This window comes from Streptomyces cyaneochromogenes, from assembly GCF_003963535.1.
Lineage (GTDB): Bacteria > Actinomycetota > Actinomycetes > Streptomycetales > Streptomycetaceae > Streptomyces > Streptomyces shaanxiensis.
Window position 1 is genome coordinate 10,273,826 of the sequence record NZ_CP034539.1, and the last position, 112,231, is coordinate 10,386,056.

The 112,231-nt window shown below is 68.7% G+C and carries 100 protein-coding genes, 1 tRNA gene and 12 pseudogenes (2 of these 113 cut by a window edge); 56 read left to right on the forward strand and 57 right to left on the reverse strand.

What is annotated here, in order from left to right; translation table 11 throughout:
- On the forward strand, positions 1–46 hold the final stretch of the coding sequence (locus tag EJ357_RS50905; protein ID WP_126398613.1) for a transposase. Its footprint begins 83 nt before the window's first position; the window shows 46 of its 129 coding nt (coding positions 84–129); its start codon lies off the left edge, out of view; the stop codon is at positions 44–46.
- Positions 47–168: 122 nt separating this feature from the next.
- On the opposite strand, the gene EJ357_RS46045 is transcribed toward EJ357_RS50905, so the two are convergent.
- Positions 169–1,149: an ArsR/SmtB family transcription factor gene (locus tag EJ357_RS46045; RefSeq protein WP_126398615.1), complete on the reverse strand. Its 981-nt coding sequence runs from the start codon at positions 1,147–1,149 to the stop codon at positions 169–171.
- Positions 1,150–1,238: 89 nt separating this feature from the next.
- Here EJ357_RS46045 and EJ357_RS46050 point away from each other — a divergent pair, with 89 nt between their 5' ends.
- Entirely contained in the window at positions 1,239–2,531 is a 1,293-nt protein-coding gene (locus tag EJ357_RS46050; RefSeq protein WP_126398617.1) for an MFS transporter, read from the forward strand.
- A gap of 33 nt (positions 2,532–2,564) precedes the next feature.
- Positions 2,565–3,149, forward strand: coding sequence for a DinB family protein (locus EJ357_RS46055; RefSeq protein ID WP_126398619.1), 585 nt, complete (start codon positions 2,565–2,567; stop codon positions 3,147–3,149).
- Between the two features lie 98 nt (positions 3,150–3,247).
- Here EJ357_RS46055 and EJ357_RS50910 read toward each other — a convergent pair.
- Together EJ357_RS50910 and EJ357_RS48760 are read right to left on the reverse strand one after the other, a co-directional pair.
- Positions 3,248–3,456, reverse strand: a pseudogene (locus tag EJ357_RS50910) (hypothetical protein); the annotation flags it as partial.
- A gap of 714 nt (positions 3,457–4,170) precedes the next feature.
- Positions 4,171–4,332: a hypothetical protein gene (locus EJ357_RS48760; protein ID WP_175647773.1), complete on the reverse strand. Its 162-nt coding sequence runs from the start codon at positions 4,330–4,332 to the stop codon at positions 4,171–4,173.
- Positions 4,333–4,511: 179 nt separating this feature from the next.
- Here EJ357_RS48760 and EJ357_RS46070 point away from each other — a divergent pair, with 179 nt between their 5' ends.
- Genes EJ357_RS46070 through EJ357_RS46080 form a run of 3 tightly spaced genes read left to right on the forward strand, consistent with a single transcriptional unit; the run spans position 4,512 to position 8,160 of the window.
- Positions 4,512–5,858, forward strand: coding sequence for a flavin-containing monooxygenase (locus EJ357_RS46070; RefSeq protein WP_175647774.1), 1,347 nt, complete (start codon positions 4,512–4,514; stop codon positions 5,856–5,858).
- Positions 5,855–6,733: an SDR family NAD(P)-dependent oxidoreductase gene (locus tag EJ357_RS46075; RefSeq protein WP_126398626.1), complete on the forward strand. Its 879-nt coding sequence runs from the start codon at positions 5,855–5,857 to the stop codon at positions 6,731–6,733. The genes EJ357_RS46070 and EJ357_RS46075 overlap by 4 nt, the downstream gene beginning before the upstream one ends.
- Positions 6,730–8,160 (forward strand): aldehyde dehydrogenase family protein, encoded by a 1,431-nt coding sequence (locus EJ357_RS46080; protein ID WP_126398628.1) that lies wholly within the window; start codon positions 6,730–6,732, stop codon positions 8,158–8,160. Before EJ357_RS46075 ends, EJ357_RS46080 begins: the two co-directional genes overlap by 4 nt.
- A 57-nt stretch (positions 8,161–8,217) precedes the next feature.
- Here EJ357_RS46080 and EJ357_RS46085 read toward each other — a convergent pair whose 3' ends face one another.
- From EJ357_RS46085 to EJ357_RS46095, 3 genes are all read right to left on the reverse strand, one after another.
- Entirely contained in the window at positions 8,218–9,279 is a 1,062-nt protein-coding gene (locus EJ357_RS46085) for an AraC family transcriptional regulator (protein WP_126398630.1), read from the reverse strand.
- A gap of 92 nt (positions 9,280–9,371) precedes the next feature.
- Positions 9,372–10,490, reverse strand: a complete 1,119-nt coding sequence (locus EJ357_RS46090) for a sensor histidine kinase (RefSeq protein WP_126398632.1) — start codon at positions 10,488–10,490, stop codon at positions 9,372–9,374.
- Positions 10,487–11,158 (reverse strand): response regulator, encoded by a 672-nt coding sequence (locus tag EJ357_RS46095; RefSeq protein ID WP_175647893.1) that lies wholly within the window; start codon positions 11,156–11,158, stop codon positions 10,487–10,489. Before EJ357_RS46095 ends, EJ357_RS46090 begins: the two co-directional genes overlap by 4 nt.
- Before the next feature lie 198 nt (positions 11,159–11,356).
- Between EJ357_RS46095 and EJ357_RS46100 the strand changes: the two genes are divergently transcribed.
- A complete protein-coding gene (locus EJ357_RS46100) occupies positions 11,357–12,565 on the forward strand; it encodes a DUF418 domain-containing protein (RefSeq protein WP_126398636.1) in 1,209 nt (402 codons plus the stop codon).
- A gap of 95 nt (positions 12,566–12,660) precedes the next feature.
- Here the strand turns inward: EJ357_RS46100 and EJ357_RS46105 are convergent.
- Both EJ357_RS46105 and EJ357_RS46110 read right to left on the reverse strand, forming a co-directional pair.
- A pseudogene (locus EJ357_RS46105) lies at positions 12,661–12,903 on the reverse strand (cellulase family glycosylhydrolase); the annotation flags it as partial.
- A gap of 132 nt (positions 12,904–13,035) precedes the next feature.
- On the reverse strand, positions 13,036–13,473 hold the full coding sequence (locus tag EJ357_RS46110) for a winged helix-turn-helix transcriptional regulator (RefSeq protein WP_407698539.1): 438 nt from the start codon (positions 13,471–13,473) through the stop codon (positions 13,036–13,038).
- Between the two features lie 140 nt (positions 13,474–13,613).
- On the opposite strand from EJ357_RS46110, the gene EJ357_RS46115 reads away from it, so the two are divergent.
- Both EJ357_RS46115 and EJ357_RS46120 read left to right on the forward strand, forming a co-directional pair.
- Positions 13,614–14,486 carry an aldo/keto reductase family oxidoreductase gene (locus tag EJ357_RS46115; protein ID WP_126398640.1) on the forward strand — a complete coding sequence of 291 codons (873 nt, stop codon included), beginning with the start codon at positions 13,614–13,616 and terminating at the stop codon, positions 14,484–14,486.
- A 108-nt stretch (positions 14,487–14,594) separates the two neighbouring features.
- Positions 14,595–14,756, forward strand: a pseudogene (locus EJ357_RS46120) (ISL3 family transposase); the annotation flags it as partial.
- Between the two features lie 119 nt (positions 14,757–14,875).
- Here the strand turns inward: EJ357_RS46120 and EJ357_RS46125 are convergent.
- A complete protein-coding gene (locus tag EJ357_RS46125; RefSeq protein WP_126398642.1) occupies positions 14,876–15,265 on the reverse strand; it encodes a hypothetical protein in 390 nt (129 codons plus the stop codon).
- A 70-nt stretch (positions 15,266–15,335) separates the two neighbouring features.
- Here EJ357_RS46125 and EJ357_RS51025 point away from each other — a divergent pair.
- Positions 15,336–15,671, forward strand: a pseudogene (locus tag EJ357_RS51025) (IS982 family transposase); the annotation flags it as partial.
- Between the two features lie 312 nt (positions 15,672–15,983).
- Here the strand turns inward: EJ357_RS51025 and EJ357_RS46135 are convergent.
- The 4 genes from EJ357_RS46135 to EJ357_RS46150 all read right to left on the reverse strand — a co-directional run bounded on the left by EJ357_RS46135 (position 15,984) and on the right by EJ357_RS46150 (position 20,120).
- Complete coding sequence (locus tag EJ357_RS46135) at positions 15,984–16,508, reverse strand: hypothetical protein (protein WP_126398644.1); 525 nt, start codon at positions 16,506–16,508, stop codon at positions 15,984–15,986.
- 108 nt (positions 16,509–16,616) lie between these two features.
- A complete protein-coding gene (locus EJ357_RS46140; protein ID WP_126400929.1) occupies positions 16,617–17,015 on the reverse strand; it encodes a PPOX class F420-dependent oxidoreductase in 399 nt (132 codons plus the stop codon).
- 87 nt (positions 17,016–17,102) lie between these two features.
- Positions 17,103–18,461, reverse strand: coding sequence for an aldehyde dehydrogenase family protein (locus tag EJ357_RS46145; protein WP_126398646.1), 1,359 nt, complete (start codon positions 18,459–18,461; stop codon positions 17,103–17,105).
- Between the two features lie 90 nt (positions 18,462–18,551).
- Positions 18,552–20,120 carry an MFS transporter gene (locus EJ357_RS46150; protein WP_228473245.1) on the reverse strand — a complete coding sequence of 523 codons (1,569 nt, stop codon included), beginning with the start codon at positions 20,118–20,120 and terminating at the stop codon, positions 18,552–18,554.
- 155 nt (positions 20,121–20,275) lie between these two features.
- Between EJ357_RS46150 and EJ357_RS46155 the strand changes: the two genes are divergently transcribed.
- The 4 genes and pseudogenes from EJ357_RS46155 to EJ357_RS46170 all read left to right on the forward strand — a co-directional run bounded on the left by EJ357_RS46155 (position 20,276) and on the right by EJ357_RS46170 (position 24,537).
- Positions 20,276–20,692, forward strand: a complete 417-nt coding sequence (locus EJ357_RS46155; protein WP_228472821.1) for a MarR family winged helix-turn-helix transcriptional regulator — start codon at positions 20,276–20,278, stop codon at positions 20,690–20,692.
- Between the two features lie 936 nt (positions 20,693–21,628).
- A pseudogene (locus EJ357_RS46160) lies at positions 21,629–21,817 on the forward strand (IS5/IS1182 family transposase); the annotation flags it as partial.
- A 62-nt stretch (positions 21,818–21,879) separates the two neighbouring features.
- Positions 21,880–22,731 (forward strand): RCC1 domain-containing protein, encoded by an 852-nt coding sequence (locus EJ357_RS46165; protein WP_126398648.1) that lies wholly within the window; start codon positions 21,880–21,882, stop codon positions 22,729–22,731.
- 555 nt (positions 22,732–23,286) lie between these two features.
- On the forward strand, positions 23,287–24,537 hold the full coding sequence (locus EJ357_RS46170; RefSeq protein WP_126398650.1) for a vanadium-dependent haloperoxidase: 1,251 nt from the start codon (positions 23,287–23,289) through the stop codon (positions 24,535–24,537).
- Between the two features lie 123 nt (positions 24,538–24,660).
- On the opposite strand, the gene EJ357_RS46175 is transcribed toward EJ357_RS46170, so the two are convergent.
- Entirely contained in the window at positions 24,661–25,737 is a 1,077-nt protein-coding gene (locus EJ357_RS46175; RefSeq protein WP_126398652.1) for an LLM class flavin-dependent oxidoreductase, read from the reverse strand.
- An 850-nt stretch (positions 25,738–26,587) separates the two neighbouring features.
- Here EJ357_RS46175 and EJ357_RS46180 point away from each other — a divergent pair.
- From EJ357_RS46180 to EJ357_RS46205, 7 genes are all read left to right on the forward strand, one after another.
- Complete coding sequence (locus tag EJ357_RS46180) at positions 26,588–27,406, forward strand: SDR family oxidoreductase (protein ID WP_126398654.1); 819 nt, start codon at positions 26,588–26,590, stop codon at positions 27,404–27,406.
- Positions 27,403–28,215, forward strand: a complete 813-nt coding sequence (locus EJ357_RS46185; protein ID WP_126398656.1) for an enoyl-CoA hydratase-related protein — start codon at positions 27,403–27,405, stop codon at positions 28,213–28,215. The genes EJ357_RS46180 and EJ357_RS46185 overlap by 4 nt, the downstream gene beginning before the upstream one ends.
- Positions 28,202–29,431, forward strand: coding sequence for an acyl-CoA dehydrogenase family protein (locus tag EJ357_RS46190; protein WP_126398658.1), 1,230 nt, complete (start codon positions 28,202–28,204; stop codon positions 29,429–29,431). The genes EJ357_RS46185 and EJ357_RS46190 overlap by 14 nt, the downstream gene beginning before the upstream one ends.
- A gap of 1 nt (position 29,432) precedes the next feature.
- Entirely contained in the window at positions 29,433–30,215 is a 783-nt protein-coding gene (locus EJ357_RS46195; RefSeq protein WP_126398660.1) for an SDR family oxidoreductase, read from the forward strand.
- Positions 30,208–30,960 carry a phosphotransferase family protein gene (locus tag EJ357_RS46200; protein ID WP_228472822.1) on the forward strand — a complete coding sequence of 251 codons (753 nt, stop codon included), beginning with the start codon at positions 30,208–30,210 and terminating at the stop codon, positions 30,958–30,960. The genes EJ357_RS46195 and EJ357_RS46200 overlap by 8 nt, the downstream gene beginning before the upstream one ends.
- 23 nt (positions 30,961–30,983) lie before the next feature.
- A complete protein-coding gene (locus tag EJ357_RS49960; protein WP_228472823.1) occupies positions 30,984–31,139 on the forward strand; it encodes a hypothetical protein in 156 nt (51 codons plus the stop codon).
- A gap of 588 nt (positions 31,140–31,727) precedes the next feature.
- Positions 31,728–34,148 (forward strand): SpoIIE family protein phosphatase, encoded by a 2,421-nt coding sequence (locus EJ357_RS46205; protein ID WP_175647775.1) that lies wholly within the window; start codon positions 31,728–31,730, stop codon positions 34,146–34,148.
- A gap of 64 nt (positions 34,149–34,212) precedes the next feature.
- On the opposite strand, the gene EJ357_RS46210 is transcribed toward EJ357_RS46205, so the two are convergent.
- Positions 34,213–35,829 (reverse strand): sodium/solute symporter, encoded by a 1,617-nt coding sequence (locus EJ357_RS46210; RefSeq protein ID WP_126398664.1) that lies wholly within the window; start codon positions 35,827–35,829, stop codon positions 34,213–34,215.
- The gene (locus EJ357_RS46215; protein ID WP_126398666.1) at positions 35,826–36,335 is read right to left on the reverse strand and encodes a DUF485 domain-containing protein; all 510 of its coding nucleotides are present in this window, start codon (positions 36,333–36,335) and stop codon (positions 35,826–35,828) included. Before EJ357_RS46215 ends, EJ357_RS46210 begins: the two co-directional genes overlap by 4 nt.
- 208 nt (positions 36,336–36,543) lie before the next feature.
- Between EJ357_RS46215 and EJ357_RS46220 the strand changes: the two genes are divergently transcribed.
- The 3 genes from EJ357_RS46220 to EJ357_RS46230 all read left to right on the forward strand — a co-directional run bounded on the left by EJ357_RS46220 (position 36,544) and on the right by EJ357_RS46230 (position 38,819).
- The gene (locus tag EJ357_RS46220) at positions 36,544–37,683 is read left to right on the forward strand and encodes a catalase family protein (protein ID WP_228472824.1); all 1,140 of its coding nucleotides are present in this window, start codon (positions 36,544–36,546) and stop codon (positions 37,681–37,683) included.
- A 23-nt stretch (positions 37,684–37,706) separates the two neighbouring features.
- Entirely contained in the window at positions 37,707–38,252 is a 546-nt protein-coding gene (locus tag EJ357_RS46225; RefSeq protein ID WP_228472825.1) for a hypothetical protein, read from the forward strand.
- 171 nt (positions 38,253–38,423) lie between these two features.
- Positions 38,424–38,819, forward strand: a complete 396-nt coding sequence (locus EJ357_RS46230) for a GNAT family N-acetyltransferase (RefSeq protein WP_126398668.1) — start codon at positions 38,424–38,426, stop codon at positions 38,817–38,819.
- 90 nt (positions 38,820–38,909) lie between these two features.
- Here EJ357_RS46230 and EJ357_RS46235 read toward each other — a convergent pair whose 3' ends face one another.
- The 5 genes and pseudogenes from EJ357_RS46235 to EJ357_RS50925 form a co-directional block, all read right to left on the reverse strand.
- Positions 38,910–39,926, reverse strand: a complete 1,017-nt coding sequence (locus EJ357_RS46235; RefSeq protein ID WP_407698455.1) for a threonine ammonia-lyase — start codon at positions 39,924–39,926, stop codon at positions 38,910–38,912.
- 106 nt (positions 39,927–40,032) lie between these two features.
- Positions 40,033–40,650: an ATP-dependent endonuclease gene (locus tag EJ357_RS46240; protein ID WP_126398672.1), complete on the reverse strand. Its 618-nt coding sequence runs from the start codon at positions 40,648–40,650 to the stop codon at positions 40,033–40,035.
- Between the two features lie 75 nt (positions 40,651–40,725).
- Positions 40,726–41,451 (reverse strand): DinB family protein, encoded by a 726-nt coding sequence (locus tag EJ357_RS46245; RefSeq protein ID WP_126398674.1) that lies wholly within the window; start codon positions 41,449–41,451, stop codon positions 40,726–40,728.
- Positions 41,452–41,835: 384 nt separating this feature from the next.
- Positions 41,836–42,429, reverse strand: a complete 594-nt coding sequence (locus tag EJ357_RS50920; protein ID WP_407698548.1) for a hypothetical protein — start codon at positions 42,427–42,429, stop codon at positions 41,836–41,838.
- A 37-nt stretch (positions 42,430–42,466) separates the two neighbouring features.
- Positions 42,467–42,916: pseudogene (locus EJ357_RS50925) on the reverse strand (FAD-dependent monooxygenase); the annotation flags it as partial.
- Here EJ357_RS50925 and EJ357_RS49965 point away from each other — a divergent pair.
- Positions 42,832–43,041 carry a zinc ribbon domain-containing protein gene (locus EJ357_RS49965; RefSeq protein WP_407698456.1) on the forward strand — a complete coding sequence of 70 codons (210 nt, stop codon included), beginning with the start codon at positions 42,832–42,834 and terminating at the stop codon, positions 43,039–43,041. The pseudogene EJ357_RS50925 and the gene EJ357_RS49965 sit on opposite strands and share 85 nt — an antisense overlap.
- 146 nt (positions 43,042–43,187) lie before the next feature.
- On the opposite strand, the gene EJ357_RS46260 is transcribed toward EJ357_RS49965, so the two are convergent.
- Entirely contained in the window at positions 43,188–44,078 is an 891-nt protein-coding gene (locus EJ357_RS46260) for a PfkB family carbohydrate kinase (RefSeq protein ID WP_126398676.1), read from the reverse strand.
- Positions 44,079–44,327: 249 nt separating this feature from the next.
- Between EJ357_RS46260 and EJ357_RS46265 the strand changes: the two genes are divergently transcribed.
- Together EJ357_RS46265 and EJ357_RS46275 are read left to right on the forward strand one after the other, a co-directional pair.
- On the forward strand, positions 44,328–44,924 hold the full coding sequence (locus EJ357_RS46265; protein WP_126398678.1) for a DinB family protein: 597 nt from the start codon (positions 44,328–44,330) through the stop codon (positions 44,922–44,924).
- A gap of 431 nt (positions 44,925–45,355) precedes the next feature.
- Entirely contained in the window at positions 45,356–46,078 is a 723-nt protein-coding gene (locus tag EJ357_RS46275; RefSeq protein ID WP_126398682.1) for a dienelactone hydrolase family protein, read from the forward strand.
- A 304-nt stretch (positions 46,079–46,382) separates the two neighbouring features.
- On the opposite strand, the gene EJ357_RS46280 is transcribed toward EJ357_RS46275, so the two are convergent.
- From EJ357_RS46280 to EJ357_RS46290, 3 genes are all read right to left on the reverse strand, one after another.
- Positions 46,383–49,079: a hypothetical protein gene (locus tag EJ357_RS46280; RefSeq protein ID WP_126398684.1), complete on the reverse strand. Its 2,697-nt coding sequence runs from the start codon at positions 49,077–49,079 to the stop codon at positions 46,383–46,385.
- 114 nt (positions 49,080–49,193) lie between these two features.
- Positions 49,194–49,862, reverse strand: coding sequence for a hypothetical protein (locus EJ357_RS46285; protein ID WP_126398686.1), 669 nt, complete (start codon positions 49,860–49,862; stop codon positions 49,194–49,196).
- Positions 49,863–49,949: 87 nt separating this feature from the next.
- On the reverse strand, positions 49,950–50,801 hold the full coding sequence (locus tag EJ357_RS46290; protein WP_126398688.1) for a helix-turn-helix transcriptional regulator: 852 nt from the start codon (positions 50,799–50,801) through the stop codon (positions 49,950–49,952).
- 86 nt (positions 50,802–50,887) lie between these two features.
- Here EJ357_RS46290 and EJ357_RS46295 point away from each other — a divergent pair, with 86 nt between their 5' ends.
- Positions 50,888–51,670 carry an SDR family NAD(P)-dependent oxidoreductase gene (locus tag EJ357_RS46295; protein ID WP_126398690.1) on the forward strand — a complete coding sequence of 261 codons (783 nt, stop codon included), beginning with the start codon at positions 50,888–50,890 and terminating at the stop codon, positions 51,668–51,670.
- 148 nt (positions 51,671–51,818) lie between these two features.
- Positions 51,819–52,627 (forward strand): IS5 family transposase gene (locus EJ357_RS46300; RefSeq protein ID WP_126398692.1). Its coding sequence is split into 2 segments (ribosomal slippage): positions 51,819–52,166 and positions 52,169–52,627, totalling 807 coding nucleotides; the frame shifts between segments, so codons are not numbered across the junction.
- A 62-nt stretch (positions 52,628–52,689) separates the two neighbouring features.
- Here EJ357_RS46300 and EJ357_RS46305 read toward each other — a convergent pair.
- On the reverse strand, positions 52,690–53,508 hold the full coding sequence (locus EJ357_RS46305) for a DUF2785 domain-containing protein (RefSeq protein WP_126398694.1): 819 nt from the start codon (positions 53,506–53,508) through the stop codon (positions 52,690–52,692).
- Positions 53,509–53,819: 311 nt separating this feature from the next.
- On the opposite strand from EJ357_RS46305, the gene EJ357_RS46310 reads away from it, so the two are divergent.
- A complete protein-coding gene (locus EJ357_RS46310) occupies positions 53,820–54,662 on the forward strand; it encodes an IS5 family transposase (protein ID WP_126387580.1) in 843 nt (280 codons plus the stop codon).
- Positions 54,663–54,730: 68 nt separating this feature from the next.
- Here EJ357_RS46310 and EJ357_RS46315 read toward each other — a convergent pair whose 3' ends face one another.
- Complete coding sequence (locus tag EJ357_RS46315) at positions 54,731–54,916, reverse strand: hypothetical protein (RefSeq protein ID WP_126398696.1); 186 nt, start codon at positions 54,914–54,916, stop codon at positions 54,731–54,733.
- A 22-nt stretch (positions 54,917–54,938) separates the two neighbouring features.
- Positions 54,939–56,081: an IS4 family transposase gene (locus tag EJ357_RS46320; RefSeq protein ID WP_228472826.1), complete on the reverse strand. Its 1,143-nt coding sequence runs from the start codon at positions 56,079–56,081 to the stop codon at positions 54,939–54,941.
- Between the two features lie 184 nt (positions 56,082–56,265).
- Between EJ357_RS46320 and EJ357_RS46325 the strand changes: the two genes are divergently transcribed.
- Both EJ357_RS46325 and EJ357_RS46330 read left to right on the forward strand, forming a co-directional pair.
- Positions 56,266–56,339 (forward strand) — tRNA-Ala (locus EJ357_RS46325).
- A 235-nt stretch (positions 56,340–56,574) separates the two neighbouring features.
- Positions 56,575–57,639 (forward strand): LLM class flavin-dependent oxidoreductase, encoded by a 1,065-nt coding sequence (locus tag EJ357_RS46330; RefSeq protein WP_126398699.1) that lies wholly within the window; start codon positions 56,575–56,577, stop codon positions 57,637–57,639.
- A 314-nt stretch (positions 57,640–57,953) separates the two neighbouring features.
- On the opposite strand, the gene EJ357_RS46335 is transcribed toward EJ357_RS46330, so the two are convergent.
- From EJ357_RS46335 to EJ357_RS46350, 4 genes and pseudogenes are all read right to left on the reverse strand, one after another.
- Entirely contained in the window at positions 57,954–59,060 is a 1,107-nt protein-coding gene (locus EJ357_RS46335) for a sensor histidine kinase (protein ID WP_126400939.1), read from the reverse strand.
- Positions 59,053–59,748 (reverse strand): response regulator transcription factor, encoded by a 696-nt coding sequence (locus tag EJ357_RS46340; RefSeq protein WP_126398701.1) that lies wholly within the window; start codon positions 59,746–59,748, stop codon positions 59,053–59,055. The genes EJ357_RS46335 and EJ357_RS46340 overlap by 8 nt, the downstream gene beginning before the upstream one ends.
- 116 nt (positions 59,749–59,864) lie before the next feature.
- Positions 59,865–60,885 (reverse strand): annotated as a pseudogene (locus EJ357_RS46345) (IS481 family transposase); the annotation flags it as partial.
- A 49-nt stretch (positions 60,886–60,934) separates the two neighbouring features.
- The gene (locus tag EJ357_RS46350; protein WP_126398703.1) at positions 60,935–61,333 is read right to left on the reverse strand and encodes a VOC family protein; all 399 of its coding nucleotides are present in this window, start codon (positions 61,331–61,333) and stop codon (positions 60,935–60,937) included.
- Between the two features lie 93 nt (positions 61,334–61,426).
- On the opposite strand from EJ357_RS46350, the gene EJ357_RS46355 reads away from it, so the two are divergent.
- A complete protein-coding gene (locus tag EJ357_RS46355) occupies positions 61,427–62,437 on the forward strand; it encodes a helix-turn-helix transcriptional regulator (RefSeq protein WP_126398705.1) in 1,011 nt (336 codons plus the stop codon).
- Here the strand turns inward: EJ357_RS46355 and EJ357_RS48765 are convergent.
- A complete protein-coding gene (locus tag EJ357_RS48765; protein WP_175647776.1) occupies positions 62,432–62,995 on the reverse strand; it encodes a hypothetical protein in 564 nt (187 codons plus the stop codon). The genes EJ357_RS46355 and EJ357_RS48765 overlap by 6 nt on opposite strands.
- 492 nt (positions 62,996–63,487) lie before the next feature.
- Positions 63,488–65,158, reverse strand: coding sequence for a tetratricopeptide repeat protein (locus tag EJ357_RS46370; protein ID WP_175647777.1), 1,671 nt, complete (start codon positions 65,156–65,158; stop codon positions 63,488–63,490).
- Positions 65,159–66,049: 891 nt separating this feature from the next.
- On the opposite strand from EJ357_RS46370, the gene EJ357_RS46375 reads away from it, so the two are divergent.
- Positions 66,050–67,756 (forward strand): serine/threonine-protein kinase, encoded by a 1,707-nt coding sequence (locus EJ357_RS46375; protein ID WP_175647778.1) that lies wholly within the window; start codon positions 66,050–66,052, stop codon positions 67,754–67,756.
- 380 nt (positions 67,757–68,136) lie between these two features.
- Positions 68,137–68,769, forward strand: coding sequence for an SMI1/KNR4 family protein (locus EJ357_RS46380; RefSeq protein ID WP_126398716.1), 633 nt, complete (start codon positions 68,137–68,139; stop codon positions 68,767–68,769).
- Positions 68,770–68,958: 189 nt separating this feature from the next.
- Here the strand turns inward: EJ357_RS46380 and EJ357_RS46385 are convergent, their stop codons facing one another.
- Positions 68,959–69,273 (reverse strand): DUF6980 family protein, encoded by a 315-nt coding sequence (locus EJ357_RS46385; RefSeq protein ID WP_126398718.1) that lies wholly within the window; start codon positions 69,271–69,273, stop codon positions 68,959–68,961.
- 453 nt (positions 69,274–69,726) lie between these two features.
- On the opposite strand from EJ357_RS46385, the gene EJ357_RS46395 reads away from it, so the two are divergent.
- Together EJ357_RS46395 and EJ357_RS46400 are read left to right on the forward strand one after the other, a co-directional pair.
- The gene (locus tag EJ357_RS46395) at positions 69,727–70,227 is read left to right on the forward strand and encodes a GNAT family N-acetyltransferase (protein ID WP_126398722.1); all 501 of its coding nucleotides are present in this window, start codon (positions 69,727–69,729) and stop codon (positions 70,225–70,227) included.
- Between the two features lie 134 nt (positions 70,228–70,361).
- On the forward strand, positions 70,362–71,111 hold the full coding sequence (locus EJ357_RS46400) for a transposase family protein (protein WP_126387557.1): 750 nt from the start codon (positions 70,362–70,364) through the stop codon (positions 71,109–71,111).
- A gap of 104 nt (positions 71,112–71,215) precedes the next feature.
- On the opposite strand, the pseudogene EJ357_RS50395 reads toward EJ357_RS46400, so the two are convergent.
- Together EJ357_RS50395 and EJ357_RS46410 are read right to left on the reverse strand one after the other, a co-directional pair.
- A pseudogene (locus tag EJ357_RS50395) lies at positions 71,216–71,527 on the reverse strand (transposase); the annotation flags it as partial.
- Positions 71,528–71,827: 300 nt separating this feature from the next.
- The gene (locus EJ357_RS46410; RefSeq protein WP_126398724.1) at positions 71,828–72,718 is read right to left on the reverse strand and encodes an NAD(P)-dependent oxidoreductase; all 891 of its coding nucleotides are present in this window, start codon (positions 72,716–72,718) and stop codon (positions 71,828–71,830) included.
- 227 nt (positions 72,719–72,945) lie between these two features.
- Here EJ357_RS46410 and EJ357_RS46415 point away from each other — a divergent pair, with 227 nt between their 5' ends.
- A complete protein-coding gene (locus EJ357_RS46415; RefSeq protein ID WP_228472827.1) occupies positions 72,946–73,227 on the forward strand; it encodes a winged helix-turn-helix transcriptional regulator in 282 nt (93 codons plus the stop codon).
- A gap of 293 nt (positions 73,228–73,520) precedes the next feature.
- Positions 73,521–73,866 (forward strand): annotated as a pseudogene (locus tag EJ357_RS49970) (IS5/IS1182 family transposase); the annotation flags it as partial.
- Positions 73,867–73,943: 77 nt separating this feature from the next.
- On the opposite strand, the gene EJ357_RS46420 reads toward EJ357_RS49970, so the two are convergent.
- The gene (locus EJ357_RS46420; RefSeq protein ID WP_126398728.1) at positions 73,944–74,378 is read right to left on the reverse strand and encodes a VOC family protein; all 435 of its coding nucleotides are present in this window, start codon (positions 74,376–74,378) and stop codon (positions 73,944–73,946) included.
- Positions 74,379–74,783: 405 nt separating this feature from the next.
- Here EJ357_RS46420 and EJ357_RS46425 point away from each other — a divergent pair, with 405 nt between their 5' ends.
- The 3 genes and pseudogenes from EJ357_RS46425 (at position 74,784) to EJ357_RS46435 (ending at position 78,524) form a co-directional block, all read left to right on the forward strand.
- The gene (locus tag EJ357_RS46425) at positions 74,784–76,004 is read left to right on the forward strand and encodes an alpha/beta hydrolase family protein (protein ID WP_228472828.1); all 1,221 of its coding nucleotides are present in this window, start codon (positions 74,784–74,786) and stop codon (positions 76,002–76,004) included.
- A gap of 276 nt (positions 76,005–76,280) precedes the next feature.
- Positions 76,281–77,561: pseudogene (locus tag EJ357_RS46430) on the forward strand (IS701 family transposase).
- A 231-nt stretch (positions 77,562–77,792) separates the two neighbouring features.
- Entirely contained in the window at positions 77,793–78,524 is a 732-nt protein-coding gene (locus EJ357_RS46435; RefSeq protein WP_126398730.1) for a DsbA family protein, read from the forward strand.
- A 182-nt stretch (positions 78,525–78,706) separates the two neighbouring features.
- Here the strand turns inward: EJ357_RS46435 and EJ357_RS46440 are convergent, their stop codons facing one another.
- Positions 78,707–79,936: an IS701 family transposase gene (locus tag EJ357_RS46440; RefSeq protein ID WP_126395305.1), complete on the reverse strand. Its 1,230-nt coding sequence runs from the start codon at positions 79,934–79,936 to the stop codon at positions 78,707–78,709.
- 88 nt (positions 79,937–80,024) lie between these two features.
- Positions 80,025–80,690 carry a nitroreductase gene (locus EJ357_RS46445; protein WP_126398733.1) on the reverse strand — a complete coding sequence of 222 codons (666 nt, stop codon included), beginning with the start codon at positions 80,688–80,690 and terminating at the stop codon, positions 80,025–80,027.
- A 111-nt stretch (positions 80,691–80,801) separates the two neighbouring features.
- Here EJ357_RS46445 and EJ357_RS46450 point away from each other — a divergent pair.
- From EJ357_RS46450 to EJ357_RS46460, 3 genes are all read left to right on the forward strand, one after another.
- Positions 80,802–81,730, forward strand: a protein-coding gene (locus EJ357_RS46450) for an IS5 family transposase (RefSeq protein ID WP_407698457.1) whose coding sequence is annotated in 2 segments (ribosomal slippage) — positions 80,802–81,242 and positions 81,245–81,730 — 927 coding nt in all. Because the reading frame shifts where the segments join, the coding sequence is not laid out codon by codon here.
- 71 nt (positions 81,731–81,801) lie between these two features.
- Positions 81,802–83,031 carry an IS701 family transposase gene (locus EJ357_RS46455; RefSeq protein ID WP_126395305.1) on the forward strand — a complete coding sequence of 410 codons (1,230 nt, stop codon included), beginning with the start codon at positions 81,802–81,804 and terminating at the stop codon, positions 83,029–83,031.
- A 171-nt stretch (positions 83,032–83,202) separates the two neighbouring features.
- Positions 83,203–83,487: a DUF3027 domain-containing protein gene (locus tag EJ357_RS46460; RefSeq protein ID WP_126398737.1), complete on the forward strand. Its 285-nt coding sequence runs from the start codon at positions 83,203–83,205 to the stop codon at positions 83,485–83,487.
- 7 nt (positions 83,488–83,494) lie between these two features.
- On the opposite strand, the pseudogene EJ357_RS46465 reads toward EJ357_RS46460, so the two are convergent.
- Positions 83,495–83,756 (reverse strand): annotated as a pseudogene (locus EJ357_RS46465) (hypothetical protein); the annotation flags it as partial.
- A gap of 450 nt (positions 83,757–84,206) precedes the next feature.
- Between EJ357_RS46465 and EJ357_RS46470 the strand changes: the two are divergent.
- Positions 84,207–84,953, forward strand: a complete 747-nt coding sequence (locus EJ357_RS46470) for a phosphotransferase family protein (RefSeq protein WP_126398739.1) — start codon at positions 84,207–84,209, stop codon at positions 84,951–84,953.
- A gap of 613 nt (positions 84,954–85,566) precedes the next feature.
- Here EJ357_RS46470 and EJ357_RS46480 read toward each other — a convergent pair.
- A pseudogene (locus EJ357_RS46480) lies at positions 85,567–86,460 on the reverse strand (oxidoreductase).
- A 48-nt stretch (positions 86,461–86,508) separates the two neighbouring features.
- Here EJ357_RS46480 and EJ357_RS46485 point away from each other — a divergent pair.
- Positions 86,509–86,955, forward strand: a complete 447-nt coding sequence (locus EJ357_RS46485) for a hypothetical protein (protein WP_126398741.1) — start codon at positions 86,509–86,511, stop codon at positions 86,953–86,955.
- Here EJ357_RS46485 and infA read toward each other — a convergent pair.
- From infA to EJ357_RS46505, 4 genes are all read right to left on the reverse strand, one after another.
- On the reverse strand, positions 86,952–87,176 hold the full coding sequence (gene infA, locus EJ357_RS46490) for a translation initiation factor IF-1 (protein WP_093909198.1): 225 nt from the start codon (positions 87,174–87,176) through the stop codon (positions 86,952–86,954). The genes EJ357_RS46485 and infA overlap by 4 nt on opposite strands.
- A complete protein-coding gene (locus tag EJ357_RS46495; RefSeq protein WP_126398743.1) occupies positions 87,173–87,964 on the reverse strand; it encodes a GNAT family N-acetyltransferase in 792 nt (263 codons plus the stop codon). The genes infA and EJ357_RS46495 overlap by 4 nt, the downstream gene beginning before the upstream one ends.
- Before the next feature lie 384 nt (positions 87,965–88,348).
- On the reverse strand, positions 88,349–89,008 hold the full coding sequence (locus EJ357_RS46500) for a nucleoside/nucleotide kinase family protein (protein WP_126398745.1): 660 nt from the start codon (positions 89,006–89,008) through the stop codon (positions 88,349–88,351).
- Between the two features lie 569 nt (positions 89,009–89,577).
- Positions 89,578–90,156: a TetR/AcrR family transcriptional regulator gene (locus tag EJ357_RS46505; protein WP_126398747.1), complete on the reverse strand. Its 579-nt coding sequence runs from the start codon at positions 90,154–90,156 to the stop codon at positions 89,578–89,580.
- 90 nt (positions 90,157–90,246) lie between these two features.
- Between EJ357_RS46505 and EJ357_RS46510 the strand changes: the two genes are divergently transcribed.
- Positions 90,247–90,693 carry a DUF1772 domain-containing protein gene (locus tag EJ357_RS46510; RefSeq protein WP_126398749.1) on the forward strand — a complete coding sequence of 149 codons (447 nt, stop codon included), beginning with the start codon at positions 90,247–90,249 and terminating at the stop codon, positions 90,691–90,693.
- Between the two features lie 459 nt (positions 90,694–91,152).
- Complete coding sequence (locus tag EJ357_RS46515; protein WP_126398751.1) at positions 91,153–91,728, forward strand: transcriptional regulator; 576 nt, start codon at positions 91,153–91,155, stop codon at positions 91,726–91,728.
- 193 nt (positions 91,729–91,921) lie between these two features.
- Here EJ357_RS46515 and EJ357_RS46520 read toward each other — a convergent pair whose 3' ends face one another.
- Together EJ357_RS46520 and EJ357_RS46525 are read right to left on the reverse strand one after the other, a co-directional pair.
- Positions 91,922–92,782 (reverse strand): RNA-binding protein, encoded by an 861-nt coding sequence (locus EJ357_RS46520; protein WP_228472830.1) that lies wholly within the window; start codon positions 92,780–92,782, stop codon positions 91,922–91,924.
- 210 nt (positions 92,783–92,992) lie between these two features.
- Positions 92,993–94,399 carry a M1 family metallopeptidase gene (locus EJ357_RS46525; protein ID WP_126398753.1) on the reverse strand — a complete coding sequence of 469 codons (1,407 nt, stop codon included), beginning with the start codon at positions 94,397–94,399 and terminating at the stop codon, positions 92,993–92,995.
- A 238-nt stretch (positions 94,400–94,637) separates the two neighbouring features.
- Here EJ357_RS46525 and EJ357_RS46530 point away from each other — a divergent pair, with 238 nt between their 5' ends.
- Complete coding sequence (locus EJ357_RS46530) at positions 94,638–95,285, forward strand: GNAT family N-acetyltransferase (protein ID WP_126398755.1); 648 nt, start codon at positions 94,638–94,640, stop codon at positions 95,283–95,285.
- Between the two features lie 503 nt (positions 95,286–95,788).
- Here the strand turns inward: EJ357_RS46530 and EJ357_RS46535 are convergent.
- Positions 95,789–96,805 carry a DNA-directed RNA polymerase subunit alpha gene (locus EJ357_RS46535; protein WP_126398757.1) on the reverse strand — a complete coding sequence of 339 codons (1,017 nt, stop codon included), beginning with the start codon at positions 96,803–96,805 and terminating at the stop codon, positions 95,789–95,791.
- A gap of 621 nt (positions 96,806–97,426) precedes the next feature.
- Between EJ357_RS46535 and EJ357_RS46540 the strand changes: the two genes are divergently transcribed.
- Positions 97,427–97,729 (forward strand): hypothetical protein, encoded by a 303-nt coding sequence (locus tag EJ357_RS46540; protein WP_126398759.1) that lies wholly within the window; start codon positions 97,427–97,429, stop codon positions 97,727–97,729.
- A gap of 361 nt (positions 97,730–98,090) precedes the next feature.
- On the opposite strand, the gene EJ357_RS46545 is transcribed toward EJ357_RS46540, so the two are convergent.
- The 3 genes from EJ357_RS46545 to EJ357_RS48770 all read right to left on the reverse strand — a co-directional run bounded on the left by EJ357_RS46545 (position 98,091) and on the right by EJ357_RS48770 (position 100,863).
- Positions 98,091–98,795 carry a hypothetical protein gene (locus EJ357_RS46545; RefSeq protein ID WP_228472831.1) on the reverse strand — a complete coding sequence of 235 codons (705 nt, stop codon included), beginning with the start codon at positions 98,793–98,795 and terminating at the stop codon, positions 98,091–98,093.
- Positions 98,796–99,202: 407 nt separating this feature from the next.
- Entirely contained in the window at positions 99,203–99,691 is a 489-nt protein-coding gene (locus EJ357_RS46550; protein ID WP_126398761.1) for a hypothetical protein, read from the reverse strand.
- 824 nt (positions 99,692–100,515) lie between these two features.
- Positions 100,516–100,863 carry a hypothetical protein gene (locus tag EJ357_RS48770; protein ID WP_175647779.1) on the reverse strand — a complete coding sequence of 116 codons (348 nt, stop codon included), beginning with the start codon at positions 100,861–100,863 and terminating at the stop codon, positions 100,516–100,518.
- A 191-nt stretch (positions 100,864–101,054) separates the two neighbouring features.
- On the opposite strand from EJ357_RS48770, the gene EJ357_RS46560 reads away from it, so the two are divergent.
- The 4 genes from EJ357_RS46560 to EJ357_RS46575 are packed head-to-tail and all read left to right on the forward strand — an operon-like array spanning position 101,055 to position 104,673.
- A complete protein-coding gene (locus EJ357_RS46560) occupies positions 101,055–102,050 on the forward strand; it encodes a branched-chain amino acid ABC transporter permease (protein ID WP_126398763.1) in 996 nt (331 codons plus the stop codon).
- Positions 102,051–102,060: 10 nt separating this feature from the next.
- Positions 102,061–103,053 (forward strand): branched-chain amino acid ABC transporter permease, encoded by a 993-nt coding sequence (locus tag EJ357_RS46565; protein ID WP_126398765.1) that lies wholly within the window; start codon positions 102,061–102,063, stop codon positions 103,051–103,053.
- A complete protein-coding gene (locus EJ357_RS46570; RefSeq protein WP_228472832.1) occupies positions 103,043–103,930 on the forward strand; it encodes an ABC transporter ATP-binding protein in 888 nt (295 codons plus the stop codon). The genes EJ357_RS46565 and EJ357_RS46570 overlap by 11 nt, the downstream gene beginning before the upstream one ends.
- A gap of 2 nt (positions 103,931–103,932) precedes the next feature.
- Positions 103,933–104,673 (forward strand): ABC transporter ATP-binding protein, encoded by a 741-nt coding sequence (locus EJ357_RS46575; RefSeq protein ID WP_126398767.1) that lies wholly within the window; start codon positions 103,933–103,935, stop codon positions 104,671–104,673.
- 25 nt (positions 104,674–104,698) lie between these two features.
- Here the strand turns inward: EJ357_RS46575 and EJ357_RS46580 are convergent, their stop codons facing one another.
- The 3 genes from EJ357_RS46580 to EJ357_RS46590 all read right to left on the reverse strand — a co-directional run bounded on the left by EJ357_RS46580 (position 104,699) and on the right by EJ357_RS46590 (position 109,190).
- A complete protein-coding gene (locus tag EJ357_RS46580; RefSeq protein WP_126398769.1) occupies positions 104,699–105,946 on the reverse strand; it encodes an ABC transporter substrate-binding protein in 1,248 nt (415 codons plus the stop codon).
- Between the two features lie 336 nt (positions 105,947–106,282).
- A complete protein-coding gene (locus tag EJ357_RS46585) occupies positions 106,283–108,364 on the reverse strand; it encodes a SpoIIE family protein phosphatase (protein WP_228472833.1) in 2,082 nt (693 codons plus the stop codon).
- 394 nt (positions 108,365–108,758) lie between these two features.
- A complete protein-coding gene (locus EJ357_RS46590; RefSeq protein WP_126398773.1) occupies positions 108,759–109,190 on the reverse strand; it encodes a hypothetical protein in 432 nt (143 codons plus the stop codon).
- Positions 109,191–109,272: 82 nt separating this feature from the next.
- On the opposite strand from EJ357_RS46590, the gene EJ357_RS46595 reads away from it, so the two are divergent.
- Entirely contained in the window at positions 109,273–109,950 is a 678-nt protein-coding gene (locus EJ357_RS46595) for a helix-turn-helix transcriptional regulator (protein ID WP_407698458.1), read from the forward strand.
- A gap of 555 nt (positions 109,951–110,505) precedes the next feature.
- Here EJ357_RS46595 and EJ357_RS46600 read toward each other — a convergent pair.
- The gene (locus tag EJ357_RS46600) at positions 110,506–111,492 is read right to left on the reverse strand and encodes an IS481 family transposase (RefSeq protein ID WP_126398777.1); all 987 of its coding nucleotides are present in this window, start codon (positions 111,490–111,492) and stop codon (positions 110,506–110,508) included.
- A 95-nt stretch (positions 111,493–111,587) separates the two neighbouring features.
- On the reverse strand, positions 111,588–112,231 hold the 3' portion of the coding sequence (locus EJ357_RS46605; RefSeq protein ID WP_126398779.1) for a nitroreductase. The gene runs 22 nt beyond the window's last position; the window shows 644 of its 666 coding nt (coding positions 23–666); its start codon lies off the right edge, out of view; it ends in the stop codon at positions 111,588–111,590.

Below are 112,231 nucleotides of genomic sequence, written 5' to 3' on the forward strand. Positions count from 1 at the left end.
GTGGGAGCGTCTGCTGATGTGCGGCTGGCTCGAAACCAAGTCGTGAGCGGCCGCCCTCTGCTCTGCGCCGAGAAGCAGCTCCAGCACGGCGTCACCGGCTGACGAGGTGAGCCAAGGTTCCTGATCCACGCCGTACCGCCCATCAAAAAACAGTGCTGGTCAGAGCCCTCAGCCCGAACCGGCGACCAGCGCCTCGCCGAGCGGGGTGCGCCGGTAGAGCACCGACCGTCCGGACCGGGCACGGACGAGCAGCCCCGCACCTCGCAGGATGGCGAGGTGGTCTCCGACCGCGCCGGGTGCCATGGCGAGGGTTCGGGCGAGGTGGCTGGTACTGGCCGGGGCGTCCAGCGCCAACAGCAGCCGGGCTCGGGCCCGGCCGACCAGAGCGGTCAGTGCGTCCGGTTGGGGGACGGTCGCCTGTTCGTCCCACAGGGCGGCGGTGCCGCGGGCACGATAGACCAAGGTCCTGGGCCAGGGTTCTTCCAGGTGGGCGGCGATATTCGCGACGAAGACCGAAGGGATCAGCAGGAGCCCGTCGCCGGCGAGGCGGACGTTTCCGACTTGGGGGAAGTGGCCGATCTCGATACCGCCGGCGCGCCAGGCGATGCTCGGGTGCAGGCTCTCGATGGTCGTGGCCCATCCGTGTTCGCCGATCACACCCACCCGGTGCACGACATCGCGCTCACAGATCGCGCGCAGTTGCGGCCAGTCAGTGGCGAGCAGCTCGTGCCACGCCTGGTCCATCGCCTCGGCGATCCTGGAGACGGCGTCCGTGGAGTCCAGCACTGCGCGTACGCGGGGATCACGGGCGGACGGGCTGGTCGCGGTGGTGGCGAATTCGTGGCGGGCCGCTTCCAGCGGTGTGGCCCGGATCATGGCCAGGTCGTCTGCCCAGGTCTGGTTGAGGCCGCGCGGGGGCGGGGCGACGAAGTTCGGTCCGCCTTGCGGGGTTTGCAGGGCGAGGGCTGCGTCCAGTTCGGTCTCGCGGCGAAGCCGTTCAAAGGCTGGCCGGAGCCGGGTGGCCCAGGCTCGCGGCAGCGGCCGGTCGTGGCCGGCGAGCGAGCGCAGCAGCAAGCAGAGGTCCAACGCGGGCGACAGTGCGAAGCGGCTGCGCAGCAGGTCCTCGACGGAGACTTCGAAGCGGAGCACCCTGCGATGCTAGCGCCGGACGTCTGTTCCGATTCGTCCAGCGACGAATCATTGGTGGGTGGCGTGGGCGCACGGCGAGGCTCGGCGTCATGACCCCAACCGCCGGGCCCGCGCAGGGCAACCACCGTGCCACCTACCGGGAGGTGCTGGCCGAGCCGCGATTCCGGCTGCTCTTCTCGACGCGCGCCGTCGCGATCACTGCGGGCTCGCTGCGGATCACCACGTTCTCGGTGCTGGTCTTCGCGACCACCGGCTCCGCGCTGTTGAGCGCACTGGCCTTCGGCATCGGCTTTCTCCCGCAGTTGTTCGGCTCGCTGCTGCTGGGCTCACTGGCCGACCAACTGCCGCCCCGCGCGCTCATCGCCGGCGGCTACGCCTTGGAAAGCGCCGCCGCGCTGCTGCTCGCCCTGGTGCGGATGCCGATCGCGGCAAGCCTCGGTGTCGTGGCGCTGGTCGCTCTCGCCGCACCGGTGTTCGGCGGCGCGTCGAGTCGGCTGGTCGCGCAGTGGCTGGAAGGCGACGCCTATGTACTGGGCCGTTCACTGAACAACATCGCCTCCTCTGGCGCGCAATTGTTCGGTCTGGCGCTGGGAGGCGCGGTCGTCGCGGTACTCGGCCCGCACCGGGCCCTCGCGGTGAGCGCCGCCCTCTACCTCGGCTGCGCGTTCGCCATCCGCATCCGGCTACCCCGGCTGCAGCCGGGAGAGTTCGGCGGCACACCCGGCAGCGCTCGGGGCGATGGCGGGGCCGTCCGTGCAAGCCTGCACGGTGCCGTCCTGCTGCTGCGCGGACACACGGTACGACGACTGATGCTGGCCCAGTGGCTACCGCCCGCGTTCGTAGCGGGCGCGGAAGGCCTGATCGTCGCCTACGCGGGAGGACGCCGCTTCGCGCCCGGCTGGTACGCGGTGCTGATGGGCTGTCTGCCGGTCGGCATGCTCGTCGGTGACCTGCTGGTGGGTCGACTGCTACGGCCACCCATCCGGGAGCGACTGGTAGTCCCTTTGATTGCGCTGACGGGGCTGCCGCTGGTCGGCTTCGCCACCGAGCCCGGAGTGGGGGTCTCGTCCTGTCTGCTGCTGCTCTGCGGCTTCGGATTGGCCTACGGCCTCGGCCTGCAACGGCCGTTCCTGGACGCCCTGCCGCAGGATGGCCAAGGCCAGGCCTTCGGTCTGCTCGGCTCCGGCAGCATGACGCTGCAGGGCGTCGGGCCGGCCTGCTTCGGCTCGGTGGCCGCAGGCATCGGAACAGGCGGCGCAATCGCCCTGGCAGGTGGCGCGGCGGTGCTTACCGCTGGCTGGATACTCACCTGGCACCCGCCCATGTTAGGACTCCTAAGCCTCGGCTCTGCCGGCCATTGCGGACCACGTACGGGATCTTGAGACCACGAACAGCCCATGGAAGGTTCACGCCACATGATCGATGAATTCGCGAAGGACAACCTGCACGGGAGACTGCGGCGGGACCGCGAGGCGCTGCTCTGGAAACTCGACGGCTTGTCCGAATACGACGCCCGCCGACCTTTGACAGCGACCGGAACCAACCTCCTCGGCCTGGTCAAACACGTGGCCACCGTCGAGGCCAGGTACTTCGGCGAGGTCTTCGACCGCCCTTCCCCGGAACCGCTGTGCCGGTGGCAGGACTCCGACGGCAGCGATCAGTGGGCGACCGAGGACGAGACCCGCGATCAGATCATCGGGTTCTACCGGCGCACGTGGGAACACTCGGACGCGACGATCAACGAGCTTCCCCTCGACGCCCCCGGCCACGTGCCATGGTGGGCGGAGCCTTCTCCCAACACGAACCTGTTCGCCGTCATGCTCCATGTCCTCAGCGAGACCGTTCGGCATGCCGGGCACGCCGATATCCTGCGCGAGGGCCTCGACGGCCGGACCGGGGTGCGCGCCGAACACGAGCAGCCGATCGACGAGGAAGCCCGTGCAGCCTACTGCGCGAAGATCGAGCAGGCCGCCAGGTCGGCCGCATCAATCAAGGCTTAGTCGGGCATATCGGGCAGCCTGGCATCAGCTCCCTACCGGCGCTTACGATTCCCGAGCACCCGGCCACCTGATGTGCCCGCGTCACCCGATGTGGGTGTTCAGTCCGCGCCGTCGTCGTCCTCGTCCAGCTCGAGCGCGTCCGCGTCGCTCAGCGGGCGCAGGGCGCCGGCGGCCGGGGTCGATGCGGTGAAGCTGTAGCGGCCGAGCAGGTTCAGGTTGCGGTGCTTGAGAGGGGAGCCGGGTGATGCCCTCCTCGCGGATCGCGTGGCCCTCGGCCTGGTAGCTGGGCGACGGCGGCGTCGACGTAGCCTTTGCGCAGGCGGACCGCCTGACTGTCGCTCTGCTCCGGAATCGTGTGCCCGATGCCACGGCGCCGCAGGTACTCGCGGCACGGGTTGTTGCTGTACCCCTTGTCGGCCGCGATGCTGTCGGGCTTCGTGCGCGGCCGACCCAGACCGACCCAGACCGACCCGCGGAAACGCGGTCCGGGCACCGGCCGCGTGCTGATGAGCCCGCACGATGGCGGAGTCGACCGGGAGGTCCCAGTCGATCTCGCCCGCGGCGTCGGCCGAGGCCTGGACCTGCTACAGCAGACACTCCCACGTGCAACCGTTCCCACTCGGCATCCGTCAGATCGCCCCGCCGCATGCCCAAGCGACTCGCGCCCATCTGGGCCAGATGGTGCGGATGTTGGGGTCGTCGGGGTCCTCTTCTGGTGCGGCAGGAGGATCCCGGCGATGAAGTTCTCGACGCGGTGGTGCGCCGTGTCGGAGAACGCCCGCTCGTAGCCCATCGTGGGGAGACCCGACCGCGGCGTCGGCGGCCCGGGGGCGCGGGGTGAATGGGACGGCCGCCTGGACGGCGCTGGACGGGTCGTCCACGCCCCCGTTCCCTTCCAACTCCGGGAGGTCGCTGGTACCGGGGTCCCGCTTGCAGAAGGCCGCGCCGAAGGAGCGTGGGATGCCCGGCCGGACCCGAGTGTCCCCACCCGTCAGGCTGTCGGTACGGCCACGAACTCCAGTCACCCGCGGGCCAGGGCCGCGATGGCGGAGAGCAGTGCCTGGAGCCGGGCGGGTTCGGTCGTCGCGTCCGGAAGCGCCAGGTGCTGCATCGTCAGTCCGTCCAAAGTGGCCAGGAAGAACCGGGCGCTCGCCTCCGGCGTGTGCCGGCGCGGCGCCGTCACAGCGACTCGGTCAAGTGAGCAAGCCATTCGATCAGGTCCCCGCCTTGGCGGCCCGGGCAACAGCGGCCTCGCTCTGGCCGCTGCGGTCCCCTCCATGGCCGCAGGGGTCAGTTCCCGCCGGCCGCCCGGTGCATAGGTTCCCCGCAACACCTGAGAAATCCGAGAAAGGAGGCGGACTGGTGAGTGCGAACCAGTACGACACCTGTGTGATCGGTGCCGGCCCCGCGGGACTGGCGGTCGCGAGGGCGTTGGCCGAGCGCGACCTGCCGTATACCCACATCGAGCGCCACACCGGGCCGGGCGGGCTGTGGGACATCGACAATCCGGGCAGTCCGATGTACGAGTCGGCCCACTTCATCTCCAGCAAGACCCTCTCCGGCTTCGGCGGCTATCCGATGCCGGACCACTTCGCCGACTACCCGCCGCACCGGCAGATCCTGTCCTACCTGACGTCGTTCGCCGAGGCGTACGGGCTGCGGGAGCGGATCGAGTTCGGCACCGAGGTCCGCGGCGTGGAGAAGAACCCGGACGGCACCTGGACGGTCACCCGGTCCGACGGCCGGGCGAGCATGCACAGGCACGTCGTCGTGTGCACGGGCGCGCAGTGGAACCCCAGCATCCCTGATCTGCCGGGCGACTTCACCGGCGAGATCCGCCACACCGTCACCTACCGCAGCAGCGCTGAACTGCGGGGCAAGCGGGTGCTGGTGGTGGGTGCGGGGAACTCCGGGCTGGACATCGCCTGCGACGCCGCGCGGTCCGCCGAACACGCGGCGATCAGCATGCGCCGTGGTTACTGGTTCATACCCAAGCACCTGTTCGGCCGCCCCGTGGACACCATCGCCGCGGGCGGACCCCACCTGCCGATGTGGCTGCAGCAGAAGCTGTTCGGCGGCCTGCTGCGGCTCATCAACGGCGACCCGCGCAGGCTCGGTCTGCAAAAGCCCGACCACAAGCTGTTCGAGACCCACCCGGCCATCAACTCGCTGCTGATCCACCACCTCCAGCACGGGGACATCACGGCCAGGCCCGGCATCGCGCACACCGAGGGCAGCACGGTGCACTTCACCGACGGCACCAGCGACGACTTCGACCTGATCCTGCTGGCCACGGGATACGTCCACAAAGTCCCCGTCGCGCAGAAGTACTTCGGCGACGAGCAGCACCCCGACCTCTACCTGTCCTCGTTCTCCCGCGAGCACGAGGGCCTGTTCGGTGTCGGTTTCGTGGAGACCAACTCCGGTGCCTACCAACTCTTCGACAGCCAGGCTCAGTTGATCGCCTCCTTCATCCGGGACGCGCGGGCCGGGCTGCTGACCGCTGAGCGGTTCGCCCGCCTGATCCGCGGCGACCGGCCGGACCTGTCCGGCGGACTGAAGTTCGTCGACTCGCCGCGCCACACCGGCTACGTCCACAGCGAAGCCTTCGTGAAGTACCTCGGCAAGGTCGCCGAAGGGATGGCCTGGCGTACCGCGGGACTGCCGCCTCGGGCAACGTCCGCGCGACAGGAGGCGGTGGCGTCATGACGTACGACTTCCGTGACAAGGTCATCCTGGTGACCGGCGGCGCCGGAGGCATCGGCAGCGCCCTGTGTCTCCGCTTCGCCGCGGGCGGTGCCCGTCTCGTCGTGGTCGACATCGACGAGGTGCGGGCCAAGCGGACCGCTGCCGAGCTGCCCGGGAGCGGGCATGCCGGGCTGGGCTGCGACCTGCTGGACCGCCTCGCGGTGGAGCAGATGCTCGATGGCGTCGCGGCCACCCACGGACGTATCGACGTCCTGGTGAACAACGTGGGCATGACCAGCTCCGAACGGTTCGACGTGCGCAGCGTCGAGAGCATCGAGCGGGAGATCGAGCTCAACCTGATCTCCCCGCTGGCCACCACCCGGATAGCCATCCCGCTGCTGCGAGCCTCCGGCGACCCCCGCGTGATCACGACCGTGTCCCTCGGCGGGATCTTCCCGCTGGGCGAGACCCCCATCTACACCGCCGCCAAGTTCGGGCTGCGGGGCGCGATGCTCGCCATCGGGCTGGACCTGGGGGACAAGGGCATCAAGGCGGGTTCGGTACTGCCGTCGGCGACCGACACGCGGATGCTCCGCCAAGAGGCCGTCGAGGGCGGGAACTCCATGCAGTTCCAGGACGCGCCGCAACAGCCGTCCGATGTCGTCAGGGCGGTCGTGAGCCTGCTGGACAAGCCTCGCCTGGAGGCATACGTCAGGCCCGGCGAGTCCCGGCTGGTGCGGTTCGCGATGCTCGCGCCGAATCTGCTGCCCAGGCTCTTTCCGCTGTTCCGCAAGCGGGGCGAGCGGGGGATGGCCCGCTATCTGGAGGACCTGCGCCGCAGAGGACTGGCCCGCCAGGCCGCCGGCGGCCGGTGGGAGCTGGTGGAGGAAGCATGAGGGGGACGCACATCACCGGTAACACGGAGACGCTCGACGTCGTCAATCCCGCGACGGGCGAGCTGATCACGACCGTAACCGCGGCGAGCGAGCAGGACGTCGCTTTCGCCGCCGAGCGGGCGCACAAGGTCTTCGAGAGCGGCGTCTGGGCCGGCCGCTCCCCGCGGGAGCGGGCCGCTGTCCTGCTGCGCCTGGCCGACCTCATGGAGCGCGACGCCGAGCTCCTGGCCCGGCTGGACTGCGAGGACGCCGGCAAACCGATCACGGAGTGCCGCACGGGCGACGTACCCGGGGCCATCGAGTCGATCCGCTGGTTCGCGGAGGCGGCCGACAAGGTCTTCGGCCGCGTCGCCCCCACCGGTCACGACAGCCTGGGCCTGGTGAGCCGGGAACCGGTCGGGGTGGCCGCCGCGATCCTGCCCTGGAACTACCCGCTGGCGATGGCCGCCTGGAAGGTCGGGCCCGCGCTCGCCGCGGGCAACTCCCTGCTGCTCAAGCCCGCCGAGGCCACTCCGCGTTCCACTTTGCACCTGGCCGCACTGGCCGCCGAGGCGGGCCTGCCGGACGGAGTGCTCACCGTGCTGCCCGGCCACGGCACCGTCACCGGTACGGCGCTCGCCCGCAACCCCCTCGTGCGCGCCCTGTCGTTCACCGGATCCACTGCCACCGGACGCCGCATCCTGGCCGGTGCGGCGGAGACCAACTTCAAACGGGTCTCCTTGGAGATGGGCGGCAAGAGCCCCCAGGTCCTGATGGCGGACGCGCTCGATTACGGCGACGAACTGATCGACAACATGATCGAGGCCGCGTTCCTGACCATGGGGCAGAACTGCACCGCCGGTTCCCGCGTCCTGGTCCACCACAGCATCGCCGAAGAGGTGCTGGACCGGTTCACCCGGGCCGCGAAGAGCCTCACCATCGGCGACCCCGCCGACCCACGCACCCAGGTGGGGCCGCTCATCAGCCGTGCCGCCTTCGACCGGGTCGCGGCGGCGGTGGACGGCGCCCGCTCCGCCGGAGCCCACATCCACACCGGCGGGCTGCCGCACGGGCTGCCGCCGCGCGGCGCCTACTACCCGCCCACCGTGATCAGCCGGGCCCCGGCGGGCAGCGACGTGCTCACCAAGGAACTGTTCGGCCCTGTCGTCACCGTCCAGACCTTCACCTCGGAGGACGAGGCGCTGAGGCTGGCGAACGCCACCGAATACGGGCTCGCCGCCTCGGTGTGGACCCGCGACCTCGACGCCGCGCTCCGGCTCGCGCAGGGCGTCGAAGCCGGGGTGGTCTCCGTCAACGCCTACAGCGAAGGCGACATCACCACACCCTTCGGCGGGTGGAAGCAGTCGGGGTTCGGCGGCGCGGAGAAGTCCACCGACGCCTTCGCGCAGTGGACCAGGGAGAAGACCATCTGGATCCGCACGCGGTGACTCGGTGACTCGGTGACCCGGTAACCCGGTTGGCCCGCCGATGCGCGGGCACTCCCGTCACGGTTCCGCGCCCTCCTCGCGCAGCCGCGCCGGGGGCACCCCGTGCCAGCGGTGCACCGCACGCCGCAGCGCTCGCACGTCGGAGAAACCCGCCTGCCGGGCGATGTCCCGCAGGGTCAGCTCGGGTCGGCGCAGCAACTGCTCGACCCGCTCGCGGCGCACTCCGTCGACGACCGCCTCGTACGTCGTGCCGCACTCGGCCAGCCGGCGACGAAGCGTGCGCTCACTGGAAGCGCGGCGTCGGGCCTGCTCGACGAAGGACGGCACGTCGGGCAGGCTCTGCGCGATCGAGATCTCCAGCACCTCCAGCAGGTCCTGCTGATCGCGCCTCGACGCCACCTGCTCCTCCAGGAGTTCCACGACGGCGGTGTAGGTGACCCGGTCGTGGCCCGGCATCGGCCGCCCGGCCCATGCCGTCGGGAACACCAGGCGGTTGTGCGCGGCGCCGAACCGCACGGGGCAGCGGAACAGGTCGGTGAACGGCCCGATGCGGCGTGGGGCGGGGAAGGCGAACTCGACGCTCTGCGGGGCGAACTCCTCCCCTGAACTCAACCGTGTGAGGGCGACGACACTGGCGAACGCCTCCTCCGCCAGGAAGACCGCGACCGCCGGATCGAGGGCGGGGTTGGGCAGCTCGGCCCGCAGCACGTAGCCCGCTTCCTCCTGCCCCGCCGACCAGACCACCATCGCCCCGGAAAGGTTCTGAAAGCGCACGCCCGTCTCGATGGCCTCCCGCAGCGTCCCCGCGGCCATCTGGGCGAACCCCAGCAGGCCCCAGGAGGTCAGGTGCTGCGCGGCACCCACCCGCAGGCCCAGATGGGGGTCACCGGTGAGCTCCAGCGCACGCCGGATGACGGCACTGCCCTGGCGGTAGGAGACCCGCAGCGCCGCCGAACGCATCATCGCCTCGTCCAGCCCGACCCGGCTCAGCTCGGGCCGCAGGTCGACTCCGTACCCGTCGGTGACCGGCGTGAGACAGCGCAGGATGTTCGGCGGGATGGTCGCCGAGGTGCTGCGGCTGGTTCCCGGCGACAGTGCCGGGGCGGGGCTTTCGGACATGGCGTTCCTCGTGACCGGGCTTTGCTCGCTGCCCACACACTAGAAGGGTTCTCGCCCGAGGCCGCCCAGGAGCATCCTGACTCTGATCGGCCTCAGTCCGTGCTGAGGGGAATCCGCAGCCGTACCTGGTAGCCGCCCTCCTCGGAAGGGCCCGACTCCAGGGTGCCGTGCAGGAGGTCGGCCCGTTCCCGCAGACCCACGAGGCCCTGCTGTGAACCGGGGAGGGAGAGGGAGGGGCGTGTGGGCGGTGTGTTGGTGACGGTCACTCCGACGGCGTCGCCGTCCTGCCACAGCTCGATGCAGGCCGTGGCGCCGGGGGCGTGCTTGCGGACGTTGGTCAGCGCCTCCTGGACCGTGCGGTAGATGGCCCGCTGGGCGGGTGTGCCCACGGCGGGCGCAAGCTCACCCTTCAGTGCCGCGTGAGTGCCGCTTGATTCCACCAGTTTGCGCAGGTCGGCCAGGGTGGGCTGGGGAGTCAGCTCCGTTGCTTGGCCGCCGGAGGCGCGCAGGAGCGTGACCATGGTGCGCAGTTCGTCGAGGGTGGTGACGCTCAGCGAACGGATGGTTCGGGCGGCCTCTTTGGCGTCCGTGTCGTTGGTGGCGACCTGCAGCGCTCCGGCCCGTACGGCGATCAGGCTGACCTGGTGGGAGACGACGTCGTGCATTTCGCGGGCCAGTTGGGCGCGTTCGCGTGCCAGCACGGCCTGCGCGTGCAGTGCTCGCTCGTGCTCCCTGACCTCCTCGATCTCGGCCAGCCGCCGCGCCAAGTCCCGTCGTGTCTGGACGAGTTGACCGAAGAGGACCGGGGCGGCGGCGGTCGCCAGGCTGTACACGAAGAGGATCAGCGTCATGGTCCGGCCGGCCTCGGTGAGGTTCTCCACCGGCCACGGAGTGCTGCTCGCGACGGCGGTCAGGGCGACGCCCACCGCCAGGAGACGACGGTTCCGGGAGCGCTCGGCCAGGGTGAACAGGGCCACCACCGGAGCGACCGCGACATCCTGCGTCAGCGCGACCGGCAGGGTGAGCAGGAAGACGCCCAGCGGAAAACGTCGCCGGAAAGCCAACGCGGCGCAGCCGATCGCGGCCAGCGAGACACCGAGGCGCGTGTCGTCCCACAGGTTCAGCCACACGTCCACGGCTGCCGCCGCCACCAAGGCGAGGTCGACCACAGGCGCGGGCACACGCTTCCACAGCTCGCGGGTGCGGCTCATCGCCCGGCCTCCGACCGCGGGCGCCCGTCGAGCAGCCCGGCCCGCTGCGCCAGCAGCGCGGCCTGCACCCGGCTGCTCACCCGAAGCTTCGTGAGGATCGCGCTGACGTGGTCCTTGACCGTGCCCGCGCCCAGGTGGATGCGCGCCGCGATCTCGGCGTTCGACAGCCCTTCCGCCACCAGGACGAGTACGTCGCGCTCGCGGGCGGTCAGCAGGCGCACGCGGGCAGCCTCCTCGTCGACGGCCGTGTCGGTGCCGGGGTGGCTGTGCAGCAGGGTCCGGGACGCCTTGGGGGAGAGCACCACGCCGCCGGCGGCCAGGGTGCGTACCAGGTGGGCGAGCTGGTCCGGTTCGGTGTCCTTGAGCAGGAAACCGGCCGCGCCACTGTGCAGCGCGGTCAGGATGTACTCGTCGGCGTCGAACGTCGTCAGCATCGCCACCACCGGCGGATCCGGCATGGTGCGCAGTTCGCGCAGGACGGTGAGCCCGTCGACGTCCGGCATGCGGATGTCCAGCAGCACCACGTCGGGCTGCTCCCGGCGGACGGTCTCGACGGCGTCGCCCCCGCTCGCGGTCGCGACGACCTCGATGTCGTCGGACGCGCCCAGGATGAGCCCGAAGCCCGAGCGGACCAACGCCTCGTCGTCCACCACCACAACCCGCACCACCCGGTCCACGCGCGCTCCGCCTCACCTTCGTCCCTGCCGTCCGGCCTTGCCGCCTCGACTCTAGAGCCCCGAAGAGCCCAGGTGGCCGGGCGAGCGGCGGCTCCAGCCACCCGGCGGGGTATCACCGTCCGGTCGGCAGGGGCAGCGCAGCCTTTCGCCGGATAACGCGTGGCCGGCCCGTCTTCCAGCCTCATAGGCATGACACAGCACTCGAACACCGTGATGCTCCCGGCCGGCGCGGAGTCGCCGACCCGCGACAGGGGTGTACCCGCCGACGGCACACCCGGCGTGGGTCGGCTGATCGGCGTGGACCTGGCCCGTGGCCTCGCTGTCTTCGGTATGTACGCGGCCCATGTCGGGCCCGACCCGAGCGAGGGCGGAGTGACCGGCTTTCTGATGGAGCTGTCCCACGGACGCTCCTCCGCCCTGTTCGCCTTCCTGGCGGGCTTCGCCGTCGTGCTCATCACCGGGCGGCGTACGCCGAAGACCGGCCGGGCCGGACGCCAGGCCGTCGCCAAGGTGATCATCCGGGCGGTGATCCTGCTCGCTCTGGGCACGGCGTTGACCATGACCGGCACCCCGGTCGAGGTGATCCTCGCCTTCTACGGCGTGTACTTCCTGATCGTCCTGCCGCTGTACCGGCTCAGTGCCGGCCCTCTGGCAGTGATAGCAGCGGGCACGGCTCTCGTCCTGCCCCAGGTGCTGTACGTGGTGAATCCGGCGCTCGGCGGCGACGGATTCCCCACGCCCGGTGAGCCCGACGGCCCGCTGTCCCTGCTCTTCACCGGAACCTATCCGGCCCTGACGTGGATTCCGTTCGTCCTCGCGGGCATGGCCGTCGCCCGTCTCGACCTGGCAGCCACCGCCGTACGCCTGCGCCTCGCGCTGACCGGCATCGTGCTCGCGGTCATCGGCTACGGAGGGTCCTGGCTGGCCCTCCACCTCGTGCCGGGTGCGCTTTCGGCGCTGAGCGCATCCGGGTGGGGCGGGGACCCGGCGAGCGCGTGGTGGAGCGACACGGCCGGTTACGACTTCGGTGACACTCCCTACTGGCTGCTGGCGGCCTCCCCGCACAGCGAGACGACCCTGTCGATCGTCGGCAGCACCGGCGTGGCGATCGCCGTCGTGGCGGCCTGCCTCGCCGCCATGGACGCCTTCCCCCGCCTGCGCCGCCTGGCCGGGCCGGTCATCGCGGTCGGCTCCATGTCGCTGACGGCCTACGTGCTCCACATCGTCGGCATCCAGCTCTTGGGCATCGAGGAACTGCCCGGCTCGCCCCTGCATGTGCTGGTCGGCTTCATCGTGGGTGTCATGGCGTTCGCGGTGCTCTGGGCGCGGTACTTCGAACGAGGCCCGCTGGAGTGGCTGATGGCGAAGGCGACCGGCATCGCACGCCACATCCGGTGAACGGGACACCGGCGAACTCGCCCGCGGCAGAGCGCGGTGCCCGCCCGGGAGCCTCCCCGGGCGGGCACTCGCCTCGACTCAGGACGTCGTGCGTTGAGGAAGGCGGGAGTGAGGCGGATCTCCTTCTTCGCGTAGTCCGGCGCGAAGGAGGTGTTGAACTGCTGGTACGGAGTCCAATCGGTCGGACCGGCGTTGCCGCCGTCGGCGCACTCGGCCTTCATCGTCGCCAGCACGTCACCCCGGAACTGCGTGGGGATGCGGAACGAACCGGCCGCTCCGGTCGTGCTCGACTGCGCCGGGGCGTCGGGGATGCCCTTGGCGACGAAGGTGTCGCGCAACTCTGTACCGGCCGGGCGGCTGATCTTCCGACGTGAGCCTCTATTCGGGCTTGGGGGAGACCATTATCGGCTCTTCGCAGTTGAGGGTGTAGCGCCGAGAATGTAGGGCTGTTGGACGGTTGGATGTGAGCGTCAGGAGGTGCGAGAGTTGTGGTTCTCGCGGTTGGCGAGGACCTCGGCCATATGCGTCTGCGCCCAGTTTCTTAGCCCGCGCGTCATGTCGTGGAGCGAGCGGCCGAGGTCGGTCAGCTCGTAGGAGACCGTGACAGGGACGGTTGGCGTCACGGTACGGGTGAGCAGACCATCGTGCTCCAGCGATCGTAGCGTTTGGGTCAGCATCTTCTGGCTGACGCCGGCCAGAAGACGAGCGATCTCGGAGTAACGCATCGCCTTCGGAGCGTCTGCGTGTGCTGCACCGGGCTGGCCAGGGCTGTTGTCGCCGCCCAGCGCACACAGGACCAGGACGACCCACTTGTCCGAGATTCGGTCGAGAAGCTGCCGACTGGGGCACCCTGCCAGGAACGCGTTGTACTCCACCTTGGCCTGAGCCCGCTTCTGGGCTGCCTTCATCGTCGTCACTGATCGCACCTCTCACCGATGGGTGGGTTACGCACTCCCAAGTGCCTACTTCCCGACCGGAAGTTTCTCTCCAATGCTGATGCAGGGAGGCAGCAGGCGCCACCCCCAAGTGCACGACGAGAGGCAACACGATGAGCAGAACGTCCCTCCCCCTTCCCGGCGGCATCTGGACTCTGGGTGACCTGACCGTCACCCGGTTCGGCTACGGCGCCATGCAACTGGCCGGCCCGTGGGTCATGGGGCCGCCCGCCGATCGCGATGGTGCCCTGGCCGTTCTGCGTGAAGCGGCCGACGTCGGTATCACCCACATCGACACCAGCGACGCCTACGGGCCGCGCGTCACCAACGAGTTGATCCGCGAGGCACTGCACCCCTATCCCGAGTCGCTGCACATCGTGACCAAGGTGGGCGCGACCCGCGACGAACAGGGTGGCTGGCCTACGGCCCGGCGACCCGAAGATCTGCGCCGCCAGGTCCACGACAACCTCACGTCCCTCCGGCTCGACGCACTCGACCTGGTCAACCTCCGACTCGGCAACGCCGAAGGTCCCCAGCCCGGCTCGCTGGCCGAGGCGTTCGAGACACTCGTCGAACTCCAGCAACAGGGCCTGATCCGCCACCTCGGGGTCAGCAACGCCACCGAGGAGCAGGTCACCGAGGCACAGAGCATCGCGCCGATCGTGTGCGTGCAGAACCTGTACAACCTCGCCCACCGCCGCGACGACAAGCTCATCGACCGGCTCGCCACCGACGGCGTCGCGTACGTGCCCTTCTTCCCTCTCGGGGGCTTTACCCCGCTGCAGTCCTCGGCGCTCTCGGCGGTCGCCGCTCGGCTGCAGGCGACACCGATGTCCGTCGCACTGGCCTGGCTGTTGCAGCGATCACCGAACATGCTGCTCATCCCCGGCACCTCATCGACGGCACACCTGCGCGAGAACATCGCCGGCGCGGGACTCTCCCTCTCACATGAGGACTTGACCGAGCTGGACGACATCGGCCGCTGAATGCCCCAGAGCTGAACGGCCCACAAGCCAGGACCGAAGCCACCGTTCAACTTCCGTCCCCGGTCACCTTCGTGCGACAGGTCCCCGAGGGGGGTCCTACATCAAGCCATCCGGCTTGACGAGCTCGGGCCCGACGTCACCCGTCAGCGACTCGCCCCGGATCGTGCGGTTCTCGCGTGCCGGGTCGTCGAGTCCGATCAGTGGTGCCGCCGCTGCGGTTGCGAAGGCACACCGCGTGACACCGTGACCCGGCGACTGGCGCACGAGCCCCTAGATGATCAATTCCAAGGGATGCCTGCGGAGGGTGTGGGGTGGGCGGCGGCCGAAGCCACCGCGAGACGGTCAGGCGGCGGGCTGCCGACCCTGGTTGTCGAGGTGGCAGCGGGCGGTCAGACGTCAGGGTCGACTTCGGGGTGCGTGAACCGCACGGGCTTGCCCAGCGACCGGGCGTAGGCGATCTCGGCTCGGGTGCTGTCTCCGATGTAGTCGCCGACTACGAGCACCTCATCAGCGAGCCGGATCTTCGCCCGGTGCAGATCGTCGAGTCGAACCTTCAGCGCCTCGGCCTCGACAGGATCGGACCAGAGTTCGTGCGGCGACTTCATGTCACAGCCCGGTTTGACGACAATCTTTCCGGCTTTGGTCTCCCGCAGATCGGCCTCGTTCATCTCGGTCATGAAGCGGGTGGAGCCGCAGATCACGACGATACGGGGGAGGCTCAACAGCTTCTTCGCGTCGGCGAGCTTCTCCTCGGGGGTGAGCAGTTGCGGGTATGACACTGGTTCCTCCTGGTGGTGTGGTCCAAGGGGTGCCTGCGAAGACGAGAACGAGGATGTCCAAGATCGTTTTGTGACGAACGACGCGGACACCCTCGCGACAGCACTCTATGCAACGACCGACGACATGCTGAAGGAGCATCCCGACCTGGCGCCGTGGCGCCCGCCGGTCGGCATTACGCCCCGCCTGAGCGATGCCGAATAGGTCACCCTCGCCACCTCTCCCCTACCTGCCCCAGCAGCCCGGCTACAACAAGCGGCTGTGCAAGGCCGCCGGTCTGATGTGAAGCATCAACCGGATCCTGGCTACGGCCACTCGGTGTGGAGCGACGACGTATGGGTCGTGGACTCCACCCCGGTGGAATGCGGCCGTTTCCGCGAGACGTGCCGGTTGAACGGGCTTGGGGGCCACCTGGGCCACGACGGCCGATCAAGCGGAGGCATCGGTATGCCGCGATCGACAACAGGCCGGTTCCACGAGGCGTCCCGGTGTCGTGATCGACTCACGGCTGCCCTCCCGGTGGACGGCGCCGCAGGGCGGGTGCAGGGGGTGGCTCGAAGCAAGGTGCTTGGGTCGTGGCGAGCCGTACTGGCGCGAGATCAGCACGAGCCTCGATCCCGGTACGGCACTTCGTCCTGCACGCCCCGCAATTGGGGCGTGATGTCGACGCCGGTCCACGACGAGGCCGCATGGCCCGCACAGCGGGCCACCCGGCGGAGGTCAGGCGGCATGGGACAGCACCACTGGGCCGGCGGGTACCACGGCGCGGGCCGTGGTCGCGTGCACGGGACGGACGGTGCGGACGGTGGCCGCGACCTGTGAGCGGCTCCGCGCGAAGACGACGAGGCGCAGCAGGGCGAACCGCGCGACACCGGCGAGTGCGGAGGCGGAGAGGTAGACGACCTGCTCGAGCATCACTCCAGGTGTCGCCACCAGCCGCTGCAGGACAAGCATCGCCGCGGAGGTCACCGCATACGCGGCCGCCGCGGAGCCGGCCGACTGCGCATGCTGGCGCCCGGTCGCGCGCCCGCCCGCGCCAAAGGTGAAGCGGGAATGCAGCTCGGTGGCGAGGAGCGTGGAAGCCGCGGTGATCAGAGCGTTGGCCAGGCCCCAGTAGATCCAGGATGCGAGGGCCGCCACCGCGAGGCTGGAGGCGATCCCCACTCCGCCGCCCAAGAGTGCGAAGCGGGCGAAGGCGGTGACGGTGCCGGGTGTCGCCCGCTGCTTACTCTGCTCTGTCTCCATAGACCGACGCCTTTGATCGCTCACTCTTGCGTGCCATGACCGTCTGATGGCCTTCATGGCCTTCACTAAAGCCATCCGGCAGGCGGTCCCTGATGCAGGAACTGACGGTTAGTCAGCCTGTTGCGGGGTGAGCCGCACGCGGATGCCCAGCGTCGCGTCCCCACCTCGGCGCAGTCGGCTGTTGAGGATCATGAGTCGGCCGATGATGCCGTACTTGCGGGCGATGAGTGAGCGGTAGCGGGCGCTGGTCGCCGCGTCGGTGATCTCGGCGGTGGCGGGGACAGGGTCGCCCGTGGGGTTGCCGCGCAGGTCGCAGGGGCCGACGAGGATGTCGCCACGGGCCCGGATCCGCTTGACCTTCCAGGAGTCGGCCTGGGTCTGCACACCGAGCGCGTCTCCGTCGCGTACCACCCACACCGGGGTGGCGACCGGGGTGCCGTTCTTGCGGTAGCTGGTGACCAGCATGTACTTACCGGCGCTGAGTTGCTCCAGCAGCGCGTCGTCCATGATGCGTTGGTGCTCCTTGCGATGGCGTTCGAGATCGGTGGTCTCCGGGGTGGCGTACCGCATGGGGGTGCCTTCCTCCGGGATGGTTCAGCTCAGCGGGACGTCGAGGATGGCCTTGCGGTGGCTGAAGGTCTCGATGGAGTAGCGGCCGTGGTAGTTGCCCATGCCGCTCTCGCCGACGCCGCCGAAGGGGAGCGTCTGCACGGCGAGGTGGCGCATCGGCAGGCCGAAGTTGAGGCCGCCCGAGGACGTCTCGGTGGCGAGGCGGCGCTTGGTGGTGTCGTTCTCGGTGAAGGCGTACAGCGCGAGGGGCTTGTCGCGGTCGTTGATGAAGGCGATGGCCTCGTCCAGGTCCGCGACGGGAAGGATCGGGAGGATGGGGCCGAAGATCTCCTCCTGCATCACGGGCTCGTCGGGGCGTACGTCGGCCAGCACGGTCGGCGCTATGTACCTGTCCGCGCGGTCGGTCTGCCCGCCGGTGACCGTGCGGCCGGAGCCCAGCAGCGCGGACAGCCGGTCGAAGTGCCGCTCGTTGATGATGCGTCCGTAGGCGTCGGAGGTCTGAGGGTTGTCGCCGAAGAGCGCCTTCGTCGCGACGACCAGGGCGGCCTGCAGTTCGGTCGCGGTGCCGGGGTCGGTCAGGACGTAGTCGGGGGCGACGCAGGTCTGTCCGGCGTTGGCGAACTTCGTCTGCGCCAGGCGCTGGGCGACCGTGGCGATGTCGGCGTCCCGGTCCACGAACACCGGTGACTTGCCGCCCAGTTCGAGGACGACGGGGGTGAGGTTCTTCGCGGCGGCGGTCATCACGATGCGGCCGACCGTGCCGTTGCCGGTGTAGAAGATGTGGTCGAAGCGCTGCTCCAGCAGCACGGTGGTCTCCGGCGCGCCGCCCTCGACGACCGCGATCGCATCGGTGTCGAGATACGCGGGCAGCAGCTGGGCCAGCAGCGCCGAGGTACGGGCGGCGTATTCGGCGGGCTTGATGACGACCGCGTTCCCGGCTGCGAGCGCGCCCGCGACGGGCACGAGCAGCAGGTTGACCGGGTAGTTCCAGGCCGAGATGACCAGGGCGACACCCAAGGGGTCGAGCTGGGTGCGGGCGGTGCTGCCGGGGAGTCCGGGCACCGTCACGGGGGCGGGCTGCGGGGCGGTCCACTCCTCCAGGTGCTCCAGGTAGTCGTCGATCTCGGCGATCGTGAGGCCGATCTCCATGGCGTCGGCCTCGGCGCGGTTCTTGCGCAGGTCGGCGTGGAGGGCGTCGGCTATCGCCGCGCGGTTGTCGGTGAGCAGGTCGCGCAGGCGGGTCAGCTGCTGCCGGCGCCAGGCCAGGGGCTTGGTGTGACCGGTACGGAAGGTGGCGCGCAGCCGGTTCACCAGCGCGGTGGCCTCGGTGGCGGTGAAGGCGTCGTCGTGGGTGAAGGCTGCCTTGGCGTCAGTCACAGTCATGTCCTCTTCGGATCGGAGGGATAGCCGGACGGGAGAGATAGCCGGTCGGCACCCGGGGGAGAGAGTCGCAGCCGTGGCGATGGTGCTCGGTCAGGCGGAGACGGCCGTGCGGGCGGGCGTGGTCTCGCCCTCGCCCGACGAAGCGGGCGTGGACTCGCCGTCGTCCGAGGAAGCGGGCGTGCTCTCGCCGTCGTCCGACGGGGCAGGCGTCGCGGTGGCGGGTGAGGAGGACCTGCGGCGCATCGCCAGGCCGACCATGGCCACGCCGATGACCAGCACGAATGCCATTCCGGCGAGGGCGAAGCTCAGGGTGTACTGGCTCTCGGCGGGCAGCGCGGGGACCCCGGTGGGGAGGTTGTCGAGCGTCTTGGAGGCGAGCAGCGAGGTGACGACCGCGCTGCCGATCGCGCTGCCGGTGGAGCGGGAGATGGAGTTGATGCCGTTGGCGATGCCGGTCTGGTGGTGGGGAACGCCGGCCACGATCAGGGCGGGCATCGCGGCGTAGCCGAAGCTGATGGCGACGCCGACGACCATGCCGGCCAGGATCACCGACGCCGTGGTGTCGTGGGCGAGGGTCAGCCAGGCGAACCCGATGACGCCGAAGACGGCACCGACCGCGAGGGTGAGACGCGCGCCGATGCGGCGCACCAGCACGCCTCCGAACTGGGCGGCCACCAGCGAGACGAGGGCGGAGGGCAGCAGGTAGACGACGGAGGCGCGCAGGACGGAGGCGCCGAAGCCGTAGCCGGCGATCTCGGAAGGCGTCTGGACGAGGTAGGAGACGCCGATGAACTGCGCGAACATGGCGAATCCGACGAGCAGTCCGGCGATGTTGGTGAACAGCACCGGCCGGTGGACGAACATCTTCATGTCGACCAGGGGGTCGCGGACCCTGCGCTCGACGAAGACCCACAGGACCGTCGTGACGGCGGCGGCCGCGAACAGGGCGAGCGTGCGGGCCGAGGTCCAGCCCCAGGTGTGACCCTGCGAGATGGGCAGCAGGATCAGGACGAGCAGCAGGGCGAGACCGGTGGCGCCGAGCCAGTCGGTGCGCCCGCCCGTGCGGGTGCGCGGCGCGGGGACGGCGACCGCGACCGCGATCAGGGCGGCGACGGCGAGCGCGGCGGCCAGCCAGAAGACCAGGTGGTAGTCGGGGTCGGCACCCGTGGTCAGCAGGCCGGCGCTCACCAGGGCGAGGCCGCTGCCGAACCCGAGCGTCCCGCTGACCAGGGCCATGGCACCGGGCAGCCGCGCGGGTGCGACCTCCTGGCGCAGCACGGACAGCGCGAGCGGGAAGATCGCGGTGGCGGCGCCCTGCATCACACGGGCCACGATGAGCCACAGCATCGAACTCGTGGTCGCGGCGAGCACGGATCCAGCGACCATCACCACCAGCACGCCGAGCAGGGTCGGCTTCGTGCCGCGCTGGTCGCCGAGGCGGCCCAGCAGCGGCGTGAAGACGGCGGCGGACAGCAGCGTGGCGGTGGTGACCCAGCTGACCTGGGCGGTGGTGGCGCCGAGGTCGTTCTGGATGATGCCGAGGATCGGGATGACCAGGGTCTGCATCATCGACACGACCATGGCGGCGAGGCCCAGCACCAGGACGAGGCTGAGGCTGCCGGTGCGGCGCTCCGGAGCGGCGGCAGGGGAGGACTTCACGGTCTTCTTTCCGGTGGAGGTGGCCCGAAGGTGGGACGCATCGATGGTCAAGGCGGGAAACCATTGAGGTACTCGATGCTTGAGGACATCAAACAATAGGAGATGGTGGATGTCAAAGTTTGAGATACTCAAGCTTTTCGCGGTACCCTCGACGCATGCCGTCCATCCCGTCCAAAGCGCAGCTCATGGAGCTGCTCGCCCATTCGGTCAGCACGCACTACGCCGACTTCACGAGCGCCGCCGCCGACATGGGCCTCACCTCCAGCCAGGCGAAGACCCTCACGGTGCTGCGCCGTGCGCCCGCCTCGATGCGCTCGCTCGCGATCACCCTCGCCTGCGACGCGTCGAACATGACCGGGATCATCGACCGGCTCGAAAAGCGCGACCTGGTCCACCGTGAGGTCAGCCCCACCGACCGTCGCGTGAAGAACGTCGCCCTCACCGAGACGGGCCAGAAGGCGATCGACACGATCCGCGAGCGGATGGAACAGACGCAGACCGGCCTGGACAACCTGTCCGACGAGGAGCGTGCCGAGCTCTTCCGCCTGCTGACGGTCGTCTTCCCGCGCTGATGCGCGCAAGGTGCTGTTCTGTCGAACAAGTGAGCGGCGACTGGGGCTTTCCTGAGCCGAGAGTCTCATCGCCGAGCGCCAGGGCCGGAGCCCGTATGTCCTGGCGGGCGCAGTCGTGCAGCAGCTCTACCCAAGGTTCGCCCGATTCGCGATAGCCGTCCCTGAGGGCGACCAGCTCCACTTCCCGCGGGAGGTTGAGGTGGATGTTGGCAGCCCAGCGCGCGGTCGACCTCCGCCGAACGCGGCGTGGCTGGCCTGCCGTTGTTGAATGTGAGCGGGGTGACCGTGTATGGCGGCAGTCCGGCCGAACTGCTTCATGTGGGAGCGATGGGGGTGTCGACTGGCTGGTGTCGGTCGACTTCACCATTATCGGCGCCCGCCAGTACGCCGCCGAGGCGCGAGTGGGGCCTGGCGGCCCAGCCCTCGGACGTTCCCGAAGCTGTCTGACCAGCAAGATTCATCCCGCCTGCGACGCCTTCGGTCGCGTCGCGAGGGCGCGGAAGGTGCTCCTGTGTCGGTAGGGGAGGGGTGAGGGGCCTGTAAATCGGGTTGACCGAGTGGCGCGAGCGCGCGGGGGGAGCTGTCGGGCGGTAGAACGACCGGTCTTTCTTTCGGATGGCAAGTGCGATAGCAATCAGCGGCCGACGTCGCCTTTCGAGTCCCCCGTCCTCAACAAGGCCGGTCAATGCACACGGGGCCTCAACTCACCTCGCCCGTTCACGAAGACACGATCGGCCCTCCGCACTTCCCGGCAAGGGCATCTACCTGACCACCAGCACCCCGCCCCGCACAGCCCGGCGCTGCCGTCTCCGTAAGCCCCCGCAGGAGCCGAACGACAACACCTTGTTCCTGCGGCAGTGGGTGCGCTCACCGGCCCGCATGGGGGGCCATCGCGCCCAGCTCGCGGCACCTGGCCGAGGCGGTCTGCGCCCCGGTGCCCGTCGCGGCACCGAACACGGCTCCGGACTCGGCGTCCACCGCTGGGTCGTGGAAGGTGCCATCGCACTACTGCACTGGTTCCGCCGCCTACGTATCCGCTGGGAGATCCGCGACGACATCCACCGCGCCTTCATCACACTCGGTTGTGCCGTCATCTGCTGGCGGCGGCTGAGGATCCCGCTCTGATTCCAGGCCAACGTAAGGTGGCATCCCGTGTCGCGAACTCGCCCCGAGCGCAAGGAGGCGGAATGCTCGCTAGCTCGTCGGTGCTGGCGGCCGGAAGACGTCATTCTGTCGGACGGCGCTGGGACGGAACCGTTCTCGCGGCAGGCAATACCGCAGCCGCAGAATGTCATGTCGAGCGATGGGAAGACGTCGTCGCGGTGGCAGTCGGCAACGTCCATACCGCGACGAACACAAGCAGGTCTCATACGGTGGGACTCCGGTCAGACGGCACGGTGCTGGCAACGGGGTGGAATTGCGATGGGCAATGTGATGTCACCGGATGGCGAGGCGTCACGGCCGTGGCCGCAGGCTGGCGCCACACGCTCGGGCTACTCGCCAGTGGCCGGGTGCTGGCAGCTGGCCGCAGTTCAGAAGGACAGTGCGACGTGCAGTCCTGGCGCGAGATGGTCGTCCTCTCGTGTGGTGACTGGCACTCGGTCGGCGTCCGGTCGGACGGTTCTGCACTGGCCGCGGGGAACAACCGACGACGGCAGTGCGCCGTTGAAGGGTGGCGTGACCTAGTTGCCATTTCGGCCGGTTATCTCCATACCGTCGGCCTCAGAGCCGACGGGCGTGCAGTAGCGACCGGAGACCGGGCAACCGGGGCGTGCGAGGTCGATGAGTGGGAAGACGTCGTGGCGCTCGGCGCGGGCAGCTACCACACCGTCGGGGTCACTGCGTCCGGACGGGTCCTCGCGGCGGGAGACAACAGCTTCGGGCAGTGCGAAGTCGGGGATTGGCACGACATTGTCGCTGTGGCGGCCGGTTCAACACACACCCTTGGCCTGCATGCCAACGGCACAGTCGTGACCGCAGGCAACAATGCCGACAGACAGTGCGAAGTCGATGACTGGTCCGGAGTCCAGCTTCCATAAGCCCCGGCGCCGCGCCAACGCGAACTGACACGCTGTCATTCTCTAACCCAGAGACCTCATTCTGATTCCAGTCCTTACCACGTCCACCGTGTGACCGGCCTTCACTGCCTTGTCGTAGAAATGGACGAGTTCACCCAGCTACAGGCCGGTCCGGTGCTCGCTCGCCCGGTAGGTGCCCTGATGGGTCACCACCGCCAGATTCTTCTTCCGTCTCACTTCTCCCACGCCTCCGTGCCGGTCAAATACAGCGCTCGTCCGGACCTGAGCGCAGTGGAACGTGGCGTTCGGCACTCCTGTCGCAGCGGCCAACACCATCGTCCGTGTCTGCCTGCTGCTGGCCACCGCCATCACGCTCGGGGACGGCCTGCAGCAATTGGCGCGGGGAGGCCCGGCGGAATCGGACGACCCGCACCGCTTCATGGCAGACGTCTACATCGGCTGGGCTCCCCTGTTCTTCTGGGCGGCGGTAACGACAACGACCAGGTGGTACCGCGCCCACGCCGGCAGACGTACCTCGCCGACCTCTTGCACCTCACCGAAACCGAAGGAGAGAACGTGAGTTCGACCAGAATCCGCCCCGCCCTCGTCGTCCTGGGCACGGCGGCGCTGCTGACCACGTCCGTCGCTGTGCCGCAGGCCTCAGGGGCCGGCCGTACCTCCACGGCGCCTACCGCGCTTACCTGGTACGACGCCACGGCCGAGACCATCGCGGCGGCCGGTGCGTCGGCTCAGGTCACCAACAGCCGAACTTGGGCCGTCAGTTGGCTCGCCGCCGCCCGCGCCACCCGGACCGTGCCTGCGGGCGTCCAGCGCGGCGCGTACCAGGACGCGGCGCTCGCCGCGGCTGTGCACCGCGCGCTGGTCAAGCTTGCCCCGAGCCGTACGGAGCAGCTCGACGCGAAGTTCAAGGAGACCCTCGACGCGATCCCCGACGGCGCGGCGGAGGATCGCGGCGTCGCAGCGGGGGAGCGGCAGGCGGACCTCGTCGTCGCGTCGCGGGAGGGTGACGGCCTCGACCCCGCCTCGGTCAACGCGCCGTATCCCGTGCCGCCCGCGGCCCCGGGTGTCTGGCAGCCGACACCCCCCGCCCACGCCCCGGCGACGCAGTACGGCAACCGGCTTGCCAAGCCCTTCCTGCTGAAGTCGCAGAGCCAGTTCCGGCTCGGCCCGCCGCCCGCCCTGGACTCCCGGCGCTATGCCGCCGACCTCGCGGAGGTACGGACGTACGGCGCCGCGGACAGCACCGCACGCACCGCGCACCAGACCGAGACAGCCACCTTCTGGCTGGGCTCCTCCCTCACTCTCTACACCGAGCCGCTGCGCGTGGCCCTCACCCGCACGAACCAGGGGATCGCCGGACAGGCACGGCTGGTCGCACTCTTTCACGTGGCCCTGGTGGACACGCAGATCGCCACCTCCGACAGCAAGTACGCCTACGAACGCTGGCGTCCCGTCACCGCGATCCGCACCGGAACGATCGACCCGGACCAGGACTGGACGCCGCTGCACACCACCCCCGCGCACCCGGACTACCCCAGCGGGCACAACACTTACTCGGGCGCCGCGGAGGCCGTTCTGTCGGCGCTCGTCGGGCCGCGCACCGCGCCCTTCGACCTGACCAGCCCCACCGCGCCCGGGGTGACCCGGACCTACACGACCTGGAAGCAGCTCTCGAACGAGAACGTCGACGCCCGGGTCTTCTCCGGCATCCACACGCGGTCGGCCGACAAGGCGGGGATCACGCTCGGCACGGACGTGGCACGGTACGTCCTGCGGAACGCAGGACCGCTGCTCGCCGCACGCTGACCCTCAGGGCCCTCACGGGCGTCGCGGCGCCTCTTCCGGTGCGTCGGCGCAACGTTGAACCGCGGCCGCGCCGAGGGTCCGCTGTCGTGCGGGGCCTCGGCGCGGCGGCCAGGCGATTGTTCGTCACTCGGGCGTTTCACGCAGCTTGGGAAGCAGCTGGTCGCCGATGCGAACGATCTCCCGCTTGTACGGGGTGTCGGACAGAACGAAGTGTGTGATGCCGAGCTTGCGGTACTTCGCCAGGGCGTCGGCCACGTCGTCGGCGGAACCGACCAGCCAGGTGGTCGCGGCTCCGCCGCCGCCGAACCTGCCCGGGGTGGTGTACAGGCAGGTGTCCAGCACCTCGCCCCGTTCGGCGAGTTCGAGGAGCCGCCGTTGTCCGACGGCCGTCCCACGGTTTCCCGTCCAGGTGGCGCCCTCGCCCGCGTCGGCCGCCATCTTCGCGACCCTCTGTTCGGCCGCGCGCCAGGCCTCCTCGGTGGTGTCGCGCACCACCGTCGTGATGCGCAGCCCGAACTGGAGGGGCTTGTGCCGCCGGTCCACCCGTCGGCTCAGCGTCTTGAGCCGGTCGATGCGTTCGGCGAGCCCGTCCAGCGGCTCGCCCCAGAAGAGCTGGACGTCGGCCTCGGCCGCCGACACCCGTTCGGCCGCCTCGGAGGCCCCGCCGAAGTAGAGCGTCGGATGCTCCCGCTCGCCGGTCGCGTACGGGCGGGGTGCGACCGTGGAGGCGGTCACCTGGAAGTGCTCGCCGCGGAAGGTGACGTCCTCCTCGGTCCACAGCCGCCGTACCAGATGCAGGAACTCCTGCGTGCGGGCGTAACGCCGCGCGGGATCGATGTTCGTGTCGCCATACGCGGCAGGGTTGTCCAGTCCGCTGACAATATTGACCAGGACGCGTCCACGGCTGAGTTGGTCGAGCGTCGCGGCCGCGCCTGCGAAGTTGGCCGGGTGCCAGTAGCCGGGGCGGACCGCGACCAACGGCTTGAAGGTCGTGGTCCGGGCCGCCAGCGCCGTGGCGACGGTGAAGGTGTCCGGGCGTCCCCAACCGGTGCCCAGCAGGGCGCCGCCCCAGCCGTGCTCCTCCGCGGCACGGGCGAGATCTGTCGAGTACTCGATCGATCCCCAGCCGGCGGTGGTGTCGTCGCCGCGATGGCCGGGCTCGACGGTGTTGGGGACGTACCAGAGAAATTCCGGGCTCATCGTGCTTTCCGATCGCTGCGTGGCCGCAACCGGCAACTCACCCAGCGAGGCCGGCCGGTTCAGGGGGAGTGATGCGTCAGAGGGCGGACGGGTCGGCCCGTGCCCGTCACCGCGGTCGCGGACATGGGCGAGTTGGGCCGACCGCACGTCAGGGCTCTGCCCTTGTACCGGACGAAGTCCTGGGGGGAGCGCTGGATCGTGGGAGTCCTTGCGTGGCGGTGCGAGGCGGACGGTCGAATCAACAGCGCGCGCTGGACACGCGCTTGAGGTCGACAAAGCGCTCACTGGTCACGAGCGGCACCTCATACATGTGATCGAGTCTCAGCGTGATCCATCCGAAAGTCAATGAACTCCCTGCCACGCCCACTTCGCGGCACAAGGTTGCAATGGGGCCGCAATACGACGCTGTTGACGAACGCTGTGAGCCGCGTTGGTGAAAGCCGCACGGAAGGTGTTCGATCGAGACGGCTACCTCGACACCCGTCTGTCCGACATCACCAAAGAAGCCCTATGCGGTACTCGAGGTGAGCAATCGCGCGTACCTCGAGGCATACAAGCGGAACGCGAAGCTGATGGGCCTGGAACTCATCTCCACGGTCACCCGGCCCTGGGGAACGCCCTCCGCTTCCCTGACGACCACTGATCCGGCGGCTGGACCGCCTCCCTCACAGCACCCGGCACCGCTCGACCCCTCGGCTGGGGCAGGTCCGGTAGTTCTTCTGCGCGCGGCGCCTCGCATCCCACTATTGAACCTGACGTCGGATTCAACTATACAGTTCGGCAGAGCACGGCCCCACGATCTCGGGGCCGTGCCCCGGCCTCGCACGCCCCGCCACCGAGAGGGTTCGCTGTGGACGTTGCACAAAGAGTCGCCGTCGTCACCGGTGGTGGCGCAGGCATCGGCAGCGCGCTGGTAGCACGGCTCGCTCGCGCGGGCGCCAGGGTCGTCGTCGCGGACCTCGATGCGGACGGTGCGCGTGCGGTGGCGGAGGCGGTCAACGCCGACCATCCGGGAAGCACCGTCAGCGTCGGCGCGGACGTGGCGGACACCGAGCAGATCCAGCAGGTGGTCGGCCTGGCGGAGAGCGCCTTCGGCCCGGTCGACCTCTACTTCGCGAACGCGGGCATCGCCGGGGCGCCCGGCCTCGACGCGAGCGAGCAGGACTGGGACCGCTCGATCGACGTCAACGTACGAGCCCACATCCGTGCGGCAAGGCTGCTGGTACCACGGTGGCTCGAGCGCGGTGAGGGCTACTTCGTCAGCACGGCCTCGGCGGCCGGACTGCTCACCCAGATCGGCTCCGCCACGTACGCCGTCACCAAGCACGCGGCCGTCGCCTTCGCCGAATGGCTCAGCGTCACCTACGGCGATCGCGGGATCCGTGTCAGCTGTCTGTGCCCGATGGGGGTGAACACCAAGCTGCTGCTCTCCGGGGAGGACTCCGGGGACGCGCTGGGACAAGCCGCGACGCGGGCCGTCACCTCCGCCGGTGACGTCCTGGAGCCGGCCGAAGTCGCCGACGCCGTCCTGGCCGCCCTCGAGGACGAACGCTTCCTCGTCCTGCCACACGAAGACGTACTGGAGACGTACCGGAACAAGGGCTCGGACTACGACCGGTGGCTGCGCGGAATGCGTCGGTACCAGAGCTCCCTGCTGGCGCAGGCATGACCGGCGCGCCGGGCGAGCTCGTCCTCGCCGACCACCGGGGGCCGGTGCTGGTGCTCACGTTCAACCGGCCCGCCAAGCCGAACGCCTGGACCGACGAACTCGAGGACCGCTATTTCGCGCTGCTCGACGCCGCCGAGGACGACCCGGACGTACGCGCCGTCGTGGTCACCGGCGCGGGACGCGGATTCTGCGCCGGAGCCGACCTGCAACTGCTGCAGGGGGCCGGCGAGGTCTCTGCGGCGGACCGGGCACGGCGCCGTCCGCGGGACGTTCCGCGGACCCTGCGCAAGCCACTGATCGCAGCGATCAACGGGGTGGCCACAGGCCTGGGCACGGTGGAGGCGCTCTACTGCGACATCCGCTTCGGCTCGCCCTCGGCCCGGTTCACCACGGCATTCGCGCAACGCGGGCTGATCGCCGAGTACGGGATCTCCTGGCTGTTGCCCCGGCTGGTGGGGCACAGCCGGGCGGCGGACCTGTTGCTGTCGAGTCGCATGGTGGATGCCCAGGAGGCCTTGCGCGTCGGACTCCTCGACCACCTGGTCCCCGCCGGCAGCGTCGTGGATGCCGCTGTCGCGTACGCCGCCGATCTGGCCGGGCGCTGCTCCCCGGCGTCCATGGCCACCATCAAGAGCCGACTGAGCAACGACGCGGACGGCACCTACGCCGATTCCGTGACCCTGGCGGAAGGCCTCATGCTCCAGGCCTTCCGCGGGTCCGACGTCGTCGAAGGCGTGGCCAGTCACCTGGACAAGCGCCCGCCCAACTTTCCCTCCCTACCCGTCAGGAGTTCGGATGTCCCTGTTTGAGATGTCGGATCGCGCCAAGAAGTACCGGGCGGATCTGCTCGAGTTCATGGATTCACGCATCTACCCCGCCGAGGCGGTGTACCACGAGCAGATGCACGCGTCGGGTGACCCGCACTTCCACCCGCCGATTCTCGAGGAGCTCAAGGCGGAGGCGCGCAGGCGTGGACTGTGGAACCTGTTCCACCCGCACCCGGACTGGGGCCCCGGTCTGACCAACCTGGAGTACGCGCCGCTGGCGGAGATCATGGGCCGCAGCCACATCGCCTCCGAGGCGTGCAACTGCAACGCGCCCGACACCGGCAACATGGAGGTGCTCACGCTGTTCGGCAGCGACGAGCACAAGGAGAAGTACCTCAAGCCCCTGCTCGACGGAACGATGGCCTCGGCCTTCGCGATGACCGAGCCGCGTGTCGCGAGCTCCGACGCCACCAACATCGAGTTGCGGATGGAGCGCGACGGCGACGAGTACGTGCTCAACGGCCGCAAGTGGTTCGCCTCGAACGCGATGCACAAGAACTGCAAGGTGCTCATCGTGATGGGCAAGACGGACCCCACGGCGGCCCCACATCGCCAGCAGTCGATGATGGTCGTCCCGATCGACGCCCCCGGGGTCACAGTGGTCCGGAACCTCCCGGTGTTCGGGTACGCGGATCGAGAGGGCCATGCGGAGATCATCTTCGAGAACGTCCGGGTGCCGGCCAAGGACGTGCTCAAGGGCGAGGGTGAGGGTTTCGCGATCAGCCAGGCCCGGCTCGGGCCCGGTCGTATCCACCACTGCATGCGTGCCATCGGCGCGGCCGAACGGGCGCTGGAACTGATGTGCCGGCGCGCACAGTCACGAGTGACCTTCGGCAGTCCGGTGGCCGAACGGTCCAACATCCAGGACTGGATCGCGGAAGCGCGTATCGACATCGAGATGATCCGCCTGCTCACGCTCAAGGCCGCGTATCTGATGGACACGGTCGGGAACAAGGAAGCGCGCACCGAGATCGCGGCCATCAAGGTGGCCGCCCCCAACATCGCGTTGAAGATCGTCGACCGCGCGATCCAGGTGCATGGGGGAGCGGGAGTGACCGACGACTTCCCCTTGGCGATGATGTACGCGGGTCTGCGGACGTTGCGGCTGGCGGACGGTCCCGACGAGGTTCACAAGCGGGCCATCGCCAAGCAGGAGCTGCGGCAGTACCGCGACGCGGCGACGGCGGCGGTGAGCTGAGATGACAGGACTCGACCTCACCGGTCGTACCGCCGTCGTGACCGGGGCTTCGCGCGGCATCGGGCTGGCGATCGCCCAGGCCGTCGCCGCGGCCGGCGCAAACGTCGTCCTCACCTCCCGGTCCCAGGAGGCGGCGGATGCCGCCGCTGCCCAGGTCAAGGGCACAGCGGTCGGCGTCGGCGCGCATGCGGTCGACGAGGAGGCCGCCCAGCGCTGTGTGGATCTGACGCTGGAGCGCTTCGGCAGCCTGGACATCCTCGTCAACAACGCGGGGACCAACCCTGCCTTCGGGCCGGTCATCGACCAGGATCACGGGCGGTTCGCGAAGACCTTCGACGTGAACCTGTGGGCGCCCGTCCTGTGGACGGGACTGGCCACGAGGGCCTGGTTGGGCGAGCACGGCGGGGCGGTCGTCAACACCGCGTCGGTGGGCGGCATGGCCTCCGAGGCGAACATCGGGTTGTACAACGCCTCGAAGGCCGCACTGATCCATCTCACCAGGCAACTGGCCCTGGAGCTCTCACCGAAGGTCCGCGTCAACGCGGTGGCACCGGGTGTGGTGCGCACCAAGCTGGCCGAGGCTCTGTGGAAGGAGCACGAGCAGGCGGTGTCCGCCTCGGTGGCGCTTGGCCGCATAGGGGAGCCTGCCGACATCGCCTCCGCGGTCGCTTTCCTCGTTTCGGACGCCGCGAGTTGGATCACCGGCGAGACCATGGTGATCGACGGGGGGCAACTGCTCGGCGACGCGCTTCCGTTCAGGCATGGAGCCGGCATCAGTGTCTAGCACGGACATCGTCGGAATCGACGCCGGGGCGGTGGGCCGCTGGTTCGCAACCCTCGGCGTCGACTTCGCCGGGCCCTTGGCCTTCGAGCGGATCGGGCTGGGCCAGTCGAATCTGACGTATCTCGTACAGGACCAGGACGGCCGCAGATGGGTGCTGCGCCGCCCACCTCTCGGTCGCCTGCTGGCGTCGGCGCACGACGTGGCCCGCGAGGCGCGGATTCTGGGGGCCCTGGAGAGCACCGCCGTCCCGACCCCGCGGGTGCTCGGGCTGACCGATGATCCGGTCGTGGCCGATGTCCCGCTGATGCTCATGGAGTTCGTGGCCGGCGAGGTCGTCGACAGCATGTCGATCGCGCGGTCGTTGACGCCCGAGCGTCGCCGGGCGATCGGGATGTCGTTGCCGCGGACGCTGGCGAAGATCCACGCGGTCGATCTCGAGGCGACCGGGCTGACCGGTCTGGCCGGCCACAAGCCGTATGCGCAGCGTCAGCTCAAGCGGTGGTCGGCCCAGTGGGAGAGGTCCAGGACGCGCGAGCTGCCCGCTCTGGAGGACCTCACCGGGCGCCTCGTCGCGGCCGTGCCCGAGCAGCGCGAACTGACGCTCGTGCACGGCGACTTCCATGTGCGCAACGTCATCACCTCCTACGACAGCGGGGAGGTGACCGCCGTGCTCGACTGGGAACTGTCGACACTGGGGGACCCGTTGGCGGACATGGGCACTCGGCAGAGTCGGGACGCGACCTGACGGCGCTGGGCTACTGGCACGCGATGGGATTGTGGAAGGTCGCGATCATCGCGGAGGGCGTCCTGCGCCGCGCGATGGACGAACCGCGGAACAAAGCCGCGTCCGGAACCCCGACCGCAGATCGGATCGACGCACTGGTGGCGAAGGCCCACGAAGTCGCGGACACGGCAGGTATGTGAACCGATCGCCTGCCCACAGGACTTCGGCACTCACGCACAGTGCAAAGAGAGCGGTGATGAGTCAAGCAGGCATCGGATCGACGGCGTGTACGCCGATCGGGAAGGCCTGCCGCGGGTGCGTTCGACCACACCCAGGCACAAGAGCCGACGGCGCGCCTGATCACGTGTGCCGCGCGGCGTGCGGGGCTCGACAGCGGCGAGGTCGCGAACGTGATGCTCGGGTGCGCCGCGCAACAGGCGCACGGGACACCTCGGGGGGAGCTCAGCTGGACCTGGGCGGCATGCGGGCCGGGGAATCCTCCATCGGGTCCGGCAGGGCTGCGCACGGCACATTCCCGTAGCGGCTCCTCCTCAGGGGCCACCGTGCCAGCCGTAATCCCTCATGTCCGCCACGCCGCGCCACGCGGCGGACAAGGCAGTGTCCTGCGCCGGGATTCAATAGGCTTGCATGGTCAGCAGGTCAACGTGCATTCGGGAGCGCCGAGCCACCGCCGCGGACGCCGTCATGCCGGTCACCGGCCGCGGTCAGGACCCGCGGTAGAGCATCGGTGACCGAGTACACGGTCATGTCCAGCGGTGGAGAAGCGGATGACGGAGCTCAGCGAAGGCCACGGTGATCCGTTCACGCTGCACCTCGCCGCCTTGGCGGTGCTCGACGACCGAGGAGTCGTCGTCGGATGGAACCGGCGGGCTCAGGAACTGCTCGGCCATCCGGACACAGCCGTGATCGGTCGTACGGCGTTCGAGGTCCTGGTCGATCCCCGTGATCTGCCGGCTGTCACCGAGGCCGCGGTGAACTGCAGGAGAACCGGCGGCTGGTTCGGCGTGCTCACCTTGCGGCACCGCGACGAGCGGCTTGTGGAGCTGGGGCTCAAGGCCCAGGAGGTCTCACGCGACGGCCGGGTTCGCGAGTGGGTCATTGCGGGGGCACCCGCCGTGGACGTCCTGGAATGGCAAAGAGACCGCGCTGTTCTCGACGGGCTGTACCGCCAGTGCCCGATCGGCTTGGTCGTCCACGGCCTCGACCTGAGGATTCTCCGGGTGAACCGGGCCATCGAACGGTTCAGCGGCGTCCCGGCAGCAGACTTTCAGGGGCTGCCCACCGGCCGGATGCTCCTCCCCGACGACGCGCGCAAGGCCGTGGACCGCGTACGCCAGGTGATGGAGACCGGAAGACCCCTGGTGTACTCCGAGCAGTACGCGCGCCTGGAGCGGGATCCGGCACGCGAGCGAGTCGTGTTGGTGTCCTCCTTCCGGATGGAGGACCCCTCCGGCCGCATCCTGGGCGTGGCCGAGATGATCGAGGACATCACTGAACGCCATCGGGCCCAGCATCGGCTTGCGCTCCTCGACCAGGTAGGCAGCCGCATCGGAACCACCCTCGACGTTGCCGAGACCGCCCGGGAACTCGCCGAGGTGATGGTGCCCCACCTCGCCGACCATGCGTCGGTGGACCTGCTTCAGCCGGTGACGCGCGGTGAGGAACCGACGCGCGCCCTGGCAGGGCCCGTGGTCCGACTGGGGACATGCAGCGTCGGTGCCCAGCAACCCGGCCCGCCCCACCCCCATGGCGAGCCCGTGGAGTTCGGGCCCGACACACCGCAGGCCGCATGCCTGGCCGAGGGACGACCCGTCCTGGAGCCGGTGCTCCCGCCCGACTGGTTCTCCACGGAAGGCCGTCAGGGTGCCCACCCTCCGGACATGGGCGCCCACTCAATGATCGTGGTGCCTCTTGCCGCGCGTGGCCTGGTGCTCGGCGTCATGACCTTGTGGCGTTCGCGCCGCCCCGATGCCTTCGAGGCGGACGATCTCACCCTCGCTCAGGAACTCGCCTCGCGCGCCGCCGTCGCCATCGACAACGCGCGGCGCTACACCCAGCAGCAGCAGACCGCGTTCACCTTGCAGAGCAGCCTTCTGCCCCGGGCGGTTCCGGACCAATCGGCTGTCGAGGTAGCCCTGCGGTACCTGCCGGCCAGCGCGGCCCCCGGCCTGGGCGGCGACTGGTTCGACGTCATTCCCCTGTCCGGCGCCCGGGTTGCCCTCGTCGTCGGCGACGTGGTGGGACGCGGCATCCACGCTGCCGCCACCATGGGCCGGATGCGCACCGCCGTCCATACGCTCGCCAGCCTCGACCTGGAACCGGACGAGGTCCATTCCCGTCTTGACGACCTGGTCAATCTGCTGGCGGCCGAACAGGAAGCAGTCGGCGAACGGCCGGTGGGAGAGCAGGTCGTCGGCGCCACATGCCTGTACGCCGTGTACGACCCGGTCTCCGGACGATGCTCCGTGGCCCGCGCCGGTCATCCGCCGCCGGCGGTGAGCGCTCAAGACGGACAGGTGGCTCTGCTTGACCTGCCCGCCGGCCCACCGCTCGGCCTGGGCGGCCTGCCCTTCGAGACCCAGGACGTCGAACTGGCCGAGGGAAGTCTGCTGTGCCTGTACACCAACGGAATCATCGGCGAACGCCACATCGATGTCGATGTCGGCCTGAAGAAGCTGTGCGCAGCGCTCACCCGCCCTGCGGGCACGCTGGAACGGACATGCCAGGCGGTGGTTGACGCGCTCGTGCCCTCACGCCCCAGCGACGACGTCGTATTGCTGATCGCCCGCACCCGCATGCTGCCACCGGACGATGTCGCCTCCTGGCGCCTGCCGCCAGAGCCTGCCAGCGCCGCCCGCGCCAGAGCATTGACCTCGGCCAAGCTGACCGAGTGGGGTCTGGAGCACTTGGCTTTCACCACCGAGTTGATCGCCAGTGAACTGGTCACGAATGTCTACCGCTACGCCGGCGGTCCTGCGACCCTACGGCTGATCCGTGAACGGTGTCTGGTGTGCGAGGTCAGCGACACCAGCCACACCTCACCACACCTGCGCCGCGCCCGTACGACCGACGAGGGCGGGCGCGGCCTGTTCCTGGTGGCCCAGATGGCCGAGCGCTGGGGTACCCGCTACACCCGTGAGGGCAAGACCGTGTGGACCGAACAACCGCTGACCGGCACACCCGTCTGACCGTCTCAGGGCGCGGCCGGCGCGGGAGGGGCCCCTTGGAGGCGGCCCGTCCACGCTGCCGTGGTCATTCGGCCGCGGCGAGCAGCCGTGCCTCGCTCTCCTCGTACAGGCGCCGGTGCTCGCGGCTGTCGGCGGCACGGCGCCGGTGGTCCAGCCGGCTGCCCAGCCAGCCCGCCAGGTAGCCGAACGGGATGGAGACCAGTCCGGTGGACTGCATGGGGAAGAGGTCGAAGTCGGCGTCCGGGAAGACGGCCGACGGCGTGCCCGAAACGGCCTTGGAGAAGATCATGAGCAGCAACGCGCAGGCCGCGCCGCCGTAGAGGGTGGCGAGCAGGCCGGTGCGCGTGAACCCTCGCCAGAACAGGGAGTAGGTGAGCGCGGGTGCCACCGCCGATGCTCCGATGCAGATGGCCAGCGTGGTCAACACGCCGACGTCCCAGTTCTGCACCATGGTGGCGAGCGCGATGGAAACGGTTCCCACGACCACGCTCGTCCACGCCGCCACAGTCATCTCGGTACGAGGCTCGGCCTGTCCTCGTCGCATCGCGTGGGCGAACAGGTCGTGGGCGAGTGACGAGGCCGCGGCCAGGGTCATCCCCGCGACCGACGACAGCAGGGTGATGAACACCATGCCCGCCACGGCCGAGTAGAGGATCGTCGCGCCCGCGGAGTCGGGGGTCCCGCCGAGCACCTGCGACAGCATGAGCACCGACGTTCTGCCGTGCGGGTCAGCCGCGGTGATGTTCCGCGATCCCACCAGGGCCGCCGCCCCCGTACCCATGATGATCACGAGCAGGCAGAACGTGGTGACCGTGCCGACCGCCCACGACATGGAGCGGCGCACAGCAGGGACGTCCTGCGCGGAGTACAGACGCATCGTGATGTGGGGCAGGCAGGCCACACCGAGGACCACGGTGATCTGGAGGCCGACGAAGTCCAGCAGGCCGACGGTCGAGGTGCCCAACTGAAGGCCCTGCTGGAGGAAGGCGGGGCCCGCGCCGCTGCCGTGCTGGGCGGCCTTGAGGATGTCGCCGGGGCTCCAGTCGAAGCGGTTGAGTACGAGAGCGGCGATGACGACGCTGGTGCCGAGCAGGATCACGATCTTGATCATCTGAATGAGCGCGGTGCCCCTCATACCGCCGATCGCCGCATAGATGATCATCAGAGTGCCGACGATGACGATGCACGCCGTCCTGGCGCCCGCCGCATGCGGGATGTCCAGGATGAACGTGAGCAGCGACCCGGCTCCGGAGAGCTGGACGACCAGGAAGGGCACGGTCGCCGAAAGCGTCACCACGCAGGCCGCGATCCGCACGGCCCGGCCGGGCATGTTGCGGGCCAGGACGTCGCCCATGGTGAACTTGCCGGCGTTGCGCAGGGGTTCGGCCAGCAGGAACATCAGCAGCACCAGGGACAGGGCGGTGCTGACCGCGAGGACATAGCCGTCGTACCCGGCGAGCGCGATGATGCCGGTGGTGCTCAGTACCGTGGCCGCTGAGATGTAGTCGCCCGCGATCGCCAGGCCGTTCTTGAGCGGGGTGAGCGACAGGTAGCCGGTGTAGAAGTTCGTCAGGTCGTCGCGGTCCGGTCCCGCCATGACGCACATCATCAGCGTGACGGTGACCAGTGTGGTGAACAGAACCAGGACGATGGCCTGCGTCCCGGAGCTGAAGTCGTTCATCTCGCCGCCCCCGCGTTCCGGCCGGTGGGGACCGACCGCTCCCTGACCGCGCGGGCCAGCGGATCCACCGAGCGTTGTGCGCTGCGTCCGTACCAGAAGACCGCCGCGAAAGTGACGACGAGTTGGAGGACGCCCAAGGCCATGCCCAGACTCAGCTCTCCGGTGATCCTGGATCCCATCAGGCCGGGTGCGTAGCAGGACAGCACGACATACACCACGAAAGAGCCGAGCGCGGTGAGCGTGGAGACCCGGCGGAGCAGGCGGTAGGCCGAGCGGAGGGCGGCGAGGCCGGTGTCGTGCCGATGAGTCTCCTGCGCGTCGGGCGCGTGCCAAGGGGCTTGCCGCCCGTACGACTCGTATCCCGGGGCGTCGTGCCCGTACGCCTCCGGCCACGGGCTCTGCCCGTACGTCTCGTGTCGAGAGGGGGTCCCATAGGGCTCGGGGTGCGGCAGCGGCCATCCCGTAGGGGCGGATGGTGGGTACCGGTTCTCGTCGGCGTATGTCATCGCCTGGCCTTCCACTACGGCTCGGATCCGCGGGGTGAACGAGGAAGAATGGTTCAGGCGGCGCACCATACCGACTGGTTGGGATGTCCGTAAGTCTGCCGTGGGTCACGTTTAGGGGTTGATGTGGTCGCGGGGTGGGCTGGCGTGTGATTCATCACAGCAGGTTATGTTGTGCGCAATTTAATTGCTGGCTAGGTTTTGGGTGGCAATGGCACTGTCACAGAGAGGCAGCACCATGGATCCCGTCCGCTATGAGGATTACCGCCCCGTCGAACGTCCCTCCTATCAAGCGGAGTTGGACGCGGTGGTCGCACAGGTGGCGCAGCGCACAGGCGCCTCGGTCGAGCGTGAGGCAGTCGGCCGCGCCGTCCGCACCGCCCACGGAAAGACGTACGGACTCCTCAAGGCAACCGTCACGGTCGGTGACAACAGGGGCTTCCACGGGCAGGGAATCTTCGCCCGGCCCACTGTGTACGACGCAGTCGTCCGCTACTCCAACGGTCTGGGCCACCAGCGTCCCGACCACCAGCTGGGCGCGGCGTGCGGGATGGGTATCAAGTTGTTCGGGGTCCCTGGCCGGTCACTGCTGGCCGATGAACCGGACACCGGTACCTTCGACCTCAACCTGATCAACAATGACGTCTTCTTCGCGAACACCGCCTACGACTACATGGTCGTCGAGGAGTTGTTCGCGGAGCTGCCCGAAGGCCTGGCGAACCCCGCCCGCCGCAAGACCTGGATGGCGGAGTTCCTGACCCGCCGGGGCACGCTCACCGATCCCGACGGCTGGCTGTGGGACGAACTGTTCGCCATGCTCTCGTTCACCACCGTCCCGCGCAGGAACCTGCTGTCGTACACGTACAACAGCATGGGTGCCTTCCGATACGGCGACCACATCGCCAAGATCCGCACCGTGCCGACGGCCGAGTCCCTGGCGGCCCTCACTCACCAGATCGTGGACGTGCGCGCGGACAACGAGGCGTTCCGCCGGACGCTGGTTGCCGAGGCCACGGAGCGCGACCATTCCTTCGAGCTCCAGGTGCAGCTCAACACCGATCTGGCGCGCATGCCGGTGGACAACACCTCCGTGAAGTGGCCCGAAGAGTTGTCCCCCTGGGTGACCGTCGCCCGTGTGGACCTCCCGCGTCAGGACATCGGCGGGGAGGACAACGTGGAGGCCGCCGACGCCACGTCGATCACACCGTGGCGCTCCCGAGAGGAGCACCGGCCGATCGGCGAGATCCAGCGGGTGCGGCAGGAGGTGTACCGGCGCTCGTCCATCGAGCGGCACCGCCTCAACGGACAACAGCGGCGCGAGCCGGTCAGCAGCGCGCAACTGCTCGGCTGAGCCGGCCAACGGGGGCTGCCCCTATGTCCCTGGTCAAGGGAAAGGGGAGTGCGTTGGGGAGGCGATCCGGGCAGCATGGCGGGGTGAGCGACCTTCTGTGGGATGACGTGAAGTGCTTCTTCGACCTGGACTTGATGGGGTCGCTGCCGGACGTGCGTGTCCCGAATGCCTCGGTGGAGGACTGGCAGGCGGTCCTCGACCTTGTCGCGGAGAAGGGCTGGAAGTGCCAGTACTCCGAGGGAGAGAGGGTGCTTCCGGTGCCCCGGGCGAAGGCCGTGCTGTCCCGTGCGGCCGATGCCGAGTGCCCGGACTTGCGGGTCTGGCCGACGGCTGATGTGTTGGCGATCTTCCGTTTCCAGGCAGAGGACGAAGTCGACTTCGACGTCGATCTGCGGGAGTTGCAGGGCCAGGACCGACTTGATGTGCTCTGCGGCTTCTTTCGGGAGATCGGGCGGCTGTTGGGCAAGCCGGTCCTCATGGACCCGGAAGGCGAGTACGGCCATCCGGTGCTCGGCTTCGACGTCGAGGCTGATCGAGTCGTCGTCCTTGCAGACCCGCAGGTCAGATGACTGGGGCTGACGGCCGCGGTTCGCAGAAGGTTCCGTCACGGAGCATCGCGAACAGGACGTCGGTAGCACTGCCTGGCGCTCCGGTGTGGTCGAAGGCCACGTCAGTCTCTTTGCTCCGCCTCCTTGCCCCGTAATCCGCACCGGAGTTGGCAGGGACACTACGATCGGGGAGTGACGATCAAGTACGAGTGGCGGGGCGACTTCGGCAACGCCGCCCTCAATGCGCTCCATGCTGACGGCTTTGGCCATCCGGTCGCTCGGACGGACTGGCGAGCACGACTCGAGCGCCACAGCCTCGGCTGGGTCTGCGCGTGGGAAGACGGCTCTCTGGTCGGCTTTGTCAACGTTGTCTGGGACGGAGGAGTTCATGCTTTCGTCCTGGACACGGTGGTTGCCCGGCGTTGCCAGGGAAGGGGAGTTGGTGCCGCGCTGGTCGCAACGGCAGCCGATGAAGCGCGTGCCGCGCAGTGCGAATGGCTTCACGTCGACTTCGAGGAGCACCTGCGCCCGTTCTATTTCGATGCCTGTGGCTTCAGCGAGACGACGGCCGGCCTGATTGCTCTGTAATGCCGTGGGTCGAGCCCTTGGGCGGGACGCTTCGGGCCAGAGGCGGTATCAGGACGCCCTGCCGTGGTCGCTTGCCCGGCCTCGTTCACGTCAGGGGCGAGTGAGGGGAGCCGCGCCGACCCAGCGGTGGTAGGCGTCCACGTCGACGTTGCTGCCGCACACGATCGTGACGACGTGTCGGCCGGCGAAGCGGTCACGGTCTTCGAGGATTGCGGCGATGCCGAGCGCGGCCGACGGTTCGACGACGAGGCCCGCGTGGTCGAGGAGCATCCGCATACCGGCGATGATCGACGCCTCCTGGACCAGGACGGCGTCGTCGGCGACCAGGAGCAGGTCGTCCAGGACGGCGGGGATGGGACGTCGGCCGGCGACGCCGTCGGCGATGGTGTTGGTCGAGTCGGTGGTGACGACACGTCGCCTGCGGAACGAGTGCGTCAGCGCCGGTGCGCCCAGTGGCTGGACGCAGATCACCTCGACTTCGGGTGCCAAGGCCTTCACGACATGACCCACGCCGGTGGCCAGCGCTCCGCCGCCGAGAGCAATCAGGACGGTGTCGAAGGACGGCGCGGTGTCCATCAGTTCCAGGCCGATGGTCGCCGCGCCCTCGCAGGTCTCGATGTCCAGGCTGTCCTCGACCAGCCGGATGCCGTCGTGCCGTGCGATGGCCGCCGCCCGCTCGCGCGCCATCTCGTGGTCGCCGTCCACCAGCTCCAACCCGGCGCCCAATGCACGGATGCGATCAAGCTTGGCCCGAGTCGCGAAGCGGGATGCCACGACGGTGACGTCGAGCTCCCGGCCCCGACCGGACCACGCGAGGGCTTGGCCAAGGTTGCCCGCGCTCGCGCACACCACGGCTCGCGAGGCATTGTCGGCCAGCAGGCTCGCGACTACCTCGGTGCCGCGGGCCTTGAAGCTGCGGACCGGGTTCGCTGTTTCGAGCTTGATGCTCACTGCGCACCCGAGGCCGGGTTCCAGCGCCTCGCAGCGGTACAGCGGAGTGTCGAGGAAGATCGGATCGATCACCCGGCGAGCCGCCCGGATGCGCGCAGTATCGAGACGTGTCCCCAGCACGACACAGCAGCGTAGCGCCACCGGCGCTGGCCGCATGAGCAACTGCCAGGAGTCGCAGGTCGGTTGAGGTGGATCACGCTGCTGCGGGTTCCACGGGATGTTGGACGAGGTGACCGTTCTCGAAGCGGGCGTCGGCCGGTTGTCAGAGGCCGGCGAGCAGGCTGCCGAGCGGGGTGGGCACGCGGTCGAGGTCGAGGGCCTCGACGAGGACGCGACCATAGTGGATCTTGCGCCCCTTCTTCGTGCCGAGGAAGCGCCGCAACTGCTGCTGTGCGGTGCGCCCTTGCTGTGCGGGCTGGGACTGGAAGGTCCGCAGGGCGCGCAGGTCGCCCTCCGCTCGCACGAGATCCTCCACCTGGCCCGTGCCCAGGGCGCGGATGAGCTCGTCCTCCAGGTCCGCCGCGCAGACGAAGAACGTCGGCTGGGTGGCACCGGCCTGCTCCAAGGCGCGGGTGTAGTAGGGCCGTTCTCTTTCGTCGCAGAGCCCCGTGAGGCGCAGGCCCAGGCCGGGTGGACCGAGGAGACGGGCGTAGCGCCCGACGTTCATGGCACCGCCCATGGTCAGGACGCAGATTCCCTCGGCCTCCAGATCCCGGCCGCGTCGCTCGGCCAGCGCGTTGACCGCCGCCACGTCGCTCGGCCCTTCGAGCAGGACGACCGCCCGCACGGGCAGCCGCGCGGCCAGTTCGCGTGCACGGTCGTCGGGGCCGCCGGCCGCCCACGCGGTGACCGCCTCCCGGAACGCCCCAATGTCAACCATGAGAGGAGTCTCCGCCAGCTCCCGATCCCCACGCCAGGGAATTTCCCCCGCGGTGCCTCTCATCCCGACCCGGCTCTACCCCTCTCCCCGCGCGCTGAAGCGGGCTTGCCACAGATCGCGCAGGAGGGCGATCTCCGCCATGTGGTGGATGAATTCGAGGTTGGCGCCCCACAGCACATCGATGTACGACTCGTCGGGGTTGGAGCCGTACGGGTACTGGGAGAAGCCGACGGTGTCGAGCTGCGCGTCGGTCACGGTGCCGACGCTGTCGCGCCAGCGGTCGATCAGCGCCCAGAAGCGCTCGAGTGCCAAGGTGGCGCTGGGGGTGAAGTCGACCAGCAGTTTCGGCTCGTGTCGCCGTTCGCCGAAGGTCCATTCCCATTCGCCCGCGAACCCGAAGTGCAGGTGTCCAAGCCGCCACGCGATCGTCGTCACCGGGGTCACCTCGGGCTCCGGTGGGCCGCTGTGGTTGAGGATTTCCTCGACCTTCTCGACGCTCACGCTCCAGTCGTCGGCGATCTTGGCAACCGACATGCCACCGGCTGCCTGCCGGGCGACCTCGGCGTACTCGCCCGCCGGGATGTAGGGGGCGCCCTGGTCGAGCACCCAGTCGCCCGGTCCGAACGCCCTGGGAGTCACCGCCTCGCCCCGGCGCCGGATCGACCAGCAATCGGGTACCGGCTCCCACAGATACTCCTCGTCGCTGAGCCCCGTCAGCCGTACCTGCGCTCTCTCCCTTGCGCAGTCGAACTGCTCGAGAAGCAAGCCCAAACGGTCGGCCCGCACCCGCTCAGTCTCCATGCCCGGCTCCCCCTCGCGGTCACCAACCTCGCTCTGCTCAGCCGGAGGCTAGTGGCCGACTCCCATCAGCACCACAGAATTTGGAGGGGGCGGTCCGCACCGGTCTGCATCGGTCCGCAGTGGTCCGCCCACGGCATCGCCCGCACCGGAGCCTGTCCGCTCGTTCCCGTCGGCCAGTAGCGGGCGTTGCGGCCGTTGGCGGATCAACGCCAGGTCGACGGGATCCAGTACCGGCTGCGGGCCGTCCGACCGGTGGGGCTGCTCCCGCACAGCGTTCAGCCTGGCACGCCGACGAAAGCGAGGTGGCCTCGCCGAGTTGCCCCGGCCCGGACCTACAGGCGGACGACGCGTCCGAGCACGTCGGACAGCGCGGACGCCGTCCCCTCAACGGTCAGCGGTGACAGCCGGGCGCTCAGGTAGCCGTCCGGGCGGATGAGAAGGGCGGTCGGCCCCTCGACGCCGTAGAGCCGCTCGAACTGCGCCGCACCATCTTGGAAGACGGGCAGGTGCCGGCCTTCGGTGTCGGTCTGTCCCCAGCCGGTGGGCCGTGCTCTGGGTCCGGGTGACGACGAACGCGGTCATGTTGTCGCCTGCCGGTCGGTGGACGGTGGCGGCGGATTCGCGGCACCCGGCCAGCGCCTCGGTCGAGTCGGCGTAGAGCACCAGGACGTGCCCGCGGTCGCGCAGCAGGTCGTACAGGCGCAGGGGCGTTGCGGCCACGGCGGCGGTGAGACCGTGGCAGTCGGGCGCGCGGTCACCGGGCCGCGGGCCGGATGATCCCGCGTCGCCGTTGCCCGGCACCGCACCGTCGGCCGCCACCAGGGCCACCAGGGGACTGCTCCGGTAGGCGACGAGCAACTGGGCCTCGCGCAGCATCACCGTCGTCATCTCGTCCGGATCGGCCGGGACGCCCTCGGTGGCATGCCTGACCGTGCGTCCCATCACCTCCTCGCCGACGGGGACGGCGTTCGGCGTCATAGCTGTCGAGCAGCCGCGGATGGGCACCGCTCTCCAGCGCGAGGGCCGGCTTCCAGGTGAGGTTGTAGGCGTCCTGAATGCCGGATTTCATGCCCTGGGTTCCGGTCGGCGGGTGGATGTGCGCGGCGGACCCGGCGACGAAGACCCGGCCGACGGAGTACCGGTCGACGAGGCGATGACTGATACGGAAGACCAACGTCCAGCGCTTGGCGGACACGGTGGTGGGCTGTGGGGAGAGCCGGTCGAGGACCGCCTGGATGTGCTCGACCCGGGGCGCGCGCCCACCCTCCAGCCCGTGGGCCACCGACGCGGAAGCCTCCTCGCCACTCGCCGACACTTCAGGGGGCACCAGCATCGACATGCGGTACCGGCGATCCCTGGGCAGCGGGACCGGTGGTCCATGTGGACCCCCGCAACACCTCGCGCCAGTGCTCGGAGTGCTGGCACACCCACCGCTCGAACAGAGTGGACCAGGCACGGTTCGCATGCCGCTCCTGCGGAGCAGTCCTGCACGCGGACCACAACGGCTCGCGCAACATCGCCCACCGCGGCGACGCTGCGTGGCAGCGGGGCGCAGTCAACCGCCCCAGTCACGTTAAGCACCACGCTTAGCCTCCAGGACGTAGGCGGACCGTCGAAGCCATCGGCGATCACGACTTACAAGCCTCGGGCTTCAGCCCGAGGTGGTTGACCCTCTGCGCCGACCAGCTCCTGGCTGTCTCGCAGTAACGGCGCGTCCAGCACAACGGAGTTGGTCGTCAGCGCATCCAGGCTCGGGTGCCGAAGGAGGCGCACGCCCGTGAGGCCACGAGGGAGGCGGCGTGCAGCGCTTGGACGAAGCCCTGTGCGGTCAGCTGCCGCTGGGCGGCGAGGTGATAGGTGAGGGCTCCATGCAGGATGTCCCCGGCGCCGAGTGTGTCCGCCACCGCCACGGTGGGCACCTCGACCGTCCCGCTGCCGCCGGGGCCTGCCCACACGATGGGCTGTCCTCCTCGGGTGATGGCGGTCCAGGTGACCCCTTGCTGTTGGAGAAAGCGCAGGGTGTCGGAGGGGGTGCGGGTGTCGGGCGGGTGGAAGTCGGCGGAGCAGACCGCTACGTCGATCGCCGGCAGCAGGTTCTGTGTGCCCGGCTTCCAGCTGCCGGCGTCGAGGACGGTGAGGCGGCCGGCGGCACGGGCGGTGAGGGCGGTAGCCGTGGCCAGGTCCATGTGGTGGCCGTCGAGCTGGACGATGTCACAGGCTGCCACCAGCGCGTCGAGATCGTCGGGCGGGGCGAGCCGGTGTCCGGCGGCGTTGGTCGAGGCGACGGCGCGTTGTCCGCTGGAGGCGGTGACCATGATGGAGGAGACAGCGGGCGGGTCGGCCGAGTGGGGCGCCAGGTCCGACACGCTCACACCCGCCCGGTCCAGGTCGGCCGTGACCGCGAGTGCGAGCGGGTGGGAGCCGATGGCGGTGAGCAGTCTGGCCGCGCCGCCCAGGTGGGCGAAGGTCACGGCCGCGTTCGCCGCCGGGCCTCCGGCGGCCACGGTCTGCTCGCGGGCTGTGAGTTTCTCGTCGGGAGCCGGGACGTGGTCGACGAGCTGGATGACATCCAGCGTGCACAGGCCGACGAACAGCCCTGCAGGTCGTCTGGTCGTTCGAGTCTCCATTCAGGTGCACCTCCCGTCAGCCCGGCGCCAGCATGCGGCCGACACCCTGGTCTCGCCCCACTCGACCCCCGCCCGGGGCGGCGGCGCGGACCCGCTGATCCGAGATCACCGCGGCCGGTTCCTGCAACTCTGCCCCGTGCCGCCGTGGGCCACCCCTTTTGCCGGCGCGTGGGTCCGTCGGCGGAGCAGGCTGTAGAGGGGCAGGGCCGTCGCTCCCGGTTGTCAGTGTCGGGTGGAAAACTGCCCGGCATGATCGAACCGAACCCGAAAGCGGACCTTCTCCGATACCTGCAAGAAGCGCGTGATGCCATGGTGTGGAAGCTCGATGGGCTCTCGGAGTACGACATCCGCCGTCCGCTGACCCCCACGGGCACGAACCTCCTGGGGCTGGTCAAGCATGTCGCCGGCGTGGAACTCGCGTACTTCGGCGACACATTTGGGCGGCCGTTCTTCGGCGAGGAGCCGCCGTTCTGGTGGTACACCGAGGAGCCAGAACCCAACTCGGACATGTGGGCCACCGCAGACGAATCACGGGACCAGATCGTTGGGCTGTATCGCCAGGCGTGGGAGCACTCCGGCGCCACGATCGCGACGATGACGCTTGACGCGATCGGTCACGTCCCGTGGTGGCCGGAGAAGCGCCGAGAGGTGACGCTGCACCACATTCTGGTGCGCGTGATCTCCGATACCCAGCGGCATGCCGGCCACGCGGACATCCTGCGAGAGCTCATCGACGGGTCTGTCGGATATTCGCCAGGCAAGGACGCCATGGCATCAGGGGATCAGGCGTGGTGGGAGAGGCACCGGAGCCGACTGGAGCGCGTGGCGCGGGAGGTCAACGGCTGATTCGCTCTGCTGCCGACCCCGCTGGCTCCGGGGTCGGCCTACGGCGCCGGTGGATTTCTGACTGATGAGCAGGCCGAGGCGTACGGCAGCGTCGCAGCCGTGCTCGGCCCGGGCCAGACCGTCCCCAACAGGGCTCCGCTTTCCGCGGCTTGGCCACACACCCCACGGTGACCACACAGGTTCCCGCGAAGCCCATGACGGCTCGGCCCTGGCCGTTGGCAGAGTGGCTCCGCGAACTCCGGCCACGGCCCCCCCGCAAAACCCGTTGGCGGACCACGGCGACCACTGCTACTTTCCCCGAGGCCGTGCGAGAGAACGAGGAGGTGGTACCCGTGAACGAAGTATCGACATGGGTGCTCCCCTCAGGGGTCACGGTCGGGCGATAGGTCGTCCGGGAGCGCCGTTCACGCGCACTCCCGAAAGGCACGACCATGCACTTCACTTCGGAACAACGCCTCGACGACGGCGTCCTCGAGCGTGAATTCACCCTCGGCGAGATCCCCGGCACCCTGTGGACGCCTGAATCCGCCGCACCGGTCCCGCTGATCCTGATGGCCCACAACAACGGCCTGCCCAAGGGGGAAGCCCGGCTGGTGGCACGGGCGCGGCACTCCGCGGCGTACGGCTACGCGGTGGCCGCCATCGACGCCCCCGGATGCGGCGACCGGCCCCGTTCCGCCGCCGACGAGCAGGCCCGCGCCGACCTCCGCCGGGCGATGCAGGCCGGCGAGCCGGTAGATGAGATCTTCGAGTCCTTCGTCGGCCCGCTGGTAGCCAAGACGGTTCCGGAATGGCGGACCACCCTGGACGCCCTCCTTACGCTGCCCGAGATCGGCGGCCCGGTCGGGTACGCGGGGTGGACCGCCGTCGGCATTCGGCTGGCGGTGGCCGAGCCCCGCATCGCGGCCGCCGGATTCTTCGCCGGTGGCTACGTGCCCCGCGCCCAGCGCGAGGAGGCCCGACAGGTCACCGTCCCGCTCCTGTTCCTGCTGCAGTGGGACGACGAGGGGAACCCCAGGCAGCGGGCCCTGGACCTGTTCGACGCCTTCGGGAGCAAGGAGAAGACGCTGCACGCCAATACGGGCGGGCACACCGGCACCCCCTGGTTCGAGCTGGACGACGGGAACCGGTTCTTCGCCCGGCACCTGAGGTGAGGCCGGGCCGGCCGTCAGGCCGGCAGCAGACACCGGCCTCCCGGACGCGCCCCAACAGGGAGCGTGTCGCCGAAACCTGCTGCTGAGCCGCTGACGCGGAGCCCGGGCGGCTGGGAGGTGTCCCGTGCGCCCAGGCTCCCGTCGTCCGCGGCGTTCACCTCCCGCCCGATGCGGGCGCCCGGACCGTCGTACCGCTCGGCGTGCTTGGACTGCCCCCACCCTGATCGCCTACGCAGCCTCGCTGTCCTGCAGCTCGACGGGGTAGAGCGGGTGCGGTTGGCGGGTGCGGGCCCGCGGCCTCGGCTCAGCGGCGCCCGCCGCCTCCGCCCGTGCTGGAACCTCTGGTCGTTGAGCTGACGCAGCCGGTGCAGGGGCCGGTGCCTTGCTGCAGGTACCGGTGCTGGTTCGCCAGATCGATCGCGGGTGTCAGCGAGGTGTCGTCGGTGGGAATCCCGATGCCGAACCGGCCGTAGAAGGCGAGCAGGCCGGTGTCGGCGCGTTCGACCGCCGCCCGGGTGCGGTCGTAGGCCACCGTCGTCAGGCGGCGGACGTCGATGCGCACGAGTCGGCCCCCGTCGGGCGGGGGCTGTCCGACTCCCTCGCCCCACCGGTGGAAGATCCTCTTCACCGGGCCGTCCTCCACCAGCCCGCCGAGGTACTCCTTGACCAGCTGTACGGCCTGGTTGTCGCCCAGGTCGAGGGCGTCGAAGGTGCGGGTGATCGCGAGGGAGGCGAGCTCGGCGAACCGGTCGGTTTGCTGCTCCCGCTCTGCGGTGCGCTGTTGGCTCTCGTCGAGCTGATCGAGCTCGCCGGCGAGGTCGTCCGCCTCCGGAGTCTGGGCGGGTTGTGGCGCCGGGTCGTCGAGAGCGAGGGTGGCGGCCTGGAAGCGGCCGACCTGCCGGGCGATGTCCAGCGCCGTTTGGTTCACGGGCTCTCCGGGTGGCGAAGGCGCGGCCCGGTGCACGGCGAGAATCACGTCCCTCAGACGGGCAGCGGCCCGGGGATGGGCCGAGACCTGCTGGTGGATCTCCTTGTACGCGGCCGCAGCGCCCTCGGCGTACTGCCGGCGCTGAACCTCGAGCGCGTATCTCTCGGCCACCGGCCGCTTCCATGCGCCCTCGGACACCGGTGCCACAACGACGAGGAACAGCAGGGCGACCATGATGCCGACATTGATCCCTGAGAGGGACCGCCGTGCGAAGTTGGCGGTGATGCCCAGCGGCAGCCGGGATTCGCTGAAGCGCGCCGGGCGCAGCCGCTGTCTGATCCGCGCGGCGTGGTCCGGCCAGCGCAGTACGGCGTAACTGCCGACGGCCAGCACCGTGTAAGCCGCCAGCCAGTACAGCCAGTGCACCTCGGTCAGTGCTTGGACCTTTTCCACGATGCCGCGCACTACGGTGACTTGGGGCGGGGTGAACGACAGTACGTTGGCGAGCCACACCAGGAGCACGGTCAGCACCAGGCCGAGTTCCACGGACAGGGCGATGTCGGCCACCGCCCGCACCGTCGGCCGCGTCGAGTCCTTCAACTTGCGCCAGCCGCGGCAGGAGAGCCAGATGGCGAGCGGGAAGAAGAGTCCGGCGGCGGGCGTGAGGGTCAGTACGTCGCCGGAGACGAGCTGCTCGACGGCGAGGACGACCAGCAACACGCCGGGGAGGTCCGGAAGGTGACGCACGATCAGGCGTTCGGACGGACCGCATCGCTTCACCGCGAGCAGCAGCGTCCAGCCGCCGAAGATGAGCAGCGCCACCAGGGGGACCAGACGAGAGGGGATGGCGCGGAACAGGACTAGGAGTAGTGCCACCGGCGGGGCGACCGTGCACAGTGCGAGGGCGGTCGCGGCGACGTATCGGCGATGCCGGATCCAGCGGATCAGGGGTTCGACGAGCAGCTCGCCCACTATTTTCGGCGCGGCCAGGAGGGCTGCCGCGAAGCCCAGGCCGAAGACCGCCCCGAAGAATCCACCGAAGGCCGCCCTGACGGCGGCGAGGAGTGCGGACCCCGGTCCGTCGATCTCCTGTCGGGTGCCGAGGCGCCAGGCCGCCCATGTGCCCACCCCGAAGGTGACGTACAGGCCAAGGAGTTCCGGTACGTCCCTCGGCGACTCCTCGTCGTCGCGGGCGGTCGACGCGGGTTCGGTAGGAGTCGGTGGGGCAGGAGCGGGTGCGGCCTGCGATCTGCGTTCGTGCAGCTGACGGGCGACGTCGAGGAAGATCTCCAGATTGGGTATCTGGTACCCGGGCCGTGCGAAATGTGTCGGGAAGTCGCTGCCACGCGAGGCGATCAAGAGGTCGCCGTCGGCCGTGAGTGAGAGCGAGTGGACGTCCTCCCAAGTAGTGAAGTCGTCCCGGCCGCGCCTGCGCTGCACGGTCAGCCGGTCCTGGCTCAACACAAGTTCCCCGAAGGAGACTTCACCGCCGCTCAGAGCCGTTTCGGCGGCCGCGGTCAGCTGCGCGTTCCGGACACCCTGCCGGATCGCCGGACCCCACTCGTCCTCCTGAGGGAGCTGCGCGCCCCTGATCACCGTACGGGTGGTCAGGCCCCGGATCTTCTCCCCGCCCAGCGCGAAGCCACGGTGCGCTGCCCCGAGCGTGACGACCGTCCCCTCGGGGTTGGACAGCTTGTAGCGATGCGAGCCGTTCGTGAAGACAGCGGTCGACGACCAGGGATAGATCGCTTCCGTACCGTCGGCCGCAATTGCGACGAGGCCCTTCTCATAAAGGCGGAACTCCACTCTTGTGTGCCGCCGATACCACAGTGCCCGGACAGCGAACGGCCCCAACAACGCCAGTCCACCGAGCACACCGGCCGCAACGGTCCCCTCCCAGCCGAAGAACGCGCAGAGGAGGAGCGTCAGGAGGTAGGTCAGGATCGAGAAGGGAACCAGCCTCAGCAGGAGCAGCGCGTACGCGGAGGGTTTTCCGGCTGCGGGCGGTAGGTACGGCGATGTCGCCCCAGCCCCGGGCGCTCTGCGCCGCCCTCGGCCCTCCTCTGCGCCCATGACCGCATCCATCCCAGCAGATCCCCACAACACCTCTTCCGTGACAGCCAGTTGATGGTGCACGGCACGCTAGCACCAGCAGTGAAAATGAGCTGGTGGGCGATAGATCGACTCTCAGTGGGCCTGCGGATAGCCGATTTCGGAGATGTCCTGGGCCAGGTCCGCAAGGGTGACCTCGACGTTCAACGACGACACGAGTTCCTGGTCGAGCGGCCGCAAGGCATACACGTCACTCACCGCTGTCAGATCGACAGAGACCTCGTAATAGTCCTCGGCGAAGCGCTGGAACGCTTCGGGTGAGCGGTCGACCAGCAACCGGAACAGGCCCGTGGCACCATCAGGGTCGGCACAGTTCGGCGGGAAGTCGATCGTGCCGTGGTGCCACTGATCATCCGTCGCCTCCCGCCACAGGCAGACCGTCGCGACTGGCACGCCGTCCTCGTCGGTGAACGCCGGCTCCTGGAGGTAGGGCTTGAAGGCATCGGGAACCTCGTCAATCACTCCTGGCCAGGGCTTGCCATCATGGCCATACGGGCTCATCGGCGATTCGTGGTCGAAGCCGCGGACATAGCCCCCCGCCACCGAGAACACGATGGAGTACTCGTCTCCCGACCCGTTGCGCATCGAGGCCATCTCCTCGCCTTCAGCCCAAGCGGCGTTGAAGGAGTGGTACCGGCTTTCCCAGTCCGGGCTCAGGATCGCGTCGAGCATCGCAAGCGAGCGGCACAGGTCCCGAAGGTCGGCGATGGAGGGAAGCCGGCGAGCTACGTCATAGACAGTCACGGGCTCATCCAACCGGATGCCTCTGACATCGGCCGCGCCCCTGCCAGACGTCACGATCAGTAGCAACTCCTGGTCGTGCTCCAGACGCTAACGCAGATAGTCACTCGCCTCGGCACCCAGTACAAGCAGAAGAGCCAGAGCCTCGGCGCCAGGGGATCCCGGTGGCGCGCTGTAAAGCACGAGGTGCTGGTCGCGGTCCGTGAGCGTGAGCGAGTCGCAGTCGACGGTGATCTCCCCGACGACCGGGTGGCGGAATGTCTTCGTGAGCATCGGCGCGGACTGCACCTCGTGCCGTTCCCAGAGCCGGGCGAAGTCGGGGCTGGCGTCGCGGAGTTCCTCGACGAGGCCGGTGACCGCGGGATCCGTCGGGTAGCGGGCGAGGGTGGCGCGGAGCTCCATGACGACGTGGTGCCGGAACTCGGCGGCGTCGGAGATCCCGTACAGTGTCGTGCCGGGTCGCGCCGGCTCGAGGAATGCCCGGCGCGCGAGATTACGGTCCTCGGGGGCGAGCCCGGCGAAGTCCTCCATGAGCGCGGCCGCGAGGTCGTTCCACGCGAGCACCTCGAACGCGGCGGACATGACCAAAGCGGCCGTCTGCGGCAGCCGCTCGAGGAGCGCGAGGATGCTCGGGCGGACGTCTCGCCGGTGCAGCCGGGTACGGGTCGGCGCGGTGCCCGCGAGGACGTGGAGGTGGTCGGACTCGGCGTCGGTGAGCCGCAGCGCGCCCGCGATCCCGGCGAGAACCTCGCCCGACGGCCGCGGCGCCCTGCCCTGCTCGAGCCGGACGTAGTACTCCGTGGAGATGTGTGCGAGGACCGCCACCTCCTCACGGCGCAGACCCGGCGTCCGGCGTCGCGGTCCGGAGGGGAGGCCGACATCCTCCGGCCGTAGCCGCTCGCGACTGCTACGGAGGAACGCCCCGAGCTCCTGCTTGTCCATACCGCAAGTCTGCACGCCGCGCGGCGACAGATCCTGGTACCGCCTGTGCCTGCATCCGGCCTGGGGACCGGCCCGACACTGCCGTCATGACGCACAACAACGACATCGCACCCGCCGGCCTGCTCACCGACAAGGTCGTGCTCATCACCGGCGCCAGCCGCGGCATCGGGGCGGCCGCGGCCCGGCTCTTCGCCTCTGAGGGCGCCGCCGTCGTGCTTGCCGCCCGCAGCACAGGCGCCCTCGACCGCATCGTCACCGAGGTCCGCGCAGACGGAGGCGTCGCCGACGCCGTCACCCTGGACCTCGCCGACCGCGCGAGCATCCGCGCGGCGGTCGGCCGTGTCGAGGAGCTGCACGGGCGGCTCGACGGCGCCTTCAACAACGGTGCGGCGATCCAGCAGCCCGGGCCGCTCGACACCACGAGCGACGAGGACATCGACGAGCAGTTCGCTGTGAACTTCCGCTCGCACTGGACCGCGATGACCGCCGAGGCCGCGCTCATGCGGCAAGGCGGCGGCGGGGCGATCGTGAACACCTCGAGCATCGGCAGCCGCCGCGCGAACCCCGCCCTCCCCGCCTACGGCGCCATGAAGCGTGCGCTCAACAGCATCACCGAAACCGCGGCTGTGACCTGGGGCCGTCAGGGCATCCGCGTGAACGGCATCACCCCCGGCGGCACCGTCACGGAGATGATGGACGCGTGGGAGGCGGTCTCCCCGGGCATCATCGAGCGCAATGTCGCGGCGACCCCACTCGGCCGCATGGCCGAACCCCGCGAGGTTGCCGAGGTGGCCGCGTGGCTGCTCAGCGACCGTGCCTCGATGGTGACCGGAGCGATCGTGCCGGTCGACGGCGGCGCCGGGGCCTGAAGGGGAGAGAGCCCGAGGGAGAGAGCCTGGGCAACCCGCGGCGGCACCGCGCCGCTCCTCAGCAGCACCGCGTCGTCATGCGTTCGCGCGGATTCTGGCCCAGGTTAAGACGCCGTTTCTGATGGCGTGATCGCTCGTTGAGCCGTGCATGACGGATCTGGTGGAGCGGTTGGTGCCGGACGAGTTGTGGACGCTGTTCCGGCGGGTGGTTCCGCCGATACAGGTCATACGCCCACAGGGCGGTGGACGACGGCGGGCCGGTGACCGCGAGTGCCTGGCCGCGGTCATCTTCGTGGCCACCTCGGGCTGTACCTGGCGGCAACTGCCGCCGGTGTTCGGGCCGGCCTGGCCGACGGTCTACCGGCGCTTCGCCCAGTGGAGCCGGGAGCGGGTCTGGGCCCGGCTGCATCGCGTCATCCTCGACGAGCTCGGTGCCCGGGGCGAGCTGGACTGGTCGCGGTGCGCGATCGACTCCGTCAGCGTCCGGGCGGCAAAAGGGGGCCACTGACCGGACCGAATCCGACCGACCGCGGCAAGCCGGGATCGAAGATCCACCTGATCACCGACCGGAACGGACTGCCCCTGTCCCTGGGTATCTCCGGCGCCAATACGCACGACAGCCTCGGCCTGGAACCGCTGGTGCGGGGGATCCCGCCCATCCGCTCCCGACGCGGGCCGCGCCGACGGCGGCCGGCCAAGCTCCACGCCGACAAGGGCTACGACTACGACCATCTGCGCCGATGGCTGCGCAAGCGCGGCATCCGGCACCGCATCGCACGCAAGGGCATCGAGTCCTCCACCAGGCTGGGCCGCCACCGCTGGGTCGTCGAAAGAACGGTCTCCTGGCTCGCCGGATGCCGCCGCCTGCACCGACGCTACGAACGCAAGGCCGAGCACTTCCTCGCCTTCGTCGGCATAGCCGCCACCCTCATCACCTACCGCCGACTGACCACGTGAAACCACGGCGAAGGCTACGCGCGGCAGGAGAAATGGCCCGCGCTGATGCCGGAGCTGCCGTGTCAGGCGAGCCAGTAGCAGGCCAGGCGAAGGAGATCGGCGGTACGGGCGGCAACTGCTTCGGCATGCGGCGGGATGTCTTCGTCCACGAGGCCTCGAGCCAGGTGCAGGTGAAGGGACTGGAGGGTGGCAAAGGTGTTGAACGCCCAGACCGGGACGGGCCCGGGGCTTCCTCCATCCAGGGCCTCCGCCACCGCGGTCAGCCAGCCGGTGGCCTGCTCGAGGTTCAGGCCGGGGGCCTGGAGGATACGCAGAAGCGCCCGCGCAAGCCTCGCGTCCTCCAACTGCGCGTATCGGTAGTCGCTCTGCGCGGCCGTCATCCTGCGGGCACAGAGTTCAAGTAGTTCCGTGCGGCGGTCGGGCAGGGCCTTTGCGAATGCGGCAGCAGCGTCGGCCCCGTGTGCGACGGCATGTAGCCAGCCCAGGGAGTCGTCCCAGCCGCGGGTGTCCTGCTCTACCGGATACCAGGCCAAGAATTCGGCATACCAGCGCTCCGCAGCCTGCTTAGGCAGGAGGCCGGGGACAGTGTGTCCGCGCGTCAGAACGGAGCAGAGGATCAGCGGTGCAAAGGTCCGAGCTTGTACCTCGGGGTGGATGAATCGGCTGGCGGCGGTGTCGCCGAGTGCCTCGAGAACGTCGTCGAGGTGTCCTTCCCTGATCCAGCGGGCGGCTGCGGTGTAAGCGTAGTCGTCACGGATCTCAGGGTCGGGCGAGAGCAGCATGACCGACAACTCGTCGGCAAGCCGAGTCGTCGGTACCGCCTGAGGGAAGGGGAAGTCGTCGGCCGCGATCGACGGCCAGTCGACGAAGTAAGCACTCATCACGTCAGGCTTTCACACTGCTGGCGGAGACCCGCGGCGTTGTCCGCTATCGCAGACTCGCCATCTGAAACAGCATCTAAGAGGTCGTTTTCCTCTGTAGTGCGGTGTTATCTCTTGTTTTGCTCCTGCTGATGATCTGGTGCTGGCGAGTCTGCAGTGCGGGCAGCGGTTGGCGAGGCGGATGGTGTGGCGTCTGGGAAGAGAGCCGACTTACGCCTGTCTCATTCCAGGACGCCCGGATCTGTCCCGTGCTCCCGCCAGGCGGAACGCACGCCTGGGCGCACGCCCCCAACCGGCGGTATGCCCAGGTCATGACCGACCGTCGTGCGTATCCGAGTGATCTGTCCGATGCCCGCTGGGAGTTGATCGAGCCGGTGCTGTCCGCCTGGCGCTTCGAACGCCGCGGCCGGGCCCTGGACTTCGGCCGGCCGCCCCGGCACGACCTGCGCGAGATCATGAACGCGATCCTGTACGTGGACCGCACCGGCTGCCAGTGGGCCTACCTCCCGCACGACTTCCCGCCCCACCAGACGGTCTACGGCTACTTCGCCAAATGGCAGACCGACGGCGTCTTCGCCCAGCTCAACGGCTTGTTACGGGAGTTGGTGCGCCAGCAGGAAGGCAAACACCGCCACCCTTCGGCCTGCGTGATCGACGCCCAGAGCGTCAAGACCTCCACCTCCGTCCCCGCCAGAACACAAGGCATCGACGCGGGCAAGAAGATCGTCGGCCGCAAGCGCAGCATCATCACTGACACCCTCGGCCTGCTGCTGGCGGTGCTGGTCACGGCGGCCGGCGTCCAGGATTCCACCGCCGGCCGCACGCTGCTCGAGCAGGCCGCCACCGACCACCCCACCCTGCGCAAGGTCTGGGTCGACGGCGGCTACCGCAAGCACTTCGTCGAGCACGCCGCCACCCTCGGCATCGACCTCGAAATCGTCCAACGCACCCCCGGGACCAGAGGATTCGCCCCGATCCCGAAGCGGTGGACAGTCGAGCGAACCTACGGCTGGCTCATGCTGCACCGGCGCCTGGCCCGCGACTACGAAACCCACCCGCACCGCTCCGAAGCCATGATCCACCTGGCCATGACCGACCTGATGGCCCGCCGCCTCACCGGCGAGACCACCATCTCCTGGCGCGACCCGACATAGCAGAATCAAAGCGACATCTCGGGATGAAACAACGGGAGAAAACGACCTCTAAGTGCAATGCCGTTGCTTTACGCGTTCGCGGGTTGGGGTCGTTGGATGCGGATTGCTCGGGTGCCGGTGCGGGTGGGCTGGGGCCAGGTGTGGTGTTCGGCCCGTTTGAGCCAGTAGTTGGACATCTTGCGTTTGACGACGCGGGGTTGGCTGCGCAGGCGTCTGTGCGGCAGGAGGCGTTCGAGCAGGTCCTGCTGGAGCACGTCGAGCGTTCTGACCAGCAGGTCAGGGGGAAAAGCTGCCCGGCGTGACGGTCACGCTGCGCCGGGCGGAGCGCAGGGTTTCGGTGAAGGAGATCCGGTCGGCATCCAGGCCCCGGGTGGCGGCGGTTCTCACCATCAGCTCGCGCAGCGCGTGGTGGACCAGCAGATGTGCCCAGATCTGTTGCAGGACGCCGTCGGGGGTTTTGCTGCTGAGGACGACGCGGGCTCCGCGTTGATGGGTCTTGAGCTCGGCGAAGACGGCTTCCGCCTCCCAGCGCTCTTGGTAGAGCGCGGCCAGCTGGCGGGCGGGATAGCGGCGTGCATCGAGCAGGCTGGTGACCAGCCGGTAGTCGTCACCCTCACGGCCAGTGCCGTTGAGCTGGTAGGCCACCACCCGCACCGCGACGGGATCAGTGTGAGCGCGATCGGTGTGAGCGTGGATGCGGGAGATCCAGGAGCCGTCCCGCAACTGCCGGTCGACGGGCAGGATGCGGTTGGCGGGCACCCGCCACAGTAGATCGGCGCCGGTGGCGGTGAAGGCCCGCCACAACGGCACGCCGAGGAATTCCCGGTCGGCCAGGAGGAGTTGGCCCGGTCCGCAGGAGCGGGGCAGGCGGCCGACCAGGGTGACTTCGCCGGTGCGGCAGCCGGCCAGCTCGGCGTCCAGGACGAGGTGGGTGCCCACCTCGATCAGGCAGGCCATCCGCACCTGGGGAAAGGAGGACTTGTCGTGGCCGCGGCTGTTTCCGGGGCGGCCGAAGGCGGCCTCGTTGGCCGGGCTGTCGGCGACGTCCCAGCAGGTGGCGTCCACCGCCAGCAGTTGCAGCCCGCGCCAGAAGCAGCCCGGGGTGGCCTGGGTGCCCATTGGCTTGGCTGTCGTGGCGAACAGCACCCGCAGCGGCTCCGGTCCCAACCGCTGGCGGGCGCGAAACAGTGACGACTTCGCCGGGATGTGCCACTCGCCCAGCAGCCCCCGGCCCCGCAGGCCCTCGACCAGGTGCCGCATCACGTCTAGATACGGCGCCGGGGAGAACAGGGCCAGCCCGAGCACGAAGTACACCACCAGCCGGGCCGGCAGCAGGCGTCTGCGCTGCTCCGCACGACCGCACGCGGCCACCACGCGATCCACCAACCCGGACGGATACACCCAGGTCAGCAGCCCCAAGCCCGATAACTCACCGACGTCTGCAGACACCCGCACCACCCCCGGGAGCACTGCACAGCAGCGTACGCCCACGAGCTATTGCAACGGCATTGCATCTAAGTGGCGTTGCCGGCCTGGTGATCCATCGTTGGGGACAAATTCAGAGCGACGGCGCGCGGGCGGCTCGTATGATCACGAGTGGGATGGGGCCCGTAGCGCAGTGGTTGTCGCGCCTTCACCGCATGTGGGAGGACGCCGGTTCGAATCCGGCCGGCCCCGTCCCAGCCCGGCAATATCTCGCGATGCCGACAGGGCGCGTTTCCCCGGGAGTTGGAAGCCCGGGCGGCCGAACAATCTGGCGTTGAACATTTTGATCCGGTGGGGCCTTTTGCGTCAGGCACGCCCCCCCCCGCGACCTGCGACGCTACAGGGTCACGCGACTCCGCAACGGCTCTGCGCCCGTACCTGCCATGCTGAGCAAGCCCGATTCCATCCGCATACCTTGGAGGTCGTGATGCGTGCAGGCATCGTGGTCAGCGCGCACCCCGGAGTGGAGGACCTCGCCGTGCGGGCCGAGGAGTTGGGCTTGCACAGCTTCTGGGTCAACGACACCCCGATGGTCCACGGCGACCCCTTCGTCGCCTTGAGCCTGTGCGCGAAGGCCACCAGCCGCATCAGGCTCGGCATCGGCGTGACCTCACCGGCGCTGCGCTCGGCCCCGGCCGCCGCGAGCGGGCTCGCCAGCCTCAACGCCCTGGCACCGGGCCGGATCATCTGCGGCGTCGGCACCGGAAACACCGCCCGGCGCACCCTGGGCATGCGGCCGACCACGGCGGCCGGGCTGGATAACTTCACCGCCGCACTGCAGGACCTGTGCGCCGGACGCTCGACCGAGTACCGCGAAGGTGACCGGGTGAGCGACATCCGGTTCCTGCACACCGGGGCGTACGTGAACACCACCGACCCGATCGAGTTCGTCGTGGCCGCGCTCGGCCCGCAGGCCGCCGCCGTCGCCGGCCGCCGCGGCACCGGCCTCATCTCCTTCGGCCTGCTGGACCCCACGGCCTGGCACGCGCTGCAGGACGCCCGCCGCCACGCCGCCCCGGACACACCCCGCGACCCCGACTCCCACACGGACTCCTACGTGGTCACCTCGCTCCACATACTCGACGAGGACGAGGACCCCCACGGCGACGCGGCCCGGGACGCGACCGGCCACCTCGTCCTGTCGCTGCTGGCCTTCGCCGCCGACACGGCAGCCGAAAAGCCCGCCTTCGCCGAGCAACTCGGCCCTGAGGAACGCGAGGCGGTGCGGCGGCTCCTCGACCGGCGCGACACCACCGCCACCGCGCCGGACCGGCACACCAAGCTCTACCCCAACTACCTCGGACGCATCGCACCGCAGGACCGGGACCTGGTTCTGCCCTCGCTGATGAACACCCTGGCCCTGGTCGGCACCCGCGACGACGTCCTCGCCCGCATCGCCACCCTGGAACAGGCCGGCGTCGACGAACTCCTCATCCAGCCGGTGATCGACCCGCCCACCGAGATGGCCCAGCTCGCGAAACTCCTCACCTGAGCGGAACCGCCCGCCGCACGTCCATGACCTGCACACCTACAAGACCACCAGGACTTGCAACAGCCCTGTCCGCGACGAAGGTTCGGTTCTGCCACTTATCGTTGAAGAGGTCTTGCGGCCTGGCGGCGCCGGCGAAGTGCTTGGCGGTGCGGTACATCCTGCCGAGCTGCCGCGGGACGCAGCGCCTGCTGGGGCCGGCCCTCAGCGGCGCGCGGGCAGTAGCGTGCCGGGCCGGGGGTGCGGTCGGCGAAGCGGCGACAAGTCAGCCAAGGCGAGTCGGGCATCTTCGCCCGCGGGCCGGAAATGGCCGCGCATCAACTCCCTGATGTCTCGCCATCAGGGTGCGGGGACACCGCGGGTAGTTCCACAGTGATGCGGATCCCGCCGGCAGGGCGCGGCGTAAGAGTGAGTGTTCCGTCGTGTGCCTGAGTGATGCTCTTGACAATGGCCAGGCCCAGGCCGACGCCTGCGTGGTCGCCGTGTATGCGTTCGGTGCCGCGCTGGAAGGGTTCGGTGAGGGTCGAGACCAGCTGGGGGGTGAGCTGCTCCCCGGTGTTTTCGACAGTGAGCACCACAGTCTTGGGACGGACGCTGGTATTCACCCACACGGTGCCCTGTTCAGGCAGGTTGTGGACGATCGCGTTCTGCACAAGGTTCATGGTCAGCTGCAGCAGGAGCGAGTGTGAGCCGAGGGTGGGGGTGATCTCGCCGCAGGTCTCGATGGTGACGCCGCGCCTTTCCCCGAGGGGGAGAAGTGTTTCGGTGGCTTCCTCCGCCATGAGGGACAGGTCGACGGGTTCTCGGGTGAAGGAGCGCAGGTTGGCGCGGCTGAGCAGGAGGAGTGCCTCGGTGAGGTCGATCGCTCGGGTGTTGACGGTGTGGAGGCGGTCGACAAGCCGGCCGGTGTCGCGGTTGGGATCGGTGCGGGCCGCGTCGAGAAGAGTCTTCGTGATCGCCAGCGGGGTGCGCAGTTCGTGGGAGGCGTTGGCTGCGAATCTCTGCTGTTCGGCGATGTGCGCTTCGAGCTGCGTGAGCATGGTGTCGAAGGCGTCGGCGAGTTCGCGGAACTCGTCTTTGCGACCCGTTAGCCGGATTCGATGGGAAAGTGATCCATTCGTGGCCACGCGTGTGGCGTTGGTGATTCGGGTCAGAGGGGCGAGCATCCGGCCGGCCAGGATCCATCCCCCCACGAGACCGAATACCAGCAGGAACGTCAGCACTACGGCTGTCGCCGGGGCGTAGGCACGCAGAATGACGGTGCGGATAGGTACGAACTCACCGGGGCGGCTCGAAACGACGCTGAAGTCGCGCAGGAGGAACACCCACACGGTAGCGAGCAGCAGGACGCCTGCGATCATGAGGAACCCGGCGTAACTGAGGGTTAGTTTGAGGCGAACGCTCAACCCAGGTGCCCTATCCACGCTCGCCTGCCCCATGTCCGGCTGCCGGTTGCGCGTCGATGCGGTAGCCGACGCCTGGCACGGTGGCGATGATCCAGGGTTCGCCGAGACGCTTGCGCAGTGCCGAGACCGTGATGCGGACGGCGTTGGTGAACGGGTCGGCGTTCTCATCCCACGCCCGCTCCAGCAACTCCTCGGCGCTGACGACACCGCCTTCGGCAGCGACGAGGACTTCGAGCACGGCGAACTGCTTCCTGGTCAGCGCGACGTAGCGGTCGTCGCGGTAGACCTCTCTGCGGAACGGATCCAGACGCAGGCCTGCGATCTCTCGCACGGGAGGCCTGCTGTGGGCACGCCTGCGGTCCAGGGCTCTGAGCCTGAGCGCGAGTTCCTGGAGTTCGAAGGGTTTCGTGAGGTAGTCGTCGGCGCCGAGCCCGAACCCGGAGGCCTTGTCGTCGAGACGGTCGGCTGCGGTGAGCATGAGGATCGGCATGCCGCTGCCGGAGGCGACGATGCGTTTGGCGATCTCGTCACCGGAGGGGCCTGGGATGTCGCGGTCGAGGACGGCGATGTCGTAGGTGTTGATGCGTAGGAGTTCCAGAGCGGTGTCGCCGTCACCCGCGATGTCGGCTGCGATCGCTTCCAGGCGTAGGCCATCGCGGATGGCTTCTGCCAGATAGGGCTCGTCCTCGACAATCAACACACGCATGCTCCGAGGCTACGAGTCGGCGCATATCGGCGGCATATCCAAAGCCACATACGTGCCGGCAGCGCTGGGCCGCGGTACTGAGCAACAGACAGCCGTGAGCCGAGCCGCCGAGCCGTCAGCCTCCCGACGGTCCGGCTGATGGGCGGTCGGCCGCCGAGAGCTGCGTGCGGCCGCTCGTAGTTGTGGTAGTTCACGAACTCCGCGAGTCAACGCGGCGTTCATATTCGGTTGTGTAGTCGCGGACGTACGCCCACTCGCGGGTGAGCGTCCCGTTATACCTCTCCACCTTCCCGTTCGTGCGCGGCGTGTACGGCCTGGTCCGCTTGTGCTTCGTACCGGTCGCGGCGAGGGCGTCAGCCCAGGTCGTAGACCGGTAGCACGCGCCGTTGTCGGTGAGGCAGCGGCGGATCCGTGTGATGCCGTCGGCGGCGAAGAAGGAAGCGGCCCGGTTCCAGAAGGCGACCGCGGTGACGGCCTTCTCATCGTCCAGGGCCTCGGTGTAGGCAAGCCGGGAGTGGTCGTCGAGCGCCGAATGCAGGTACGTGTATCCGACCTTGCCGGTGCCGGGACCGGTGCGTTTGGAGGCACGGGCGGACTCGGTGCCGACGCCGTGCATTCGCCGGCCGCCGCCGGTCGGGATGCGTCCGTGCTTCTTGATGTCGACGTGGACCAGGTCGCCGACCCTGTCGTGCTCGTAGCGGATGACCTCGCGCAGCTGCTGGCCGGTCGGTGGATCCAGGTCCCGGAGCCGGTTGAGTCCTCGCCTCACCAGGATGCGGTGCACAGTCGCCGGCGCGAGTGTGACGCCGTGCAGCCGCTGTAGGTCGGCGGCTAGCCGGGCTGGTCCGTGCTTGGTCTGCCGCCGCAGCACCTCCACCAGGTCGGCGATGTCCTTGGGGGTGCGGGCGGGACTGGGGGCGGACGGGAGGAGTGGTCGAGCAGTCCGTTCTCGCCGCGCGCGTCAGCGGGCGTACCCCTTCGCCAGGCAGCGGCGGGAGATCCCGGCTCCCGCAGCGACGTGCGCGATCGGACGTCCGGCTCGACCCGCAGACACAAGCGCAGACGTCCTTCGGGGGTCAGCGGTGCGTTCCGATGTCCCCTGCTGGTGGCGCTCCTGGACTCGGCGGCCGCGTTCACCGGGAGCCCTGGGATCTCAGGGCTCCCGCGTGAGCGACTGTGCGTGGCGTCAGCGTCCGAACTTTTCGATGGCCGCCGGGGTGACAGGGGTGAAGAAGTTGATGAGGTTGCCGTCGGGGTCGCGGAACAGCAGTGACCGGTTGCCCCAGGGCATCGTGGTGGGCTCGTTGACGAAGTCGGTGACGAAGCCGGTCAGGTTCTGGTGAACGCGGTCCACGTCGTCGACGAGGAACTCGGTGATCACGCTGTGGTTGTCCGCCGGGCGGGCAGAGTCCGGGGCGAGCAGCGGGACGGTGCGGGTGCCGGCGATCGCGAGGGTGGCGCCCGCAGTCTGGAGTTCGGCGAAGTCCTCAGTGGCCCACGTCGCCCGCGCCCCTGTGGCTCGCTCGTAGAAGTCGACGAGGCGTGCGACGTCGCTGGTGATGATGCGGATCGAGACGAAGTCCATGGGAATCTCCTTGGCTGTGCTGGAGGCGTGCTCGTCGCAGGCTAGGAGAAATAGTGGACAGAATCGGTCCTGTATTCGCGTTAGGTTGTGAACATGCCTCGACCCACTGCCCGCGTGCTGACACTCCTGGAGTTGCTGCAGTCGGGCGGCACCCGGACGGTGGCCGAACTCGCCGACCGGCTCGGCGTCGAAGGGCGCACCGTGCGCCGGTATGTGGACCAACTGATCGACCTCGACGTGCCCGTGGAATCGGTGCGCGGCCGCTACGGCGGGTACCGGCTCGCCCCCGGGTACCGCCTGCCTCCGCTCATGCTCAGCGACGACGAGGCGCTGGCCGTGCTGCTCGGCCTGGTCGCGGGCCGCCGAGCAGGGTTGACGCCGGCGGAGCGCACGGCAAGCGAGACGGCGTCGGCGAAGATCCGGCGGGTGCTGCCCAAGCACATCGCCCGTCGGCTCGACACACTCCTGGAAGCTCTCGCCTTCACGGAGCAGCCTGGCGAGTTCGACACCCCGGACGCCGGGGTCCTGCTCACGATCGCCGCTGCGGTGCGCCACCACCGACCGGTCTCGATCCGCTACACCGACCGTGACGGGCGGCGCAGCGAACGCACGCTGCACGCGTACGGGATCGTCGCCCATTCGGGCCGGTGGTACGTCACGGGCAAGGACGCCCAGATCGGCGAGGACCGAACCTTCCGGCTCGATCGCATCGCAGACGCGCGGACCCTGCCCGGCTCATTCGAAGCGCCAGTGGGTCCCGGTCCGGAACAGCGCGTGTTGTCAGGGTTCGCCACGGCCGAGTACCGGCATGAGGTGACCTTGCGGATCCACGGGACAGTTGAGCAGATCCGCGCCCGCCTTCCAGCCAGCGTCGCGAGCCTGGAGGAGCACGAGTCCGCGGCCGGCGAGGACCGCGCGACCGAGCGCTGGCTGCGCGTCGAGCTGCGGGCGGAGCGGCTCGACTGGTTGCCCCCGGTACTCGCCTCACTCGACCGGCCGTTCGTCATCGAGCGCCCCGATGAACTCCGCGACCAAGTCATCGCACTCGCCAATCGCCTCACGTCCTACGCCGCCGAGTCTGACCGCGAGGAACCAATGTCATGAGATGGCACAGCTAGGGGTGAGCAGAGCGGCCGACCACACCTTGGTGTCCACGCGCCGGTCGTCGGGATATGCGTACGTCTTGAGCAACGTCACCCGCGATTTGTCGGGCAGCTCACTGGTGACGCAACTGTCGAACTCGGACTGGGCCATGCTCGGACAGCCGATGGTCAGCTCGGCCTGTGGGTCAGAAAGTCCCGGTCGGATCGGCGTGAACCGGCTGAAGCCGAGGAGGATGGCCGCCGGGCCGTCGCCGTCGTCGTAGACGACCTCTACGGCGGACGGGCTGAGCGCCGCGCCCATTTCCTCCGGCTCGGTGATCCTGCCCTTGGGCACCATGCTTTTGAGCGCGGCGACCAGGTCGGCCTTGGCCGTGGGGTGGGGCCTCGGCGTCGTGGGGGAGTCCTCGCCCCAGGGGCCGAGCAGCGCCCCGCCCACCCCGACGAGGGCGATGCCGACCGCACCGGCCACCACGGCGGCCCGCCGCAGCCGCCGCCCCGCGCGCCGTCCTCGTGGCGACGAGCGCGGTCCGGTCGTCCTCGGAACCGGCGTCGAAGTCATGCGGGGCAGGACTGAGCCGCCCTTCGAACTGCTCCTCGTCGTGCTCTTCGGGCATGAAAGCACCACCGTCTCTCGAAGCGAAGGGCATGCACGTCGGGGACGTGTGCCGGTCGGCCAGGGAGTCGCGTATTCGCCGAGGTATTCACCGAACAGCTCTCGCAACCGCTTGAGCGCCCAGGTGCACCGCCTTCGCCCCACCGACGAAGCCGTCACCCGGCCATCCACATCCGTCCGACCCACGGCACATGGCACGGGTCGGAACGCCCAATCGACCCAGGACCCCGACTGAGCGTTACGGCCGGTTGTTCCGCGCCGCCGTGTTGTGCCAACCGGGAGGTCATAGAGGACGAAGGGACGATGGGCATGTGGCGTGGCCATCATGCAACCGAGGTGAGCACCGGACAGTTGGCCACTGAGCAGGCTGGACAGCCACACGGTCTCGAGCGGAGGCCATCCCGATCGGGAATGCCCGCATCCCTTCCGCCGGCGGCGTCACGCCGTCAGCGCCGCCTCCACCTTCGCCAACTCCTCCTTGGGATCGACCGTCCGGGCCAGCACGTCCAGGTCGTCCCGGCTGTAGCGGGCGCTCACGTCGTCGTCCCAGCGTGAGGCGGCGGTCCGCAGCGGCTCGACGGCTTCCGCGAGGCGGCCCAGCCGGTGCAGGACGAGACCGTAGTACCCGGCGGCCTCCGTCCTGTACGCAGAATCGCCGCCCTGTTCCCAGACCATTTGGAGAAACGGTTCCGCCTCGGCGTACGCGCCGCGCTGAGCCTTCAGTTTGCCCGCGAGCATGGCGTTGAGCGGGGACCCGTCACCGGCCGCGCGCACATACCAGCGCTCGGCCTCCTGGTAGTCCCGGTGGTGCTCGGAGAGCCACCCCATCTGGTTGCACGCGTCGTGATGGCCCGCCTCGGCGGCCGTCCGGTACCACTGGTCACGCAGTGCGGGCCTGCGCATCGTGCCGTATATCTCCGCGAGGTCGTACGCCGCGTGTGGGTCCCCGGCCAGCGCGGCGGGTTCGATCCAGCGGACGAGGTGGACGTCGTCCGCGCCGCCCCAGTCGCCGACGATCCTCCCGTACACGTACGCGGCCTGCACGTCGCCCGCTTCGGCTCGCGCCCGCAGCCCCGGCAGTCGGCGCAGGTCCTTGCCAGGGGCGATGCCGCCGCCTGCCCGGATCGCGGCGATCCGGGAGAGCTGCTCGACGACGTCCTCGTTGTCCTCGCCGATCTCCCGGAACCAGCGTTCGGCCTCCTCGTACCGCCGCTGCCGCTTGCACAGGAGCCCGAGGCCCCACTGGGCCCGCTGCTGGCCGCGGCCGGCCGCGAGGCCGTACCAGTGCTCGGCGTCGTCGAGGTCGCCGCGCTGCTCGTGGAGGACACCGAGTGCGTATGCGGCGCCCTCGTAGCCCTCCTCGTGGGCCTGGAGGAGCAGGCCGCGGGCCTCCGGCCAGGACGCCTCACCGCCGGTCTCCGTCAGGAACACGGCGTGGTCCACGCGGGCGGCGGCGCTGAGTGCGGAAGCCCTGCGGTAGTAACCGGCGGCTTCGGTCGTCAAGCCGGGGTACTGGAGGAAGTGCCCTTCCAGGTCGAAGAGCGGGCGCAGCGCCTCGACGGCGGCGTCCTCGTCCCTGGCTGCCTCGGCGGCATCGAGTCCGGCCGCGACGCGGTCGAAGTCCTCGCGGAACGACTCGAACAGCTGAGCCCAGCGAAAGACCGCGATGTCGCCGAGATCGATGTCGCTCATCAGGAACTTCGCCGCCTCGTCGGGGCGCCCCTCGGCCGCGATCAGCTTGCCGAGCTCGATCTTGCAGTCGAGGTGGCGTCCTTGCTCCCAGCCCCGGCGGAACCAGTCAACGGCCTCCGGATCGCCATCCTCGCGCAGGAGTACGCCGAGTCCGTAGGCGCACCCGGCGTGCCGTTCGGCGACGGCGCGGTAGAGCGCGTCCGCTGCCTGCCGGTCGCCCCGGATCTTCCGGTACCGGGCAAGCGTGTAATGCGAGAAGGCGTCGCCGGCCGCCACGGCCTGCTCCCAGTACGGGATGCCTTCGTCCACGTGCTTGCCCAGCACGAAGAAGTCGGTGTGTCGGCGGGCGGTCTTGGCGTCGCCGGCGCGGGCGGCTGCGACGAGCGCCTCTCCGTGGGCCTGTATGTCCTGCGTCATGATCGTATCGTGCCAGGTAGCGCCAAGGGGCAGTCAGCTGGCGGCTGTTGTCTTCCGGCATGGGCCGGTGTGCGAGGGGCTGCCTCGACGCGGCCGGGTTCGACCAGGCGGTCCGGGCAGAGCGCGCTGTTGGCCCCAACCGCGCTCGGGTTTCATGCACAGGGCTCTGGGCCATGCCGCTCGGCCAGCGTCCGCATCACATCCCAGGCCGGCGCAGAGTGCGTCTCTGTCCCAGCGGCCAAACGCCCGTGCGCGGCCGCCGAGCACACCCCGTCACTGCAAGGCTGAGCCTGGCCGTACGGGTCGTCTGCGCGAATCGCCCACTGCCCGGCGGCAGGGATGCCGCCACCGGTCAGCCGAGGCAGCGGCCGTCAGCATCACCACCGTGCTGTGCAGTGACAGGAACGGCGGTGACGGGGTGAACACGGCGGCACGGCCGCGCTGGGCGGGCCGGGCGGTTCGGGCAGCGGGTGGGTACGGGGTGCGAGGAGGGCCATGCCCGCAGCAGGACGGCGGCGCATCTCATGCCCGCAGCACCCGCTGGGGGACCGGACCACGTGGCGGCCCGGAATTCCCCCCATAAGGCCGGTACCCGGCCTTTGCGCGGATGGCGGGCTCAACGGGCCTGGCCGCGCATGGCGTTACGGCGCGCATCCACCGCACTCACTCACGGCATGACGACGGATCGGTTGCCCCTCCAAGGTAGGTTCCTCAATCGCGCTTGCTGTCTGCTTACTCACCGACAACTCGGCTTACTACGTGCGCCGTTGTAAGACTCCTGCTGCCTGCAGAAGTCCCGGCCAAGAGGCCTGTCGCGGCCAGGGGAACCGATACGCTGGAGGGCGGCCGTGAACCGGGGGCAGGGCTGGGGGCGGGGGCATGGATCCACGGATGCAGTTGTCGGTGGGCGGGTACGTCTGCGAGCGCGAGCTCGGCCGGGGCGGGCAAGGTGTGGTGTGGCTCGCCCGAGACCGGACGGGGCGGCAGGTGGTGGTGAAGTTCCTGTTGCCTGGCAAGGAGTACGACGAGGTCGCGCTCGCTCGTGTACGCCGGGAGTTCGGCGCGGCGAGCCGGGTCGGTGAGCTGGCAACGGCGCGGGTCCTGGACGCCGATCTGTCCGGGCGACATCCGTATATCGTCAGCGAGTTCGTCCCGGGTCCCACGATCCACCAGCACGTGGCCGCCAACGGCCCGCTGACTTCCGGGCGGCTCCAATCCGTGGCGCTGGCCGTAGCGCACGCGTTGGCGCAGGTGCACCGGGTGAGTGTCGTGCACCGGGACATCAAGCCGTCCAACATCCTGCTTTCCCCGGACGGACCGCGGATCATCGACTTCGGTATCGCACGTGACGACCGGTTGCTCGAGTCGGCGCTCACCACACCGGGCAGTGTGCTCGGCTCGCCCGCGTACATGTCGCCTGAGCAGGTCCAGTCGCTCCGGGTCAGCAGCGCCTCCGATGTGTTCTCCCTCGGTGGCACCCTGTACTTCGCCGCGACGGGGCGGCATCCCTTCGAGGGGGAGAGCGATTACGAAGTGCTCGTCGCCGTGTGCGAGCGCGACGCGGATCTCTCGGCGGTGCCGGAGCCGGTCCGTTCGGTCATCGCCGACTGTCTGCGCAAGGAGCCGTCGGAACGTCCCACTGCTGCCCAGCTCGTCACCCGGCTCGCGGAGGCGGTGGAGGCGACGGAGGGGGCGCAGACAGAGTCGCGTACGCCGCAGCCGCAGCCGCAGCCGCAGCCGCAGCGGCAGCCGCAGCCGCAGCCACCGCAACCGCCAGGAGGCGGGAGTGCCGGCCCCAGCCCCGCTATGGGCGCCAAGCAGCCGCGGCTGTGGGGGTTCGCGGCCGGTAGTGCCGCAGTGGCAGTACTGCTTGCCATCGTGCTCAGCACCACCTCGGGAGGATCGCCGTCGCAAGGCGGCCCGCAGGCTCATGATTCGGCCTCCGCCTCCTCGGCCGCGTCATCCGGGAGAACCAAGGGCTCCGCGATCTCCCAACCCCTCTCGTATACCGATGATTTGACCGACTCAGGCGACTGGTCGCACAAGGACCCGACCCTGGGGAAGATCACGCACAAGGGCGGGACCATGCTGGCGAGTCCCGGGACCCAGCTGGAGGTGTGGCCGCAGGCGCCCTTCGAGCCGTCCTCGTTCGCGGTACGGCTGAGCACCCAGACGGCCTGGTACGGGGGCGAGGGCGGCGTCGGACTCTGGTGCAACGGCTCGGGGGACTACCGCAAGGGTTCCCGCTGGGCGACCTACCTGACGACGGGCCAGGAGGCTCTGATCGTACGCGAGTTCAGGTTCGAGGGAACTTTCCAGCACGACCGCGTTGTCGAGGTCGACCTCGCGGACGTGGGCCTGAAGGTGGACAGCCGGCAGCAGATCGAGATGTCGATGAACTGTTCCGCGGCCGGCGAGGGCCGGATCAAGGTGGAGCTCGCCGTCGACGGCACCCGGGTCGCCACGTACACCGGAGAGGCTTTCGACGAGCGGAGCTGCGGTGTTGCCGCCTTCCACTACAGCGCGACCGACCCCCAAGGCACGGCCTTCCACGCGGGCTTCGAGCGCTTCACCGCGTCCGAGCCGCCGAAGAGCTGAGGGCGCGAGCCGCTCACCCGTGCCGGCTCCCTGCAGGAGCGAGTTATTGCCATATGCTCCTGCGGCACCCGGCGACGCATGGTCGCCGCTTCGCCTTCGGGTGTTAGCGCTGGGATGTCGGCAGCCACGACGTCGCGAGCGAGTTTGGGTACGCGGACGCCGCGGAAGGTCTCACCGCCGGGGTGAGGGCACCTCCGTGTGCGATTGACCGAGCGCGCGAGCTGATGTCAGGGGCCTGCTGCGCCCCGCCCCATGCCAGGTCTCCGCCGCCCGGAGGTAATACCTGAATTGAGTTTGGGTTCTGACCTCGGCTGCTGCGGATCTGTCGACCGCGCAAAGTCCGGCCGTGGCGTGTCAGTGCCTGCCGTTAGTCTTCTGCCGTGGGCAGCGTACGAGACCACGGTGGGGAACCCGCCTATGCGTGGCGAGATCTGTTGCAGCGCTGGAGTGACGAGTGGCTCGACCCCGTGCTGCATGAACAGGAGCGGGCTGAGCCGTTCCCCGATGAGGTCCGCAGGACCCGCTGGCTGGGTAGCGGCGGGGCCACTGGCGAGGAGGTGGACGCGCTCGAGGACCGCTTGAGTGCCAAGCTTCCTACGAGCTACCGGCAGTTTCTGCTGACGACCAACGGTTGGCTCAACACGACCCACGACATCGACCGGATCCTGCCGGTCCGGGAGGTGGGCTGGGCGCGGGACTTGGCCCCCGAGCTCGTCGCTGCTTGGACTGACGGGTACGGCGATGTCGGCTTTCGGGTCGACGACGAGGAGTATTTCGTCTACGGCGAGGCCCAGGACGCCGTCTCTTCCCGACCTGAGTACCTCCCGTACACCTTGAAGATCAGTCACACGCCGGAGGCCACCGACGTCTATCTCCTCAACCCGTGCGTGGTCACGCCTGATGGGGAGTGGGAAGCCTGGCACCTCGCTCATTGGCTGCCCGGCGCGGTCCGCTACCAGTCTTTCTGGGAGCTGATGAACGGCCAGTACAGGAGCTTCCGTGGCGAATGGTGACGGTCGCAGAACACCCGCCGGACGCCTGACGCCGAGCCTCCGGCCCGTGGTTCCCAATCCGCGCTGTGCAGCTTTCCCGCCGCGCAGGACGACGATTGACCTGCGCAACCGCACCCATGCGCCCGAGTCCCGAGGCTAAAACCCAAGCCAGGGCATGCTTCGGAAGCAGCCCGAGGTGCTGCTGGTTCGCTACTCCTGGCGCAGAGAGGCGAGCCAGCGTTCGTCCTGGAACTCGGCAGGGACCTCGTCATCCCATGGATCGATTCCGCGGCGTTCCAGTTCGTCAAACCACCGATCCCGCTGCGACTCGGGGAGGCGTCGACCGCACCAGGGACAGAAGTCGATCGTGATGCTCGAGTTGCCGCCGTCATGGATGATCAGCCCGTACTCCTGGAATTTGGGGCTGAAGCCAACCAGTGCGTCCGGGCAGGCGAAGGGGGCGTCGTGCTGGTCGCAGCGCACGTTCACGCGGCTGGTCATCGCCTCGCAGCAGTGATTGGTCATGACCTCGGCTCTCCATTGATCGGCACCATGTCCAGAAGTAGATCACGGCCTGTGATGGTGACCGGGTGGCACGTAGGGACCTGGCGGAGGTGCAGTGGGTTGGTGCTGGAGGCGTTGTTCCCGACGGGCAGGAAGCCAGGCCGTCCACCGGCTGGAGCCGACGGCAGCCGATGTGAGGCATGCGGTTCCGGGTCCGCGCTGGTATCCCGCGGCGGGACATGCCCGCCCAGGACGACGGTTCGCGGATTCGGGTGTACGACCTGTTCCGCCGCTGCCAGAGTGACGGCATCTGGCGGATCTTGACGGCCTCGCAGACATGAGCCGACGCGAAGGGCCTGATCACCCAGGACCTCCACATCGACTCCACCGACTGCCGGGCCCACTTGGGCGTGTATCGAAAGTGGATCAAGATACTCGTTCCGGCCTTGGTATGTGTCATGCGATGCTCGCGTCATGACTGATCAACGTGAGGTTGCCATCGTCTGCTGGCCAGGTCAGGCTCCTTCCGTCCAGGATGGGCTGGCAGATCTGCTGGCGGCCTACCACCTGCAGACGCAGGCCGAGAAGGGTGAGGCCGTCGCCGGTGTGGATGGGTTGCCGGACCGCTACCGGGTAGAGATCGCGGATCCGCAGGCCGTGTTCGTTGACGATGTCGTGCTGCTGGCGTTGAGCGGGGACACAGCGGTGGGCTGCCTGGTGGTGACCGCCTCTGTCGATGGACGGTCCGAGGTCAAGAGGCTCTGGACGGACCCGGCGTTCCGGGGGCGGGGCATCGCGTCCAGCCTGGTCAGCGCCGCGCTCGTGCATGCTGCGGAAAGCGGCGTCAGCGCGTTGCGGCTGTCGGTGTGGAAGTGGCGGGCAGGCGCGATCGCCCTGTACGAGCGGCTCGGATTCACCGTCACCGAGTCGTGGGACGGGCGGGACCAACTGGTCTGCATGGAACGGGCCGTGTGAGGGGTCACAGCCATTCATTGAGCTTCTTCGATGTGGCCACCGATCGGGTGACGGCCCGTGCAGCGCAACGAGCGAGGCCCCCGGGCTGTTGATCGAGATGTCTGACGTCTCAATCACGTTGCTCGGGGGCCTCGTTGGTCGTCCATCCTGCCGCACTTGACCTGCCGCATGCACTCGTGGAGTGGGTCACCATGTTGATCGTCACCCGTGAGGGCGACCGGCGCTGCAAGCTCCGTCCGTCCCAGCGAGCGATGGTGGCACTGGTGTACCTGCGCGAGCACATCACTCTGGCGAAGATCGCTGCCGGGTTCGGGATCAGCGAGTCCACCGTGCATGCCTACACCAGCGCAGTCGTCGACCTCCTCGCCGCCCGTGCACCGGGTCTGCTGAAGACGCTGCGCGAGCATGATCCCGACTTCGTCCTGCTCGACGGCACTCTCGCCGAGTGCGACCGGGTCGGCGACGGCCGGGCCGACTACTCCCACAAACACCGGCGCCACGGCGTGAACGTGCAGGTCGTCACCGATCCCGGCGGCCGGCTGTTGTGGCTCTCGCCCGCCCTGCCGGGCCGCACCCACGACCTGACCGCTGCCCGCACCCACCGGATCATCCGGATCTGCGAGCGCCAGGGCGTTCCGATCGTGGCCGATCTCGCCTACCAGGGCGCCGGTCCGTGGCTGACTACGGGCATCAAACGCAGGCCCCTGAAGAAACTGACTCCCACCGAGAAGACTCGCAACCGTGCCCTGGCCGCAGCGCGCGCACCCGTCGAACGCGGAGTCGCCCGCCTGAAGTCCTGGCGGATCTTCCGCAGGTCCCGCTGCAGCCCCAACCGCATGACGTCAATCGCCAAGGCCGTCCTCACACTGGAGTTGCAACGCTGAAGAAGCTCATTGATGGCCGTGACGAGGACGGTCGCCTCGTAGCGGACCGCGAGCTTGTCATAACGCGTTGCCACGGCGCGGTGTCTTCTGAGGCGATTGATGCCGCACTCCACTGCATGCCGCGCCTTGTAGTCGCCGGGTCGAACTTCGGCGGCCGGCGGCCGGCAGTCGCGGGAGCGGCGTGTCTTGCGGTTGCGGGCTTGGTCGGCCTTGTCCGGGATGGTGCAGCGCATGCCACGCCGCCGCAGGTAGGCGCAGTTCTTGCGGGAGGCGTACGCCTTGTCCGCGCGGACCCTTTTCGGCCGGGTGCGCGGCCTGCCCGGCCCCAACCGGGGAACCCGGACACGGCCCAGGACGGCCTCGAACTGCGGGGAATTGCCCCGCTGCCCCGCTGTGATGACGATCGACATGGGCATTTGCCGCTGCTCGGCGGCCTGGTGCAGTTTGGTGGTCGGGCCACCGCGCGAGCGTCCGAGTCCATGGTCGGCCGGCTCGGCGACGACACCGCCGGGCGGCTCCTTGTGAAGGTCCCCCTTTCCGCGCCCCGGCAGCGTGCTGGTGGGCACGGATGACCGTGGAGTCGACGTTGAGGTCCCAGGTGATCAGGCTATTGGCGTCCGCCCGGGCCTTTTCCCTTCGGCAACAACGGCTCCAGCACGGCCCATTGCTCGTTCGTCAGATCTCCACGCGCGCCCCAGCTGTGTGCGGGTAGCGGGTTATGCGTTCGGGGCCGGATTCTTGAGTATCTCTGTCAGGGCGGAGATGCTGTGGTTGCCGTAGCCGGCCTCGACGGCTCGCTTCAGCAAGTCATGGAAGGGCTTGTGCCACTCCATGTCGAGGTTCGCTTCCTTGCCGAGTTCCTCGTCATGGGCGGCTCCAGCCAGGAACAGATTTACCGAGGACCCGGGCTTGCTGTAGTCGCCGCGGTCAATCTCCTCAGCGAAGACCGGCAGCACCGAGTTGATCATCTCGAACCACTTGATGCTGAACCGCACCATCGAGGCCACCTCAAGGCCACGCGCCTGCATTGCTGCCGCGCCCTGGAAGAAGCCGACGAGCGCGGGCAACAGGGTGCCGCCCACGGCCATTTCGTACAGGGCGGCGAGATCGGCATCGGTACCGAGGTAGACGGTGTCGCCGCCCAACACCCGCAGCGCCGACGCGAACTCGTCGAAGACGGTGTTGTCGCCGCCGTAATACAGGAGAGTGTCCTCAGCTCCGACGGCGGACGGCACGTTCTTGATCGCCCCGTCGAGGTATCGCGCGCCGTGCCGGAGCGTCCATTGGGCCATCTGACGGGCACCGGCCGGCGAACCGCTGTTCAGGCTCACAAGGGCCCGACCCTGGAGGGTGGCAGCGGCCGGTTCCAGGGCCTCGATGGTGTTCTCGTACGTGGTCAGGCAGGCGATGATCAGCGGACTCGCCGCGACTGCCTCGTCCACAGTCTGCGTGTGAACGGCGCCCTTGGACACGAGTGGTTCGGCCTTCGATGCTGTCCTGTTCCAGACGGTGGTCCGGTGTCCGGCGTCAATGAATGCTCCAGCTAATGCGCTGCCCATCGAGCCCAGCCCTATGACGGTCACGGGAGTGCGATGGCACCCGGTCATACGTTCTGCTCCTGCCTGATGCCGATGTAACTGGAGTGTGAAACGGGTCGAGTAGTCGGTATCGCACGGAATTGCTGTCCTCTCGGTGCGACGCCTGATCCATGCTGCGATGGCGCCAACATTTCTACAAGTACCTACAATTCTGTCTGGTACCCACAGTTTTGTTAGGGGGAGTGCTGGTGCGGAAGCGGAGCTATACCTGTGGCCTGGACGCTGCCATCGACGTCATGGGAGGGAAATGGAAGGGGTTGATCCTGTTCTGGCTCGGCGAGGGGCCGCTGCGCTTCGGCGAGTTGCGCCGGACGGTGGTGGGCATCAGTGAGCGGATGCTGATCCTGCAACTTCGGGAACTGGAGGCCAGTGGCCTGGTGCACCGCGAGGTCCATGACCAGGTGCCGCCGAAGGTGGAGTACTCACTGACCGAGTTCGGTCACTCGCTCCTTGCCGCTCTCACCCCACTCGGCCAGTGGGGTGAGGACCACATAGAGCGTCTGGAAGCGCTCCCGTGAGCCTGCCACACGAAAGTGCAGAGAAGGCGGCCGCGACGCCTCGGTCTCTGCGCCTACTGTCCGGTCCTCGGAAGGCGCCTCACCACCGATCTTGATGTGCCACGATCCCCATCGCGGCGGTGTGATCACAGCACCAGAGACGTCCTGGACAGCCCCGTTCAAAGGACTCAGCCACGGCTCTTGACTCGTCTGGCGGCTGCACTGCTCCGCGAGAACGCGACTGCGCCCGTGCGGGAGCGGTCGTAGACACTTCCTCCGGAAGATCGTCGACGGGACCCTGGCCCCCTGCGGCTGCCAAGCAGTCGAAGAGCTACAGGTACGCAACCAACCGCCAGGTCGTCACCGAAGGCGACTCCCGACTGGTCGTCGCCGTCGGCCGGACCACGGTCATCGCGGACGGTGGCTACCCGGGCACCGGCTTGGGCATGGCGCACCGCCACGAACCCTGCAAGACCGAAGTGCCCGAATGGAAGGAGGAGCACAACATGTCCCCCTCGAAAGGTCCAGGCCCCTCGTCGAGCACGTCTTCGCGCGGTGGGGATATGGAAGATCCTTCGTGACTGGCGTCTGATGGGCGAGGGCATTCACACGGCGATGCTCGGCATCAGCCGACTTCACCACCATGCCCTCACAATATGACTCTAGCCCTCTCCATGAGATCACCTTCAGGAGAACCCGAGGGAGACGGCCCCCAACCTCGCAGTGGCGGAGGGGGCTCAGTCGAGACAGAACTCGTTGCCCTCGATGTCCTGCATCACAATGCACGACTCGTTGTCCTCATCGGCAAGCAGTGTTCGCAGGTGTACCGCACCGAGCGCGACCAGTCGTGCGCATTCGGCCTCCAATGTGGCGAGGCGCTCTTCACCCACGAGTCCGGTGCCGGCCCGCACGTCGAGATGCACCCGATTCTTGACGATCTTCCCTTCGGGAACGCGCTGGAAGAGCAGGCGCGGGCCTGCACCCGAGGGATCACTGCACGCGAAGTACGTGACCTGATCCTCAGGCGGGAGCGAGCGATGGTAGTCCTCCCAAGTGGCAAACCCCTCCGGGACTGGCGGTACGACATACCCCAAGACCTCGCACCAAAAGCCGGCGAGGCGCGCAGGTTCTGCGCAGTCGAAAGTGACTTGGAACTGCTTGATCGATGACATCGGCGCACCATAGCAGGGGAGTTGGTACTCCAGTCCGACTTCGCGATCTTACGGTGGACTGAGCCCAGGCACGATGGTTGTCGCGCAGACGGACTTGTTGTCGCCAGGATCGCAGCAGGCGCATCGAGGAGAGACCTGTGCGGGATCGGCAGGGTCAGATGCACCTGCCGAAACAGAGCATGGTGCCGACGCCTTCGGGCGGTAACGCGAACGGGGGTAGGCACCAGGTGGACCTGGGGGGCCTCCACCAGTGCGTCGAAGTTCGGAACGCGTGAGGCTGAACTGGCTTTTGACGCGCCATGTTTGGAGGAACTTGTGGTCATCTTCGCCTCACCATCCTCGCGCACGGCAACGCGGTACCGCGGCGGCCTTTGGGCAGTAGGGACAGTCGTCTGCTGCGGCCTGATGCTGAGCGGGCCGACCGTCGCCACCGCCGCCCCTGCGCCCACCGCCCATGCCCAGGCGCAGGCGCAGGCGCAGCGCGAGGAGCGTGGCCGGGGCGTGCTGGTCTCCGCCGAGAAGCTGTACACGCTCGCGACCCCGCGGGCGGTGGCTGCCGAGCTGGGCAGCGCCGGGTTCGAAGACGGCACCGTCCGGTACGGCGTGGTCGCGTACCGGCTGGTCTACCGGACCGTCGATCCGCACGGACGGCCCACCACGGCGAGCGGGCTGCTCGTGCTCCCGCTCAACAGTGAAAGACGGTTGCAGGCCGTCTCCTTCGCGCACGGCACTGGCAGTCACAAGGACGATTCCCCGTCCATGCGGCGCGGCGCTTTCGTGTCAGCGCCGGTGATCGCGCATGCTTCGGCGGGTGCTGCGGGTGTGGCGCCCGACTATCTGGGGATGGGCAAGGGCCCCGGTTTGCACCCGTGGATGGACATTGGCTCCGAGACCACGGCATCCCTGGACATGCTGCGGGCGGCCCGCGCCTTCGTGCCGCGGACCGGACATGTGCTGGAGCGGGAGGTTATGGTCACCGGCTTCTCGCAGGGCGCCTCGGCGGCACTGGGGCTCAGCCGGGCTCTTCAGGCGGGTGAGGACCGCTGGTTCAGACTGGGCGCGCTGGCACCGGTCAGCGGCGCATACGACTTCGGTGGAACGGAGTTGCCCGCCTTGCTCGACGGCAAGGTGGAACCCAAGTCCGGTGTGGTGTACGCGGCCTACACCCTGGTGGCGTTCCAACGGCTCCACGACATCTACGACAGCCCCGGCGAGGTCTTCCGAGCCCCGTACGACAGCACCGTCGAGGCGCTCTTCGACGGCGCGCACACGGGGGAGCAGCTGATGCGGGGTACCCCGGGCACTGTCGACGAGCTGCTGACCGAGCACGGCCGCGAGCTGCTCGCACATCCGACGGGGCCGCTGGCAGCAGCGCTGCGCACAACCGATGCCGTATGCACGGACTGGGCTCCCCGTGCCCCGGTCCGGCTCTATATGGCGACTGGGGACGAGCAGGCCGTCAACGCCAACACGGAGCGCTGCCGGGCTGCTCTGTTCAGGAAAGGCGTGGACGCCCCGGTCGTTGATCTTGGTGCTGTCGAATACCACGGATCCCGTCACCTGGGATCCAATGTCGCGGCCACGTCGTCGATCGTGCGCTGGTTCGGTGAGCTGCGCCAGCAGTGACGTGAACGTGGCAGGTGCATCGGGTGACTATGCCGTGCTGGCCGCGCTGATGGTGACAAGCGGCGTGCTTACCCGTGACAACCACCCTGCCTCAACCGCTGACAGACCAGCAAGATCGGCTGCTCTCCTTGGTGACAACATCTGCACACGGACGCGGGTGCGGACGGGTCGGCCACCGCGTGATCATCGGGGGTTGGGTGGACTCCTGAAGATCGTGCGGTGGCTGTGGGCCAAAGCGTAGACCCTGCCCGCTGGCAGGCGATGTTCGACCAGGTCATGGCCCGGATCGCGGGACGGTACGGGCGAGTTGAGCCACGAGTGGCCGCCCGCGCCTATCTGCTCGGGGTGCTGTCGAGTATCGAGCGGAAGAACTGCTGGCAGCTGGCCGAGCAGGCCCGATTCGCCCGGCCCGGGCCGATGCAGTGACTGTTGCGCTACGCCCGCTGGGTCGCCGATGCCGTCCGCGACGACCTGCGCTCCTGTGCCGCCGACCATCTCGGCACCGACGGCGCGGTACTCATCGTGGACGAGACCGGCTTCGTGAAGAAGAGTCACGCCTCGGCAGGCGTGCAACGGCGGTACACCGGCATCGCAGGACGCGTCGAGAACTCCCAGGTGGGCGTGTTCCCCGCCCCGGCCGCCGAACGGGGACGGGCTCTGATCGACCGCCGGCTCTACCTGCCCCAGCATTCCTGGTGCACGGATCCCGAACGCCGCCAGCAGGCCGGGATACCCGAGGCAGCGCAGTTCGCGACCAAGCCCCGCCTGGCCGGGGAGACGATTACTGCCGCGCTGGACGCCGGCATCACCGCCTCCAGGGTGACCGGCGACGAAGCCTACGGCCAAGACCCCCACCTGCGGCCTACCCTGGAGGAACGCGGCATCGGCTACGTACTGGCCGTCGCCTGCTCCACCCGGGTCCGGATCGACCAAGGCCGCACCGTCATCCGCGCCGACGTCCTCGCACACCGCCTGCCCGCCCCGGCGTGGCAACCGCACAGTGCCGGATGAGGTGCAAAGGGCCCGCGCCATTACGACTGGGCCAGGATCCACATCGGCAGCGGCAGCCAACGCCATCTGCTGATCCGCCGCAACTGCACCACCGGCGAACTCGCCTTCTACCTCTGCTGGTCACCCACCGCGGTGACACTGGCCGAACTGGTCCGCGTCGCCGGTATCCGCTGGAGCGTCGAGGAATGCTGCCAGGCCGCCAAGAGTCACATCGGACTCGACCACTACCACGTCAGGCACTGGACCTCATGGCACCGGCACCCCAACCTCGCCATGCTCGCTCTGGCCTTCCTGACCGCCGTCGCCGCCGGCACGGCCCCCGACCCGCCCGCCGACCGGCCCCACCCGGCCCGCGGCAGCGACCCGATCTCCTTGACCGTCCCGGAGGAAGCGCAGGCCACGGCGCAGGTGGCCGCGCTCGGCGCGGCCGGAGGCCGGACCCCGTGCCGACGCTGCAGACGGCCTCTTGCGTGCGGTACGGCGTGTGCGGATGCGCGGCGCTCGCTGGCGCGATCTGTGCCGTTCAGTCATCCCTGGCCACCGTGAAGCCGTCCTCAAGCGTGGAACGCGCGGCGTGCCCGTGACGGCGTATGTGCCAAGGAACGTAGCCCATACTCCACCCGCTCCCGACCAGCAGTGCGGACTAAGCACTGCCGGAACTGCGCGTGCCGATCCTCTCCGAGCCCGCGCCCCGGAGTACCTGAACATCGCTTTTGATCGTGCGTTTTTCGTACCGATGATCTAATGTCGCGCTGTTCTCAGGGGAGGGGATGACGCATGGGGCGTGGGGGCTGGTGGGCTGCGGTGTGCGCGGCCGCAGTGCTGGTGGTGACAGGGTGCGGGCAGCGAGCGGCGGAGCACGAGGCTGACTTCACGAGCGCCGAGGAACTGCCGGAAAGGCTCGGCGCGGACGGCATCACCATCTCGGTCGGCGACCCCGAAGCGCCAGTGAAGGTGCACCTGTATGAGGATCCCCGCTGTCCGTACTGCGAGGAGTTCGAGACCACCGGCGGCGGTCCGCAACTGCAGGAGGCGATGCTGGACCGTTGGGCCAGAGTCGAGTACACCCTCGCATCCTTCCTGGACGACCGGGTCGGCGGCACCGGGTCGAAGAAGGCGGTCAACGCGCTGCGCGCCGCGCTGGAGGAAGGCAAGTTCGTGGAGTACCACGAGGTGCTCTACGCCAACCAGCCCGAGGAGAGCGTCGACGGCTACACCGACGCCTACCTGCTTCAACTGGCCGGCAAGATCAAGGGCTTGCGCAGTCCACAGTTCGACGCGGCCGTGAAATCCATGAAGTACCGCGCCTTCGTTACGGCCTCCCAGAAGGCCTACGAGAAGGCCGGGGGAGCAAAGGAACCCGAAGGCCCCGGCACACCCACCGCGGTGATCAACGACAAGCAGATCCCGCTGCAGTACAACGCCCTCCTCCTGGAGAGCGATGCCTTCGCCGAATTGCTGCAGCGGATCTACGACCAGCCCCGAGAGTGGGAGGACACCGCTCTGTAAGCCCTATAGGCATTCCTAGTGCCACATCAGGCAAACTTCGACCTGTTTGCCAGTGAGAGGATCACTAGTAGTGCTTCGTTAGGTTCTGGTTCTGCTTGGGGTGAGGGGGCGGCCGCAGGTGGTGCAGGTACCGTCCCAGCAGCGCAGCAGGTCCTGCAACGCGTCGAGGACCTGGTAGAGACTCAGGCTGTCGTGCGGGCTTTTGGGTCGTAACGCCGCAGGGTGAGGAAGGCCTGGGCGGCGGTGACGAGGGTGACGTGGTGGTGCCAGCCGCGCCAGGTGCGGCCCTCGAAATGGTCCAGGCCCAGCCCGTGCTTGAGCTCGCGGTAATCGTGCTCGATACGCCAGCGCATCTTCGCAAAGCGCACCAGGTCGGCGATGGGGGTGGTGGCGGGCAGGTTGCTCATCCAGTAGCCGGTGGGTGCGTCGGCGTCTTCGGGCTGTTCCACCAGCAGCGTCCGCAGCGGCAGCACCCCGTCCCACCGGCCGCGTCCACCGGCCTGTTCCTGCGCGGTGCGGGTAGCTTCCTTGCCCGAGGGCCGCACCTCAAGCACCGCAAAGCGTGAGGTCATCGTTCCTTTGCTGCCTTGGCGCCAGGTGACGGTTTCGAAGCGGGCGTGCGCATCGATGAGCTGGTGCAGGGGGCGGGCCGGTTCGCGATAGCGGGGCAGTGTGGGCGGGCCCAGGCCCTGGTAGGGCGGCAGATATGGGATGGCATTGGCCGGGCGGGCGATCTCCTTGGGCTCGACGGCCATGATGTAGGACCAGCCGCGTTCCTCCAGGGCCAGGCGGAAGGCGACGCTGCGGCCGTAGCCGGCATCGGCCACGAGCACCGGCACCGACGGCAGCCAGTCCGCCAGCCTCTCCAGCAGCCCCAACGCCAGACGCGGCTTGGTCACATGCCCGATCTCGTCGGGCACGCCCGCAGCCGTGCGCCGCGGGAGGTCGTGGGCCCATTCCTCGGGCAGGAACAGCTCCCACTCCAGCGGGCAGGAGGCGGTGTCGGTGGCGGCGTGCACGCTGACGGCGACCTGGCAGTTGGCCCGTTTGCCCAACGCTCCGCAGTACTGCCGGGCTACCCCGACCGAGGCCCGCCCGTACTTGGGAAACGACACGTCGTCGATGACCCACACATCGGGCTTGACCACCTCGACCAGCCGCTCGGCGATCCGCCGCCGCACCGGCGTCCACTGCCATGGCGACTGGTTGACGAACTGCTGCAGGGCCTGCATGTTCCCGTCCGGCAGCCGCTGGGCCATCGGCTGGATCGACTTGCGCCGGCCGTCCAGCATCAACCCCCGCAGATAGCACTCGCCCTTGGCCCGCTGATCCTTGCGCGGCACCGAGGCGAACACATCGGCCACGAACAGCGCCAACGCGGCCCGTAATCGGTTCACTTCATGCGTGTCCACACTTCCAACATGCTCTTGATCAGCACAAACGCATAGACCTAACGAAGCACTACTAGGGCCTGTCCTGTCGATCTCGGCCGTCCAACGGTCACACTCCGATGAAGCTCACCGTTTCCGTCATGTCCGCCCGCCCGGTGCGCAGTTGCGGCACGCCCTCCTTCTCGAACCCCACTGAGACGCCGCAGAACAGCACGAGTCCGTCATCGGCTCCGACTGCCCGGCTGACAGTCTCCCGGTACACGGTCCACATCACCTGGGGGCAGCTGTGCAGCCCCTCGGCCCTCAATAACAGCATGACCGTCTGCAGGTACATTCCCGCGTCAGCCCACTGTCCGGGCCCCATCGCCCGGTCGAGGTAGCAGAACAGGACGGTCGGCGCCCCGAACGCCTCCGAGTTCAAGGTGGCGATCTTCCTGGGCCGGTCTGGGTCGTCGCGCTCGATCCCCAGCGATTCGTACCGCTGGGCGGCGGCAGCAGCAAAGCGGTCCAGATACGGCGAGGCCAGCCCGTCCGGGTACATCGGGTATTCACGCTCCTCGCCGGGGTCCCCCGCCAGTGCCCTGGCTGTCGCGGTCCGCTTGAGTTCCGCCAAGGGTTCACCGGTCACGACGTACAGATGCCACGGCTGGAGGTTCCCGCTGGACGGAGCCCGCGTCGCTGCGGTCAGCACTCGTTCGAGTACCTCCTTGGGCACGGGCTCATCGCTGAACGCCCGCACGGCCCGGCGACTGTCCACGGCCTCATACACATCCACGTCTTCGCGTCCTCTCATTCAACCGGGCCCCTCCACCGTATTCAGCCGTCAGTACCGAGCATCGCCGGGGGTTGGGGCGTCCCGACGATCAGTCCAATCGTTGATAGGACTGTGGGAGACAGAGGCGACTTGACGGATGCTCAGTGGAAGCGGCTGGAGCCGCTTCTACCGGTCAGCAATGGGCGTTGTGGCAGGTGGCGGGACCACCGCCAGGTCGTGAACGGGGTGCTCTACCGGATCCGCACGGGCGTGCACTGGCGCGATCTGCCGGAGCGATACGGACCGTGGAAGACGGTGCACCAGCGGCATCGCCGCTGGTCGGCGGACGGAACGTGGGAGAGGCTCCTGCGGCGGATCCAGGCCGAGGCGGACGCGGCCGGCGAGATCGACTGGGACGTCTCGGTCGACTCGACGTCCGTGCGCGCACACCACCACGCTGCCGGCGCCCGGTACGCTCCGCCGCCCGCCATCAAAGGGGGCTCCGCTCAGGCCGTCAGAGCCGCTCGGGTTTGGGCGGAACTGATCGACCGGCCGGCGGAGGTGGTGAGGGAGGTGAGGCGCTCGGCCGGGCGTGCGGCGGGTTCACCACCAAGATCCACCTGAGCGCGGACGGCCGCTGCCGGGTGCTCTCGCTGGTCATCACGCCCGGGCAGTGCGCCGACCGCACCCAGTTCGAGGCGGTCATGGACCGGATCTGCGTGCCACGGCTGGCCTGCGGCAGGCTACGTACGAAGCCCGACAGCGTCGGTGCCGACAAGGGGTACAGCAACCGCCGAACTCGCCGCTACCTACGCAGAGGCGGAATCCGGCACGTCATCCCGGAGAAGGCCGACCAGGCAGCCAACCGGGTCCGACGCGGCAGCTCCGGGGGCCGACCGCCCGGTTTCGACAAGGACCGCTACAAGAAGCGCAACACCGTCGAACGGGCGATCAATAAACTGAAGGCCTTCCGCGCGGTTGCAACCAGGTTCGACAAGCGTGGCTACGTCTACCTCGGAACCGCTACCGCAGCCGCGCTCGTCATCTGGCTCCACTCGTGATCGCCAGGACACTGCCTAGTAGTGCTTCGTTAGGTCTATGCGTTTGTGCTGATCAAGAGCATGTTGGAAGTGTGGACACGCATGAAGTGAACCGATTACGGGCCGCGTTGGCGCTGTTCGTGGCCGATGTGTTCGCCTCGGTGCCGCGCAAGGATCAGCGGGCCAAGGGCGAGTGCTATCTGCGGGGGTTGATGCTGGACGGCCGGCGCAAGTCGATCCAGCCGATGGCCCAGCGGCTGCCGGACGGGAACATGCAGGCCCTGCAGCAGTTCGTCAACCAGTCGCCATGGCAGTGGACGCCGGTGCGGCGGCGGATCGCCGAGCGGCTGGTCGAGGTGGTCAAGCCCGATGTGTGGGTCATCGACGACGTGTCGTTTCCCAAGTACGGGCGGGCCTCGGTCGGGGTAGCCCGGCAGTACTGCGGAGCGTTGGGCAAACGGGCCAACTGCCAGGTCGCCGTCAGCGTGCACGCCGCCACCGACACCGCCTCCTGCCCGCTGGAGTGGGAGCTGTTCCTGCCCGAGGAATGGGCCCACGACCTCCCGCGGCGCACGGCTGCGGGCGTGCCCGACGAGATCGGGCATGTGACCAAGCCGCGTCTGGCGTTGGGGCTGCTGGAGAGGCTGGCGGACTGGCTGCCGTCGGTGCCGGTGCTCGTGGCCGATGCCGGCTACGGCCGCAGCGTCGCCTTCCGCCTGGCCCTGGAGGAACGCGGCTGGTCCTACATCATGGCCGTCGAGCCCAAGGAGATCGCCCGCCCGGCCAATGCCATCCCATATCTGCCGCCCTACCAGGGCCTGGGCCCGCCCACACTGCCCCGCTATCGCGAACCGGCCCGCCCCCTGCACCAGCTCATCGATGCGCACGCCCGCTTCGAAACCGTCACCTGGCGCCAAGGCAGCAAAGGAACGATGACCTCACGCTTTGCGGTGCTTGAGGTGCGGCCCTCGGGCAAGGAAGCTACCCGCACCGCGCAGGAACAGGCCGGTGGACGCGGCCGGTGGGACGGGGTGCTGCCGCTGCGGACGCTGCTGGTGGAACAGCCCGAAGACGCCGACGCACCCACCGGCTACTGGATGAGCAACCTGCCCGCCACCACCCCCATCGCCGACCTGGTGCGCTTTGCGAAGATGCGCTGGCGTATCGAGCACGATTACCGCGAGCTCAAGCACGGGCTGGGCCTGGACCATTTCGAGGGCCGCACCTGGCGCGGCTGGCACCACCACGTCACCCTCGTCACCGCCGCCCAGGCCTTCCTCACCCTGCGGCGTTACGACCCAAAAGCCCGCACGACAGCCTGAGTCTCTACCAGGTCCTCGACGCGTTGCAGGACCTGCTGCGCTGCTGGGACGGTACCTGCACCACCTGCGGCCGCCCCCTCACCCCAAGCAGAACCAGAACCTAACGAAGCACTACTAGCAAGCGCCGGGAATGACGGTCTCGGATCAAACGGAGGCGGAGAGGCATCGAGAGTGGCCGCTGATGAGCCTTGGACGGGTGACGATCAAGATCACAACGATGGGTGTCATGCGCGCTGGCAAGCGTCGTTGAACCGCTCGACTGCCCAGTCCGGCTACAGGGACGAGTGGTATGACGCCCAGTGCGGAGGATGCCTCTTCTGGATCGCGTTGAGCGGGCAACTCGGCCAGGACTACGGGGCGTGCAGCAACCCGGGCTCGTCATTCGATGGGCGAGTGCGGTTCGAGCACGACGGCTGCGAGAACGTCGCCGGTCGCGCCGACGGCTCGTTCGGGTAGCGGTCGGTCAAGCGACGTTGGCTCTGGTCACGACCTTGCCCAGGCGCTCATCTGCGGCGTGGTTGTTCCGCCAGATGATGTAGCGGCGGATCATGGGCCTCGATCCGGTTGAGGCAGGAACTGTTGGTCGGGGTGTAGGCGATCTCGACGTTGTTCGCCGCCGCCCAGGTCCCGACCCGCTGGCACCGCTTGGTGGTCAGGTGGGGTGAGTAGTTGTCGCAGACGATCGCGTTCCGCACGTCCGCCGGGTGCAGCGAGCGCAGGTAGCGGTGCGCAATGGCTCAACCAGGGGCCCGGCTCAGCACCGCCCCTGCGCCGTGGGTGCCGTTGAGCCATATGATCACGGGGCTCGATGCCAGCGTTCTGCGGCCGCGGGAACGGGGACAGCAGAGATGCTGTACGGCTTCGGCGTTCCCCCGGGTGGTGTCAACCACCAAATCAGCGTCACCTGTCTCGAAAAGTCCCACCGAACTTCGAGAACGACGTACGCATCGCACCGTGCACGTTCAGTGGCCAACCAGGGCGTTGTGACCTGGCCTCTGTGGAGAATTCGGCTGGAGGACGATGCGGGCTACGACTCCTGACAAACGTGGTGGGCTTGACCTGGTCAGCGGTCGGTGTCGTGCAGGAGGCCGCCGGGTAGCGGGACGCGGCAGCCGCGCGATCGCACGCGATAAACCCGGCGACGTCGATGGCAATCCCCGGGATACTGGTCGCCCATGGATGAGGTCAAGGTCGTCGTCGCCCATTCCGAGCGCGCGACCCTGCGCGTCGGCGATGTCTTCCTGAAGGTGGATGTCGATCAGGCGCGCATCGACGCCGAGGTCGAGGCGATGTCTCTCGCGCCGGTCCCGACCCCGAAGGTCCTGTGGCGCAAGCCGCACGTGCTCGCGATGTCCGCGCTTCCCGGGACGACGCTTGGGCGCCTCGGCGGGCCGTCGACCGGGTCACCGGCGGAGTGGGCCGCGGCGGGCGCCGCCATCCGGAGGCTGCACGCAGCGCCCCTGCCGCCCCGGCCCGGCCGGGCAGGCCGGAGCATCGTCACGCTGGCGGCGGAACTCGACGACGAGTGCGAGTTGCTCGTGACCAATGGCGTTCTGCCCGACGACCTGGTCACCCGCAACCGCCAGGTCGCCGAGGCCGCGCTGCGGCCGTGGACTCCGGCTTTCACACACGGCGATCTGCAGATCGCGCACGTCTTCGTCGACGGCGATGAGGTCACCGGCATCATCGACTGGTCCGAGGCGGGTCAGGGTGATCCCCTGTACGACCTCGCCACCTTCACGCTCGGACATGAGGAGCACCTCGACGACGTCATCGCCGGCTATGGCACGGACATCGACCTCGACGTGATCCACGCGTGGTGGTCGTTGCGAAGCCTGGTGATAGTTCGCTGGCTGATCGAACACGGCTTCGACCCCTTCGCGCCGGGCTGTGAGGTCGATGTGCTGCGATCCCGGATGTGAGGCTGCGCGGGCCTGGCTGCTGTGACTGCGTTCTGATACATCGAGCGGGCCGGCGATTCTGGTGTACAGCACGAACAGAATCCCGCACGGCACCCCTGCGAATATCCAGACGCTCACGACCCGGACGTCGCGGATTGGCGGGACGACCTTTTATCCCGGCAGATGAGTTGGGAAGTGGCCCACCGGCCTTCGCTCGGGCTGCGTCGTTCCTGAACTGCACGCTCTGCGGGGCCTCTCTCAAAGGGGTTGAACTGCTCGAGTGGACAGGCAGGGATCTGGCTCGGGGAAACGTCGACGTCAGCTTCGTCTTCGAGACGAGTCGGGTGACCGTCTTCAATGCTCTCGACGAGAACGGCCTGAGCTTCGCCCCACCTGATCGGCATCAGCGGTCCCACCCGCTCCGCTGGATCCCCTGGAGTTGGTACGCGGTCGGGCCGGTACACCGCGTCGTCCGCCTGCGTGACTGACGCGCAGAGCGTGAAGACCGCCACCAGCATCCCTAACCTGAGCCGTGGCGCGACGCCGGCAAGAAGTTCGTGGGCCGCAAGCACAGCATGGTCACCGACATGGGCCTGGTTGGGGCCGCAGCCGGTTCACCCTTCGAGCCACCGCATCAGGCGATGGTCGTCGCGGTGGGCAGTCGGTCGGGGAACGTGACGCCGGTCAGTTCCTCGGACAGGGTCCACAGGCGGCGGGCGGAGCCCGGGTCGCTGGCCGTCCTGGCCCGACCGACGAGCGTGGGGGCGCCGGTGCGCTCGCCGCTGCCGTCAGGGCCGACGTAGCTGGCGCCCGGCAGGTCCTGCGTCGCGGTGCACAAGGTCCGTAGCGCGCCTGCCGTGCTGTCCCTGAGAGATGAATGCGGATGCCGCGTTCACGGCGAAGCGGCGCACCGCGCTGGGGTCGTTGCTGGTCAGGTTGGTCTTGGCCCACCCGGGGTGTGCGGCCATGGCACGCACGGGGGGAGCCGGCGGCGGGGAGGCGGCGCTGGAGTTCCAGGGTTAACAACAGGGTGGCCAGCTTGGACTGGCCGTAGGCGCCCGTCGGGGTTGTACTTGCCCGTCAGGTTTGGGTTGTCGAAGTTGATGCGGGTGCTGGCAGGGATGCGGTGCGCGTTGGAGGAGAGGCTCACGACACGGGCGGTGATGTGCGACAGTAGCAGGTTGGTCAAGGCGAACGGCCCGAGGTGGTTGGTCGCGAACTGCGTCTCGAAGCCGTCCTTGGTGGTGCTTTCGGGGGTGTTCATGACGCCCGCGTTGTTGATCAGGATGTCGAGGTCGCCCTGCCAGGCGGTGGCGAACTCTCGGATCGTGGAGAGGTCCGCCTCGTCGAGCCGGCAGACCTCCAGCGTGCCGCGGGCGCCCTTGACGGTCGTGGCGGCGGCCTCGCCACGGCCGGGGTTGCGCACGGCGAGCACGACGGGGGTGCGGGCTCGGGCAAGGGCGTCGACGGTGGCGATGCCGAGCCCACTGACGCGTCCGGCACGACGCAGGTGGATCAGGGGCCTCAAGGATGGCGCCCTGCCGGAGCCGCAGGCGGCGAAGTGGATCTGCCCCGCATGCCCGAGTACATCCGTCGCGGCGTGCGCTCGGGCCATCTCATCGCTTTGGCCTCCACCGACGGAGTGTGCGTTGTCGAGATCAATCAGAGCGCCGGCAGGAAAACACCGGGCCGCTTCCTCAAGAGTCTGGTGGGCACCGGCACGAGGCTGGCTCCTGCGGACTTGCCGGCTGTGGCCCTGAACCCCACGACGGTTTGGCTGACGGACGTCTGGGGAGCTGCGGCGGTCCACCGTCTCCCGCAGGAGATCCTGCCGGCCTCCCTCTCCGACCTCGGCGCGCGAGAGTTCCTCTCTACAGTCGGCTTCCCCTGTGTCACCGGGTCCGGCCACTCGGCGACGCATTCCGCGCGCGACCGTGCGATCCGTCGTCGGGGCCCCGGTCACGGAATCGCCGTGACCGGGGCTCTGGGATCAACTGCCGCGGAAGATGCCGACCGCCGCTAGTTCCGGTACCGGAACACGATCCGGCCGCGCGTCAGGTCGTACGGCGGGAGCTCCACCAGCACCCGGTCTTCCAGCACGATCTTGATGTAGTTCTTGCGGATCTTCCCGCTGATATGCGCGAGTACCTGGTGGCCGTTCTCGAGCTCCACGGTGAACATGGCGCTGCGCAGGCACTCGACGACCTTGCCCTCGACTTCGATGACGTTCTTGTTCTTCGTCATCGCACCAGCTCCAGGTTGCTGCTCATCGGCCGGGCGCCGACGCCTTCGAACAGCGCCGAGGCCGCTCGGTTGGACTCGTGTACTTCGGTCCAGGCCGCGGCGAAACCGGAGCTGTGCAGCGTCCCCAGCGCGTGGGCCAGCAGCGCCCGCGCGATGCCGCGGCGCTGCTCGCCGGCCCGGACCGCGAGCAGCCCGATGCGCGGCCGGTTCACCGGCACCACCCGGATCAGACCCAGGTAGCGGTCCGGCGCCGCGGCCACCGCGTACTTCGACGGGTCGACGATGGTGTCGCCTTCGGGACGGGAAATCACCTCCGCGGGCATCGACTGCCACCCGACGGTCGCCTCGACTTCGTCACGGATCGCGCGGTCGACCGCCCGCAGCAGAGTCTCGTCCGCTTGACCGGCGGGCACGATCGTCACGCCCGAAGGCGGCACGACGGCTTCGAGCCCGGTGACCCGCGGGTCGGTCGGCACGGCGTACTCCCACTCGCGGCGCCGGATCGTGAAACCGGCCCGCCGCCAGCCGGCCGTCAGCTCGACATCGGCTTCGTCGACCACCGTGTAGAGCGGCGCCGGCAGTTCCGCCAGCATCGCCTCGGCGAGCCGGTCGAAGGTGGCGTCGTGCCAAGCGTCGATGCTGATGAACAAGCGTCCGTCGGGCCGGTGTTCCGCATGCCCGCGGCCGACGACCAGGTCGTCATCCAGTGCATGCCATTGCCTGTCCGCGACGCGCGTGATCATCACCGCGTTCTCGCTCAGGCCAGATGTGAAAGGCTTCGTGTTCATCGGAGTCCCCTTCCAGGAGAGCCTCGATCTCAGGCGCTCCCGGCGACACCGAATGTCAGCCGCCGGACCGTGACGGGTTGAGGGAGCACCCACGGGTAACTGTGTTCACGGGGCTCACCTCCATACGACGACTTCACGGTCCACCGCGAAAGTAGCAACGGGGGACCGCCTTGCTCAAACGATTTCCCATGAGCTCGTAACGCGACAGCGATCGCGATCCGGGCTTCTGGGGGCGTCTCCAGCAGATGAGGCTGCAAGTCAACGAGAGGAAGAAGCCGTGGAGTTCGACGAGCCAGGAGCGCTTTGGGCCCGGTCGGGCGGCCAGGAGATGAGAGGAGTCGATCACCGCTCGCGACCGGTCCGGCTTGGGGGTAGGCGGTTTTGTCAGGGCCAGTAGGCGTTGGTCGGCGGGGCGACGACCAACGCCGTGTCCGGGTCGTGGTCGATCTGCGCAGGGCCGGCGACGTTCATGGTGGCTCGGGCCCACGGCTGTTCTCGCAGCATGAACGGCAGTTCCTCCAGCAGCCAGTTCGCCACGTGCTCCCGCTGTTCGGAGGAGTCACCGTCGCGTACGGCCAACAAGTGCTCCTGCTCATCGAGGTCACCCTGCATCCACACCGAGGCGTCCAACCACGGGGCAAGCTCTTCGCGGATGATTCCGGTGCCCTCGATCCAGATGAAGTCCGCACCGGCAGGGACGGTGATCGATCCGGGCCGGTCCTGGGCGATCCAGGCATCAGGGCGGAAGTCGACCGCATCACCCCGGTGCAGGGGTTGAAGGATGTTCTCGACGAGTACGGCACCCCAGTCGAAGCAGGCGTGATTCCAGGCGATGTCGTCGGTGTGCATGATGGCGGAGTTGGGCACCACCTTGCGCAGCCGCGCGGCCAGGGTCGTCTTGCCGGCGCCGCCCCGGCCGTCGATCGCGATCACCCGCGGACGTCCGGTGACGTCGGGTGATGCGTCGCGCAGCTGCCGGACGGCGTCGAGCACGGCCACCGCCCGCCAGTCAACGGCTTCGGTCTCGCCTGGATGTAGACGCATCGCAACGTGTCTCCGGAAGTGAGGACACGGCTCCGGTCTGCCCGGCCGCTCCGCCGCGTGCCTGACCTTATCGACGTCCTGGCGAGGCGTCCCGTCCGTGTCGGGCCGCGACGCTCAGTCCATTTCCGTAAGGAGTCCATGGCCCGCGGGGCACCGCTGGTCCGCACCCGTGATGCGTCCTCCCCGAACGTCACGTCCCGGAGACATGGTGCTCGCGATTCTCGACAGCCCAGTGCCCGCGAACGCGTTCCGCCAGGTCACCAGGGTTCGCCTGGTGCACCGTCAGACTTCTGATCGCGTAGACGCGTTCAATCGACACCTTCCCGGTGCGGCTGGTGCGCCGTCGGCGGAGGATCCGCATTGCCTGGTCGGCGTGCGGGAACGGCAGCCTGGGCACGGTGGCGGCCTTGAGCCGGCGGATCTCGTCATGGCCGTGCGGGGGCGGGTGCTTGTTGGGGTACGGGCCCGGCGATCTGCGGCTGCGCCGTATGGATGCGAGTGACCGGAAGCGATGCCGCAGCCAGGCGGCGGGGCCTGAGGGCGCGGCTGCATGCCCGCCGGGTGATGCGTCAGACCACGGCGAGCCGGTCGACCAGCAGCTCCACCCTCGGCTCGGTGTTTTCCGGCGGCAGCCGTCCTGCTCGGGTGAGGGTGGCCAGTCCGTGCAGGGACGCCCAGAACGTCTCGGTGAACAGTCCCGGTTCGACGCCGTCCCCGGCAACTTCACCGAGGCTCTCCATCAGGGCGGCGAAGGCGTCCTTGAGAGGTTCCGGGGTGTCCTCATGGGCGTACGCGAGACCGCCGTCGAGCTGGAAGATGGCGTCGTAGACCGCCGGATGGCGTTCGGCGAAGTCGAGGTAGGCGCGCGCGAGGGCGGCGACCCGCTCGCGCGGGCCGTCCGCGGCGGCGGTCGCGGCCCGCACCGCCGCGGCCATCTCGGCGGCGCCCTGGAGGGCGACGGCTCCGATGATCTCCCGCTTGCCGCGGAAGTGGCTGTAGAGGACGGGCTGGCTGTATTCGATGCGCTCGGCGAGGCGGCGGGTGGTGACGGCGTCCCAGCCCTGCTGCTCGGCGAGTTCACGGGCTGTCGCGACGATGAGGCGCTCACGGCTTGCCCGTTCGCGATCCTTGCGTTCCTGTACCGACATGATTCGATCCTAGCATTGCTAGACAATCGAGCGGCAGCAGTACTAGCGTTGCCTCATCTTCTAGCAACGCTAGGTTCAGGGAAGGTCATCATGCTCACTGCACTTGAGGTCTTCACCACCGTGGTCGTCGGTCTGATGGTGGGGGTGGAGTTCTCCGTCGCCTTCGTCATCAACCCGATCCTCAACGCCCTCCCCGAGGACAGCGGCCAACTCGGCCGCGCCCACGGGGGCCGGATGCTCGGTGCCCTGATGCCGGTCTGGTACATCGGCTCGCTCGTCCTCGTCGCGGTCTGGGCGATCGCCGGATGGCGCCACGACGGTGCCGGCCTCGCCGTCACCGCCGGCGCGCTGCTGATCCTCAGTGTGATCATGTCACTTCTGCTGCTCGTCCCGATCAACAACCGGGGCAAGACATGGACCCCCGAGAATCGGCCCGCCGACTGGAAGCAGCAGATGAACCGCTGGGACCGCTTCCACTACGTCCGCGTCGCCGTCATCACAGCCGCCTTCACCCTGCTCGTCGCCGCCCTCGCCTGAGCTGGCGGGCCGACACCGCGCTGGCGGCGCACAATCCACACTCCCCGGGCGGCAGCAGGCCAGCGAAATCACGCCCCCGGGAATGCGGCTTCTGCTCGGAGGCCTTCACGGTCGCGTCGGCCCGGAGACCGACCGGCCGCGACGGTGTGCAGGCGGTGGACTGTGTTTGCGGACGGCCGCCTCTGCGCCCGCAGTTCACCCTTCGTGTCCTGGGATCCCGGCGCCCACCCGCAACCGATACCGAGCCGCCCGCCGAGTGGGGCCCGCTCTGCGTAGAAGGTCCTGGAAACCCGATGACAAAAGGTGTGTGTGGCGCCACCGGTGAAATTCTGCCCGAATTCCGCGACTGAATGGTAGGGGAGAGGCATTTCAGGCGCCTCAAATCCTGTAGTATTGGCCTGCGTTGGTAGAATGAGGCTGCTTGGGTGCGCCGAATGGCTTCGGGGCGAGGAGAAGAGAGTGCCGGAGAGGAATCTCGAGTTCGGTAAGTACGGGGCTCGCGGTATCAAAGGACATGAGGCGGTGGCCCGCCGGCTTGATGCGCTTGCCCACTTCATCGCGACCCCGGTCACTCAACACCGCGGTCTGGTGGCCCGCCTGCACTACCTCACCCGTACCGATCACGCCCGTCAGGCAGCCCGTGCGGCCGGCCTCACGGTCACCGGCCGCACGATGAAGGCGTGGCTGGACGGCAAGCGCAGCCCGTCCGCGAAGAATCTGCAGGCCATCGAGGTCGCTTACCGCACGGTGCGTCGGCACAATGTCGCCCGGTATCTGCTCGCCCGTCTGAACCGCGAAGGGCGCGGTACCCGCGTGGAGTTCCACCCGCTCAACCAGAGCCAGGTGCCAAGGCCGCGCCAGCGGGTGATCGAGTACCGCACCCTCAACGTCCGCCACTGGGACCGCATCGTGCAGGCCTGGGCCGAGGACGACGACGCCGCGCTCGATGATGCCTGGGTCAACGACGCGACAGTGGACCTGGGCAGCCAGTGGGGCGAGTACGAGTACGTGACCAGCATCGGATTCGCAGCCTGACAACACTGTGGGACCTCTAATTCCGGCTGCGCAATCTCGCGGCCTCCGTCATTTCGGTCTGGTCGGAGGGCTCACCCTTTTTTTGGGCTGACGAAGTGCCCATTCACGGTCGCTCGGTGTCGGTTCGGTCCGCCAGCGAGCCCGTAGGACTCCGTCCTTGTCGGTCATGACAGCGGTGAACAGAGGCACACGTTCATCCGCATATACAGACAGCAGTGCGGCAGCGCGTGCACTGGCTATCCGGGCGGTCAATTCCGCGTAGTCGTCCTCGTCGGCGATGGCGCTGCGGATGAGGCCGTCGTCGTCCTGCCACACGCCTTCTACGAGGCCGTCGGAGGGGAGGGCGCACGGCGGCGATGTCGGTGGACAGGGGTGGCCAGACAGCGAGACGGGCCCGGGGCGTCAGTCCAACACGAACCGGGCCGATGGTGTCGCGGTCGAGATGGTGCCATCGTGAGGCACCCTCGAGATGGGTCTCTTCCAGGATTCCTGCATGGCCGGAGACGACTGCCCTGTGCAGGTCGGTCCAGAAGTCATCATCCCCGGGCCGCTGAATGTCCTGGTCCTCCTCCTCGCCGAAGGCGTACGGGGAGGCGTCCATGCGTTCTGGGAACAACCCCAGCTCGCGGGTGCGGGCCAGCGCTTCCTCGCAAGGTCGGCTGCTGCTGATGTAGAGGTACTGGTCCCACCCCACGTGGACCGCGAACGTGTCGTCCGCCTCCAGTCGGCACCAGGCACCGTTGTCGCGCAGCATGACCCGCACCAGCTCCAGCGCGACATCGAGCGGCACCTGTGCCCCGTCGTGGAAACCGGCCTGGCCGGACGGGAAGAGCCCTTCCAGCCCGAAACCGTCCACCGCAGGTTCGACACCGAAGTGGGCCAGGGAGGGAACCTGCGGCTCGCGTACGACCAGGTGATCGGTACCAGTGTCCGCGGCGAAGGCAGCAACAGCCCGAAGGTAGGACGCTTCTACCTCGCCGTGGTCGCTGACAGTGTCCTCAGGACCGGTGTAGTGGCCATGTGCGTCGCGGTCAGCGGGGTCGTACTTGGTCACGCGGTACACGCAGGTCGGCACAACTCTTATCCTTCCGCACAAGCCTGGGGCCACGCCGGGCCCATGCCGGGGGAGCCGAGGCACCGGGGTAGGACCCGTCCGAAGCTGCCTGGTCAGAGCGACGACCCGCGCCACGAGATGCGAGATCGTACAGGCTGGGGGCCTCCACCTGGTTCATGTAGGCGGGTCGAGAGACGGCTCCTGGCGGTTTCAGCGGATGCGGTGTTGCTTCCAGAAGGGGTCCAGGTCGTTGTCAGTCACGGACTGCGCGGCTTTCTTGAAGTCTGCGGTGCTGGAAAGGCCGTACCAGTGGTCGCGGGCGTACTGCTTGAGCAGTCGTGCCATCGTGTCGGCGCCGATGGTGCGTTCCAGGCGTGCCAGGGCGCAGGAGCCGGCCGTGTAGACGAGGTGGTACTCGCCTGGGTGCTTGGCCCAGTAGGCCATCGAGTTGGTGAGCGCGGTGTCCTGGCTCGGCCAGTCGTCGTCCGACCAGCACTCGCGTGTGTCCCAGCCGTAGAAGCGTGCGTTGGCGTACTGGGCGAAGCTCTCGTCCAGCCAGGGTGCGCCGTATTCGTCGTTGCCCACGATGCCGTACCACCACTGGTGGGCCACCTCGTGGACGACGGCGCCGCCTTCCTCTGTGGTGCCGAGGATGACCAGGCCGGGGTACTCCATACCGCCGCCGAAGTCCTTGGTCATCACGAAGTCGATCTCGCCGTACGGGTAGTGGCCGAACTCCTTGCCGAACCGGTCGATGGCGGCGACGCCGTCCTTGCGGTTGAGGCGCACTCCCGCCGCGGGTGTGTTCGGCGCCCAGTACGACTTCACGCGCACACCGCCGGGCGAGGTCTCGGTCGCGGTGCGGAACGGGCCCGCCGCCCACGCGAAGTCCCGCACCTGGTGCGCGACGCTGTGCGTGACCGTACGCCCGGGCGTGCCGTGGCGGGTCCAGGTGCGGCCGGTTGCGGGGACCTTGAGGGCCGACGGGTGGTCGATGCGCACACGGAAGTCGCTCGCCAGGGCGTAGAAGCTCTCGCCGGTCGACACATATGGATCGAGGTGCCATCCCTTTGCGTCGTGCACGGCGAGCACCGGCAGCGCATTGCCCAGGAATCGGAACGCGCCCTCACGGCCGAAGCGGTGGTTGCGCTGGGGCACCGTGATGGATACGTCGAAGGAGAGGGCCGTCCGCTCGCCGCGCGCGAGCGGCCTGGGCAGGGTGATGCGCAGTGCGGTGCAGTTCACGGTGGGGCGGCCCGCAGTGCCACCGCGCACCTTGGTTATTTTGATGGGGGACGGCCTGCTGGGCGTGCCGCACTTGTCGTCTCCGTTGCCCCACAGACGCATGAACACCTCACGCAGGGGCCTGTCGGAGGCATTGCGGAACGACACTCGCTGCCGGCCCGTCCAGCGCGAGCCGTCGGCGTCGCTGCGCAGGGACACGTTGTAGCGAAGCCCGTCGGGCGTCGCGGCCGCGGCCTTGGGGGTCGGTGCCGCTGCCGGTTCTGGGACGGCGTCGGCAGCGGTGGCGCCCACTGCCACGAGCAGGGCGAGCGGGACAACGAGCAGACGACGAGCGGCCCTTGAGCACCATGCGGGTGCGCGTAACGACGACATGGCAGCGGATCATGCCACATCGCTCTGACAGCCGGCGGTTGTCGCTACTCCTGCTGTGGAGCGTCATGTTCATGTCCGGGATGCGGTTTGTCGCCGATGCGAAGCGGTGTCGGCACCGGTGATCTGTGACGTTCGGTGATTGCTGGACCGGCCGGGGAGCCGGACACCGCGGATCGGCTGGCGCCTCTCAGTGTGTAATGTGCCTTAACTGCTGACACCTATTACATGCGGAGGGTGTGTGGATACCGAGATCGTGCGGGCCTGGGTCGAGGGCTGGGCCGCCTCGCGCCGGGCCGCCCCTGTGGTGGAAGAGCCCTGGGGATTCACAGTCGACGTCGGACTTCCCGGGCAGGTGACCCGCCATGTCCTGCCCAACGCCGACGAGAAGCTCATCCGCGGGCTCATGGAGACCACCACGGCGCCTGGCACCTGGCTCAAGGTACTCACGGAGCCGCAGACCATATCCCCCTGGCTCGCACCCGCATGGACCTTTGACGACCCGGGTTTCCTGATGTCGGCAACCCTGCATCCGTCCGCCACGCGCCTCCCGGCCGGCTACCAACTGCGCACATGGAGCCGAGGCGAGGTCACCCGCGCCCTCGTCCGCGACAAGGACGGCGCCTTTGCCGCCCACGGCCAGGTCGCCGGCTCTTGCCACGCCGGCTCCGTCGTGTTCGACCAGATAGAGACCGCGCCTGCTCACCGTCGCCAGGGCCTGGGACGGGCAGTCATGCACACCCTGGCCAACGCGGCGATCGCGGCGGGCGCCCGGACGGGGGTGCTCGCCGCAACGGTTGAGGGGCAGGGCCTGTACGAGTCGCTTGGCTGGACCACACACGCACCACTCACCAGCGTCGTCCTCACGTCATCCGACGCCGGACGGTGAACCACACGCTCACCGAGAGCACTCCACCTCACAGAACGTCACAGGCCAGCGGTTCTGGCTGAACTTTGTGGTCGTGCCGGCCGCCGGCCGCTTTGTGTGCACTTGGGTCGGTGACGGCTTGCGCCCGGCGCTCGGTTGCCGGCGGCGGGCGTCAGTTGTTGGGCCCGGTGAACGACGGCCCCCTGTACGAAGGAGGCCGTCGTCGCACACTCATCCAGTGCTCGCGTTCGTCTGCCGCGGCCACGCTTCGAGCGTCGGGGTCCCAACCGACAGGCGATCTGGATGCAGACTTGGTCCGACAGAGTGCGGTCCCGCATTTTGCACGGCTCGCGCCTGCCCCGGTGAAGAGCCGGAGCTGTATCGCTCTGTTGCTGGCTGCCTTTGCCGGGTTTTTCGCGCGGGGGCACGGACCCGGCCGAGGGCGCCCAGCGGGCAGGGAACAGTGTGCGGGACCTTTTCTCCGCGTACGCAAAGTGTCGCTACGACCCGGCGTAGCGGAGGGTTCAGTATTGCTCCGTCTCCACGAAACCCGCATCCCCGTTGTCGTCGGCGCCGAGGGCGGCGGCGGTCGGGTCGAATCCGGGCGGGCTGTCCTTGAGGCCCAGGCCCATGCCGGCCAGCTTCGCCTTGACCTCGTCGATGGACTTCGCACCGAAGTTGCGGATGTCGAGGAGGTCGGCCTCGGAACGCGCCAGGAGCTCACCCACGGAGTGGACGCCCTCGCGCTTGAGGCAGTTGTAGGAGCGGACCGTGAGTTCGAGTTCCTCGATCGGCAGCGCCAGATCAGCGGCAAGGGCGGCGTCCGTGGGGGACGGGCCCATGTCGATGCCCTCGGCGTCGATGTTGAGCTCACGGGCCAGCCCGAACAGCTCGACCAGCGTCTTACCGGCAGAGGCCATGGCGTCACGCGGACGCATCGCCTGCTTGGTCTCGACGTCGACGATCAGCTTGTCGAAGTCGGTGCGCTGCTCGACACGCGTGGCCTCGACCTTGTACGTGACCTTCAGAACCGGCGAGTAGATGGAGTCGACCGGGATACGACCGATCTCCTGGCCCACCTGCTTGTTCTGCACGGCGGAGACGTAACCACGGCCACGCTCGACCGTGAGCTCCATCTCCAGCTTGCCCTTGCCGTTGAGCGTGGCGAGGACGAGGTCGGGGTTGTGCACCTCGACACCGGCCGGGGGCGCGATGTCGGCGGCGGTGACCAGACCCGGGCCCTGCTTGCGCAGGTACATCACGACCGGTTCGTCGTGCTCCGAGGAGACGACCAGCTGCTTGATGTTGAGGATCAGGTCGGTGACGTCCTCCTTGACGCCCGGCACGGTGGTGAACTCGTGCAGCACGCCGTCGACACGGATGGACGTGACCGCCGCACCCGGGATCGAGGACAGGAGGGTCCGGCGAAGAGAGTTGCCGAGGGTGTAACCGAAGCCCGGCTCCAGCGGCTCGATCACGAACCGGGAGCGGAACTCGTCGACGACCTCTTCGGTCAACGAGGGACGCTGAGCAATCAGCACGAGGTATTGCCTCCAGTGGTTTGGCGCCTGCTATGTGACGCCGTAGACACACGAATGATACGGGCGATACAGGCGATACGGTCTCCGCGGAGGCCGAACCGCCCGACTCCCTCACTCGGCGAAGAGGCTTCGGGCCTCCCTTCGGCCCGTCGCCCCACGGCCGTCTCTGCTTTGCCGGCGTCCGGCTCCCGGGCACGCAAGGCAGCTCCGGTGCAGTCAATGGGGTTGTGTACGCCCCAGGTGATCACGCAAGCGGCTGTGAGGACAGGGGATTTGGTGGAGTCACCTTCGCGCCCCGCGGCGCGGAATTAGCCGGACAGTCCCGACGAGCCGTCGACCGATCCACAAGTCCTGAGTATTGCTCCACGGTGAGGCGAAGCCCTTGACCGGAAGTAGTGGTCAACCTCCAGGAGGCGATCTGACGGAAACTCAGTGAGCAATGCCGGAAGTGTAGTTGCCGAAGTACATCGAATCCGTCCGTTTGCCTGATCGCGCCGCTACGAGATCAGAAACCACGGTGTGTCACCGAGACGTATTCGAATTTCTGATTTTAATCTCCGGTGATCGTAGGAAGTCGATCTCTCTCGCGGATCGCACCCACCTCACTCCATCGGAGATGACATGCACAAGCTTCGCAAAGCCGCCGTCGTGGTCGTTGCCCTGGGCAGCGTTGGACTCCTGAGCGCCGGCACCGCCACCGCCCAGGGGCTCGACGGCCACGGCGGCAAGAGCGGCAAGGGCGGGGACAAGGTCAGCGTCCTGCAGAGCTCCAACTGTAAGTCGCACGACCTGAACCTCGACGTCCTCGGCCAGGTCGGCGTGCTCAATGGGCTGCTGGGCAACGCGCTCAACGGCGAGGGTAACGCCGGTGGGCAGAGCAAGCACATTGGCTCGACCATGGGCTGCAACAACAGCGCCTTCTAAGGCCTGTTGGGATCGCTTGTCGGCTCTGGGCTCAGTCCGCGCGGGTACCGGGATGGTCGCTTTTATCCCGCGTCTGTGCAGGCAGGGCCCACCGGCAGGCCGGGGTGTCACCGGCAGTGCTCTCCGTGTTCGACGCGTGCGCGGCCCTTTCGGTGGGACGGCGTCCTTTGCGCCTGGCAGCTCCCATGCCCTGCAGTCGTTGCTACGACCGCTCGGCCGCCTGGTGGTCGCGGGTGGGAATCAAGATGTCGTCCGCGATCACTACCGGGCCCTCCAGCGGCAGGCTCCACGGCCGGCCCTTGCGCACCGGATCCGGTTGGGGACTGCGCTCGACTTCTTCCCTCGCCGCGGCCGGGCTCCTTCAGCTGATCGGCTGCCGAAGCTCGGCCCGGATCCGGAGGGTCCGCTCGGCGAGGCCCGCGAGGTCCACGTCCTTGGCGTCTCCGGAGGAGACCGCGGGGTCGATCTCGCCGATCAGCGCGCCGGTGTTGCCGTCGTTCCAGGCGCACAGCGGCATGATGACCCGCATGTTCAGGTCCGCCTTGGCGACCACCTGGCAGGTGACGGTGACGTCCGAGCCGGAGGGGCGGAAGTCCTCGGGTGCCCGGGCGACCGATATGCCGTCCGGGTCGGCGGCGTCCTTCAGCATGGTGTCCCGGGCGTCGTCGGCGTCCTTGAACCGGCCGTACATACCGCTGACGTTCAGCTGGCCACCACGGTCCGCGGGCGTGTAGATCGCGACGGCCGCCCGGATGTCACGACCGCCCAGCGCGCTCTCGGCGTGCTGCTCGAAACTGTCCTGCGGGGAGTCGGAGAAGTCCTGCTCCATCTCGTACTCACCGCCGAGCAGGGTCTTGGGCAGGGTCAACCGGTACCGCGCCTCGGGAAAGTCTCCGTCGGTGCCGCCCTTGCTGAACACGATCGCGACCCAGGCGACGATCAACAGGGCCATGGCCCCGCCTACGACCCCCACGACGACACCGGCCCGGCTCTTCTTCGGCGGCGGGGGCGGCAGGAGGTACGGCTGGGACGCGGGGGACTGCTGCGGGGGCGGGGGCGTGGACATGCCGTGAAGCTACTGCACACACAGCTCACCCAGGGCGTGGTAGCCCCTCGACCGCCGCCTCTTCACTGGCGGTCGAGGCACCGTTCACCCCTGCGTCGATCGCCGTCCTCACCTCCGCGAGGATGTCCTGGGCGTAGGTGCCGTTGAAGGCCTTCGCCTCGCGTGAGCCGAGACATCAGTTGCTGGACTGCTGGCCGATCCTCGTCGACCTTGATCGCGGAGACATACGCTTCGGGACCCTCGACGAGCGCCACCTGCTGGCCAGGAGAGATGCAGAGTCCGGCCAGCGAATTTAAGGGTCGCGTCCACCGCAGGCCACTGCTCGATGGCACGGCCCGGCCCCATTGCGGCGGGCCGGGTCCAAGTGCCACAGCGGCAGTTTGTCGCAGACCTTGTCCGTATGGAGGTCAGTGGTGACGCCTCTCGATTGCTCGGAAGCTGCCGACCAGCGCGAATGGCACTGTGGCCCCGTCGAGGACTGGCGTGCCGTCGATTGCGCTACTTGAGTTACGAGGCCCGATTTTCGCAATTGCAGAGCCGTTGTCGCAGGTAATTCCGCGGAAGAATTCGACCGTCCTGTCACTCTCGTTGAGGACGTTGAAGCTGGTCGCGGGACTGCTGATCACAGCGGTGCACACGCCCGGCTCGGCTGCGAACGTTCGCTCGTTGACGTGGATCCGCCCGTCGTCGTTGTTCCGTCCATGAGCGTCGTTCCGGTAGTTGTAGTCGGTCTGGCCGTCGCCTCCCTGTCCCTGAGGGACAGAGGCGTCGGCGTCCTGCACCGACGGGACGGACTTCGGGACGGAACTGGAAGCCGAGGCGTAGTTCACGCCGGTTGCGGCAAGGACGGTGACGCCCACCGACAATGCGATCGCGACAACGGTCCGCGTGCGCATTCCATTCTTCCTTCTTACAGGCATTCCGTTTCTCCATCTCTCGGCGTGTCGGCTGAGCCGGCCGACTATGAATGAACATACTCATGGCTAATTCTGTCGCCACCTCAGAAATATCTGACGGGCGATAAGGTGGGGCTGATCGGGCGTTCGAAGGCTCGAGGTCAGGTTTGTGACGCTCCATCAGAAAAGCGAAGCGGTAAGTGACTTGGTGGCACAGTTGAGCCGCTCGGGGGACTGGGCTGACGCCCCTTCACACTTCTGCTGGCGTGTCGGCTATTGACAAGACTCCGCACGGCGGCTAGCGGGCCACCCCGGACTCGTGGATTCGTCCTGTTCAGCGCCTGGCGGCTGGCGGTGCAGCGGGTGTGCGAGGCGGTCGCGGGATGGCTGTGCGGCGCCGTTGTGCCAGGTCACGGCGGGCGCCAGGGCAGGTTCGCCGGCCGATACGGCCACGGTGAGGGGGTCGCAGCGTCCAGGATCATGCCCCTCGTGCGGAGCCAAGGACTTCTTCTATCTACCCGCCTGCTCTTCACACCCGCTGTCGCCGCCGCTCTGGAGGTCGGCCGAAGAGTTCGGGGGGCGCCTCAGCGAGTCGTCCGCCGCTCAAGGCACAGTCCGCGCCTGGGGTGCCGAGATGGAGACCCAGTTCGCGCGTGGGGTCCTGCGTGACCAGCGCGCGGGCGGAATCTGCTTCAGAGACTGGCGCGACCGCTGGTGGAACGGCCGCGTCGTTGAGCCCCACCCAGAGCCTCCTACCTTGTGCCGGGCAGGTTGGAAGGCCGCCATGACCGCGTCCAATGCCTGCTCGCCGCGATCGACAGCTGTCAGGAAAGCCCCGACGCTCGGAGCACTGCCCGCACGTTCTCGTCGTCGATGCGGTGACCGAGCCGGTCGAGGACGTTCGTACCGTGGCGCAGCGTGCCGTATTCCAGGGAGCGGCGCACGCCCGTGTCGAGTTCGTGCCAGAGAAAGGGGCTGGCTCGTGAGGGTCCGGGATCGAGTTCCAGGCGGTGGCCGTAGGGGTCACGGAGGATCAGATGGGGGAAGGCGCCGTCGTATTGGCGTACGGCGACCAGCGTGTCCGTGTGGACGACGAGCCGGCGCCACGGGGTGCGTACTGCCGGCCAGCCGGGGCCCGCGCTCACCCGAGGCGGCAGCAGGAAGGTGAACACCGCGGTCGACGAGAGGGGCCGGAGCAGGGCGCGGAGGGGCGTCAGGCTTGTCGGTCGTGGGACGGGAGATGCCCGTCTCCGCGGCGACGTGCGCGATACCAAGTGGGCCGCTGCGGCCCGCTCCCGGTTCACCACCCCGGCCTGCACTTACACTGAGTAACAAGGGATGATCGTGACATACCGGATTCATCGTGCGCCAGCAGTGGATGCTCGTACCGGCCCTCACTCTGGTCCTCGTGGCGGTGCCCGCGATCTCGGCGCGGGCACAGGGTGAGGAAGTCCCGCGCGGCCCCACGTTCGGCGCGCGCGCTCTGCAGGCGCTGGTCGACGGTATCCAGTTCGGGGTCATCATCGCGATCACGTCGGTCGGACTGTCGCTGATCTTCGGGACCATCCACTTGATCAACTTCGCGCACGGTGAGTTCGTGACGATCGGTGCCACCTTCGCGTTCTTCCTCAACGCCTCCGAGGCCGGTCCGGGCTGGCACCTGATCCCCGCCGCCATCGCCGCGGTGGCCTTCGGCGCCCTGCTGGGCGGAGCTGTCGATCGCGGTATCTGGCGCCCGCTGAGGGCTCGGGGTACCGGGCTGATCAACATGTTCATCGTCACCATCGGGCTCTCACTGTTGCTGCGGCACGTCGTGCTCGTGCTGTACGGAACCCGGCCGGCCTCTTACGGGCAGTACGACATCCAGAGCACGATCGGTCTGGGGCCGGCCGGAATCACCCCACGTGACCTCACCGTCACCCTGCTCTCCGTACTGGTGCTGGTCGGCATCGCCGTACTCCTGCAGAAGACGCGGATCGGCACGGCTGTCCGGGCCGTCTCCGCCAACCGGGACCTCGCGGAGGCGTCGGGTATCGATGTGCAGCGGGTGGTGCTGTTCGTGTGGATGCTCGCCGGCGGGCTGGCCGCACTGGGCGGGGTCTTCTTCGGCCTGGTCGAGATCGTCACCTGGGACATGGGCTTCAAGCTCCTGCTGCTCATGTTCGCGGGGATCATCCTGGGCGGCCTCGGCTCCGCCTACGGTGCGATGGTCGGCAGCCTCGTCATCGGCATCGTCGCCCAGATGTCCACCCTGTGGTTCCCGGTGGACCTGCAGTACGCGTGGGCGCTGCTCGTGCTGATCGTCGTCCTGCTGGTCCGGCCACAGGGCATCCTCGGCCGAGCAGAACGCGTGGGCTGAGAGGTGCGTCATGGACTTCTCGGTCATCGTCTCCGACGCGCTGCGCTCCGGAATCGGCCCCATCGCCGCCATCTACGCGCTCGCCGCGATGGGGTTGAACCTGCACTTCGGCTACACGGGGCTCCTGAACTTCGGCCAGGTCGGGTTCATGCTGGTCGGCGGCTACGGGCTCGCCATCACGGTGTCGACGTTCGACGGCCCGATGTGGCTCGGTGTCCTGGGCGGAATCGCCTGCGCGATCGTGCTGGCCCTGCTGCTCGGCCTGCCCACCCTGCGGCTGCGCGCCGACTACCTCGCCATCACCACGATCGCGGCGGGGGAGACGCTACGGCTGTTCTACCGGTCCAGCTGGGCCGAGCCGGTCACCGGTGGGGTGTTCGGGCTGCAGAGGTTCGCGAACGACTTCTACGCGCTCAGCCCCATCGAGCCCGGCACCTACGGTGTGTGGCTGGTGAGATTCAGCTCCCGCGACCTGTGGGTGATGATCGTCGCATGGGCGCTGGTGCTCGTAGTCGGAAGTCTGCTCGCCCTGCTGATCCACAGCCCGTGGGGCCGTGTCATCCGGTCGATCCGTGAGGACGAGGTAGCAGCGCGCAGCCTCGGCAAGAACGTCTACGCGTACAAGATGCAGAGCCTGGTGCTGGGCGGCGTCATCGGGGCGGTCGCGGGCATGATGCAGGCGATCCAGGTGCAGTCAGTGAACCCGGACAACTACGATCCGGCCGTCACGTTCTTCCTGTACACGCTGCTCGTCCTCGGAGGTGCCGGGCGGATCCTCGGACCGGTCGTCGGTTCGATCCTGTTCTGGCTCGTCCTCAGCTTCCTCGACAGCGCGCTGCGCCAGGCCATCGACGCCGGGTACATATCGCCGGACCTCATCAGTACGTCGGAGGTCGGCGCGGTGCGCTTCGCGCTGGTCGGAGTCGCCCTGATCCTTTTGGTCGCGTTCAGGCCGCAGGGCGTTCTCGGCAGCCGGAAGGAGATGGTGCTCAGTGGCCGCTGAAACCGTCGTGTCCAACACCGGCCGCCTGTCCGCGATCGTTCCCGAGCCGGGGGTGCGCAAGCCCGACCCTCTGCTCGTCCTGGATCAGGTGACTCGTACCTTCGGCGGTCTCATCGCCGTGCGCGTCGAGCACCTGGAGGTGCAGCGCGGGGCCATCACGGCGCTCATCGGGCCCAACGGCGCCGGCAAGACCACGCTGTTCAATGTGGTGAGCGGGTTCGACCGGGCCGACGGCGGCCGGTGGTCGTTCGACGGACAGCCGCTCACCGGCTCCCCGGCGCACCGGGTGGCGCGGCGGGGACTGGTCCGTACGTTCCAGCTCACCAGGACCCTCGCCCGGCTCACCGTGCTGGAGAACCTGCTGCTCGCCGCACCCGGGCAACGCGGCGAGCGAGCCCTGCCCGCGCTGCTGCGACCGCTGTGGCACGGGCAGGAGCGGGAGTACGAGCGCCAGGCCGACGCACTGCTGGACCGGTTCCGGCTCGGACCCTTGCGCGACGACCACGCCGGCACGCTCTCCGGCGGTCAGCGCAAACTGCTGGAACTGGCCCGCGCGCTGATGGCCCGGCCGGTCATGCTCCTGCTCGACGAACCGATGGCCGGGGTGAACCCCGCCCTGACCCAGTCGCTGCTCGGACACATCACCCAACTGCGCGACGAGGGCCTGACGGTGTGCTTCGTCGAGCACGACATGGACGTGGTGATGGGCATCAGCGACTGGGTGGCCGTCATGGCCGACGGCCGGCTGGTGGCCGAGGGCCCACCGCACACGATCGGCCGGAACGCCGCAGTCGTGGACGCCTACCTGGGCAAGCGGCACGACGAACCGGAGGCGACCACGGAGAAGGAGAAGGAGCAGGAAAAGGAGGAGGAGTAGCGATGTCCGTCCAGGAGCAGGCGCCGGTGCTGGCGGCCGACGACATCGTCGCCGGCTACGTCCCCGGCGTCGACGTGCTGCGCGGATGCAGCATCGAGGTGTGGCCGGACGAGGTGGTCGGCGTGATCGGCCCGAACGGCGCCGGCAAGTCGACGCTGGTCAAGGCCGTCTTCGGGCTGCTGCGGGTGCGCGGCGGCACCGTGCGGCTGCGCGGCGAGGACGTCACCAACCAGCCCGCCCACGAACTGGTCCGACGGGGCGTGGGCTACGTACCGCAGCTGCAGAACGTGTTCCCCACCCTGACCGTAGAGGAGAACCTGCGGATGGGCGCCTACCTGCGGCCCAAGGACTACGCCCGGCAGGCCGCCGCGGTGGAGGAGCTCTTCCCCGTACTGGCCGATCGCCGGAAGCAGAAGGCGGGCGCGATGTCCGGCGGCGAACGCCAGATGCTCGCGATGGCGCGTGCGCTGATGACGCGGCCGCAGTTGATGCTGCTCGACGAGCCGTCGGCCGGCCTGTCGCCGCTCCATCAGGACCACGTCTTCGACCGGTGCAGAACGATCAACAGCGCGGGCGTCGCCGTGCTCATGGTCGAGCAGAACGCCCGCAGGTGCCTGCAGTTCTGCGACCGCGGCTACGTCCTCGACCAGGGCCGCAACGCCTACACCGGCGCGGGTACGGCGCTGCTCCACGACGAGAAGGTGATCGAGCTCTACCTGGGCACGCTCGCCCGCGTCCGGTGACTCCCGTCCTGTCCTGTCCTCCCGGTCACCCCTGAGCCTTGCTGATCTCGGTACGCAGTGTCTGCAACTGTCCCTCGTCGTTGTAGCCGTACACCTCGATCGTCGCCTGGCCGGGTTCTCCCTTGTCGGTGAAGTCGAGCGGACCGCTCACGCCGTCGTAGTCGATGTTCCTGCCGTCGGCAAGCAGCTCCTTGCAGGCCGCGAACGAGGTGCACTTCTCACCGTCCTTGGTGATCCCGTTCATCTCCTTCACGTACTGGCCCGGGTCGTCGGACCCCGCCTTCTCGGCGGCGAGCGCGATCGTCGTCACGCAGTCGAACACCTGCGGCCCGAACTGCAGCTCTTTGAGCTCCGGCGCGAACTCCTTGAGATCCTTCACGTACTGCTCGTTGGACGCCGATGCCGGCGCGGTTCCCTTCATCCCGGAGAGCCTCTCCGGCTCATTCGGGGCGACCAGCGACGGCAGCTCCTCGCTGCGCAGTCCGTCGGCGCCGTAGACGCCGATCCGGTCGGGACCGAGCCCGGCCTCGATCATGGCCTGCAGGATCTGGGCGCCTTCCTCGAACGCGATCACCACGGCGGCGTCCGGCCTGGAGTTCTCCACCTGCTGCACGACCTGATCGAAGTTGGTCGCCCTCGGGTCGTACGTCTCGGCGAGCGTCACCGTCACACCGCTGTCCTCAAGACCCTTCTGCGTGGCCTCCAGCAGGCCGCGCCCGTAATCGTCCGCCCGCGCGATCAGGGCAACACGGTCGTGGCCGTCGTCCCGGATGACATCCGCCAGGACAGGCCCCTGCAACACGTCGCTCGGGGCGGTACGGAAGTAGAACCCGTCGTCCTCGTAGTCGGTGAACGTAGGAGCGGTGTTCGACCCCGAACACTGCACGACGCCCGCTCCGGTCACCCGGTCGATGAACGACAGCGACATGCCGGAGGCGGCGGCGCCGATGATCGCGTCCACGCCCGCTGCGAGGACCCGGTCGGCGGACTGCGCCGCAACGGCCTCCTGGCCCGCCTCGTCACCGGAGACCACTGCCGGCACCGGCTTGCCCAGTACCCCGCCGGCGTCATTGATTGTCTGTATCGCGAACTTCAGCGACTCGATCTGCGGTGGGCCGAGGTAGGCCAGCTGTCCCGTCTCCGGCAGGACATACCCGAACTGGAGCTCACCATCGCCGGGCTCGGCCCGGGCGGTGCTCGTCGCCCCACAGACGGCTATCACAAGGGCTGCCGCGCTCGTGAGGATCGCGGACCGCCGAATCGACGCTTTCATCTCCGCCTCCGCTCGTACAGGCGGCGGTGGTGGTCGAGAGGCCGGCCATCCGCCCGCCCTCTGTACATGAGCGTAGAACTCATTCGGCGGTCGGAAAAGCGAAGACTATGCAGGTTTGCGAAGGGTCGGGCTCAGTGGTCCCTGCTCACGCTCCTCGCCTCGTCCGGGCGGTGTGTGCAGCGTGACCATGGCCTGCACAGCATGACTGGCAGTCCGTGGGGCGATTTGTTGCGTGAGCGTGGCGAAGAGGGTCAGGCGCGCGTCCGGGCGCGCGACTGGCGAGCACGAGACGACCGTGAGGTGAGCATGCCTTCTGCGCCCTCCAGATGTACGTGTTCAGTTGCGCGGGCGGATGAGGAGAAGGGCGATGTCGTCGTGTCGGGGCGCGGAGCGTTCGGCGTGGCGGAGGAGGTCTTCAGCCAGGGCGTCCAGGCTTTCCCGTTGTGCCGCTGCCAGTTGGCCGGCGAGCGCGATGGTCGCGTCGTCGATGTCGATGCCGGGGCTTTCGACGAGTCCGTCGGTGTACAGGGCGAGGACGGCGCCGGGTGGGAGGGCGATCTCGGCAGTGGGGTAGTCGGCGTTCGGATCGATGCCCAGCAGCAGTCCGGGGGACACCCGGAGGATGTCGGTTCCGCCGCCGGGATGGCGCAGCAGGGCGGGAGGGTGTCCGGCGGTGGCCAGTCGTGCGCGGTGATGTGTCAGGTCGAGGTGGGCGACGAGGCAGCTGGCGAACAGGCCGGGGTCGAGGTCCGTCAGGAGGCGGTTGGTGCGGGCGAGGATCTCGCCGGGTGAGGAGCCGACGGTGGCGTGGGCGCGGACGGCGGTGCGGATCTGCCCCATGAGGGCGGCGGCGGTGGTGTTGTGGCCCTGGACGTCGCCGATCGCCACGGTGGCGGTATCCGGTGAGCTGTGGATGAGGTCGTAGAAGTCGCCGCCGATCTCCATGCCGTGGCCGGCGGGCCGGTAGCAGGCGGCCACGTCCAGGCCGGGGACGCGCGGCAGGGCGCGCGGCAGCAGGCCGGTCTGCAGGGTGTGGGCAAGGGCGTGCTTGGCGTCGTAGAAGCGGGCGCGGTCCAAGGCTTGGGCGAGCAGTCCGGCCAGCGAGGTGAGGATGGCTCGTTCGGCGGGCGGGAACGGGCGAGGGACGTCGTAGCCGAGTACGAGAGTGCCCACCGGTCGGCCCGACACGATCAGGGGGAGGAACGCCCAGGCCGCCATGTCGTCCTGGTGTACTGCCGGCGGATAGGCCCTCTTGAGAGCGGCGAAACTGGGGAAGAACGCGGCCACGCCTGTGGTGATGGCCTGCGCCGCGGGGGTCTCGGAGGTGAGGGGCGCTGCGTCGAACCGGGCCATCAGCTCGGGGGAGTAGCCGCGGAAACCGGTGATCCGCAGCCGACCTTCGTACACCGTCATGAGCGCCAGGGCTTTGGGGCCGAAGGCGGGCACGATCTGGTCGGCGGCCAGCTCGACCACGTCCTGAACGCCGACGGCCTCGGTGAGGGCGGTGGCGAAGTGCGTCAGGTGGTACAGGCCCGCCGCGCTTACAGGCTCGGCCGTGGATCGGGGCTGATGTCCTTGCGCGGTGTCGGGCGGGTGTCCGGTGACGGGGCTGATGTGGACGCTGATGCCGCTGTCACTCGGGTAGAGCTGGAAGAACAGCCACCTGTCCGGTGGGCGCCGCGCGGTGAAGGAGGTCGGCTGGCGCGTGACCACGGCCGCCCGGTAGCGCTCCTCGAACACAGGATCCTGCAACCACACCAGTACCTCCCACGGGCGGTTGCCCAGCAGCGAGGCAGCACCGGCACCCAGCAGCTCGGCGCCGGCGGGGTTGATGAAAGTGAGCCGGCCATCCAGGTCGAGGGCACAGCAGCCCACGGGCAGGCGCTCGGTGAAGACCAGGGCGGCGGTGGCCTGGGCCGGGTCGGATGCGCGGGGTTGGGGCGCCGGGAGCAAGCGTGGTTCGTCGACGAGCTGCAGCGGACGGCCGCTGTCGACGGCCTGTCGCAGGATCCCTGCGACGTGCCGACAGCAGGCGCTGATCGTCTCCTGTTCGGCGGCGCTGAGCTGCGGCGGATGCCATGCGGGCCACAGCAGCACAATGCCGCCCCATACGGTGCCGGCGCCCGTGATCGGGGCCGCGGCAAGCTGGAAGTCATACGGCAGGACGATCCCGAGGCGAGGGTAGCGGCGCGCGATTTCCTCCTGACTGCCCAGCCAGACCATGTGCCGCCGGCGTACGGCGTCCGCCACCGGGATCGCCGCGTTCACCGGGACGCGGGCCCACGGGGCTGAGATCTGCTCGGACACGCCGGAGGCCAGCACCAGCCGCAATACCCGCTCCCCCGGAGGGAGCAGGTACACCAGACCCGTCGATGCGCCGGTGTCCCGCACCAGGTCGGCCAGAACAGAGTCCGGCACGGCGCCACCGGCGGCGGCAACGGGGGAATAGGGAACGGGGTGCTGCACGGCCGTCACCCACTCCGGCCGACTCGCGGAGCGTCGCGTGCGCGCCCGAAGCGCCCACGAACTGCCGCCCCGGAGAGCCACGCACCGTACGAGTCGCACCGCACGTCACCCATAGGGGGACCATACGCCCGCCGCGCCAGGGCGGCACCCGTCCCCGGACCCGCATGCCGCAGGCGGGGCGCACTGGTCTCCCTCTCCTCTGCCTCCGATACCGGCCCCCCTGCGGCTTGGGTCACTCACCGGCCGTGCACGGCGTGAACCGGTGTCGGGGCTTCTGGCTCCGGGGTCGAGGCCGGTGAGTGCGGCCCCGTCGATCACCCGCCCCGCTCACGCGTAGGGCGCCGGGTCAGCTCGGCTGCCGCGTGCCGTGGTAGTGCTCGGCGAGCCGGGCCAGGGCGACGGCGCCGAGCAGGAGCCCGAAGTCGCGCAGGGCGATGTCGTAGTGGTCGGGAATGGTCAGCAGGTTGACGATGATGCCGGCGAGCCAGCCGGCGACCAGCCAGCCCCCGAACCGCGGGGCCACTGCGACGGCGATACCGGCGACGATCTCGATGACGCCGACGGCGTACATGGCGGCCTGGGCGCTGCCCGGAACCACGTCGTTGATCCACGGGGCGAGATAGGTCGGCCAGTCGACGAGCAGATTGGCGAACTTGTCCAGACCGAACAGGATCGGGGCCACGGTGAATCCCGTCCGGAGGATCCAGAACGCCTGGTAGCCGGGGTCGGCAGCCAGGCTGCGCCGGGGTGTGACCGACGCGGTGGTGGGGGACGACATGACGCCTCCTTCTATCTACAACTTTCACTATCGATAGAAGCTCGTCCCGGCTCTTTAGTCAATGGCTGTTGGTTTTACACTGGTGTCCGTGGACCACTCGAAGGAAGCACCCGTCGGTGACGTCTCCGCCGTCGCGGCTCTGGACGAGCCGACGCGCAGGCGGCTGTACGAGCATGTGGTGCGCCAGCCCGATCCGGTCGGACGGGACGACGCGGCCCAGGCCCTCGGGCTGGCGCGGCAGACGGCGGCCTTCCATCTGGACCGGCTGGCCGATCAGGGGCTGCTGGAAGTGGTGTACGAGCGGCGCAGCGGACGCAGCGGCCCGGGCGCGGGCCGGCCCGCGAAGCTGTACCGCCGCTCGGACAGACAGGTGAGCGTCAGCCTGCCCGAGCGGCGCTACGAGCTGGCTGGGCGGCTGCTGGCACAGGCGGTCGAGGAGTCCGACGCGACAGGCGAACCTGTACGTGGGGTGCTGCACCGCAAGGCGACGGAACTGGGCGAGCAGCTCGGCGCGCAAGAAGCCACCGGCGTGACGGACCTGTTGGAGCGGCACGGCTTCGAGCCGCGCCGCGAAGGCGACGCGATCGTGCTGGGCAACTGCCCCTTCCACGTGCTGGCGCGTGAGCACACCGAGACGGTGTGCGGTATGAACCTCCATCTGCTGCGCGGGGTGCTCGAGGCATTGGGCGAGAGTGACCTTGAGGCGTGCCTGGCCCCGGCGCCGGGACGGTGCTGCGTCCGTCTGCAGCCGGCCGCCTGACCGGCGCCCTGGGATTGTTGCGGTGCCTGCCTGCTGATCGGAAGACGGCGAGGTGATCCACCGGCGAGCGGTCTGCTGCCGTTCGGCTTCCCGCGCGCGCATCCGGCGCTGGTCGAGGACGCGAGCGGTGAGACGGACGACCTGTGGACCGGTCACGAGTACGGCCATGGCGGCGAGGTCTCCGGAGCCGCCAGCCCGGCTGCCGATCTCGCCGGGGGATCGGCGGCTTGGTGAGCTTTCCGTCGGCGTTGGCCCACACCCGTACGCGGTCGCAGGCCGGAAGACCGGAGTCGACGTCGGTGGTGGCGGTGCGGGAGGTGCCGTCCGGGGCGGTGTCGCGGATTTTGGCCGGGTACTGCGTTTCTGTTTAAACGGGCTCGCGGACAGGCCGGGCAGCGGCTCGCCGGTGAGGGCGTCCGTGCTGGATGTCCCCCCGGCCAGGTCCTGCGCACGCCCAGAGGACGGCTGCTCCTCATGCCGCCGCAGTCAGCGCGGTGGTCACCTCGGTTGCCCGCCCGTAAGGATGGCATTAGGTGTGCATCTGCCGGAGCTTGATTACACCGAGGTCCGGGTCTTCTGCTTGAGGCGTTCGTAGGGCGTCTGGCCGCCAAGGGCGCCGTGGGGGCGATGGTAGTTGTAGTAGTCCTCCCACTCGCGGAGCTTGTCGTTGAAGACGCCGGTGTCATCGATGACGACGCCGTCGAGCATGCGGTAGAACTCCTCAGCGTCGATGCGATGAGAGCGTTCGACCTTGCCGTTGAGGTGAGGTGATGCCGGTTTGATGTAGGTGTGGGCGATGCCCTTGTCGAGGACGTTCCAGTGGAAGGTGGACTGGAACTCCGCTCCGTTGTCGGTCTGGATCACCTCGACGCGGAACGGCAGGCGCTCCAGCACGTAGTCGAGGAACTGGACGGCGGTCTTCTGGTCGCACCGCGGATAGATCCGCAGCACCCGCAGCCGTGTGCAGTCATCGATGGCGGTGAACTGGTAGTACTTCGCTCGCCGCCGCCGCTTGGGCAGAGTTCCGGTTACCGGCACCACGGCTGGGGTCTGCTCCGGTAGGCCGATCGGTTCGATGAATTTGACGTCGATCTGGACTCGGTTGCCGGGCAGCTGCTTCTCGTAGCGGGTGTAGCGCTTGTCGTGCCGTTTGTAGCGCTGAGAGGCCGGCAGTCGGTTGATCCCGAGCTTCTTGAGGATGCGGTAGGCGGCGGAGCAAGCGATGTCGATGTCGTGGTACCGCTCGAGGTACATCTTGATCTTCATCGGGCCGAAGTGGTAATGCCGCCGCAGGTAGACGATCTTGTTGACGACATCAGCCTCGGTGGCATGGGGGCAGTTGTGAGGCTTGCTGGAGCGATCCCGCAGGCCCTCCAGGCCCTCGTCCTGGTACCGGCGCAGCCACTTGTAGAAGCAGGTGCGGCTGATGCCGTAGTAGCGGCAGGTCAGCGAGACGTTGCCTGTGACTTCCTCGGCGTGGCGCAGGACCGCCAGGCGATGATGGGCTTGGCGGTCCTGCTGCTGTTGCAGCGAAGGGGGCATGGTAGATCTCCGTAGTGGTCGGAGACCGCGAGTGTCAACAACGTCCGGCAGTTTTATAACTGGGGCCTGTCCTGTCGATCTCGGCCGTCCAACGGTCACACTCCGATGAAGCTCACCGTTTCCGTCATGTCCGCCCGCCCGGTGCGCAGTTGCGGCACGCCCTCCTTCTCGAACCCCACTGAGACGCCGCAGAACAGCACGAGTCCGTCATCGGCTCCGACTGCCCGGCTGACAGTCTCCCGGTACACGGTCCACATCACCTGGGGGCAGCTGTGCAGCCCCTCGGCCCTCAATAACAGCATGACCGTCTGCAGGTACATTCCCGCGTCAGCCCACTGTCCGGGCCCCATCGCCCGGTCGAGGTAGCAGAACAGGACGGTCGGCGCCCCGAACGCCTCCGAGTTCAAGGTGGCGATCTTCCTGGGCCGGTCTGGGTCGTCGCGCTCGATCCCCAGCGATTCGTACCGCTGGGCGGCGGCAGCAGCAAAGCGGTCCAGATACGGCGAGGCCAGCCCGTCCGGGTACATCGGGTATTCACGCTCGTCGCCGGGGTCCCCCGCCAGTGCCCTGGCTGTCGCGGTCCGCTTGAGTTCCGCCAAGGGTTCACCGGTCACGACGTACAGATGCCACGGCTGGAGGTTCCCGCTGGACGGAGCCCGCGTCGCTGCGGTCAGCACTCGTTCGAGTACCTCCTTGGGCACGAGCTCATCGCTGAACGCCCGCACGGCCCGGCGACTGT

What these genes read in the sequence shown, in the direction of transcription:
- EJ357_RS46510 (WP_126398749.1), top strand. Translation starts at nt 90,247, where the DNA reads ATGCTCACTGCACTTGAGGTCTTCACCACCGTGGTCGTCGGTCTGATG.
- EJ357_RS46185 (WP_126398656.1), top strand. Translation starts at nt 27,403, where the DNA reads ATGACCGGCGCGCCGGGCGAGCTCGTCCTCGCCGACCACCGGGGGCCG.
- EJ357_RS46575 (WP_126398767.1), top strand. Translation starts at nt 103,933, where the DNA reads ATGTCCGTCCAGGAGCAGGCGCCGGTGCTGGCGGCCGACGACATCGTC.
- EJ357_RS46435 (WP_126398730.1), top strand. Translation starts at nt 77,793, where the DNA reads ATGGGGCGTGGGGGCTGGTGGGCTGCGGTGTGCGCGGCCGCAGTGCTG.
- EJ357_RS46375 (WP_175647778.1), top strand. Translation starts at nt 66,050, where the DNA reads ATGCAGTTGTCGGTGGGCGGGTACGTCTGCGAGCGCGAGCTCGGCCGG.
- EJ357_RS46340 (WP_126398701.1), bottom strand. Translation starts at nt 59,748, where the DNA reads ATGCGTGTGTTGATTGTCGAGGACGAGCCCTATCTGGCAGAAGCCATC.
- EJ357_RS46110 (WP_407698539.1), bottom strand. Translation starts at nt 13,473, where the DNA reads ATGAAGGCAGCCCAGAAGCGGGCTCAGGCCAAGGTGGAGTACAACGCG.
- EJ357_RS46415 (WP_228472827.1), top strand. Translation starts at nt 72,946, where the DNA reads ATGGGAGGGAAATGGAAGGGGTTGATCCTGTTCTGGCTCGGCGAGGGG.
- EJ357_RS46580 (WP_126398769.1), bottom strand. Translation starts at nt 105,946, where the DNA reads ATGAAAGCGTCGATTCGGCGGTCCGCGATCCTCACGAGCGCGGCAGCC.
- EJ357_RS46305 (WP_126398694.1), bottom strand. Translation starts at nt 53,508, where the DNA reads ATGAGTGCTTACTTCGTCGACTGGCCGTCGATCGCGGCCGACGACTTC.
- EJ357_RS46275 (WP_126398682.1), top strand. Translation starts at nt 45,356, where the DNA reads ATGCACTTCACTTCGGAACAACGCCTCGACGACGGCGTCCTCGAGCGT.
- EJ357_RS46155 (WP_228472821.1), top strand. Translation starts at nt 20,276, where the DNA reads ATGCCGTCCATCCCGTCCAAAGCGCAGCTCATGGAGCTGCTCGCCCAT.
- EJ357_RS46260 (WP_126398676.1), bottom strand. Translation starts at nt 44,078, where the DNA reads ATGGAGACTCGAACGACCAGACGACCTGCAGGGCTGTTCGTCGGCCTG.
- EJ357_RS46295 (WP_126398690.1), top strand. Translation starts at nt 50,888, where the DNA reads ATGACGCACAACAACGACATCGCACCCGCCGGCCTGCTCACCGACAAG.
- EJ357_RS46210 (WP_126398664.1), bottom strand. Translation starts at nt 35,829, where the DNA reads ATGAACGACTTCAGCTCCGGGACGCAGGCCATCGTCCTGGTTCTGTTC.
- EJ357_RS46140 (WP_126400929.1), bottom strand. Translation starts at nt 17,015, where the DNA reads ATGGACGACGCGCTGCTGGAGCAACTCAGCGCCGGTAAGTACATGCTG.
- EJ357_RS48765 (WP_175647776.1), bottom strand. Translation starts at nt 62,995, where the DNA reads ATGACTTCGACGCCGGTTCCGAGGACGACCGGACCGCGCTCGTCGCCA.
- EJ357_RS46235 (WP_407698455.1), bottom strand. Translation starts at nt 39,926, where the DNA reads ATGCGGCCAGCGCCGGTGGCGCTACGCTGCTGTGTCGTGCTGGGGACA.
- EJ357_RS46075 (WP_126398626.1), top strand. Translation starts at nt 5,855, where the DNA reads ATGACGTACGACTTCCGTGACAAGGTCATCCTGGTGACCGGCGGCGCC.
- EJ357_RS46080 (WP_126398628.1), top strand. Translation starts at nt 6,730, where the DNA reads ATGAGGGGGACGCACATCACCGGTAACACGGAGACGCTCGACGTCGTC.
- EJ357_RS46470 (WP_126398739.1), top strand. Translation starts at nt 84,207, where the DNA reads ATGGATGAGGTCAAGGTCGTCGTCGCCCATTCCGAGCGCGCGACCCTG.
- EJ357_RS46205 (WP_175647775.1), top strand. Translation starts at nt 31,728, where the DNA reads ATGACGGAGCTCAGCGAAGGCCACGGTGATCCGTTCACGCTGCACCTC.
- EJ357_RS46410 (WP_126398724.1), bottom strand. Translation starts at nt 72,718, where the DNA reads ATGACCGGGTGCCATCGCACTCCCGTGACCGTCATAGGGCTGGGCTCG.
- EJ357_RS46220 (WP_228472824.1), top strand. Translation starts at nt 36,544, where the DNA reads ATGGCACTGTCACAGAGAGGCAGCACCATGGATCCCGTCCGCTATGAG.
- EJ357_RS46245 (WP_126398674.1), bottom strand. Translation starts at nt 41,451, where the DNA reads ATGGAGACTGAGCGGGTGCGGGCCGACCGTTTGGGCTTGCTTCTCGAG.
- EJ357_RS46290 (WP_126398688.1), bottom strand. Translation starts at nt 50,801, where the DNA reads ATGGACAAGCAGGAGCTCGGGGCGTTCCTCCGTAGCAGTCGCGAGCGG.
- EJ357_RS46165 (WP_126398648.1), top strand. Translation starts at nt 21,880, where the DNA reads ATGCTCGCTAGCTCGTCGGTGCTGGCGGCCGGAAGACGTCATTCTGTC.
- EJ357_RS46370 (WP_175647777.1), bottom strand. Translation starts at nt 65,158, where the DNA reads ATGACGCAGGACATACAGGCCCACGGAGAGGCGCTCGTCGCAGCCGCC.
- EJ357_RS46240 (WP_126398672.1), bottom strand. Translation starts at nt 40,650, where the DNA reads ATGGTTGACATTGGGGCGTTCCGGGAGGCGGTCACCGCGTGGGCGGCC.
- EJ357_RS46085 (WP_126398630.1), bottom strand. Translation starts at nt 9,279, where the DNA reads ATGTCCGAAAGCCCCGCCCCGGCACTGTCGCCGGGAACCAGCCGCAGC.
- EJ357_RS46195 (WP_126398660.1), top strand. Translation starts at nt 29,433, where the DNA reads ATGACAGGACTCGACCTCACCGGTCGTACCGCCGTCGTGACCGGGGCT.
- EJ357_RS46600 (WP_126398777.1), bottom strand. Translation starts at nt 111,492, where the DNA reads ATGCCCCCTTCGCTGCAACAGCAGCAGGACCGCCAAGCCCATCATCGC.
- EJ357_RS46215 (WP_126398666.1), bottom strand. Translation starts at nt 36,335, where the DNA reads ATGACATACGCCGACGAGAACCGGTACCCACCATCCGCCCCTACGGGA.
- EJ357_RS46055 (WP_126398619.1), top strand. Translation starts at nt 2,565, where the DNA reads ATGATCGATGAATTCGCGAAGGACAACCTGCACGGGAGACTGCGGCGG.
- EJ357_RS46505 (WP_126398747.1), bottom strand. Translation starts at nt 90,156, where the DNA reads ATGTCGGTACAGGAACGCAAGGATCGCGAACGGGCAAGCCGTGAGCGC.
- EJ357_RS46050 (WP_126398617.1), top strand. Translation starts at nt 1,239, where the DNA reads ATGACCCCAACCGCCGGGCCCGCGCAGGGCAACCACCGTGCCACCTAC.
- EJ357_RS46395 (WP_126398722.1), top strand. Translation starts at nt 69,727, where the DNA reads ATGACTGATCAACGTGAGGTTGCCATCGTCTGCTGGCCAGGTCAGGCT.
- EJ357_RS46190 (WP_126398658.1), top strand. Translation starts at nt 28,202, where the DNA reads ATGTCCCTGTTTGAGATGTCGGATCGCGCCAAGAAGTACCGGGCGGAT.
- EJ357_RS46420 (WP_126398728.1), bottom strand. Translation starts at nt 74,378, where the DNA reads ATGTCATCGATCAAGCAGTTCCAAGTCACTTTCGACTGCGCAGAACCT.
- EJ357_RS46350 (WP_126398703.1), bottom strand. Translation starts at nt 61,333, where the DNA reads ATGGACTTCGTCTCGATCCGCATCATCACCAGCGACGTCGCACGCCTC.
- EJ357_RS46500 (WP_126398745.1), bottom strand. Translation starts at nt 89,008, where the DNA reads ATGCGTCTACATCCAGGCGAGACCGAAGCCGTTGACTGGCGGGCGGTG.
- EJ357_RS46225 (WP_228472825.1), top strand. Translation starts at nt 37,707, where the DNA reads ATGTCCCTGGTCAAGGGAAAGGGGAGTGCGTTGGGGAGGCGATCCGGG.
- EJ357_RS49960 (WP_228472823.1), top strand. Translation starts at nt 30,984, where the DNA reads ATGGGATTGTGGAAGGTCGCGATCATCGCGGAGGGCGTCCTGCGCCGC.
- EJ357_RS46565 (WP_126398765.1), top strand. Translation starts at nt 102,061, where the DNA reads ATGGACTTCTCGGTCATCGTCTCCGACGCGCTGCGCTCCGGAATCGGC.
- EJ357_RS46145 (WP_126398646.1), bottom strand. Translation starts at nt 18,461, where the DNA reads ATGACTGTGACTGACGCCAAGGCAGCCTTCACCCACGACGACGCCTTC.
- EJ357_RS46385 (WP_126398718.1), bottom strand. Translation starts at nt 69,273, where the DNA reads ATGACCAATCACTGCTGCGAGGCGATGACCAGCCGCGTGAACGTGCGC.
- EJ357_RS46545 (WP_228472831.1), bottom strand. Translation starts at nt 98,795, where the DNA reads ATGTCCACGCCCCCGCCCCCGCAGCAGTCCCCCGCGTCCCAGCCGTAC.
- EJ357_RS46425 (WP_228472828.1), top strand. Translation starts at nt 74,784, where the DNA reads ATGCTGAGCGGGCCGACCGTCGCCACCGCCGCCCCTGCGCCCACCGCC.
- EJ357_RS46485 (WP_126398741.1), top strand. Translation starts at nt 86,509, where the DNA reads ATGCCCGAGTACATCCGTCGCGGCGTGCGCTCGGGCCATCTCATCGCT.
- EJ357_RS46355 (WP_126398705.1), top strand. Translation starts at nt 61,427, where the DNA reads ATGCCTCGACCCACTGCCCGCGTGCTGACACTCCTGGAGTTGCTGCAG.
- infA (WP_093909198.1), bottom strand. Translation starts at nt 87,176, where the DNA reads ATGACGAAGAACAAGAACGTCATCGAAGTCGAGGGCAAGGTCGTCGAG.
- EJ357_RS46175 (WP_126398652.1), bottom strand. Translation starts at nt 25,737, where the DNA reads ATGAGCCCGGAATTTCTCTGGTACGTCCCCAACACCGTCGAGCCCGGC.
- EJ357_RS46310 (WP_126387580.1), top strand. Translation starts at nt 53,820, where the DNA reads ATGACCGACCGTCGTGCGTATCCGAGTGATCTGTCCGATGCCCGCTGG.
- EJ357_RS46525 (WP_126398753.1), bottom strand. Translation starts at nt 94,399, where the DNA reads ATGTCGTCGTTACGCGCACCCGCATGGTGCTCAAGGGCCGCTCGTCGT.
- EJ357_RS46100 (WP_126398636.1), top strand. Translation starts at nt 11,357, where the DNA reads ATGACACAGCACTCGAACACCGTGATGCTCCCGGCCGGCGCGGAGTCG.
- EJ357_RS46115 (WP_126398640.1), top strand. Translation starts at nt 13,614, where the DNA reads ATGAGCAGAACGTCCCTCCCCCTTCCCGGCGGCATCTGGACTCTGGGT.
- EJ357_RS46590 (WP_126398773.1), bottom strand. Translation starts at nt 109,190, where the DNA reads ATGTCGTCCCCCACCACCGCGTCGGTCACACCCCGGCGCAGCCTGGCT.
- EJ357_RS50920 (WP_407698548.1), bottom strand. Translation starts at nt 42,429, where the DNA reads ATGACGCCGAACGCCGTCCCCGTCGGCGAGGAGGTGATGGGACGCACG.
- EJ357_RS46540 (WP_126398759.1), top strand. Translation starts at nt 97,427, where the DNA reads ATGCACAAGCTTCGCAAAGCCGCCGTCGTGGTCGTTGCCCTGGGCAGC.
- EJ357_RS46090 (WP_126398632.1), bottom strand. Translation starts at nt 10,490, where the DNA reads ATGAGCCGCACCCGCGAGCTGTGGAAGCGTGTGCCCGCGCCTGTGGTC.
- EJ357_RS46330 (WP_126398699.1), top strand. Translation starts at nt 56,575, where the DNA reads ATGCGTGCAGGCATCGTGGTCAGCGCGCACCCCGGAGTGGAGGACCTC.
- EJ357_RS46280 (WP_126398684.1), bottom strand. Translation starts at nt 49,079, where the DNA reads ATGGGCGCAGAGGAGGGCCGAGGGCGGCGCAGAGCGCCCGGGGCTGGG.
- EJ357_RS46495 (WP_126398743.1), bottom strand. Translation starts at nt 87,964, where the DNA reads ATGAACACGAAGCCTTTCACATCTGGCCTGAGCGAGAACGCGGTGATG.
- EJ357_RS46265 (WP_126398678.1), top strand. Translation starts at nt 44,328, where the DNA reads ATGATCGAACCGAACCCGAAAGCGGACCTTCTCCGATACCTGCAAGAA.
- EJ357_RS46550 (WP_126398761.1), bottom strand. Translation starts at nt 99,691, where the DNA reads ATGCGCACGCGGACCGTTGTCGCGATCGCATTGTCGGTGGGCGTCACC.
- EJ357_RS46135 (WP_126398644.1), bottom strand. Translation starts at nt 16,508, where the DNA reads ATGGAGACAGAGCAGAGTAAGCAGCGGGCGACACCCGGCACCGTCACC.